Below are 84,267 nucleotides of genomic sequence, written 5' to 3' on the forward strand. Positions count from 1 at the left end.
CCGCGCTGAGTGTGACGGACATCGGTTACTCACTAGTGACCTCACGCGCCGTCTTCGACGAACGCGCAGTAGTACTCACCGGACCCGACCACGGACTACAAGCCCTCCACGCCCTCGAACAAGGCCAAAGCACCGCCCCCGGACTCACCACCGGCACCGCCAACGTAAACGGCAAAACCGTATTCGTCTTCCCCGGACAGGGAGCACAGTGGACAGGAATGGGATCCCTTCTATGGGACACCTCCCCCGTGTTCGCCGAATGGATGCAAGCATGCGAAGAAGCACTATCCCCACACGTGGACTGGTCACTACGCGAAGTACTCTCCAGCAAATCCCCAGCATCACTGGAACGCGTTGACGTAGTACAACCCGCCTCCTTCGCGGTCATGGTCTCCCTGGCAGCCCTGTGGCGCTCCCTAGGCATTCACCCAGACGCCGTCCTCGGCCACTCCCAAGGCGAGATCGCCGCAGCATGCGTAGCAGGCTCCCTGCCCCTACCAGAAGCAGCACGCGTCGTAGCAGTCCGCAGCCGAGCCCTAGGAGCAATCACCGGCCAAGGCCGGATGATGTCGGTATCCCTCCCCGCAACCAACCTGAAAGAGCGCATCAAAAACCGGACCGGAACCGTTTCAATAGCAGTAGAAAACGGCCCCTCCTCCACCGTGCTCTCCGGCGACCCCGACGCGCTGGACCAACTGGAAAAGGAACTCACCACCGAAGGCGTACGCGTGCGATGGGTACCAGTAGATTACGCCTCCCACTCACACCACGTCGAACTCATCCAGAAAGACCTACTCGCCAGCCTGGGAACGGTGACATGCGGCACCGGCGAAACACCGATGTGGTCAACCGTCACCAACTCCTGGACCGAACCCGGCGAACTGAACGCCGACTACTGGTACCACAACCTCCGCTCACCCGTACGGTTCGAAGAAGCAGTCTCCCACCTGTGGAGCGACAACCACCGCTTCTTCGTCGAAGTGAGCTCCCACCCGGTCCTCGTACCCGCGATGAGCGAGGTCCTGGAAGAACACGACGGCATCGTCGTGGGATCCCTCCGCCGCGACAACGGCGGAATGGACTCCTTCCTGAACTCCGTCGCGCATCTCTACGTCCACGGCGGAACCGTGGACTGGAACACACTCCTACCCAGCTCAAAAGCACACCGGGTGGAGTTGCCAACGTACGCGTTCCAACGACAGCGCTACTGGCTGGAGTCATTAACCGGAACGGAGAGAACGGAACTTGTGATGGAAGAAGAGAGCATGCCACCAACGGATGACCTACCCGCGCAGCTGCGTGACCTCTCCCCGGACGAGCAGCTCAAGAGACTGCTGTCCCTGGTGCGGTCCGAAGCCCTCGGAACTCTGGGGCACACCGCTGACGACTCCATCGAGGACGATGACGGGTTCTTCGATGTCGGATTCACTTCGCTCCTCGCCGTCGAACTGCGGGACCGCGTCGCCAAGGCCACGGGCCTCAAACTCGGCGCGATGCTCCTCTTCGACCACCCCACCCCCCTCATGCTCGCCGAGCATTTGAGAGATCGACTGGCCGCGAGTTCCGAACCCGCCTCCTAGCAAGCACTCTTCCTGCTACGCGGCGGGCAGCATCCACGGGACTCTCCTTGGTTCCGTACCGCGGACCGTTCTGGCTCCTCATTGATCAATACCCACAACCCAAGGACACCCATGTTCGATATCGACGTCTACCTGGACTACCTGGGCTACACAGGGTCGCGTGAGCCCACCGTCGAGACTCTGCGCGAGATCCACAAAAAGCACCTCATGACCATTCCCTTCGACAATACCCTGCACGCCTCCAAAGGGCTCGCCGTGTGGAACGATGTCGAGGAGGACCTCGACGTTCTGTTCAAGACACACGTCCTCGACAAGCAGGGCGGTGTGTGCCACCAGCTCAACGGGCTGTTCCGTGGCCTCATCAAGGAGCTCGGGTTCGAGGTCACGGTCCTGTCCGCCGCCATTCGTGGCCCCGACAACAACTTCGGTCTGGACCTGGAGCACATGATGAACTGTGTTCGCGTGGGTGAGGACCTGTGGCTCACCGATGTCGGGTTCGTTGGCCCTTCCTTCCTCGATCCCATTCGCCTGACCGATGAGGTCCAATATCAGTACGGGTGCCAGTTCCGCGTCGTCGAGGACGGTGACTACCACATCGTCGAGCGCAAGGCCGCCGAGGGCTCGTGGCAGGGTGTCTACCGCTTTCGCCAGGAACCGAGGGAGCTCTCCGACTGGGTCGGCTTCGCTCAGCGGGTCACCGAGGAGACCGAGATCTACTGGGAGGGCGAGCTGGTCTCCACCGGCACACTCATCAGGGGGCGGTCCTTCGAGAACGGACAGCGGGTCCTCATCGGCCGACGCTATATGGAGGTTCGAGACGGGGTCGAGTCAGTGAGCGTGCTGGCAAAGCAGGATAAGTACGAGCAAATCCTCGGAAAGATCGTTGACCCTATTCGTTGACCGGTGTGAGCGAAGGAAAGCAAACCAATGCATTCGGACGTTCTGATCGTCGGATACGGGCCGGTGGGGCAGCTCCTGGCGATCCTCATGGCTGACAAGGGCTGGAAGACCACGGTGGTCGAGCGCTGGCCCGAGGCCTACCCCATGCCCAGGGCCGTCGCCTTCGACAGCGAGGTGGGCCGGATCCTCCAGTCGGTGGGGGTCGCCGACGCACTCAGGGAGCACGTCGAACCTTCCGGCACCTATTCCTGGCGCAACGCGAACGGAGAGGTCCTACTGGAGATCGACGCCTCCGAGCAGGGATGGTGCGGGTGGCCGGACTCCACGTCGATGTACCAACCTGGGCTGGAGGCCGCCCTGATCGCTCGGGGCGCTGAACTGCCCAACCTCCGGGTGCTACGCGGGTACGAGGCGGTCGGACTCCACGACCGCGGAGACCTCGTCGACGTCGTCATCGACGGCCGCGACGGTGACAGGAGGGATCTCTCCGCTACCTGGGTCGTGGGATGCGATGGCGCGAACAGCTTCGTGCAGCGCCATATCGGCTCCGAGTTCACCAGTTTGGACTTCTCCCGGGACTGGCTCATCTGTGACGTGGTCCCGCATGACCAACGGGTGTTCCATCCGAACAACTTGCAAATATGCGATCCCGCCCGGCCAAGGACAGCGGTCTCGGCGGGGCCCGGTCACCGGAGATGGGAGTTCATGCGGTTGCCCGGTGAGGACCTCGCGGAGCTCGACACCCCCGAGACCGTCTGGCGGATGCTCGGACTCTTCGACATCACACCGCAGAACGCCACTCTCGAACGGCACGCGGTGTACACGTTCGAGGCCGGGTGGGCGGTCCGGTGGCGCTCCGGTCACATCCTGATCGCCGGTGACGCCGCCCATCTCATGCCCCCCTTCGCCGCCCAAGGCATGTGTTCGGGGTTTCGCGACGCGGCCAACCTCGCATGGAAACTCGATCTGGTCCTGGCCAACACGGCTGGGGAAGACCTCCTCGACACCTACGAATCGGAGAGGAGGAAGCACGTGCAGCACGCGGTGGAGATGTCGGTCAACCTCGGCAAGGTCATCTGCCAGGACGACCCGGACAAGGCCGCCGATCGAGACACCGTCATGCTGGAGTCCCGCAGGCGCGGCCTGGGCCAGGCCCAGCCACAGGCCGCGGTCGTCCCCCTCAGACAGGGCTTTCTCGATCCGCGTGCCAAGGCGGGCGCGGGAGGCATCATCGGGGATCTCATACCCCAGCCCCGCGTGTCCAGCGCTGACAAGGGGACCGCGCTGTTCGACACCGTCGTCGGACACGGTTTCGTCCTTATGGCCGCTGAATCGCCCTGGTCGCTCCTGGACGAGGACAACCTGGCGTTTCTCAAGGGGCTCGGAACCCAGCTCGTCCATGTGGTCGCGCCGGGGACCGGCTTCGAGGAAGGATCAGTGGTCGATGTCGACGGGGCCTGCCTCTCCTATCTGGCCGAGGCGGGGATGATCGCCGCTCTGGTACGGCCCGATCGCTACGTGTTCGGTGCTGCGGGTGACGCGAAGGACCTCAACGAATTGGTTGGGGAGCTACGGCGGGGAATGGACGCTTCCTGAGGCTGGAGCGGAAACCGCGTGGGTCCGTGTCCCGCCCCCACGGGACGGGACGCGGACCGGTCTCGCGGACGGTGTCCGCGCCGGGGCCCGCCAGGCCGGGGTGCCGTGTCCTGGCGAGCGCCCCGGCCGCCATACGGACCGGCCTCCCACGGTCGCCCAACGGACACCCTTCGTTCCCTCAGGCGCACTATGCCTTCGCTTCGCTGGCCTCTGCCTGCTCGGGCTCCGCACCGGGCATCCTCGGACGGAGGACGAGGACGAGGATGAGGATCGCGACGGCGACGAAACCCGCGCTGACGCCGAACGCCAGTCGGTAGCCGCTGGTGAGCGCGGCCTCGAGGTTCTCTCCTTCGGCGGTCAGGCCAGTGGTGCGCGCCGTCGCGAGGGTGTTGAGTACCGCGAGGCCGAGCGCGCCGCCGATCTGCTGGGCGGTGTTGAAGATCCCGGAGGTGATCCCCGAGTTCTCGGGCGTGGCGTCCGACATCGCACACATCATGAGCCCGGGCATGGCCGCTCCGAGGCCCAAGCCGAGGAGGATCTGTCCGGGAAGGAAGTGCACGAGGTAGGAACCGTCCACCGGAAGGTTGGCGTAGAGCAGGAATCCGGCTCCGACCAGGGCAAAAGCCACCAGCAGGACAGGACGCGGACCGTACCGGGGAAGGACCCGGGGCGCGATGAAGAGCGAGACCATCGCGATGACCAGGGCGATGGGGATGAAGGCCAGCCCCGCGTCCAACGGCGCGAAACCGAGGACCCGCTGCACGTAGAGGACACCGAAGTAGAGGAACCCGAACATGGAACCGATCATCAGCATCTGTGCCGCGTTGGCCCCGGAGAGGTTGCGGGAGCGGAACAGGCTCAGCGGAAGCAGCGGGTTCTTCGCCGTGGCCTCGCGCCAGAGGAACGCCGCGACGATGACGATCGCGAGGGCGCCGAATCCCAGGGTGCTCAGGGAAGCCCACCCGTTGGACTCCGCGCTCACGATGGCGTACACGGCCAGGACCAGGCCGAAGGTGCAAAGGAGAGCCCCGGCGACGTCCGCGCCGGCACGCAGGCCGAGACCGCGGTCTCTGGGGAGCATCCGCATCCCCACCAGCACCACGGCGATACCGATCGGAATGTTGGCGTAGAAGACCCAGTGCCAACTGATCGCGTCGGTGAGGATACCTCCGACGAGGGGTCCCGCCGCTCCGCCGCCGGCGGAGGCGAAGCTGAAGGCGCCGATGGCCTTCGCCTGGTCACGCTCCTCGGGGAACATCGACACGATCATCGCGAGAATGCCGGCAGCGGTGACGGCCCCGCCAACGCCTTGCAGCAGACGGGAACCGATGAGCATCGCCTGGTTCTCGGAGAGGCCACAGAGCGCTGACGCGATGGTGAAGACCGCGATACCGGTAAGAAATACCCACTTGCGGCTCAGTAGGTCGCCCAGTCGGCCGGCCAGGAGGAGCAGCGCGCCAAAAGTGATCACGTAGGCGTTGACGACCCAGACCAGGTTCGCCTGCGCAAAACCTAGATCGCTTTGGATTGAGGGTAGCGCGACGTTGACGATGTTCTGGTCAAGGATGATCATCAGCTGGCCAACACAGAGTGTGGTGAGCGCCAACCAACGCGACATCTTTCCTGGTGGTGCTGATCCGCTCATCTTTTCGACTCCTGGTTTTGGTCGATCGGCTGTAGGTTGGGAAGGCATGGTGGACAGCCTCGTCTTCACAGGGACTCGGCCAGAGAAACGAGAACGTAGTCAGGATCTTTGTGCGCGTATCGGCAACGCCACAATGTCCCTTGCGCAGGACCGTAAGAAGTCCTGGCAACCATCCAGCACCTCCAGTGTTGCTGAGGTGCTGCCAGCAGTGGAAGAAGGCACTTTTATGTCCCAGGGGAACACCGGTGTGTCACCGCAGGTCATCCTGGCCGAGGCATGCCCAGTTCGTGAGGTCTTGGACAGGGTGGCCGGAAAATGGAGCATCCTCGTCCTCGTCGCCGCGGCTCGGGGACCTGTGCGGTTCACGGAGCTGGAGCGCTCCATCGAAGGAATCAGCAGAAGGATGCTCACGCTCACGCTACGCAACCTCGAACGCGACGGCCTGTTGACTCGGACCATCCACCCCTCGATACCGCCGTGTGTGGAGTACACGCTGACCGACATCGCCTACGAACTGTACGAGTCACTGGTGTCCCTTACCGCGTGGGCGGATCGTCACAGAGGGACTATCGCGGCCGCCCGCGAAACCTACGACAAGTCCAGGGGCTCCGTGCCAGTGGCGCAGCACAGGGCCAGCTGAGCGCCGAGACGGCGCCGGCCCAGGAGTTCGGTCCGTGTACGCGGCCGACGGCACAGAGGTGAACACACGAACACCGTTTTCGGCCTTACGAAGCGGGTGCTTTTGATTCTGCTTCCCGGTTCGAAGCAGAAAAAGGAACTCGTCCCCTCGGGACGGTGGCCGGCGCGAACATTGCTGCCCGGAGCAGCGAACTCGTCACACACCCCCGAAGCAGTTCTCCGTGGCCGGGTCCCCCGGACGCGAGGACCCCGCTTTCCGAGCAGGGCATGACGGGAGGCCCCCGGTCTCCCTTTCCCGATGGCCGGGGGAGCCTCCCGGGGCGGGGCGCTCCGCCGGAGCGGGGACCCGGCGCTGGCCAAGGTCTGTTCGGGAACCGGCTGCGCGGCGATCAGTTCTGGCCCGCAGACGCGTGTCGCACCCCGTCGCTAGCGTTGCCCCCCGTCGAATCCCCTCCACGAGGGGCCCCGCCCCGAGCCAAGGACGCCCATGCCCCGAGCCACCTTCCGCGGCGAAAGCCCTCTGGGCGAACGCCTCGCCGACTCCGACGCGCCCGACCTGCCCGAGGGGGTCACCGTCCGGCCCTCCCCGGAGGCCCGCGAGTGGGCCGCGCGCATGGGGCTCCGGCTGCCCTTCCATCCACGCGGCGAGGAGATCCTCGCCGCCCTGTACGTACCCGGGCTCCCCGAGTGGGTCGAAGAGCTCGAAAAGGCCCTCGACGCCGTCGCCGACGCCCACTTCACCGGCTACGCGGGCCCCGATCCCGAACTCGAACCGGACGCCGAGATCCTACGGCTGCTCCACGCGGCCGACGAGGACACACGCCCACGCCTGATCGTGTGGTCCGCGCTGACCACCACACCGCGATACAGGGCCAAGGAACTCCCGCCGGCCCGGAGGCGGACCATGTTCCGCGCCCACGAGTGGGTGCTGCGGATCCTCACACAGGACCGGGTCGCCTGGGACAGCACCACCCTGCCCCTCCTCACCCGTTCCACCACCGCCTTCCACACACCAGAGTCCTCCTCGAAGCCCTGGCACGCCGAGGTGGCGCTGCACCAGTGCGAGAAGGCCGTGCCCGAGGCCCTGGCCGCGTGCGCCGCACCCCTGCGCACGATACTGACCGCCTTCCGTCGGAGCTGGGACGACGGCGCACCCGGCTGGTACCTCGACGAAGAAACTCAGCACACCAGGTTCCTGCGTGTGCTCCACCGGGCCGGCCCCGCCCTCCTGCTCCCCGAGGACCTGTTCCACGCCAGGGACGACTACGGCGACCTGCTGCGCAGCCGCTGCCCCGACCTGCTCGACGATCCCGCTCTGGCCAGCCTGCTCCTGCACTGCCTCGGCCTGGAGAGCAGCCGTCCCAAGGCCGCGTGGACCGAGGGGTTCACCCGGCTCCTGGCCACCGTCCCCCACGGCCCCGACACGCTCCGACGCATGCTGGAGCTGACCCTCCTCGTGACCCCCAACAGGGCGGCGATCGCCTCCGGTTCACAGCCGCGCGTCAGTGACCGCACCTGTTTCGTCCTGCGCGGCCTGATGTGGGGCCTGGAGACGCTCCCGGAAACCGACCGGACCTGGGCCCCGTCCCTGCTGGAGCGCATCGCCGTGTTCTCCGGCACCGGCCCCGGCGGGACCAAACTGCTGCGCGCCGAACGCCTGGCGTTCACCGCCCTGGAACTCCTGGAGCGCCGCGGCGGAGAGGAGACGATCGCCGCGCTCGCCCGTATCCGGCCGAGATACAAGAAGAAGACGGTCATCCACAAGGCCGACCGTGCACTGGGCTCCATCGCCGATGCGCTGGGCGTCACCACCGAGGAACTGATGGAACGCACCGTCCCCGCCTTCGGCCTGAGCCGGGACGGCACCCGCACCGACACACTGGGCGAACACACCGTGATCCTGTCGTTGGGCCCTGAGGGCACCGCGTCGCTCGGTTTCGCCTCCGCGAGGGGGCGGCGCGCGGCCAGCCCGCCCAAAGCCCTGCGCGAGTCCCACGCCGAGGAGGTCAAGGCGCTGCGAGCCGAACTCAAGGAGCTGCGCGCGGCCGTGGCCGCCGAACGCGTGCGCTTGGAGGGTTTCCTGGCCGAGGGCCGTGTCTGGGCGGTCGGGCCGTGGCGGCGCCACTACCTGGACCACCCGGTCACCGGGGCGCTGGCCCGGCGCCTCGTCTGGGAGATCAGCACCGACGGTGGCCGTACCTGGGCCGCCGGACTCCCCGAGGCCGACCACGACCACTGGCGGCTGACCGGCCCCGACGGCGCCGCCGCCGCACGTGCCCGGCAGGTCGAGGACACGGCGCGGGTGCGGTTGTGGCACCCCGTCCGGCACGGTCCCGCCACGGTGCGCCGCTGGCGCGACCACCTGACCGACCGGGAGATCGCCCAGCCCCTCAAGCAGGCCTACCGGGAGATCTACCTGCTCACCCCGGCGGAGGAGGCCACCAGGACCTACTCCAACCGGTTCGCCGCGCACGTCCTCAAGTACGGGCAGGCCAAGTCCCTGCTGACCGTACGCGGCTGGTCCGCCTTCCAGCTGGGCGGGTGGCGGGACGGGGAGCACGACACCGGAGAGCGCACCTACGTGGACCGGGCCACCGGGACCGCGTGGCGGGCCACCCTGGACACCAACCTGATCGACATGGACCCGGGGCGCCGGATCCTGACCTGCGGCACCGACCAGGTCCGCTTCCACCGGGGGGAGCGAGACGCCCCCGTGCCGTTGGCCGAGGTACCCGCGCTGGTGCTGTCCGAGGCCATGCGGGACGTGGACCTGGCCGTGGGCGTGGCCTCCATCGCAGCCGACCCCGAGTGGGCGGACCGGGGCGAACGAGCGCATCTGCCCTACTGGCGGCGCACCGCCTTCGGGGAGCTCACCGAGAACGCGGTCGTACGCCGTGAGGCCCTCGAACGCCTCCTGCCGCGGCTGCGTATCGCCGACCGGCTGGAACTGACCGACCGCTTCCTGCGGGTGCGCGGTGACCTGCGCACCTACCGCATCCACCTGGGCAGCGCCAACATCCTGATGGAACCGGACGACTCCTATCCGTGCGTGGTGGAGTCGGGTAGGAAGGGGCCAGGGGTCTTCCTGCCCTTCGAGCAGGACGGCGGCCGCCTCTCGGTGATCCTGTCCAAGGCCTTCCTACTGGCAGATGACACGGCCGTCACCGACCCCAGCATCACCGGGCAGATCCGCAGGGGCCTGGACCGGGACACCGGCCGGTAGGAGGGCGCGGCCCGCCGGGCCGCGGACATGATCGCGCGGGGCGGCGGTGGCTGCCCGGACAGGGTCGCCCCGAAATCACTTCGCCCGTGCTTGCTTTGTCCGATATGGTCGTGGAATTGCAATTCGCTGCTGGGAGCCCATGAGGCTCGCGTGTGGCCTACCCGGCAGTTCCCCGGTTGAGAGCAGGTTTCGTTAATGGCATGTCGTATCAGTGAGCTCGTGCTCGGTTGCCACGACCCTGAGGTGCTGGCGCGGTTCTGGTGCGAGGTCCTGGACTTCATCGTGCTCGATCGCGAGGGCAACGACATGGTGGAGATCGGGCCGCGAGAAGGGTTCGGCGGTCCGCAGCCGACGATCATCCTCAGCCGCAGGGACGAGCCGGAGCCGGGGAAACCCCGGCTGCACATCGACGTCAACGCCACCGACCGCGATCAGGACGCCGAGCTCGAACGCCTTCTCAAGCTCGGTGCGCGCCCGGCCGACATCGGCCAGACCGGGCAGGAGCAGTGGCATGTCCTGGCCGACCCCGAAGGCAATGAGTTCTGCCTGCTCAAGGCCCGCCTCAACCCACTCTGATGCTCATGGGTCGCGCCTCGGCCCCAGGTACCCGGGGCCTGCCCCGAAGCCCGGTGTGACGGGCGTGTCGTGATCGTGAAGCAAGTGAGGTCTCCGGTAGAGGGCTCATCGACCAAGAAGAACCCGAACACCGGAGACCTCGTGGCCGCCCCAGCGGTGGCGAGGCGGCTCGTCCTGACCGATGAGCAGTGGGCGCGGCTGGAACCGCTGTCGCCTGTGCCCACGCGATCGGGTCGGCCGTCGGCGTGGACGTCAGCCGCCCTCGCCCCGAGGCGCCCTCCGGTCGGACCAGGCCGGGAACGTGAGGCCGTGCATGCCCTGGTACGAGGCGCAGGGCGGTGTGCTCCAACCCTCGGTCAGCTCCCGGTCCGGGCGGTACACCTCCACAGCGAGCGGCCGGCACACGTCGACGGGATCGCGGGCGTCGGGACCCCAGAACGGCACCGAGAGATCGCCGGCAGGGCAGGTCGACAGCGCGCACAACAGGTCCTGCTCGGCGAAGAACTCGAAGAAGTCGCCGGCCTTCGCGGGCGAGGGCTTCATGTAGTACCGGTCCTCGTCATCCAGACCGGTGACCGTGAAGATGTTCAGCACGTCGTGCACGTCGAACTCGGTGAGGCCGTAGGGCAGCACGGCCCGGGTCAGGTTCGAGTGGCAGTGGAAGTCGAAATCCTCGTCGGTGAGGATGCGGTTGACGTAGGGGTCGCAGCGCGCCCCGAGCAGGTCGTGTACCCGAGCCCCGTCCTCGTCCACCCCGTACCACTCCAGAGAGTCGTTCGTGATGGTCAGCAGCGGACGCAGGTAGGGCAGGGTCGACCACAACCGGTCGTGGCGGGTCACATGCGCGCCCTGGAGCTGACGCGTGCGCGCCGCCCACAGGCGCTCTCTGGGGTTATGGCGGTTCCACACGTTGAAGTCCCCGGCCTGGGCGCCCTCCGGGGTGATGATCCGGCACAGGTGGCCGGCCGGGACCTCCCAGGCGCGGCCGGACCGGATCGGGATCACGAACCGTTCGACGGACTCACGGCTGTCGGTGTTCCCGGCGAGCCGATCGTAGAAGTCCCTGTCGACGTCGAGGACGCCGCCGGACTTCGGCTGGTACGAGGTGGTGGCCGGACTCATCTCATCCCTCCCGTGACGTGTGCTCGCGGGGCGCGCCCTCGCGCTCTCCCCCGCTGTTCTCCGTTCGATGGTGGGCCGCACGTTCCCGCCGGAGCCCGTCGAGTACCTGCCGTTCGGAGTCCTCCAGGTAGAGCAGGAGCGCACCGACGCCCTGCGAGCGGTGCCCCTGCCGCAACAGCTCGAACAGTTCCCGATCGCGTGCGGCCCAGCCGCGCTGGAACCGCTCCTCGTCGCAGGAGGCCGCCCACGCCAGCCGCAGCTGGGCGAGCAGGGTCCGGAAGAACTCGTTGATCCGGTGGCTGCCCAGGACCGCGACCAGCGCTTGGTGGAAGTGCAGGCTCGCGGTGCCCGCCTCCCTCCAGCGGCGCGCCCGCTCGGCCCGCTCCTTGGCGACGACGGCCGCCTCCATGCCGGCGAAGTGCCTCTCGTCCGCCACCGCGCTCTCCGTGGCCGCCTGCGTCTCCAGGACCCGCCGGGTGCGGTAGATGTCGCGCACCTCCGAAGCCGTGAGGGCCTTGACCGACACACCCCTGTGGGGCGCCTGGGTCACCAGGCCCTCCGAGGCCAGCAGCCGCAGCGCCTCACGCAGGGTGTTGCGCGAGACGTCCAGTTCGGCGGCGACCGGCACCTCCCGCAGTGCCGTACCGGGGAGCAGAACACCCTCGACGATCCGCTCGCGCAGCACGTCCACCACCCGGCCGGTCGTACTCGGCGCCCCCGCGGGGCCGCTTTCGTCGTGCAGCATGCCTACACGCTAGGACGCATCTGTTCAACAATCAAGGGAAAGGAGGATCGTGCTTGCACTCGCCTTCTCTCCTTACCCTTCTCAGACACAGGCCAGAGCTCCGCAGCGCTGGGAGTACTGTTGAACAATACCGGAGACGCACCTCAGGCGGGGGCCGGGCCCGTGGAGTCGCGGATGACCAGGTGCGAGGGGAGCATCACCCGCCGGTCGGTCGTGCGGGTCGTGGAGCGGGACCTGTTCTCCAGCAGCAGCTCCACGGCCGAGCGCCCCGCCTCGTCCTGGGGGCCGGCCAGGGTCGTGAGCGCGGGCACACAGAAGTCGGCTCCGAAGATGTCGTCGTAGCCCACCACGCTGATCTGGCCGGGCACGCTCACACCCCGTTCCGCCAGGCGGCGCAGTACACCGATGGCCAGCAGGTCGTTGTGCGCCACCACGGCCGTGGCCCCCGTGACCAGGGCAGCGTCGGCCGCCGCGCCGCCGCCGACCACACGGGGAGGGAAGGGCCCCAGGCGCGTGGCCTTGATCCCGAGGCCCCTCGCGCCGTCACGCAGTCCCTGCCAGCGTTCACCGGCCAGCCAGGACTGGTGCGGTCCCGACAGGTAGACCAGTGACCGGTGCCCCAGCGAAGCCAGGTGCTCCACGATCTGTCTGCTGCCCACCCGGCTGTCGACCACGGCGCTGGGCAGGCCCCTCACCTCCCTGTTGACCAGGGCCAGGTTGTGCTCCTCGGCCAGGCCCCAGAGCCCGTCGTCGGACATGCGGCTGGAGGCCAGGATGAAGCCGTCCACCGAGCGCGCCAAGTGCTCGATCTGGTTGCGCTCGTTGTCGGCGGACTCCTCGGTGTAACTCAGGATGAAGGTGATCCCGGCCGCGGAGGCGCGGCGTTCGGCGCCCCGGATCGTCCCGAAGAAGTGCGGGTTGGTGATGTCGGGCACCAGCATCGCCACGGTCGCGGTCCGCCCGGACTGCAACGCGGTCGCCAGGGGGCTGGGGCGGTAGCCGAGGCGCTCGGCGACCCGCAGGACGTGCTCGCGCGTGGTGGCGTTGACGCGACGCGGGTTGCGCAGGGCGCGCGAGACCGTGGAGGCGGCGACGCCCGACTCCCGGGCCACGTCGTAGATGGTGGTGCGCTTCGGAGAGGTCATGGTGCCCTTCTACGCGCTGTGACAACTTTTGGCAATCGCTTGCCATGACATGAACGTGAAACCTAAGGTTCACATCACGTCTCAGGTGGTGCGAATCACGTGCCCCATGACCTGCACTGACATTGTCCTTGTTCGTTGAGTGGAGCCCGTCCGGATGGCAGACAGACCCCCAACCCCCGGCAACAGACCACGACCGTCGCGCCCGGCTCCGGTGCGGTGGCTGGAGACAGCCGAGCTGGTCGCCGGAGCCGCGCTGCTCGCACTGATCCTCGTCCTCATCCTCGTCCAGGCCGCCCAGCGCCACCTGCCCGCGAGCGGCTGGGTCTGGACCGGCGAACTGGCCCGCCTCGGACTGGTATGGCTCACGTTCTCCCTGATCGGCTACCTTCTGGGCCGAGACGAGCACATCACCCTCAAAGTGGCGGACTTCGTGCTCGGGGACCGCGCGCTGCGCGCGGTGTGGGTCCTGGCCAACCTCGTGGTCGCGGCTGTGGGTGTGATGCTCACCCTGGAGGCCGTCGAACTCGTCTTCGGCGGATCCCCCCAGTCGACATCCGCCCTGCGGATCCCCCTCTCCTGGACCTACGCGATCCCGCTGGCCGGCGTGGTGCTCATGTCGCTGCGGGCCCTCGCCAACGCCGTCCTGCTGCCGGGACCGCCGCAGCGTGAGAACCACGCCGCTGACTCCGAGGGGGTCGCCTGATGAGCGCGCTACTGGTCATCGCCGGCATCCTCGTCCTGCTGGTCCTACGGGTGCCCATCGCATTCGCGATCCTGGGCCCGTGCCTGGCCTACATGGCGATCGGCGGCCAGTCCACCGGGCTGAGCCTGCGTACGGCAGCCCAGGAGGTCAACAGCTTCCCCCTCCTCGCGGTGCCGCTGTTCATCCTGCTCGGGGTCGTCGCCAACCACACGGGGATCGCCGACCGGCTCTTCGCCTTCGCCCGAGTACTGCTGGGACGCGTACACGGCGGCCTCGGCTACGTCAACATCGGTGTGAGCGTCGGCTTCTCCTGGATCAGCGGAACGGCCCTGGCCGATGTGGCGGGCATGGGCAAGATGGTGGTCCCGGCGATGACCAAGGCGGGCTATCCCCGCCGCTTCTCCCTCGGCCTGACCGCCGCCACCAGCCTGATCAGCCCCATCATGCCGCCCAGCATCCCCGCGATCGTGTACGCCTCGGTGGCCGCCGTCTCCACGGCGGCGCTGTTCGCCGCGGCGGTGGTGCCCGCGCTCCTGATGGCCGGAGGGCTGACCCTGGCGGTGTTCCTGTGGGCGCGCAGCAAGCCCGAGCTCGCCGGACGCCGTGCGGAGCGGGGCGAACTGCGCACCGCGGTCCTGAGCGCGCTGGGCCCGCTGGGCGCCCCCGTGCTATTGCTCGGCGGGATCCTCAGCGGCCTGTTCACCCCCACCGAGGCCGCGGCGGTCGGAGTCGCCTACGTCCTCGTCCTGGGCCTGTGCTACCGCCAGCTGAGCCCGCGCGCCCTGTGGCGCATCGGGGTGGAGACCGTCACCACGGCCGCATCCATCACCGTCATCCTCGCCGCCTCCGGCCTCCTGGGCTGGGTGCTGGCACGGGAGCAGGTACCACAGCGGGTCGCGTCCTTCCTGCTGGGTCTGACCGACAACCCGGTGATCCTCCTGCTACTGGTGAGCGTCGTGCTGATCCTCATCGGAACGGTGTTGGAACCCATCGCCGCGCTGGTCATCACCGTCCCGGTCCTGCTGCCCGTCGCCGTCCAGCTGGGAGGCGACCCGGTCCACTTCGGCGTGATCACCATCCTCTGTCTGATGATCGGCCTGCTCACTCCCCCGATCGGCGGTGTGCTCTTCGTCTTGGGCTCGGCGACCCGCACACCCATGCACGAGGTGTTCCGCGGCACCGCCCCCTTCCTCGTTCCGCTGGTGGCGGTCCTGCTGCTCCTGATCCTGGTACCCGACCTGGTCCTGTTCCTGCCCGGGCTCCTGGACCTGTGACAATCCCACCGACCTCCAAGGAGGACTCCCCCATGCGCACCATCACACGCTGGACGGCCCTGATCCCCGCGGCGGCACTCGCCCTCACCGCCTGCGGCGGCTCCGCCGATGACGGCCTCACCCTCACCTTCGCCAACAGCTACCCCGAGGACCATCCGCACACCCGTTGCGGCATCGACCTGGTCGCCGAACGCGTGGCCGAGGCCGACGCGGGCTTCTCCGTCGACACCTTCCCCAACAGCCAGCTCGGCAACAACACCGAGACCTTCGCCTCGGTGATGTCGGGCGACATCGACATGGACGTACAGGGCTCGGCCGCGCTCGGTGCCTCCTACGAGCCGATCGGCGTCCTGGACGCCGCCTACGCCTTCCGGGGCGCCGACCACCTGTTCGACTACTTCGACTCCGAGGGCTCCCAGGCGCTGCGGGACGACTTCCGGGAGGCCACCGGCGCCAAGGTCCTGGACGTGTGGTACTTCGGCGACCGCCACTTCACCGCCGACAAGCCCATCCAGCGGCCCGAGGACCTACAGGGACTGCGCATGCGCTTCCCCGACTCGCCCATCTACCTGGCCAACGCCGAGGCGATGGGCGCGGAGCCGACCACGGTCGCCTTCGAGGAGGTCTACCTCGCCCTGCAACAGGGCACCGCCGACGGTCAGGAGAACCCGATCCCGACCATCGACGGCGACAACTTCGCGGAGGTCCAGTCCCACGTCAGTCTCACCGGCCACCAGATCGGCTCGCAGATGATCGTGGTCTCGGGACAGACCTGGGACGCGCTGTCGGCCGAGCAGCAGGATGTGCTCCAGGAGGCCGTCAGCGCCGTCCGCGGGGAGAACCGCGCCTGCGTCGAGGAGGCGGAGGAGCGGATCCTCGAGGAGTGGAGCGCCGAGGGCGCCATCGAGGTCGTCGAGGACGTGGACGTCGAGGCGTTCCGCACCCGGGTCCAGGAGTACTTCGCGCAGAACCTCGACGGTGAGGAGCTTGAGCTCTACGAGTCCTTCCAGGAGATCGGGTAGGCGCGGGAACGAGAGAGGAGGAACACGACGTATGCGGCGCTCCATAGCCACCGTGTCACTCAGCGGAACCCTGGAGGAGAAGCTCGGGGCCGCGGCCCAGGCCGGGTTCGACGGTGTGGAGATCTTTGAGAACGACCTCGTCGGGTCGGCACTACCGCCCCGGGAGGTCCGCGCCCTGGCCGATTCGCTGGACCTGACCATCGACCTCTACCAGCCCTTCCGCGACTTCGAGGGGGTGGACGACGCCCAGTTGGAGCGCAACCTCCGGCGGGCCGAGGCCAAGTTCGCCCTCATGGTGGAGCTGGGGGCGGACCTCATGCTCGTGTGCTCAAACACCTCGCCGAACTCGTCGGGCGACGATGTCCGCTCGGCGGCACAGCTGCGCCGCCTGGCCGAGGCCGCGGCACCGTTCGGGGTGCGCATCGCCTACGAGGCGCTGGCGTGGGGACGGTGGGTCAGCGACTACCGGCACGCCTGGCGCATCGTCCGGCTGGCCGACCACCCCGGGCTCGGAGTGTGCCTGGACAGCTTCCACATCCTGTCCCGGGACCATGACCCGGTCGGCATCCGGGACATCCCCGGTGACAGGATCTTCTTCCTTCAGCTCGCGGACGCGCCGCTCATGCCTATGGACGTCCTGCACTGGAGCCGCCACCACCGCTGCTTCCCGGGGCAGGGCGCGTTCGACCTGACGGAGTTCACCGGCCACGTGCTCGCCGCGGGATACCGGGGCCCGCTGTCACTGGAGGTGTTCAACGACGTGTTCCGGGCCTCCGACCCCGGGCGCACGGCCGCCGACGCGTTCCGGTCCCTGGCCGTGCTGGAGGACGAGGCCGGTCGTGCCCGTGACCTGAAGGAGCCGTCGGCCCGGCCCGCCCGGAACCCGGTCGAGCTCACCCGCCTTCCCGCGCCCACGCAGGCCCACGGCTATGCGTTCGCCGAGGTCGCAGCGCCCGAGCACTCGGTCCAGCGGGTGCGCGGGGCCCTGGCTGCCCTGGGCTTCTCCCACACCCACGACCACCGTTCCAAGCCGGTGCAGCTGTGGAGCAACGGGCAGACCCGCGTCCTGCTCAACGCCACCGACCCGCAGCTGGGGCACACCTGGAGTGGTGAGGCCGCGGTGACCGCCCTCGGCGTCGACGTGGCCGACGCGGAGGAGGCGATGCGGCGGGCGGAGCGACTGCTCGCACCGCGGCTGCCCCGGCGCCGCGACCCGACCGAGTCGGTCATGCACGCGGTCGCCGCGCCCGACGGCACCTCCGTCTTCTTCTGCCCGCTCGTCCCGGCCGGGGGAGAGGACTGGCTGGCCGACTTCTCCGCCCCGGCGCACGGGCACGAGGGTGCCGACGGGGTCCCCCTCACCGGCATCGACCACGTGGGGCTGTTCCAGCCCTTCGACCACTTCGACGAGGCGTCGCTGTTCTACCGCTCCGTGCTGGGCCTGGACCCCGACGACGGTACCGAGCTGGCCGCCCCGGACGGTCTGGTGCGCAGCCGCGCGCTGAGCCGTGGCGGAGCCTCGCCGCGCATCGCCCTGAACGCCTCCCTGCTGGGTCGGGGACCCGCTCGGGGAGGGCCCCAGCACATCGCCTTCGGTTGCGAGGACGTGTTCGCGGCCGCGCGGGCGATGCGGCGGGGTGGGACCGAGCCGCTGCGCATCCCCGACAACTACTACGCCGACCTTGCCTGCCGCACGGATCTGGAACCGGTGACCATCGAACACATGCGCGAGCACAGCATCCTCTACGACCGGGCAGGGGACGGCGAGTTCCTCCACTTCTACACACCGATGCTGGACGGACAGCTCTTCCTCGAGGTCGTGCAGCGCAAGGGCGGGTACCCCGGATACGGCGCGGCCAACAGCCCCTTCCGCATGGCCGCTCAGCGGGCGGAGGCGAACAGGTGAACACCGCCACGGCTGAGGCGACGGATACCCGCACCACCTCCGGTTCCTACCTGGCGGGGCTCATCGGGACGGGGATCGGCCCCTCCCTGACCCCGTCCATGCACGAACACGAGGCCACCGAACTCGGGCACCGCCTGATCTACCGGACCATCGACCTCGCGGAGCTGGCCCTGGCCCCGGAAGCCGCCGTCCACCTGGTGGATTCGGCGCGTCACCTGGGCTTCAACGGCCTCAACATCACCCACCCGTGCAAGCAGCTGGTCCTTCCCGTGTTGGACCGCCTCACCCCCGAGGCGGCCACTCTGGGCGCGGTGAACACGGTGGTGTTCCGATCCGGCGCCGCGGTCGGGCACAACACCGACTGGTCGGCGTTCGCGCGCTGCCTGGAGCGGGGGCTGCCCGAAGCGCCCCTCGACCGCGTCGTGGTGCTGGGCGCCGGAGGTGCGGGCGCGGCCGTGGTCTACGCCCTGCTCGCCTCCGGCGCCCAGGAGGTGACCGTCGTCGACACTCAGCGGGAACGGGCCCAGGACCTGACCGACCGGCTGGGCCGGCACTTCCCGCGGGCGCGCTGCCTGGCGGGTGAGACCACCGAGACCGAGGCGCTCCTGGCCAAGGCCGACGGCATGGTCAACGCCACGCCGACGGGCATGGCGCACCATCCGGGCACCCCCGTGCCGGCCGAGCTGCTGCGCGCGCCGATGTGGGTGGCCGACATCGTCTACCGGCCCCTGCGCACCGAACTGCTGCGCCAGGCCCGGGAGCGGGGGTGCCCGACCCTACAGGGCGGGGAGATGGCGGTGTTCCAGGCCAGTCAGGCCTTCGGCCTCATCACGGGACTGGAACCCGACACCGAGCGCATGCTCGCGCACTTCCACACCCTGCTCGCGTGACCCCGAACAGGAACGGTGCGCCCTCGGACCAGGTCCGGTGGCACTCGCCGCCGGGGCGGGGCCGTTGACCGGCCCCCGTAGCCTGGTCAGACCGCGGACCAGCCGTTGTCCACCGGCAGGATCGCGCCGTTGATGTTGCTGGCGGCGTCGGAGGCCAGGAAGACGACGGCCGCCGCCAGCTCCTCCGGCCGTGCCACGCGACCGATGTTGGCGGCGTACCTGCCCATCACGGCCGGGCCGTGGGCCTCGGGGTCGAGGTCGACGGTGATGCCGGTGGCCGTGCCGCCCGGGGCGACCGCGTTGGCCCGGATGCCCTTCTCCCGGTACATGATCGCGGTGGATTTCACGAGCCCGGCCGTGCCGTGCTTGGAGGCGGTGTAGGCCGCGCCCGACGCGCTGCCGCGCAGGGACGCCTCGGAGACGGTGAAGACGATCGATCCGGCGCTCTTCTCCACCATGTGCGGCAGGACGGCACGGGTGAGCATGAAGGGAGCGGTCAGGTTGACGCGGACGAGCCGTTCCCAGACGGCGTCGGTGACGTCGGCGGTGGCGGACATGTCGTCCATGATCCCGGCGTTGTTGACCAGGACGTCGATACCGCCCGGGCGCTCGGCGGCGGTGGCGACGACCTCATCCACGACCTGCTGGTGGCTGAGGTCGCCGGTGACGGCCTCGGCCGTGCCCCCGGCGGCACGAATCTCCTCGACCACGCCCTGGGCGGCGTCGGCGTCGAGGTCGGCGACCAGGACGCTGGCGCCCTCCTCGGCGAAGCTCAGCGCGCTCGCCCGGCCGATTCCGGCGCCGCCGCCGGTGACGATGACGTTCTTGTCCTTCAGGCCCAGGTCGGCCATGGGAAGTCCTCTCGTTAGCGCTGCCGGCGCCACGTGGCCGCGGGACGGGCCGTGGCGGCCCCACGATTTCTTTCTGTCACCTTAGGCCTTTTTGGCGTTCAGTGACAAATATTACCGTGGGAGCCGTGAGCGCGGATAGGGTTGGAACGCCTCAGGGCCAGGACGAGCGGAGGGATGGTTGTGGCGAGGACCCGGTCTCACGACTCCGTCCGCCCGCGTTCGGGGAGGGGACGCCCGCCCATGACCGAGCGGCGCCGGGAGATCGTCCGCATGGAGATCGCACGCGCCGCCGTACGGCTGTTCACCGCGAACGGGGTCTCGGGCACCACCGGCGACGACATCGCCCACGCACTCGGGATATCCACCAGGACACTGTGGCGGTACTTCCCCACCAAGGAGAGCTGCGTCCGGCCCCTGCTCACCGAGGGCCTGGACCTCCTCGCCGGTCACCTGCGTGCCTGCCCGAGGGACACGTCCCTGTTGGAGTACCTGGATCAGGAGCGGTTCCCCGGCGGTGAGGCCCCGCTCATGGAGGAGCCCGTCATGGACCTCGTCCGGATGACCCGCACCGAGCCGGGGCTCATGGCGGTCTGGCTGGAGGTCCACCACTCGGCCGAGTCCGTCTTCGCCGACATCATCGCCGACCGCACCGGAAGTGCCTCGGACGACCTGTCCGTCCGTGTGCAGGCGGCCGTACTCAACGCGGCGCTGCGTCTGGCCGCCGAGGAGCGGGCCCACCGGTCCACCGGCTCCTCCCCCACCCCTCCGGACGGCACGGGTGCCCTCGTGCGCACCACCCTCGCCGAGGCAGCGCGGGGCCTCCCCGCCTTCGGGCACGGCCCGGGCACCTGAGCGGGTGGCCCGCCCCGCGAACTCCGCGAGTGCCCGGCGGGGACCGCTGAAAGGCTCGACCCCCGTGGCCGAACATCCCGCACGCCATTCGGCCTCCGCGCACGGCGCGGGGCCGCTCACGCCGAAGGTCCGTCCGTGACACCAGCGGCCAGAGAACCATCCGAAAGGAAGCGGAACACCGTCGCCGCGACCAGTGACAGGCTTTCCCGCTGCTTCCATAAATCCGCACGCGTATTGCCTGGGAACCCATTCCGGGCCAGCTCTCCACGGCCCCCTGAACCCCAGGGACAGGAGGACTAACAGGACTGGTAGTGGATCCCCGCTCCCTACGGACCTAGCATGAAAACCACCGGAAAGACGAGTGCCCCGTTTCCGTCCACAGGTGGGATCCATACCCCAGGCCAATACCAGCAGGACTTCCGTGAACGATATAAGCAACCTGTGGGAAAGGCGCAAGGAGCTGCTCGGCCACGCCCTTTCCACAGTTTCCAACCGCGAGTACTGGGCCGCCTACGAGGAAGCCCGCGGTTCCTACCCCCCTGGTTCCGCCGAAAGGTCCGGGAAGGCCTTCCATGAACTACTGGGAGAGCACTTCACGCTGGACCAGCCGGGTGAGGACGGCCGCGTGGGACCGGATCCCGAGAGCGGCGGCGAGGTGTCCCCCCTCGGGTTCGCGCCGGGAGTCTCCTACCCGCACTGCGATCCGGACGTGCGCCTGCCCGCCATGGCGGCGTCCGCACGGACGTGGGCGGAGCAGCCCCCCGGGGGAGGGCCGTCGTTCCTGGTGTGCGGGCCTGGGGCGGCCTTACTTTTGACGCCTTCGACGAGGACTTCCCCGCCGAGGCGCTGGCCGGCCGGGCACCCGCCTACTGGAGACACGTGCACTCGCTCCGAGCCACCCCCTGGGCACGGGAGTCCCGCGGGGAACGCATGCGGGAACCCTCCAGGAGGGGCTGACGCTGGTCGCCGCGGGCCGGGGCGTGATGTTGGTGTGCGGCGCCGCCGCCGAGTACAACCGGCGCCCGGACATCACGTACGTGCCCGTCACCGGGCTGCCCGAGTCCGCGCTCGGCCTGGTCTGGCGGACCGGCCGCCAGGGGAGCAGCCTCACCAGGTTCGCCTCCGTGCTCGCCGGGGCACCGGTGTGAGCGGGCGGGCCGGCTCCCCGCCGGGTCCGCCGGCCCCGGGTCCGTCCTTCCCGACTGCGGCGATGTGGCGCAGTGTGCCGGCCGTCAGCAACGCCAGGACCGGGAGGACCACCGCACCGATACCGCCGACCGTGTTCAGGCCGGCCACGAAAGCGGCCCGGGCCTGGTCCAGGAGCTCGGCCGGGACCTGGTCGGCCACGGAGACGGCACCGGACATGCTGTTCTCGACCGAGGCGGCGACGTCAGCGGGAAGGCCGGCCGTGGAGCCGGGCTGGAGGCGGTGGTGGTAGACGGCGGCGGACAGGCTCCCCACCAGCGCGACGCCGAACGCCAGCCCGAGTTCCTGGACGGTCTCCGACATCGCTGACGCCGAACCCGCCTTCTCCGGCGGGGTGGCGCCGACCACCAGGTCCGTACCCAGCGCGGCGATGCCTCCCAGCCCGAGGTAGACCAGGGAGAAGGCGGTGACGACCAGGACCAGGCCGCCGGAGCCGTCGACCGCGCCGAGCAGCCCGTAGCCCACCGCGGAGAGCAGCAGGACACCGGCCACCACGTACCCCGGGCGTACACGCCGGGAGACCAGCGGCGCGACGATCGCCGACAGCATCATCATCAGCGCTGGCGGGCCGTACCAGAGTCCGGAGACGAGCGGTGAGAGCCCTTCCACGAGCTGCATGTACTGCGTGACCAGCAGCATGGTGCCGCCCACACCGACCAGCCCGACGAGCATCATGCCCAAGGCGACGCTGAAGGCCCGGTTGGCGAACAGGGACACGTCCAACAGCGGGCTGGTCAGCGCGCGCTGACGCCGGACGAACACGGCCGAGAAGAACAGGCCGAAGACCAGGGACACCACCGCAGCGGCGGTCGCACCCTCCTTGGAGAACTCCTTGACGCCGTAGACGACCGGCAGGATGGCCGCCAGGGAGAGCAGTACGCTGAACAGGTCGAGGCCCCCGCTCTGGGCGGCCCTGTGCTCGGGCAGCAGGAACGGTGCCGCCAGCAGCATCACTCCGACCACGGGGACGGCCAGCAGGAACGCGGACCCCCACCAGAACAGGTCCAGGAGCACTCCGCCGACCAGCGGGCCCGCCGCCATGCCCCCGGCGAAGAAGGTGGCCCACAGCCCGATCGCCAGGGCCCGCTGCCGGGGCTCGTGGAACATGTCGTTGATCAGGGCCAGGGTCGAGGGCATCAGGGTGGCTCCGGCGATTCCCAGCGCGGCGCGCGCGGCGATCAGCGTCTCCGGTGTCGTTGAGTAGGCGGCCAGCACCGACGCCGCCGCGAACGCCACACCACCCGCCATCAGCAGCCGGCGGCGGCCGATCCGGTCACCGAGCGTTCCCATCGTGATGAGGAACCCGGCGATGAGGAACCCGTAGGCGTCCACGATCCACAGTTCCTGGGTTCCGCTGGGGCCCAGGTCGACCGCCAGCGACGGCAGTGCCAGGTGCAGAACCGTCACGTCCAGCCCCAGGAGGGTGGTGGGCAGCGCCAGGACCGCGAGCCCCGCCCACTCCGCCGGGCCTGCCCAGCGGTCGCTCGTACGGGTCATCGAAGCTCCTCCTCGCTTCTCGGGTGGAAGGAGCCTCATCGTGCTGGGGACCGCTCACGGACCACTCACGAAACGTTGGGGGCCGCCTCGGTAGTCTTGGCGTATGCGTTACGGGGTACTGGGCCCGCTGGCCGTCTGGAACGCCGACGGGGAGCAGGAGCGGATTCCCGAAGCGAAGGTCCGGGCCGTCCTGGCGAACCTGTTGGTGAACCGAGGAGAACCGGTATCGGCCGACCGCCTCATCGAGGCCCTGTGGGCGGACGATCCGCCGAGCCGCCCGCTCAACACGCTCCAAACCAAGATCTCCCAGTTGCGGCGCGCCCTGGGGCCGGACCAGGTACTCCACCGGCCGTCGGGATACGTGCTCCGCGTGGACGGGGACGGTCTCGACGCCTCAGTGTTCCAGGCCCTGGTCGAGCAGGCGGAGCGCGCTGATGGGCCCCGCGCACGGTCGACGCTGCTGGGGAGGGCGCTGGCGCTGTGGCGGGGCGGGGCCTACACGGACTTCTCCGACCACGCCTTCGCCCAGGCCGAGATCACCCGGCTTGACGAGCTGCGGCTCACCGCGATCGAGAGCAGGGCCGAGCTTCTCCTGGAGCTCGGCGAGCACGACGGTGTCACCGCCGAGCTGAGCGAACTGGTGAGGGCCCATCCGTTCCGCGAAAGGCTGCGCGCCCTGCACATGCTTGCCCTGTACAGGTCGGGGCGCCAGAGGGAGGCCCTGGCGTCCTTCCACGGCCTGAGAGCTGAGCTGAACGAAGAACTGGGGGTCGATCCAGGACCGGCCCTGAGAGCCCTCCACACCTCGATCCTGCGGCACGAGCCAGGCCTGGCCCCGGCTCCCCCGGCAGGAGGGCCCCGCAACAACCTTCCGAACCCGTTGACCCGGTTGGTAGGCAGAAGCGCAGAGGTCGCGAGCGTTCAACGCGCGCTGTCTCCCTCATCGGAGCATCGCCTGGTGACCGTGACCGGACCTGGCGGTGTCGGAAAGACCAGGCTCGCGACCGCCGCCGCCCGCGCCCTGGTCGGGGAGTTCCCGGACGGCGTCTGGATCGTGGAGCTGGCGGGCATGGACCGCCTCTGCTCAGCCGGCGGCATCGCGGAGAGGGTCATCACCACGCTGGGCCTGTGCGACAGCGCGGCGGACTCCGATCCCGTCGATCTGGTGGAGTGGCTCTGCGCGGCCGTGGCCGACAAACACCTCCTGCTCCTTCTGGACAACTGTGAGCACGTCGTGGGCCCGGTCGCCGACCTGGTGACCGCGCTCGGGTCCTTCACCAACGCGACACGCATCGTGGTGACCACCCAGGAGGCACTCGACGTACCCGGCGAGACGGTGTTCGCCCTCTCGCCTCTGACGCTGCCTTCCGCTGACCCCTACGCCGGCACCGAGACGATCCGTCGCTCCGGCGCGGTGGGGCTCTTCATGGAACGGGCCACGGCCGCGGTCCCGGGATTCGCCCTCACCCCTGGCAACGCACCGGTCATCGCCGCGATCTGTCGGCGCCTGGACGGCATACCGTTGGCCATCGAGCTCGTGGCGCCCCGTCTGCGCGCCCTGGACCCGGAGCAGGTCTCCGCGGGTCTGGAGGACCGCTTCTCGCTCCCCCTCGGCCCGGGGCGCGGCCGCCCCACACGTCAACAGACGCTGCGGGCGATGATCGACTGGAGCTGGGAGCTGCTATCCGACACCGAGCGGACCGTCCTGCGCCGCCTGGCGGTGAACGTGGACGGATGTACGCTGCGAGGCGCACAAGCGGTGTCCGCCGATCCTGACATCGCCGAACACGGCGTGGTGAACGTGCTCTCCCGACTGGTTGAGCGTTCGCTCCTCGTCCGTGACGGGGAACGCTTCCGTCTGCTGGAGTCCGTCGCCGCCTACTGCACGGAGAAGCTGGCGGAGGCCGGGGAACTGGACTGGGTCCGCCTCAGGTTCGCGCACTTCCACGCCGCGCAGGCCGAGACGGCCGAGAAGCATCTGCACGGCTCCGGACAACGCCGATCCCTGACCCTGCTGGACGCGGAGACGGTGAACATGCGCCGTTCCCTGGAGATCGCGGTGCGGCAGGGCGACGCCGCGCTGGCGCTGCGCCTGGTCAACGCGCTGGCTTGGTACTGGGTCCTGCGCAACAGGCTGACCGAGGCACGCCGGTCGCTTCGGTCGGCGCTCGGTGTGGAGGGAGGCCCCTCAGACGTTCGCGCGGTCGCCGAGGGCTGGTCGGCCGCCCTGGAGAACCGGTCCGCCGAAGCCAGGGTCCGCGATCCCGTGGTCCGAGCACGGCTGCTCTGGTTCCTGGGAGCGTCGCTCCACCAGGAAGGGCGGCATGAGGAGGGCCGCTCCCTCGTCGAGGAAGGACTGACGGCCGCCCGCTCGGTCGGGGACCGGTGGGGAGAGGCCGTGGCCCTCGCCGAACGCGCCGGCCATCACGGCGTCAGCGGTGACTCCCGCGCCGCCCGCGAGGACGCGCGGATGAGCGCCGCTCTGTTTCGCGATCTGGGCGACGGCTGGGGGCTCCTACGCGCGAACCGGTCGTTGGCGCGTGTGGCGGAGACGAACGGGAACCACGAGGAAGCCGTCGGGCTCCTCAACGAGTGCTTGGGGGAGGCCGAGTCGCTCGGGTTGTGGGTCGAGGTGGTCGAGACCCTGTTCGTACTCGCCCGTGTCGTGCTCGCCTGCGGCGAGCACGACACGGGCAGACGACTGTACGAGCGCGCGCTCCACCTCTCCTCCGAGCGGTCCTACACGCGTGGTGCGGTCGAGGCGGACACGTGGCTGGGAGAGACGGCTCTGCGGCGGGGGGACGTGGAGGCCGCCACGTTCCACCTGCGCCGCGCCGTGCACCGTGACCGTTCTCGAGGGTTCGCGTCAAGGGCGTCCGAGGTCCTGACGCACACGGCCTCGGGGACGAACGGCGTGTCCGTGCCGGAGAGGCCGCCCGGTTTCCTCGGGGAGTCGGCGCACGCGCCACAGCCCTGACCGGACGCCCCGGCACCGCGGAGCGGAACGGGGAGCGGTCAGTACTCGAGCTCCGGACGCAGGGGGCCTCCCACCCTGTTCAGGTGCCGCAGCACCTCGGCGTAGGAGCTGAAGAGGCCCGTCTCGTAGTAGTCGAGCCCGTACCGTTCGCACGCGGCCCGGACCAGGGGCTGGGCCCGGCGCAGGTTGGACCTGGGCATCGAGGGAAACAGGTGGTGCTCGATCTGGTAGTTCAGCCCGCCCAGGAACAGATCGGTCAGCGGACCGCCGCGTATGTTGCGGGAGGTGAGGACCTGGCGGCGCAGAAAGCCCGTCTTGGTGCCCTCCTCAAGGACGGGCATGCCCTTGTGGTTCGGGGCGAAGGCACACCCCATGTAGAGGCCGAACACGCCCTGGTGCACCAGGACGAAGCACAGCGCCTGGAGCGGGGTGAGCGTGAGCAGGACGACCGTGAGGTAGCCGACGGTATGGAGCGCCAGGAGCGTGCCCTCTATGACCCTGACCCGCACCGGCAGCTTGTTCTGCGTGATCTCGCGCACCGAGGCGAAGTGCAGGTGGAAGGCCTCCAGGAGCAGCATCGGGAAGAACAGCCACGCCTGGCTGTGCGCCAGCCACCGGGCCGGGCCCGGAGGACGCAGGAGGGCCTGTTCCCGGCTGAAGGCCAGAGCGGCCCCGGCGATGTCGGGATCCCTCCCCTCGTGGTTGGGGTGGGCGTGGTGGCGGTCGTGCTTGTCGACCCACCAGCCGAGTCCCAGTCCCACCAACAGGTTGCCGTGGATCCATCCGATCAGGGTGTTGACCCGCCGGTCCTCGGAGATCTGCTGGTGCCCGGCGTCGTGTCCGATGAAGGCCGTCTGGGTGAAGAGCACCCCGAGCACCACGGCAGTCAGCAGCTGCCACCAGGAGGGCCCGATCAGCACGAAGGCCGTCCAGGCCAAGGCGAGCAGGGACAGCGTGACTACCATCCGCACCGCGTAGTGACCAGGGCGTTTCTTGAGCAGCCCGGCCTCGCTCACGGTCCGTGAGAGGACGGCGAAGTCGCTTCCCCGCCGTTGTTTCGTTCCTGTGCCGGAACCCGCGTTGTCACCTTGGGGCATTAACCAGGGTCTCCCTCATCGTCGCGTGGACTGGCGAAAGGTACTGGGCCTCGGTGAGCTTCGGAAGCCTGCGGGCCAAAGGAGCGGTGTCGGAGACAACCGGTGGGTGATGTGCGAAAGGAGCCATGGACGAAGTGCTCCACAATCCCCGGAGCGAGCAGATCGTGCGTACGCTTCCGGACGAAGAAACGTGAGCGCGGCTCGCGCGTCACGGGTGTGCGGGAAAAGGCACGGATTTCGAACCTGTGCCAGAGGCACGGCGGTCCGGGCTGAAATCAGGTCGTGCGTCATCGTCACCCCCTCGGCCCGGCGAGCTGGGTTCCCTCGAAACGAGATGTCGTCCCGCCCCGTTTCAGACTATACCCGCGCCGTTCTCCCGCCCCACACCTTCGGCGGCCCCGATTATGGTCCGGTCACCGCAGTCGGAGCACGTCGCCCTGTTCTGCGGGCCCCGCCTCCCATGGCGGGACCCGTCGCGACGGCCTTCGCATGGCACGCACCCGGCCTGCGGTTTTCAGGCTCGGGTGACGCGCACGGGGAGCGACTCCCACCCCCGCAGGGTGTTGTTGAGGTGTCGGCGGGGCCGCCCGGCCAGTTCGAGGCGTCCGACCCTGCGGACCAACGCGGTCAGAAGCGCCTCGGCCTCCAACCGGGCGACGTGCTGGCCCACGCACTGGTGGATGCCCATGCCGAATCCGACGTGGCCGGACGGGTCCCGTTCCAGGTCGAAGGCGTCCGGCTCGATCCAGCGGCGCGGGTCCCGGTTGGCCGATCCGAGGAACATCAGGATCTTCTTCCCGTCGGGGATGACGGTGCCGGCGATCTCCACCTCGGTGAGCGCGGTCCGGAAGAAGGTCTGCACGGGCGACTCCCACCGGACGGCCTCGTCGAAGGCCATCCGCACCAGGGAGGGGTCGCGGCGCAGCAGGTCCCACTGGCGCGGGTGCGTCGCGAAGGCGTACAGGACGGCGGCCAGCCCGTGCACGGTGGTGTCGACCCCCGCGGTGAGCAGCGAGCGCACCAGCAGCGGAGCCTGTTCGCGGGTGATGTCCCCGCGGTCGGCGGCCGACCAGATCCGGGCGCCGAACCCCTCGGGGGCCAGCGACTCGCGCCCGCACTGGGCGTCGATCCAGGCGGAGACCTCGCCGATCCGGGGCTTTCCCCGGGCCACGAGGGCGTTGTCGGGCCCGAAGGCGTTGAAGACGTGGTCGCCGTAGGGAAGCAGGTTCTCCCGCCCCTCCCGGGGCAGGCCCACCGCGTCGGGGAAGACGCGCAGCGGAAACGCCTGGGCCAGGCTCGGGACCGCGTCGAACTCGTCGTCGGCGAGCACCTGGTCGACCAGTTCCTCGGCCTCGGCGAACCACGTCTCACGGAGGGATCTCAGCGCTCTCGGGGACAGGGCCCCGCTGAGCGCGGCGCGGGGCGCGTCGTGGCGGGGCGGATCCGCCTCCAACAGCAGGCTCGGCGGCCGCCACGGCTTCTCGTAGCGAAAGTTGCTCAGGCCGACCCCGGCGGCGGACTGGAAGCGCTGCCAGTCCCGCAGCGCCGCGTGGACGTGTTCGTGGCGGCTCAGGGCGTAGACGTCGTACCGGGGCAGGTGGACGACCGGCCCGGCCTCGCGCAGCCGTGCGTGCAGCGCGGCCGGTTCCTCCAGCACGTCCGGGGAGAAGGGGTCCGTGTCGTCGGTGGGCAGGACGGCGGTGGTGTTCATGGGTTTCCTTCGCGGTGTCACGGGGCGGCGGTGTCACGGGCCCAGAGGTGTCACAGGTCCAGGACGAGGCGGTCGGAGACCGCGCGGGAGACGCAGATGAGCATGTGGTCGCCCGCCGCGCGCTCGTCGTCGTCGAGCACGGAGTCGCGGTGGTCCGGGGTCCCGGCGAGGACACCGGTCTCGCAGGTGCCGCAGGTGCCCTGGCCGCAGGAGGAGAGCACGCTGGCGCCGGCATCCCCCACGGCGCGCAGCACCGACTGGCCGGGCGCGACCGTGAGGGTGCGCCCCGAGCGGGCCAGCTCCACCTGGAAGGGCTCCCTCCGCACGGGGGCGCCCTGGTCGCGGGCCACGAAGCGCTCGGTGCGCAGCGCACCGGGCGACCGCTCCGCACAGGCCTCCTCGACCGCGGCCAGCAGGGGCTCGGGGCCGCAGCAGTACACCTTGGTGTCGGGACCCGCCCGGTCCAGTGCGGCCGCCAGGTCGGGCAGGCCCCGCTCGTCCTGGGGCACGACGCTCACCCGGCCACCGTGGGGGGCCAACTCGTCGAGGAAGGCCATCGAGGCACGTGAGCGGCCGCCGTAGAGCAGGTGCCAGTCGGCGTCGAGGACCCGGGCCTGGTGCACCATCGGCAGCAGGGGGGTGATACCGATGCCCCCGGCGATGAACAGGTAGCGCGGTGAGGGCACCAGGGGGAAGTTGTTGCGCGGGCCGCCGGCCGTGACGCGTTCGCCCACCGACAGTTCGTCGTGGATGTGGGCGGAGGCGCCGCGCCCGCCGGGTTCGCGGAGCACTCCGACCCGGTAGGTGTGCGGGTCCCAGCGGTCACCGCACAGGGAGTACTGACGCACCTGCCCGGTGGGCAGCGCCAGGTCGATGTGCGCACCAGGGGTCCAGTCGGGCAGCCGCCCCGAGTCGGGCCGGGCCAGGGTCAGCACCGCCACGCCCCGCGCGGCGGCCTCCTTCGACCGCACTTCCAGTTCGATCCCGTTCCCGTCGAATTCAAACGTGTTCGACATCGCCGTCCTCTCCCCTTTTCCGTGGTGCCGGCCCTCTCAGCGCCCACGCGGACGGAAATCCCTTGTCGCTCACATGTGCACGCGAAGAGGAGTCTCGCCGTATGCGGGATATCGGAGGAGGCCGGATCATGCGGGCCGCGAAAAGGACCGGCGATCACCGAATCCCCCGACCACGTTCCCATCGTCATGTGACGTGGGCCATAGGCCAAGGCCGATTCCGTTCAATGGAAGGGGAGGGCTCCCCGGACGCACAGGGCCCGGGTGATGCCGTGGACCGGAGCGGCGATCCCCATGGCGGCAAGCCCCACCGCTTCCGTGCCGGGCGCCGGCGGCTGCGCGAACCCGGCATCACGGTCGAAGGGTCGGTTCATGACCTCCCTCAGGCCGTGGTGGGGCGGCGGCAGCTCACCGGGGCCAACCGACTCGCGTCGTTCGCGAGCCCGCTGCCCAGCAGGGTGAACGGGTACCGGCAGGTGGTCACTCCCCGGAGACCGCTGACCGGGGATACCGGCCTCCCCGCCCCCGCTCCCCCGTCCCGGTGCCGCTCAGGGCACGGCTCAGGGCCAGGCCGGCGAGCATGAGCGGACGGCTGAGCGTCCACGCGGCGTCGTCGTTGGGCACCACGAGCCCCATGGCCGCGACCACCCGCCCCTCCTGGCGCACCGGCACCGCGATGCCCGTCGCGTCGGAGTGGATGTGCCCCGGGCAGAAGGCGAACCCGCGCTGCCGGATCTCCGCCATCTCGGCCCTCAGCGCACGCTCATCGCTGATCGTGTGCGAGGTGTAGGCGGTCAGGGGCCCCCGCAGCACACGCTCCCGCAACAGCCCCGGTGCGTGGGCCAACAGGACCAGCCCCGCCGAGGAGGCGTGCAGGGGAAGCCGCCCCGCGACCCGCGTGATGTTGACGACCGACCCCGGCGCGGTGAGCCGCTCGACGAACAGTACCTCGCCACCCTCCAGCACACCCAACTGGGTGGACTGCCCCACCACCGAGTGCAGATCGCCCATGTACTGGAGGGCGGCCTCCCGCAGGTCCTTCACGGGCGAGGCCCGTTCGGCCAGTTCCCACATGCGCGTCCCGATGAGGACCTGCCGGTGTTCGTCCCGGTCGAGCAGCCCGTGCCGCGCCATCTCCTTCACCAGCCGGGCGGTCGTGGCGAGGGGGAGCCGGGCGCGTCGGCTGACCTCGCTGAGCGTCAGAACGGTCGACTCCGGGCCGAAGGCGTCCAGGATCCTGACCGCGCGCGTGATGACGGAGTCACCGTCGGGTGATCGTGCCATGTCCATCGGTCCTTCCCGCTCCGACGAGGGCTGGTGCCGACCTCGTCCATTGGATGGAAAAGCTATAGCAGTCGCGTGTGACCCAGGTCATCCTCGGGTGCTGTTGGTGTTCCTCCAGGAAGCGGGTAGCCATGAGCAACCTTGACCGTGACCTGCGTCGACGGCTCGACGGCGGCAGAATGTCACGCATGCAGTGGACGGCGATCGCCGTCTGCGTCCTCCTGAACGTGTTGGACGGGTTCGACGTCCTCGTCATGGCGTTCACCTCCGACGCGGTGTCCGACGAGTGGGGTCTGTCCGGATCCCGACTCGGGCTGCTGCTCAGCGCGGGTCTGGCCGGAATGGCACTGGGTTCGCTGTTCCTCGCGCCGCTCGCCGACCGGATCGGACGGCGGTCGATGATCCTGGTCGGCCTCGTGTTGGCCGCCGCCGGCATGGGACTGTCCGCGGTCAGCCAGAGCGCTCTCCAGCTGGGGATACTGCGCCTGCTCACCGGTGTGGGCATCGGCGGCATCCTGGCCGCCAGCAACGTGCTCGCGGCCGAGTACGCCAACCGGCGCTGGCGCGGTCTCGCCGTCAGCCTCAACTCCACCGGTTACGCCATCGGCGCGACGGCGGGCGGGGTCCTCGCCGCCGTCCTCCAGAGCGAGGGCGGATGGCGCCCGGTCTTCGCCTTCGGCGCCGCCGCCACCGCCCTGCTCATCCCGGTCGTGCTCTGGCGCCTGCCCGAGTCGCTGGCCTTCCTCCTGACGAGCGGGGCGCCGCGCGCCCTGGAGCGGGTGAACCGGGTGCTGAAGGGCATGGGACAGCCGCGGCTCGACCGTATGCCCGAGTCGGACACGGCGTCCGGGGCGGCGCGGCCCGCTCCCGGGATCGCGCGGATACTCTCCCCCGAACTGCGCCGCAACACCCTGCTGACCTGGGCCGGGTTCTTCCTGGTGATGTTCGGCTTCTACTTCGTCACCAGCTGGACCCCCAAGCTCCTGGCCGAGGCCGGGTTGTCGGCCACGCAGGGCATCACCGGCGGTGTCCTGCTCAACCTCGGCGGCATCTTCGGTACCGCCCTGCTCGGCCTGCTCGCCGCTCGGTTCGTCCTCAAGAACCTCCTGGTGACCTACACCGTCGTTACCGCCGTCCTGCTCGCCCTCTTCGTCCCGGCCGTGTCGGTCTACGGCGTGGTCCTCGTCCTCGGCGCCCTGATCGGGGTGTTCGTCAACGGGTGTGTGGCGGGCCTGTACGCCCTGACCCCGTCGGTATACGAGCCCTCGGTCCGGGCGACCGGTGTCGGCTGGGGCATCGGCGTCGGCCGGATCGGCGCCATCGTCTCCCCTCTGGCCGCCGGGTGGCTCCTGGACGCCGGTTGGACGCCCGGCGACCTCTTCCTGTTGGTCGCCGGTGTCCTGCTCACGGGCGGTCTGGTCATCCGTTCCTTCCGTCTCGGCGACTCCGAGGCAGGACGCGACCGGACCGCCGTGGGCACCGACGGGGCCTGAACCGGTCGCCGGATCCCCGTATCCGACCGGGTACGGGGACCCGGCGCCCTCGCGCTCCGGCCACCCGCCCCACGGGACGGATGGCGGTGGAGCGCGGGTCGTCCGGGCCGTCGCGTCGTGTCCGCGGCGGCCCGGAAGACGTTCTCAGCCCTGTCTCGCCCGTGTCCGCCGCGTGGTGCGCATGGTGAACAGGAGCAGCAGGGCCATAGCCGCCGCACCGGCGCCCAGAAGGCCCAGGGCGGTCCGCAGGTCAGCGCCCGCGGTACCGAGCCCGGTGATGATGAGGGGGCAGGCGAACTGTCCGACGAACAGCGCCCCCGTCCACAGGCCGGTGCCGCGTCCGCGCTGCTCGAAGCTGAGCCGGTTGATCGCCCACAGCACCAGCGTGGGCAGCAGCAGGCCGGTACCGAAGCCGGTGATGACCGCGCCGACGATGATGAGAGGTTCCCGACTCGTCCCCGGAGCGGAACGCCTGCACGAGGAGGACGTAGACGGGGAAGGCGAAGACCAGGGCCGCGGCGACCATGGCCGCCTCCAGGACGGCCGTCCGCCATGTGTAGCGCTTCACAGGTTCCTCTTCTCCTGGCGGCCGAGGTAGCCGTACTGGACGCCGCTCAGCACGATCACGAACAGGGTCAGTACCACCGCCATGGCCGTGCTGTAGGCGAAGGCGTTGAACTGGAAGGCCTCGCGGTAGATGACGGTGGACAGGGTGTCGGTGGCGCCGCCCGGGCCGCCCTGGGTCATCACCCACACCTGGTCGAACAGCTTCAGGCCACCGACGAGGGAGAGCATCAGGTTGATGGTGAACGCGGGGGCGAGCATGGGGCGCACGATGTGCCAGAAGCGGCGGACGGGCCCGGCGCCGTCCATGTCGGAGGCCTCGTAGATCTCCTTCGGGATGGACTGGAGCCCGGCCAGGAAGATGACCATGGAGTAGCCGGCGAACTGCCAGACGATGACGGCGACGACCGACCACAGGGCGATGCCGCTGTCACCCAGCCAGTTCTGCCCCAGGAAGCCCAGGCCGAGCGCGTCGAAGGCGGCGTTGACGGCGCCCTCCGGGGAGTACAGGTACTTCCACAGGTACGCGGTGACGACCGGGGTGATGACGGCCGGGGCGAAGAAGAACACGCGCAGGACGTTGCGCGACTTGATCTGGCTGTTGACGCCGAGCGCGAGGAGCAGGCCCACCGCGTTCTGCACCACGGTGACCGCGAAGGCGATCAGGAGGGTGTGGCCCAGGGCGGAGCGGGCGTTCTCGTCGGCGAACAGGGCGCGGTACTGCTCCAAGCCGACGAAGCTGAAGGAGCGGGCCAGGCCGTCCCAGTCGGTGAAGGAGTACATCGCGCCGCGGGCGCTGGGGACGAGCACCGCGAACGCGAAGAAGGCAAGTGCGGGGAGCACGAACCACCAGGGCACGGCGGTCCGGTGGGACCGGGCGCGTCCCGCCGGAGCGGGTGGGGGCGGACTTTTGCTCCCCGCGGGTGCGGCCGACTGGGCCTGCGGGGCCATGGCTGTCTCCATCGGGTCTTTCTCATGAGGCGCGGGAAGCGGCGACCAACGTGCCGCCTCCTGCGCGACTCTGGGTTTTAACAGAGTTGAAACGCTTCATTTAAGGGCCGAAACTAGGCCGGGAGGGTGACGTACGTCAACCCCCGAAGATGAACGAAACCTCTTCGCAACCTGGCGCCGCCACGATGGGCGGACAGCCCTAGAACCTCCTCAGGAAAGCTTCTGAACTGGGGTTCCATTGAACGGAAGCAGTCTTGACGCGAAACCGGACGATGAAGGCCACATGTCCACCCCTTGACGAAGGCACGTCCGCGTTCCTACGGTTACGCTTGCCCTGAATGTTGAACCGTTTCAATAGAACTGTTCGTATCCGTGCCAGGGACCGTTCTGTCTTCGCTCCCGTCCAGGAGTCCTCGTGCCCCATCCCCGCAACTCCCCCGCCGATGCCGTCCCCGACGCGCCCACCGCCGAGCACCACCGCACGGCGCTGGGCATCGGCGAGCCCTCCCCACGCTTGTCGTGGACGGTGCGCCAGGCGCCGCCGGACTGGCGGCAGGAGGCATACGAGATCGAGGTCGCCGGCGGCGGCCGGAGCTGGACCAGCGGCCGCGTCGACAGCCCCGCCTCCGTGCTCGTGCCCTGGCCGGGGGCGCCCCTGGCCTCACGCGAGCGCCGGTCGGTGCGCGTTCGCGTGTGGGGAGGCGGCCTGGCCGAGCCCTCACCCTGGAGCCGCGCCCTGGAAATGGAGACGGGGCTGCTGGATCCGGCCGACTGGTGGGCGACGATGGTCGGCCCCGGTGAGGGGCTGGGCGGGGACGAGCGCCCCGTCCTGCTGCGGAGCGGCTTCACGCTGCCCGCGCCGCCGCGTTCCGCGCGCCTGTACGTCACCGCGCACGGCGTCTTCGAGGCCGAGATCAACGGGGCACGCCTGGGCGAGGAGGTGTTCGCGCCCGGCTGGACCACCTATCCGACGCGGCTGCGCTACCGCACCCACGACGTGACCGCGCTGCTGCGCGAGGGCCGGAACGCGTTCGGCTCACACCTGGCGGACGGCTGGTACCGCGGCCGCCTCGGCTTCCACGGCGGCCGCCGCGACGTCTACGGCGACCGCACCGGGCTGCTGGCACAGCTGGAGGTCGAGTGCGAGGACGGGTCGAGGGTGCGCTTCGGCACCGGACCCGAGTGGCGGTGCTCGCCCTCACCGACCCTGTCCTCCAGCCTCTACGACGGTGAGCGCCACGACGCGCGCCTGGAGCGGGCGGGATGGTCGAAGCCCGGCTTCGACGACGCGGACTGGGCCTCGGTGGTGCCCGTCGATCGCGACCCGGCCACGCTGGTGGCGCCGCTGTCGCCACCGGTGCGCCGCACCGCGGAGCTGGACCCGGTGTCGGTCGCCCCGACCGCCTCGGGCGGGCTGCTGGTGGACTTCGGACAGAACCTCGTGGGACGCCTGCGCCTGCGCGTGACGGGCCCCGCGGGCACCGAGGTGACCGTACGCCACGCCGAGGTGCTGGAGGACGGTGAACTGTGCACGCGGCCGCTGCGCTTCGCCGAGGCCACCGACACCCTCGTGCTGGCGGGCACCGGCGCGGCCGAGGAGTGGGAGCCGCGCTTCACCTACCACGGCTTCCGGTACGCGGAGATCACCGGCTGGCCCGGCGAACCGGAGCCCGGCGCGGTGGTGGCGCGCGTGCTGCACACCGACATGCGGCCCACCGGCGAGTTCACCTGCTCGGACCCGCTCGTGGAACGGCTGCACGAGAACGTGCGGTGGAGCATGCGCGGCAACTTCGTCGACCTGCCCACCGACTGCCCCCAGCGCGACGAACGGCTGGGCTGGACCGGCGACATCCAGGTGTTCGCGCCCACGGCGGCCTTCCTCTACGACTGCTCCGGCATGCTGCGCTCGTGGCTGGCCGACCTGGCCGCCGAGCAGTACCCCGACGGCACGGTGCCGTTCATCGTCCCCACCATCGACGCTCCGACGTGGACCCCCGCCTGGCCCGCGGCGGTGTGGGGCGACGCCGCCGTACTCACGCCGTGGCGGGTCTACGAGCACTTCGGCGACGCGCGGGTGCTCAGCGACCAGTACGCCAGCGCGAAGGCCTGGACGGACCTGGTGGCCGGGCGGCTGGAGTCCGACGGCACGTGGCGGCGGGACAAGCAGCTGGGCGACTGGCTCGACCCCGCGGCTCCGCCGGAGGACCCCTTCCAGGCGCGTACCGAGCCGTCGCTGGTGGCCACGGCCTACGCCGCCGAGTCGGCCCGCACGATGGCCGAGACCGCGCGGGTGCTGGGAAGGGACACCGACCGGGAGCGCTACGAGCGCCTGGCCGGGCACGTGCGCGCGGGGTTCCGCGACGCCTACACCGATGGCGGGGGGCTGCTCACCAGCGACACCCAGACGGCGTACGCGCTGGCCCTGTGCTTTGGCCTGCTGATCGGGGAGGGGGCCCGCTCCGCGGCGGCCGACCGGCTCGCGGCGCTCGTGGCCGAGGGCGGGTACCGCATCGCCACCGGTTTCGCCGGTACGCCCCTGGTGTGCGACGCCCTGGCCGACAACGGCCACGTCGCCACCGCCTACCGGCTGCTGCTGCAACGCGAGGCGCCGTCGTGGCTCTACCCGGTGACGATGGGGGCGACCACCGTCTGGGAGCGCTGGGACAGCATGCTGCCCGACGGCCGGGTCAACCCCGGTGAGATGACCTCCTTCAACCACTACGCGCTCGGCGCGGTGGCCGACTGGCTGCACCGCACGGTGGCGGGCCTGGCGCCCGCGGCCCCGGGCTACCGGAGGATCCGCGTCGCGCCCCGGCCGGGCGGCGGGATGGAGCGGGCGGGCGCCTCGCACGAGACGCCCTACGGAACGGCGAGCGTGCACTGGCACCGTGACGGGGACCGGTTCCGCGTGGCCGTCGTCGTACCGCCGGGTACGACGGCCGCGGTGGACCTGCCGGGGACGGATCCGTTCGAGGTCGGCAGCGGTGAGTACAACCTGGAGGCGCCCTGGCTCCCGGCCTGACCGGGAACAGGAGCCGGGCCGAGAGCGAGACCGGGTCCGGGAACGGCAGCGGGACCGGCGCGCTCGGGCGTACCCGAGCGCCATTACCATCGAAGGACCTGGATTGAAGCGTTACAACTCATCCCCTCCAGCGGGGACGCGGGGAGCACACAGACCGTGAAGGCCGTCAGCATAAGGCAAGTGGCCGGGGAGGCCGGGGTCTCCGTGGCCACGGTGTCCAACTTCCTGAACAGGCCGGAGGTCCTCGCCCCCACCACCCGGGACCGGGTCCGCGAGGCCGTCGACGCGCTGGGGTACCGGCCCAACCAGGCCGCCCGCCAGCTCAGCAACGGCCACGGCACCGGAGTGGGCCTCGTGCTGTTCGACGTGCGCAACCCCTTCCTCACCGGGGTGGCCCGCGGCGCCGAGGACCACCTGCACACCGTGGGGCGGACCGTGGTGCTGTGCAACACCGATGTGGACGCCGGGAAGGAGGAGCGTTACCTGGAGATGCTGTTGCAGCAGCAGGCGCAGGGCGTGCTCATCACCCCCTCGGAGCTCTCCCGCGAGTGGGTGGACAGGGTGCGTTCGCTGGGACTGCGCATGGTGCTGTTCCACAACTCGACCGACTACCCGGACGTGTGCTCGGTGGCCGTCGACGACGTCGCGGGAGGCGAGATGGCCGCCACGCACCTGCTGGCGCGCGGGCATGGGCGGATCACCTGTGTGACGGGGCCGGCGCACATGCGCCAGTCCGTCGACCGCCTGACGGGGTGCCGACGCGCCGCCGCGCTCGCGGGACGGCCGGAGGAGGCCGTGGAGGTGGTGGAGGTCGGCGCGTTCACCCTGGACCAGGGGCGGCGCGCGGGTGAGAGGATCCTGGCCTCGTCCCGTCCGACCACGGCGGTGTTCTGCGCCAACGACCTGCTGGCCCTGGGCGTGATGCAGGCGGTCACCCGCGCGGGCAGGCGCATCCCCGACGACATCGCGGTGGTGGGCTTCGACGACATCGAGTCGGCGGCCACGGCCGGAGTCCCGCTGACCTCGGTGCACGTGGACAGCCACGCGCTGGGCGGCGCGGCGGCCGGGCTGCTGGTCGAGGAGGTCGAGGATCCCGGCCATCGGCACCGACGTCTGCTGTTCGCCCCCCACCTGGTCGAACGCGCCTCCAGTTAGCAGCGTGCAGGCAGTACCCGTAGAGCGTTCAGCGGGCGGTGCGCCCCAGAAAATTCACGAGGACCCAACAGCAAACAACCAAGAACTCGCGTGAGTTGTGGTTGCGCGCCAGCCCGGGCCCTACGGGTGCGTGGTCGGGGTCTGCTGGAGGCTTCCCTCTTCGGCGGGCCGCCCGCGCAGGTGCACGGGTGTACCCCTGGGCTGAGCACCCGGCACGTCTTCCGTGGCCCGCATCCTTCAGTCCAGGAAAGCCTCGATGTCGGCGGCCAACTCCTCGGGGTACTCGCCGTTGATCGCGTGCGAGGCGTCGGGGTGGACCTTCACCGTGCCGTGGGTGAGCGCGCGCTCGGCGGTAGCGACCGCGGTGTCCGGGTCGTGCATCACCGACTCCCCCGCGATGACCGCCAGCACCGGCATGTCCAGGTCCGAGAGCGCCCCCTCGCTGATCCTGCGGGGCTGGGGCAGCTTGAGCGCGTAGTTCTGCATGCCGGACTCGACCATGTCGGCGACCGGCACCTCCTCCACCGGCGCGCCACCCGCGGTCCAGGAGTTGAAGCCGTCGCGCCAGGAGCGCGGCAGCCAGGGCAGCGTGGCGGGCAGGGAGCGCAGGACCACCTCCAGGGGCATGTCGTCGAAGACGAACACCGGCTCGACCAGCGTCACGGTGGCGAGGAGCGAGGTTTCGCGCGTGGCGAGGTTCGCGGCCGTCCAGCCGCCGATCGACAGCCCCACCAGGTGGAACTCCTCCTCGGGTAGACCACCGAGGGCCTGGTGCAGCCACGCCGCCTGGTCACCGGCGTTCTCGATGGGCCTGTCCTGCACGCTCATACCTGGCTCGCCCAGCAAGTCGACCGTGTAGACGTCCCCGATCTCCAGCAGGGACGGCAGGTTGTCCGCCCAGACCGGTGACGCCGACGCCCGCCCGGGCAGGAGCACCAGCGGATTCCGCAGGTCGCCCGTCCCCTCGAAGCGGTACATCCGCACGACGCCGTAGTCCGTGCGCACGTCGGTCTCTGCGTCCGGCTGGGGCAGCTCCGCCATCGCGGTCTCGTAGGCCCGCACGAACTCGTCGTGTCCCTCGGCCGAGCGCCAGTGCCCCACCGGGGAGGGCGTGCGCAGGGCGACCGCGGCGACGAGCGCCACAACGACGACGACCCCGAGCACGAGGCCCCATCGGCCTCGCTTCTTCTTTTCCACCATGTCCCCTAACCGCTCGGTAAGTAATCTGACCGTACGGTAAGTTCTGGAGTCATGACAAGAGAAGACCCCGGTTCGGCACCGAGGAAGCCCAGAGAACCCACCCTGACCGAGCAGGCGCGGCGCGCCCAACTCATCGACGTGACGGTCCGGCTCATCGCCGAGCACGGGAACGCGGGAACCTCGCTGGCCCGCATCGCCGAAGCCGCAGGCATCACCAAGGCGGCGGTGCTGTACCACTTCCGCTCCAAGGACGCCCTGGTGCGCGCGGCGCACGAGAGCGCGCTCACGAACCTGGTCGAGCACGTGGGCGGAGCCGTCGAGAGCGCGGACGCAGAGCGGGCTCCCGCCGCCTACATCCGCTCGATGGTCGGTTACCTGCGGGATCACCCCGGGCACACCCGGGTGATCGTCGATGCGGTGGCCGACGGCGAGGACCGCCGTTCCAGTGAGCGCTGGCGTCCCCTGGCGGACCTGATGCGCGCCGCCCGGCAGGCACGCGGAACGGGCGCGGACCTGGACCTGCGCACCACGGCGCTGATCGTCGGCGGAGGCATCGACGCGATCGTGGCCGAGCACCTGGACCACCCCGGCTACGACCCGCTCGCCGCCGCCGAGGAGCTCGTCGCCATGCTCGACGGAGTCCTCTTCTCCTGACCCCCACCCCAAGGGGGTACAACAGACCCCGGCCACGCACCCGTGCACCTGCGCTGGTGGTGCGCCGTAGGGGGTGGGGGGAGTGCGCGGTCCGGTCACCACAGGGAGGTCCCCGGCCCCGGAGGGCACAGGAAGGGTAGAAGCCAGACATCCGTTCAGTGGCCCGCCCGCCACGCACAGGGGTAGCGCTCCCGGGAGCGGGTCCCGCACCGTGTGGGGGCGGGAGTACACGGCTGTAGAGCGTCGGTCACCGGGAAGCCCCTAGCTTCGGGCGCGCGTCGTGCGGGGACAAGCGGGGTGCAGAGCATGCAGGCGGCGCTCCGCCCCAGGGGGTTTTGGTAGAGCATCCAACAAACCCCAGCCCCGCACCCGTACGACCCGGGCGAACGCGCACACACAATCCGCACAGGCCCAGGAGCAAGCAGCCAGGCGGCCAGCCAAACGGCCAAACGGTTAGGAGGTCAGACCGAGGCAGCAGAACGCAGCTGTTCCTGGTACACGCGCGCCTTGGCCATCAGGCTGTCGAGCGCGTCCCGGGTGCGCACCAGTTCGGCGATGTGCCCGGTGAGCCGGTCGCGTTCCTGCCCCATACGCTCCATCGCCGCGTCGGAGTTCCTCTCGCTGGGCGATTCGACGCACGGCAGCAGCTCAACGATGGTGCGGCTGGACAACCCGGCGGCGTACAGCCGTTGGACGAAGGTGACGCGCTCGACGTCGTCGTCGGTGTAGTGCCGCTGCCCGCTGGCGCTGCGGGTGCTGGTGAGCAGCCCCTGCTCCTCGTAGTAACGCAGGGACCGGACGCTTACCCCCGCCCGTTTCGCGAGCTCACCAATACGCACGGCTTCCCCCTATGACCTGTGACACAAGTACTTGCCTCTCACATCAATGTCAGGTTTTAGCGTAGTCGGCGTGCCCGGGAAGGGCGCACAGTCCACGAAGGAGACCTGACGTGACCAGCCTGTTCGAGCGTTACCAGATCGGGAGCCTGACCCTGCCCAACCGGATGGTGATGGCGCCGATGACACGCGTCCGCGCAGCCGAGGGCGGGTTGGCGACACCGTCCATGGCGACGTACTACGCCCAGCGCGCGACCGCCGGCCTGATCGTGTCCGAAGGGGTGCAGCCGAGCCCGGTGGGGCAGTCCAACCCGGGCACGCCGGGGCTGCACACCGACGAGCAGGTCGCCTCCTGGAAACCGGTGACCGACGCGGTGCACGCCAACGGCGGACGGATCTTCGCCCAGATCATGCACGGCGGCCGCGTCTCGCATCCCAGCACCACCGGTGTGCAGCCGGTCGGCCCCTCGGCCGTGCCCGCCGCCGGAGACGTGTTCACCCCGACCGGGCCCCAGACCGCACCGATGCCGCGCGCGCTGGAGGAGGCCGAGGTGCCCGCGCACGCCGAGTCCTACGCCGAGGCCGCCCGCCGCGCCGTCGTCGCCGGGTTCGACGGGGTGGAGCTGCACGGCGCCAACGGCTACATGATCTCGCAGTTCCTCTCCTCCAACGCCAACCTGCGCACGGACTCCTACGGGGGCTCGGTGGCCAACCGGATCCGGTTCGCCGTCGAGGCCGCGACCGCCACCGCCGACGCCGTCGGGAAGGACCGGACCGGCATCCGCCTCTCCCCCGGCGGGCTGTTCTGGGGGGTCGAGGAGACCGACGTCCGCGAGCTCTACACCGCGCTGCTGACCGAGCTGGCCCGGATCGGGCTGGTCTACGTCCACCTCGAAGCCACCGCCGACGAGGAGCTGCTGCTGGAACTGCGCCGCGTCTGGCCGGGCACCCTCATCATGAACCCGACGGTTCCCATGGGCCCCAAGCAGGCCGACAGGGACGACGCCGACCGCTGGCTCGGGCAGGGCGCCGACCTCGTCAGCTTCGGCCGCGCCTTCCTCTCCAACCCCGACCTGGTCGAGCGGTTCCGCACCGGACTGCCGATCGCACCGATGGACGAGGCCAACTACTACCAGGGCGGCGACCAGGGATACCTGACCTACCCGGCGTACCAGCACAGCGCATAAGCCCGGGACCGGGTCCCTCCCCGCACCGAAGCGCAGAAGAGGCACGGGGAGGGGGCCGCGCTGGGCCTGAGGACCGGAGGCCGAGGTTCTCAGGCCATGGCGGGAACCCGGGCTCGGGTGCCACTACTGGTGCCACTGCCGGTACCGCCACCGCGCGGACCGGCTTCCTCAGCGCCGCCCTCTCCCTTTGGGGCGATAGCCGCAAAGCCTCACCGAAACCCCGGCCACCCGAGATGATCTTGCCCTTAGTGGCACTGTCGGCCATCGACAGTGCCACTAAGGGCAAGATCATCGGCGAGGAGAGCCCTTACGTCACACCGGTAACGGTTCCGGCCAGCCCCTAGCCAGCACGCGGCACCGACGCCCGGTCGTGCCCGGACGAACCATGACCGGGCTCCTCGACCGGGCTCACCTTCGCCCTCACCCTTCCGCTGAACGATCGACTGACGGGTCGAGCTCGGCCGCCACCCTGGCCGCGGTCTCCCGCAGCCAGGTGTGTGCCGCGTCGTGCCGGTGCACCGGGTGCCACCACAGCGCCTCCTGGATCGGTGCCGCCGGGAACGGGCACGGCAGCGCGCGCAGCCCGGCGCGCTCCTCCGCCTCCTCCACCAGGCGCCGCTGCACCAGCGCCACCCTGCGCGTGCCCCGCACCAGCCCGGGGAGCATCCGGAAGTTCTGCACCGAGACCTCCACCCTCGGCTCCAGGCCCAGCATGCCCAGCTGATGGGTGACCGGCGCGTCGTAGGGCCGCTGGTAGACGGCCCACGGCAGCCCTGCCAGGTCGTCCATGGTGACGGCCTCTCCCACGACGTCGTTGTCGGCGTCCACCAGGCACACCCACTCGTCCCGGTACAGCTCCACGGTCGGATAACCGCTGATCACCCCGTGCAGTATCAGGACGCCGTCCACTCCCCCGAGCACGCTCTCGGTGGCCTCGACGATCGTGGAGGGCAACTGCCGAAAGTGCAGCCGGATGCCCGGCGCCTCCGCGTGCAGTACACGGGCCAGCCGGGCCCCGAAGACCGTGACGGCGTAGTCGGAGGCCAGGAGGGTGAAGTCCCGCTCCTCCGTGGCGGGGTGGAAGTGGGCGCGGCTGCTGAAGAGCCGCTCCATGACCGAGCAGGCGTTGGCCGCGGGGCCCCGCAGCGCGTGCCCCAGCGGGGTCAGCTCGTAGTGGTTGCCCCTGCGCACGAGCAGCTCGTCGGAGAAGTGGCGGCGCAGGCGCGCCAGGGCGGCGCTGGTCGCGGGCTGGCTCAGGCCGATGCGCTCCCCCGCCTTGGTGACGTTGCGCTCCTCCAGCAGGGCGCGCAGGGCGACGAGCAGGTTCAGGTCCAGATTCGCGATGTTCAACGTGCACTCTCCCCGGACGTGCGCCCTTGCCTGACCTGCGCTCTCCCTGCGGGAATCCACTGCGTGAATGGCCTCCATATGAGAGATCTATTTCACAGATCCTTCCTGGTGGCCCAATGTTAATGGCATCACACCTGGAGGAAACACTGTGGCAAACGAACCGTCCCCAGCCCGCCCCTTCGCCCTCGGTACGTTCTCCGTCGGCGGCGACGTCCCGTTCCCGGGGCTGGTCGCCGATGAGGAGGTCATCGACCTGCGGACCGTCTCCGGCCTGCGGGGCTCGCCGGGCGGGAACCTGAGCACACGGGACCTGCTGGAGCGCTGGGCCGAGGTCCTGCCCGTGCTGCGCGAGCTGCCGGCGTCCGGCGGCAGCGGTCGCCACCGGATCGGTGACCTGCGCGTGCACGCCCCCGTACGGCCGCGCCAGATCCTGCAATCGGGCGCCAACTACCGCGCCCACGTCGTCGACCTGGCCGTCGCCCACGAGCCCGAGGGCGGGCGCCCGGCCGAGCAGGTGCGCACCGAGACCGCGGCGATGATGGACAAGCGGGCCGCCGAGGACCAGCCGTACATGTTCGTGGGCCTGCCCTCCTCCGTGACCGGCCCCCACGACGACGTGGTCATCCCCAGCTGGTGCACCAAGCCTGACTGGGAGCTGGAGCTGGCCGCGGTGATCGGCGAGCCCGCCTTCCGGGTCTCCCCCGAGCGGGCGCTGGAGCACGTGGCCGCCTACACCATCGCCAACGACGTCACCGCCCGCGAGCTGGTCTTCCGCCGGGACATGCCCGAGATCGGCGCCGACTGGCTGCGCGCCAAGAACGCCCCCACCTTCACCCCGCTCGGCCCCCGCCTGGTGCCCGCGGAGTTCGTCGCCGACCCCGGAGATCTTCGGGTGACCCTGAGGCTCAACGGACAGACCATGCAGGACGAGTCCACCAAGGACATGATCTTCGACGTCGCCCGCCTGGTCTCCTACGCCTCACAGACCGTCGAGCTGCTCCCCGGCGACCTCGTCCTGACCGGCAGCCCGGCGGGCAACGGCATGCACTGGGGCCGGACGCTGCGCCCCGGCGACGTCATGGAGGGCACCGTCACCGGCCTGGGCACCCAGCGCAACACCTGCGTGGCGGAGGAGGCCTGATGCCGGACCGCACCGGCGACGTGGCGCTCGACCGCACCGACCCCGGGGGCGCCGTGGCCGAGGCCGCCCGGAAGTACTCCAACTGGGGTCGCTGGGGCGAGGACGACGTCCTGGGCACCGTCAACCACATCGACGAGGCCAAGCGCCGCGAGGCGGCCGCGCTGGTCCGCCTGGGCGTGAGCTTCTCCCTGTCGCAGCGCTTCGACATGGACGGCCCCCAGAAGGGCTGGCGGCGCCGGACCAACCCCGTGCACACCATGCTCGACACCGGTGTGGACGCCGCCTTGGGCAACCAGGGCTTCCCGCACGGGATCGGCGGCGCCGACGACGTGGTGGCCATGCCGCTCCAGTGCTCCACCCAGTGGGACGGCCTCGGCCACATCTTCGACCACGGCCGGGCCTGGAACGGCCGCGACGCCGCCGAGGTCGTCACCTCCGCGGGCGACCGGATCACCGGTATCGAGCACATGGCCTCCCCCGTGACCGGCCGGGGCGTGCTGCTGGACGTGGGCCGGGCCCTCGGCGAGGACGGCGAACTCCCCGACGGCTTCGCCGTCACCACCGGACACCTGGAGGCCACGGCGAGGGCGCACGGTGTGCGGGTGGGCCGCGGGGACATCGTGTGCGTGCGCACCGGCCATCTCACCCGTGCCCGCCGCGACGGCTGGGGCGACTACGCGGGCGGGCCCGCTCCGGGGTTGTCCTTCACCACCGCCGGGTGGCTGCACGGCAGCGAGATCGCGGCCGTGGCCACCGACACCTGGGGCTTCGAGGTGCGGCCCAACGAGTTCGACGACGCGTTCCAGCCCCTGCACCAGGTGGCCATCCCCCACATCGGCCTGCTCATCGGCGAGATGTGGGACCTGGACGCGCTGGCGGCGCACTGCGCGGCCGACGGCGTCCACGAGTTCTTCCTGACCGCCGCACCGATCCCCTTCACCGGGGCGGTCGGCTCACCCGTCAATCCCATCGCCCTCAAGTGAGGTACCCCCCATGAGAGCTGTCAACAACGTCCTGGTCATCGGAGCCGGGACCTCCGGCCTGGCCCTGGCCGTCCTGCTCGCCCGCGAGGGCGTGCGCGTGGACGTGGCCGAGCTCAAGCACGACTCCGACGCGCTCGGTTCGGGCATCACCGTCCAGGGCAACGCGCTGCGGGTCCTGCGTGAACTCGGCGTGTGGGAGGAGGTCGAGAGGGCGGGCTCCACCTTCGAGAGCCTGGGTCTGCGCGCCCCCGACGGGTCGCTGCTGGCGGAGGTCCCCGACGTGCGCACCGGCGGCCCGGACCTGCCCGCGACGGTGGGGATGAACCGCCCCGAACTGGCCGCGATCCTGGTTCAGGCGGCCCGGTCGGCCGGTGCGCGGGTCCTTCCCGGGACGACCGCGCGCTCCCTGACCCAGCACCCGGACGGTGTCGAGGCACTGCTCTCCGACGGCGGTTCGGGCCACTACGACGTGGTGGTGGGGGCCGACGGCATCCGCTCCGCCACGCGCCGCATGATCGGTATCGACACCGAGCCCCAGCCGACGGGCATGGGCATCTGGCGCATCCACACCCGCCGCCCGGCCAGTGTGGAACGCACCGACCTGGTCTACGGGGGCCCGTGCTTCATCGCGGGCTACTGCCCCACCGGCCCGGACACCATGTACGCCTACCTGGTGGAGCGGGCCCGCGACAGCACCGGCCTCACCGAACGCGAGCGGGCCGCGCACATGACCGAGCTGTCACGGGGGTACCGCGGGGTCTGGGACGAGATCCGCGCCGACATCGCCTCCTCCGACCGGGTCAACTACACGTGGTTCGAGTCCCTGCTCGTGGACCGGCCGTGGAACCGCGGCCGTACGGTCCTCATCGGCGACGCCGCCCACGCCTGCCCGCCCACCCTCGCCCAGGGCGCCGCCCAGGGGCTGGAGGACGCACTGGTGCTGGCCGAGCTGCTGCTCGCCGCCGACACCGTCGACCAGGCCCTGTTCGACGAGTTCATGGACCGCCGCTTCGAGCGCGCCCGCACCGTGGTCGAGTCGTCGGTGACCCTGGCCCAGTGGCAGCTGGACGAGGTACGCGACGCCGACGTGCCCGGCATGATGCGCAAGGTCTCCGCGCTGGTTGCGGAGCTGCCATGATCATCGACGTCCACGCCCACGTCCTGCTCCCCGAGGTGGAGGGGGAGGTCGCCGGACGGCCCGGCCACGACGAGCACCGGGCCACCGACGCGAGGCGCAACGGGCGGGAGTCCCTGCGGGTCAGCGGCCGCATGATCACCGAACGGCTGAGCCGGCTGACCGAGGTGTCGGCACGCCTGGCCGACATGGACGCCGCGGGCGTGGACGTGCAGGTCGTCAGCCCCTCGCCGTCGCACTACCACTACTGGGCCGGGCCCGAGCTGGCCGAACGCGCGCACGAGCTGGCCAACGAGGGGGTGGCCGCGCACTGCTCCGGCGCACCCGACCGGCTGGTGGGCCTGGGCCTGGTCCCGCTCCAGCACCCCGGCCTGGCGGTGGAGGTGCTCGACCACGCCCTGTCCCTGGGACTCAGGGGCGTGGAGATCTCCTCCCACGCCCCCGGCCGGGAGCTGTCCGACCCCGCCTACGAACCGCTGTGGGCGCGGGCCGCCGAGACCGGGGCGGTGCTGTTCCTGCACCCCTTCGGCTGCACGCTCGACGAGCGGTTGGACCGCTGGTACCTGTCCAACATCGTCGGGCAGCCCGCGGAGAACGCCGTGGCCCTGTCCCACCTGGTCTTCTCCGGCGTCCTGGACCGGCACCCGGGCCTGCGGGTCGTGGCGGCCCACGGCGGCGGCTACCTGCCCACCCACCTCGGCCGCGCCGACCACGGCTGGCGGGTCCGGCCCGACGCCCGGGGCTGCGCCGACCCGCCCAGCTCCTACCTGCGGCGTATGTGGTTCGACTCCCTCGTCCACGATCCCGCGGTCCTGCGCCACCTGGTGGAGGCGGTGGGCGCCGACCGCGTCCTGCTCGGCTCGGACCACCCCTTCGACATGGGCACCGACGCGCCCGTGGACGCGCTGCGCGCGGCCGGCCTGGGCGCCGACGCCCTCACCGCGATCGGCGGCGGCAACGCCGCGGCCCTCCTCGACCTGACCACCGAAGCACCAGAGAAGGAATCACCATGACCGACCGGCTCATCACCCACCTCAGGCACGTCGCGCTCGCCGTGCCCGACTTCGACAAGCAGCAGCGGTTCTTCACCGACATGTGGAAGCTGACCGAGGCCGAGACCGACTCGGGGGTGTCCTTCCTGGCCGCGGAGGGCTCCCCGGAGAACTACGTGGTCCGGCTGCGCCGGGCCGAGGAGAAGCGGATCGACCTGGTGGCCTTCGGCGCGGCCTCGCCCGCCGACGTCGACGCCCTCGCCGACCGCCTGATCAGGGCGGGTGTGCGGATGGTGAACACGCCCGGGCCGATGGACACCCCCGGCGGCGGCTACGGGGTCCGGTTCTTCGACGTGGACGGCCGCACCATCGAGGTCTCCGCCGACGTCGCCGTCCGCAAGCACCGCAAGGTGGAGGAGACGGAGTCCGTCCCCGTCCGGTTGTCCCACGTCGTGCTCAACAGCCCCGACCTGGACCGCACCCGCGCCTGGTACGAGCGGCACCTGGGCTTCGCGCTCTCCGACACCCTCATGCACCCGAACATGGGCAAGGTCATGCACTTCATGCGGTGCAACTCGACGCACCACAGCATCGCCATCGCACAGGCTCCGCACACCTCCCTGCACCACGTCTCCTTCGAGATGCGCGGCATCGACGAGTACATGCGCGGCACCGGACGCCTGCTGCGCGCGGGAGTGCGCAAGATCTGGGGACCCGGGCGCCACATGGCGGGCAACAACACCTTCTCCTACTTCATGGACCCGCACGGCAACACCCTGGAGTACACCACCGAGCTGGAGCGGCTCAACGAGGACACCTGGCACCCGCACATGTACGACTTCTCCAACCCCGAGGTCACCGACCAGTGGGGCACGGCCAACCCGATGGACGAGTTCGTCGCCAAGGAGTCCTTCAACGACCCCGACCGCGGCGGCTTCATCGCCCCTCCCCTGTAGTCCGGACCCTCCCGTAGATCGGAGCACCATGCGACTGGCCACCTACCTACACGAGGGCCTGCGCCGCTGCGGGACCGTGGAGGGCGGGGAGGTCCTGCCCTTCCCGGAGGGGACCGACCTGCTCGACATCGTCCGCGGTGCCCCCGTCCCCGCGACGGGGGCGCCCTCGCCCCTGGCCGGGGTCCGGCTGCTCCCTCCCCTGGAGCCGCCCTCGGTCCGCGACTTCGTCACCTTCGAGGAGCACGTCGAGGGCGTTCGCCGCAGTGTGAGCGGGGAGGAGGGGGTCCCGGACGCCTGGTACGACGCGCCCACCTTCTACTTCACCAACCCGGCCGCGCTGGTGGGGGCGCACGACGACGTCCCGGTCCCGCCCGGATGCGAGGTCCTGGACTTCGAGCTGGAGGTCGCCGCGGTCGTGGGGCGCCCCGGAGGCGACCTCACCCCGGACCGGGCACGTGAGCACATCTTCGGCTACACGGTGTTCAACGACTGGTCGGCGCGCGACCTGCAATCCCGTGAGATGCAGGTGGGCCTGGGCCCCTGCAAGGGCAAGGACGCGGCGGCGACCCTGGGCCCCTGGCTGGTCACCGCCGACGAGCTGGAGCCCCGCCGCGACGGGGAGGGTTTCCTGCGCCTGGCCCTGACCGCCGAGGTCAACGGCGAGGTGGTCGGCAGCGACCTGCTGTCCAACATGGGCTGGACCTTCGAGGAGATGCTCGCGCACGCCTCGCGGGGGACGCGGGTCCGGTCCGGGGACGTGCTCGGCTCGGGGACCTGCGGCAACGGCGGGTGCCTGGCCGAGCTGTGGGGGCGGCGAGGCCGCCAGGACCCGCCCCCGCTCCGGCCCGGCGACACGGTCACCCTGACCGTGGAGGGCATCGGCACCGTCGCCAACACCGTCGTTCCCGGGAGGGCGGTCGAGCCGGTGCCCGGTGCACGCAGGCGCCCACGCGACCGTCCCTGAACAGCGCGCCCCGGGCGGGAGCAGCCCGCCCGGGGCCGGAGAGGAAACCATGGAACGCCTGCACGGCAAGGTCGTCGTGGTCACCGGCGCCGCACGCGGGCAGGGCGCGGCCGCCGCCACCGCCCTGGCCGAGGAGGGCGCCCGCGTCGTCGCCCTCGACGTGGTCGGTCCCGAACTGCCCCCCGAACCGCCTCCGCCGCCCGGCGGCGCGGTCGTCCACCGGCACCTGGACGTCACCGACGCCGAGGGCTGGCATGCGCTCGCCGCCTGGCTGCGCGAGGAGTACGGGCGCGTGGACGGGCTGGTCAACAACGCCGGGGTCACCTTGCGCCACCGCCTGGACGAGGTCGACCCGGCCGACTTCGACCGCGTGCACGCGGTCAACGTGACCGGACCGCTCCTGGGCGTCCAGAGCCTGCTGCCGCTCATGCCGCGCGGGGCCTCCATCGTCAACGTCGGCTCCGTCGCGGCCCTGACCGGGCACTACCCGGTCGCCTACACCGCGAGCAAGTGGGCGCTGCGCGGGCTGTCCGCGGCAGCCAGCCTGGAGCTGGGCCCACGCGGGATCCGGGTCAACACCCTGCATCCGGGGTTCGTCGAGACGCCGATGACCGCCTCCGCGCCGGAGGCGATGCACCGGGCCAGCATCGAACAGACCCCGCTCGGTCGGACGGGAACCGTGGAGGATATCGCGCCCCTGGTCGTGTTCCTGGTCTCCGACGAGTCCTCGTTCGTCACCGGCGCGGAGATCCCTGTGGACGGCGGGTACAGCACCCACGGCGGCGCCAAAGCGGTCTCGGACGCCCTGCGCCAGGCCGTGCCGTAGACGACCGGTCGATGCAGTAGGCTCACGGCCGCCCGATCGCCGACCACGAGGGGGTCCTCATGCCGACGGCCTTCATCCCGGGAGCGCGGTCATGAGGCTGTCGAGGGTGACGCCGGAGCTGCGCGGTCCCCTGCTCCGGTCGCCGGAGATACCGGTGCGGCTTCCGTGGGCCCTGCGCACCACGCGTTTCCTGATGCACCGGATGGACACCCGTCACCTGCCCGGCGTCACGCTAGAGCTGCCCGAGGAGGCGGCCCCCGGCGTCCGGGTGTACCGGCCCGAGGAACGCCGTTCGCAAGCCGCGCTCCTGTGGATCCACGGCGGCGGCCTGGTCATCGGCCGCGCCGTGCAGGACGACCCCCCTGTGCAGCGCCACGGCCCGGGAGCTGGGCGTCACCGTCGTGTCCGTCGAGTACCGCCTCGCGCCCGAGCACCCGTACCCCGCGGCGCTCGACGACTGCCACGCCGCCTGGACGTGGTCGCGGGAGAACGCCGCCTCCCTGGGCGTCGATCCCTCGCGCGTGGCCGTCGGGGGGCAGAGCGCGGGAGGCGGGCTCGCCGCCGCACTCGCGCAGCGGCTGCACGACGAGGGCGGTACACAGCCGCTCGCGCAGTGGCTGTTCTCCCCGATGCTCGACGACCGCACCGCCGCCCGGCGCGACCTGGACGGAGTCCGCCACTACATGTGGAACAACAGGGCCAACCGCTTCGGCTGGTGCTCCTACCTCGCCGCCGAACCCGGTTCGTCCACCCTGCCGCGGTACGCCGTCCCCGCGCGGCAGGAGGACCTCAGCGGGCTTCCGCCCGCCTGGATCGGCGTCGGCGACATCGACCTCTTCCACGACGAGTCCCGTGAGTACGCGCGGAGGCTGGGGGACGCGGGCGTCGACACCGCCTTCCACCCCGTGCCCGGGGCGTCCCACGGGTTCGAGTCCTGGGCGCCCGGCACCGGCGTCGCCCGCGATCACCTCGCGACGGCCCGGGCGTGGTTGGGGCGGGCCCTGGCGCGGAGAGCCGGCCGCTCCTGAACGCCGGGACCGGCGGCCGCGCCCCGGAGAGCGGCGACTTCCCGGGGCCGCCGACCGAGCGCGAGGCGGACACCGTGTAGAACCGAGTGGCCACGTCATCGGATGACCCCGGGGGCCCGCAGGCCCCGGGGCGCCGCGGCGTCGGACGGGGAGCGCACGGACAGGGGGACGACGTTGGGAAGAGGTCGCGCCACCGGGGCGTCGTGGATCTGGCCGCTGCTGGTGAGCGTCGTGTTCACCCACACCGCCCTCAACCTCGCCCGCCCCCTGGTCTCCTACCGGACGATCGCCCTGGGCGGGGACGCCGTGGCGGTCGGGCTGGTCACCGCCGCCTACGCGCTGCTCCCCCTGCTGGTGGCGGTCCCCCTGGGAAGGGCGACCGACCGGGCCCGGCGAACGGCGTGGATCGTCGGCCTGGGCGCGGCGATCCTCGGCGCGGGCTGCCTGCTACTCGCCCACGGCCCCGGCCTGCTCGCGATCGCCGCGGCCAGCACCGTACTGGGCCTGGGCCACCTGCTGTGCATGGTCGCCGGCCAGGGGCTCATCGCCCGCCTGTCCGCCCCGAAGCACCTGGACCGTGACTTCGGGTGGTTCACCGCGGCGGCCTCCCTCGGTCAGCTCGTGGGCCCCCTGCTGTCCGGCGCGATCCTGGCCGACGCATCGGGGGAGGCGCTGCTGTCGGCGACCTCGTCCGCCCTGCTCGTCGCCGCGGTGACCGGTGGTCTGGGGCTGGTGCCGATCCTGGCCCTGGCACGTGTGCGCACACCCCCGTCCTCCGGGGGCGGGGGTTCGGCGAGGGCTCCCGCATGGGACCTGCTGCGCAGACCGGGTCTGCCCTCGGGGCTGTTCGCCAGCCTCGCGCTGCTCTCGGCCGTGGACATCCTCACCGCCTACCTGCCGCTGGTCGCCGAGAACCGGGGCATCCCGCCGGTGCTGGTCGGCGTCCTGCTGAGCCTGCGCGCGGGGTTCTCGCTCCTCTCCCGCCTGGTGCTGTCCCGGTTGGTGCTCCGGTGGTCGCGCGAGGCGCTGATCACGGTGAGCACCGCCGCCGCGGGCCTGTCCATGGCCGCGGTGGCACTGCCCGTCAGCGATCCGTTCGTGCTGGGCACCGTGCTGGCCGTCGGGGGCTTCCTGCTCGGTCTCGGGCAGCCACTGACGATGTCGGCGGTGGCCACGGCCGCTCCGGAGGGCGCTCGCGGTGCCGCCCTGGCGCTGCGTATCTGGGGGAACCGGCTCGGCCAGGTCGGGATCCCCGCCGTCGGGGCCGGGGCCGCGGGCGCGGTGGGCGCACCAGGGGCACTGTGGTTCGCGGCGGCCGTGCTGGTGGCGTCGGCGGCCACCGCGGCCAGGCGCGTGTGAACCGCCGCACCGTACTGGCGGCCGCGGGGACCAGGGTTCGTCACCGCGGCGTTCGTCGTCTACTCCCGCGACCTCATCATGCTGTTCGGCTGAGGGACCGCCCTCCGGGCGCGGGACGCGCACCCTCGTTCCCTCCGCCTTGCCCGGACCTGGAGAATGGATTGTCGGCAATCAGGGAACACTGTTTCCCGCAAGGGTCAACAGATGGTCAAGAGGCGGAAATCATGTGGACTTCGGGCGATCCGGATCCGATCGTGCGCGCGCTCACTGCCCTGGGCCTCCCACCGCTCTTCGACCCCGAGCACCGGCCCGACGGTGCCCGGAGCGATGACGAGCCCGCGCTGGCCGAGAGCCTGATCGCCGCGGGCGAGATGCGGGCCGGGCCCGCCCCGGTGCCCGGACGCGACGGCGCCCCGGGCTCCTGGGCCGACACCGTGGAGGACCGCGAGCTGGGCCAGGCCCTGCTGTACCGGCGTATGGAGCGCACCATCGCCGACTGGCAGTGGGCCACCGACCCCGCTCCCTCGCGTGCCGGTGCGGCGGCCGAGGCCGCGATGTTCGCGGCCCACGCCCTCGTCGCCGCGCACGCCGATCCGGACTCCGAACACACCGAGGGCGACCTGGAGGAGGCCGAGCAGTCCCTGCACGCCGCCCTGGCCCTGGTGCGGGCCTCCCGGCCCGCACCGCAGAACCAGGGCTGAGCAGACCCCGGGCCCGTCCCGGTGGGATGTGCGCGGGCCCCGTCCCGCGTACACGGCGGTCACGAGTCCCCCGGAACGGGGGAACCCCCGGGGGCGACCGGCTCCACGAGGCGCGCACCGCTCCTGCCCCGGGCCGCGTCCCAGGCCCAGGCGACGTCCTCCGGTGGCCCGGAGGCCAGGAGCCGGCCGTCGGCCAGTACGAGGCAGTGGTCGGCGTCGAAGGCCTCCTCCGGGTCGTGGGTCGCGTGGACGACGGTCGTCCCCTCCGCGCGGACCCGCGTCAGGAGGCGGCGGACACGCTCCTGTGAGCGGTGGTCCAGCCCCGCCGACGGCTCGTCCAGGAGGAGGAGCCCCGCCTGCTGGGCCAGGCCCTGGGCCACCAGGACCCGTTGCCGCTGGCCGCCCGACAGCTCCCCCAGGCGCCGACCGGCCAGGTCGGCGACCCCCATGCGTTCGAGGCACTCGTCCACCACGGCCCGGTCGCGCCGGGTCAGCGGCCTCCAGAACCCCCGGTGCGCCCATCGCCCCATGGCGACCGTCTCGCGCACCGTGACGGGCAGGGCGTCGGAGACAGCGCTGCGCTGGACCACCAGGGCCGGGCGCGGCCTCCGCTCGGCCACGACCCTTCCCTTACGGGCCCGGACCGTGCCCGCCAGCAGCCCGAGCAGCGTGGACTTACCCGAGCCGTTGGGCCCCACGAGCGCCGTGACCGCCCCCGTGGGGATCACCGCGTCGACGCCCCGCAAGGCGTCGCGTCTCCCGTAGCCCGCGTACACGCCGTCCAGTTCCACCCGGTCCATCCGCACTCCTTACGTCAACCCGATTTGAAAACGATAATGGTTATCGTTATATAGTGTCGAACCATGGAAGCTCTGTCCGATCCGTTCGGGGTCGTCTTCGTCCAGCGAGCGCTGTGGGGAGGGATCCTGGTCTCCCTCATCTGCGCCCTCGCCGGGACCTGGGTGGTGCTGCGCGGCATGGCCTTTCTGGGTGACGCGATGTCGCACGGCATGCTGCCCGGGGTGGCGCTGGCGTCCCTGCTCGGCCAGAGCCTGTTCCTGGGGGCCGCCCTGGCCGCCGGGACGATGGCCGCGGGCGTCACCGCCCTGGGCCGCTCCTCCCGGCTGTCACAGGACACGAGCATCGGGCTGCTCTTCGTCGGGATGCTCTCGGCCGGCGTGATCATCGTCTCCCACTCGGCCTCCTTCGCGGTCGACCTCACGGGGTTCCTCTTCGGAGACGTGCTGGCGGTGCGTGAAAGCGACCTGGTCGCCCTGGGGACCGCCCTGGCCGTGGCCCTGGCGGTCTCGCTCGCGGGCCACCGGGCGTTCGTCGCCCTGGCCTTCGACCCCCGCAAGGCCCACACCCTGGGGCTGGCGCCCCGCGTGGTCCACGGCGTCCTGCTCGGCCTGGTCACCCTGGCCGTGGTCGCCTCCTTCCACGTGGTCGGCACCCTGCTGGTCTTCGGACTGCTCATCGCTCCCCCGGCGGCAGCGGCCCTGTGGGCACGGAGCATCCCCGCGATCATGCTGGGCGCGGCCGTGCTCGGCAGCGCCTCCACCTTCCTCGGCCTGCTCGTGTCCTGGCACTGGGAGACGGCCGCGGGGGCCACCATCGCCGCCGGGGCCGTGGTCCTCTTCTTCGCCTCGGCGTGCGCGGCCGCCGTCCGCTCCCGGCTCAGGGCTCCCGCGCCCCCTTCGAACGCCCCGGAAGAAGAACTCGTACAGACGGAGAGGCCGATGACGCATGAAGCGTGAACACCGCACCACCGCGCTGGGCGCGACCGGGCTGTCCGCACTCCTCCTCGCCACCGGCTGCGCGGGCGGTGACGCCCGGGACGGCACGGAGGGCCAGGAGGAAGAGGAGGTACCGCACGGCTACGTCGAGGGCGCGGAGGAGAGCGCCGAACCCCAGTCGCGCCTCGTGGTCGCCGACGTGAACAGCGGAGAGGTCCGGGTACTCGACCTGATCACCGGAGAGACCAGCGGCCTCGACCCGGTGGAGGACGTCGACGGCATCGCCGGTGACGGCCGTTTCGCCTACCTGTCGTCATCGGATCATGGGATGACGCACATCGTGGACAGCGGGGTGTGGACCGTCGACCACGGGGACCACAGCCACTACTACCGCGCCGACGTCCGACATGTGGGCCCTTTGGAGGGCCTCGCGGCGGACCGGGTGTCCGCGGACCTGGTCCTCACCGCCCTCAACGGCCGTGACGGCGGAGCCGCCGTGCTGGACCGGGCCGAACTGGAGGAGGGGGCGGCCGAGACGGCCGTACCCGTACCCGACGACGCGGAGGAGGTCCTGCCCCTCGCCGGCCACCTCCTGGTGGCCGGCGAGGGCGGTGTCAGGGTCCACGACCGCGGCGGATCCTCCCTGGAACTCCTCGACGACACCTGCGCCGACCCCCGCGGCCAGGCCGTCACCCGGCGCGGAGCGGTGATCGGCTGTGCCGACGGCGCCCTCCACGTCACCGAGGACGACGGGACGTTCACGAGCACGCTGATCCCCTATCCCGACGGCGCGCTGGGACGGACCGAGGAGTTCCACCACCGCCCCGGGTCCTCGGCCCTGGCCTCGGTGTCGACCGAGGAGGAGGTCTGGGCCCTGGACCTGGCCGACCCGGGGTGGACGCCCCTGGACCTGACCGGCGCGGTGGCCGTGACGGCCGTCGGCGAGGGCGCCCCCGTCCTGGTGCTGACCGGGGACGGGACCCTGCACTCCCTGGACCCGGAGACGGGTGAGGAGAACGCCTCCGCCGACCTGCCCGTGGAGACCGGCGGGGAGCACACCCCCGTCATCCTGGCCGACACCAGCCGCGCCTACGTCAACGACGCGGCGGACGGGGTCGTCCACGAGATCGACTACGACGACGACCTGCGTGTCGCGCGGACCCTCCCCACGGAGATCACGCCGCACCTCATGGTCGAGACGGGACATTGACCATCATGGCCACACCATCAGCACCCCTGTTCAGGGCGACCGCGGCCGCACTGGCGGGAGCCGCCGTCCTGGGATCGGCCGCCTGCTCACCCGGAACGGACACGGGCGGGGGCGTCGTGGTGACCACCAACATCCTGGGCGACGTCACCAGGGAGATCGTGGGTGACCAGGCCGAGGTCACCGTCCTGATGAAGCCCAACGCCGACCCCCACTCCTTCGGTGTCTCCGCCCGGGAGGCCGCGACGGTCGAGAACGCGGCGCTCGTGGTCTACAACGGCCTCGGCCTGGAGGAGGGGGTGCTGCGCAACGTCGCCGCGGCGGAGGAGGACGGGGTGCCCGCCCTGGAGGTCGCCGCGGGCGTCGACCCCCTCCCCTTCACCTCGGCGGAGGGCGGGAGCGGGGGCGCTTCGGCGGGGAACGCGGACGCGGGTGAGCCCGATCCGCACTTCTGGACCGATCCGCAGCGGGTCGTCCGGGCGGTCGACCTGATCGCCGAGCACGTCGTCGAGCAGGTCGACGGCGTGGACGCCGACGCCGTCCGCGCCAACGCCGAGGCCTACACCGAAGAGGTGGAGGAGCTCGACACATGGATGGAGCGGGAGTTCACGGCGATCCCCGAGCAGGACCGCAAGCTGGTGACCAACCACCACGTCTTCGGCTACCTCGCCCAGCGCTACGGCTTCGAGGTCGTCGGCACCGTGATCCCCGGCGGCACCACCCTGGCCTCGCCGAGCAGCTCCGACCTGAGATCCCTGTCCGACGCCGTGCGCGGGGCTGGGGTCGACGCCGTGTTCGCCGACTCCTCCCAGCCCGACCGTCTGGCCACCGTCATGGCGGAGGAGGCGGGGGTGCGCATCGAGGTGGTCCCCCTGTTCTCCGAGTCGCTGAGCGAGGAGGGGCAGGGCGCGGCCACCTATCTGGAGATGATGCGCGCCAACACCGAATCCATCGCCGCCGGGCTGCGTGGCGAGTGACCGGGGCACAGGGCCCCGGTACCACCGCGGCGGTCGCTCCGGCCGGTCGCGAACCCCTCAATACCCCGAGAGAAAGCAGCGGAAAGATCCTATGAACACACCACTACGCCCCACCCGTAAGGCGGCACTGCCCGTTCTGCTGTCCGCGGGGCTGCTGCTGACGGCGTGCGGCACCGGAGAGAACACTCCGCGGGAGCAGGACGGCGAGGACCGGACCGCGGCGGAAGCCGTCGTCGACGACCCGGTCGTGACCACCTACGACGGCGGCCTGTACGTCCTGGACGGCCGGACCCTGGAGGTCGTCGGCGACATCGCCCTGGAGGGGTTCAACCGCATCAACCCGGCCGGTGACGAGCGGCACGTCATGGTCTCCACATCGGAGGGCTTCCAGGTCCTGGACGCCGCCGGCGCTGAGCTGACCGACACCCTCTTCCCCGCCGAGTCCCCCGGCCACGTCGTCCGGCACGCCGGCAGGACGGTCCTGTTCGCCGACGGCAGCGGTGAGATCACCGCCTTCGACACCGGTGCCCTCGGCGACGGCCTGCCCGGGACCGACGTCCTCAAGGCCGAGGAGGCCCACCACGGCGTGGCCGTCGAACTGGCGAACAGCGAGACGCTGCTGACCCTCGGCGACGAGGAGGAGCGCGTCGGCGCCCTCGTCCTGGACTCCGCCGGAGAGGAGGTCGCCCGCAGCGAGGAGTGCCCGGGCGTCCACGGCGAGAGCACCGCCGGCGGTGAGACGGTCGTCATCGGCTGTGAGGACGGCGTCCTGATCTACCAGGAGGGCGCGTTCACCAAGGTGGACAGCCCCGACGGCTACGGGCGCATCGGCAACCAGGCCGGGAGCGAGGAGTCGCCGATCGTCCTGGGCGACTACAAGACCGACCCCGGCGCCGAGCTGGAGCGTCCCGAGCAGGTCTCCCTCGTGGACACCACGGACGCCGGTCTGACCCTGGTCGACCTGCCCAGCAGCTACACCTTCCGCTCCCTGGGCCGCGGTCCCGGCGGCGAGGCCCTGGTCCTGGGCACCGACGGCAGCCTGCACGTGATCGATCCCGAGGAGGGTGAGGTCGTGGACGGCATCGAGGTGATGGACGAGTGGCGGGAGCCGCTGGAGTGGCAGCAGCCCCGCCCGGCCCTGTTCGTGCGCGGGGGTACCGCTTACGTGAGCGACCCGGCCGGGAACCGGGTCCACGCACTGGACCTGGAGTCCGGTGAGGTCACCGCCTCGGTGGACCTGGAGGAGTCGCCCAACGAGCTGAGCGGGGTCGCGCCCTAGGGGGCCCGGACCGGCGCGCCCCCTTCCGGTCACAGCGCTGACACCCCGCCTCCCGCCGGGGCGAGGCCCCCGGCGCCGGGCCGGTACGCTCCCCCGCGGACCGGCCCGGCCGCCTTCTCACCAGTCGTGCATCGAGCCGTCGATCCTGCGGTTGACCGGCAGGTACCTGGGCTCGTAGGGGTAGCGGGCCGCGGCCTCCTCGTCGATCTCCACCCCCAGGCCGGGCGCGTCGCCCGGGTGCATGTAACCGTCTTCGAAGGTGTAGTCGGTCCGGAACACCTCGCTCGCGGGTTCCAGGTGTCCCATGTACTCCTGGATGCCGAAGTTGGGCACGGTGAGGTCCAGGTGCAGGGCCGCGGCGAAGGAAACGGGGGACAGGTCGCCCGCGCCGTGCGAGCCGGTGCGCACGCCGTACAGGTCGGCGAGGTCGAAGACCCTGCGCAGGTGCGTGATACCCCCGCTGTGCGAGACCGACATCCGGACGTAGTCGACGAGCCGTTCGGTGATCAGGTGCTGGCAGTCCCAGATCGAGTTGAATACCTCCCCGACGGCCAGCGGGGTCGTGGTGTGCTGGCGGATCGTGCGGAAGGCCTCCTGGTCCTCGGCCGGGGTCGGGTCCTCGATCCAGAACATGCGGTAGGGCTCCAGCGACCTGCCCAGCTGGGCCGCCTCCAGCGGGGAGAGCCGGTGGTGGACGTCGTGCAGCAGGTGGAAGCCGTAGCCGAACCTCTCCCGGACCGCCCGCACCATCTCGGGCGCGAAGTCCAGGTAGGCGGGGGTGTGCCACACGTTGTCGGTGGGCACCGCGGCGTCGGCGGGCTCGTACGTGGCGCCCGTACCCGGGTGGTGCAGCCCGTAGGTGCTCTCCAGTCCGGGCACGGCGGCCTGCACGCGGACCGCCCGGTACCCCTGTTCCAGGAACCCCGCGACCGAGTCGAGGAGTTCGTCGACGGACCCGCCGCTCGCGTGGCCGTAGACCATCACGCCCTCGCGGGCCGCGCCGCCCAGCAGCTGGTGGACGGGCCTGCCCACCTCCTTGCCGAGGATGTCCCACAGGGCGCAGTCCACGGCGGCGATCGCGGTCATCGTCACGGGACCGCGCCGCCAGTAGGCGCCCCGGTACAGGTACTGCCAGACGTCGTTGATCCGCCCGGCGTCGCGGCCGACGAGCAGGGCGCAGACGTGGTCGCGCAGGTAGGAGGCGACGGCGAGCTCGCGGCCGTTCAGGGTGGCGTCGCCGAGACCGGTCACGCCGTCCTCGGTGGTGATCTTCAGGGTGACGTAGTTGCGCCCCGGACACGTCACGATGACGTCGGCGGAGGTGATCTTCATGGCGCTTCCTCACGTGTGTCGGTGTCCTCGGTCCCGGTCGGCGGCGGGGCCGCACGCCCCGGCGGTGGCTCAGGAGAGGAGTTCGGCGACCCTCACCCCGTAGGCGGGCAGGTCCACCGAGCCGATCCCGGCCCCGTCGAGGTCCGCCAGGCGGCCTTGGGCGAGGACGGGTTCGGCGCTCAGGGGCTCCGGGTGCTGGCTGAGGAACCAGACCAGCTCCCGACCGTCCTCGTGGCGCATCGTGCCCACCAGGACACGGGGGTCCTCCACCCGTACGCGGGGGCGGGCCCCCGCCTCCTCCGCCAGTGCCGCGTACAGCCGCCACGTGGGCTCGGGGTTGGCGGCCGGGGTGAGGGCGGCCATGTGCTCCAGAGGGTAGGTGCACAGAACGAGCTGTCCCCGCCCGGTGCGCCTGCGCAGCAGGGCGGGGTGCCCGTGCGCGTCGGTGGCCACGACCTCCGCGTCCTCCGGCACGACCGGGAGGAAGGTCCGTGAGTGCTCGTTGCCCGCGACGGGGAACTCCAGCGTCTCACCCGCGCCGACACCGCCGAAGTCCAGCTGGAAGGTCATGCGCAGCCGGTCGTCCTCGATGGGGTCGGTGAGCCCGTAGCGCAGCTGTTTGACCACCCCGAAGGTCTCGTCCAGCTTGGGCCACCACGGCCCGCGCTGGGTCCCGTGCTCACCGACGAAGTAGGAGGCGTAGACGGTGGCACCCTCCTCGGCCCGGCGCACGAGCCGACGCCAGGCGGGAGCGGTGAGCTGCTTGGCGGACGGCAGCAGGTACAGGGCGCAGTCCTCCGGCAGGCCGTCGGCCTCACGGGCGACGCCCACGGGCAGGTCCGCCTCACGCGCGGCCACGTAGGCCTGCCGGGTATGGGCCAGGACGCTGCTCGCGTCCTCGGGCTGGGTGAACGGATACATCCGCTCCAGGAAGGAGGACACGACCAGGGCGATCGACGTGTCCGGGCGTGACAGGCGCTCGAAGTCGGTGCGCCGCAGCAGGTCGGTGAACTCCTTGACCTCCCTCAACTGCGCCTTGGGCCTGCCCCGGTCGTCGGTGAGGCCGAAGTGCATCTCGAAGGAGTGGTGGCTGTACGGCTCCTGCTCATGCAGCGCGTCGTAGTCGGTGTTGTTCCACGGGATCCAGCCGGCGGCGCCCGCCAGCAGGGTGTTGTGCAGGGTCTGGCGGTAGTAGTGCGCCGCGTTCTCCTCGGAGGTGTAGTCCGAGGTCACGCCGAACTCCTCCATGACCACCGGCTTGTCGCCCAGGTCCAGGAGTTCGCAGACGAAGGCGGCGCCGAGGTTCTGCCGTACCGGGTCGTTCTCCATGCGGTACACGTGCGGGCCGTGGAAGTCGATGAGGGGTTCGAGTTCGCGCACCCGGAAGCCGTTGTCGGCTCCGGTCGTCTCCACGCCCCACGATCCGTCGCCGACGGAGACGGGCTGGCGGGCGCCCGCGTCGCGCAGCGCCCCGACCAGGGTCTCGGCCCAGGCGGTGACCGCGCGGTGGTCCAGGGTCCCGATACCGCGCCCCCGCCAGTCCGCGTAGATGGGGATCTCGTTGGTCAGGAGCCATCCGGTGATGCTCTCGTGGTCCTTCCAGCGCCCGGCGACACCGCGCACGTACCAGGCCTGGCGGTCCACGAACCACTCGTCGGTGAAGACGTCGCGGCCCCCACGCCAGGGGGGATCCCAGTTCTGTCCCGACATGTGGCCGACGATGAACGTGGGAATGGTGTGCATGCCCAGGTTCCGATGGCGTTCGAGGAAGTCGTCGAAGCGCTCCAGCATGCGCGGGTCGAGGGTGTCGGGTTCGGGTTGGAAGTCGGGCCAGTACAGGAAGCTGCGCGTCACGGTGATGCCGTGGTCGCGTAGGACGCGCAGCTCCTCGTCGATGACCGCGCCGTCGTAGTTTCGCCACATCAGCGGTCCCCCCGTGCGGGACCAGAAGTTGACACCGACCCAGATCAGGGGCTGATCGGCCGTACCGAGCCTGGCGGAGTTGCGCTTCATACCGACCTTTTCTCACGTGTGCCTTCGACGCAGGTATATCGTTTTCCTTCTTGGGTGTCGACCCCCGAGGAGCCTTCGCCCACGACTGTGGAACACGGGATACCTCTGCCCCACTGAGAACACCCGCGTCCAGCGAACCGGGGAGGGCCGCACGGGCTGCTCGCACATGTGTACCGTTTTCCTGAGGCCGGACAGCCCAGGGGCCGGGCCCGTGGCGACTGGTAATCTGGCCGCCCCGGCCGCCGGCGCCCTCCGGCGGGCGGACGGCGGGACCCCACGATCGCGAAGGGAGCGGCACTGGTGCGCGAGGAATCCCCCGTATCCGGTGCCCCGGCCCGGCCGAGAACGCCATGACGGGCGCGCGCAGGGGGGCCGACCGCCCCACGATCTCCGACGTCGCCGCGCTGGCGGGGGTGTCGGTCTCGGCCGTGTCGAAGGTGGTCAACAACAAGGGCAGCATCGCCGAGCCCACCCGCAGGCGCGTCCTGGACGCGGTCGACAAGCTCCAGTGGTCGCCCTCGGCCGCGGCCGTGGCACTACGGGGGGCACGCACCCGGGCCATCGGCATGGTCTCGCGCCGCTCCCCGGACCTGCTGACCTCCGATCCGCACTTCACCGTGCTGATCTCGGGGATCGAGCGCGAACTGGCGCCCATGGACTACGGGTTGCTCCTGCACATCGTGGGCGGTGAGGAGGACGCCGAGCGGCGCGCCTACCGCCGCCTGGCCGAGGAGCGCAGGGTCGACGGCGTCATCCTCACCGAGAGCCTGGTCCGCGATCCCCGGTTCGAGCTGCTCCGAGGGCTCAGGCTGCCCGCGGTGCTGATCGGCACGCCATGGCGGGAGGACCCCGTCCCCACGGTGCGGGCGCCCCACCAGGAACGGGGTGTGACCGAGGCGGTCGAGCACCTGGCCGCGCTGGGCCACCGGCACGCGGCCTACGTCTTCGGCCCCGAGGACCGCGTGCACACCGGCTTCCGCCGCCGCGTCCTGGAACAGGCGGCACGGCGACACGGGCTCTCCCCCGTCCTGCTTCCGGTCCCCGACTTCACCGCGGAGGCCGCGGCTGTCGCCACGGAGGAGGCGCTGTCCCTGGCCGTGCGGCCCACCGCGATCATGTACGCCAACGACATGATGGCGATCGCGGGGATCAACGCGGCGCGCAGGCGGGGCCTGGACGTGCCCCGGGACCTGTCGGTGGTCGGCCACGACGACCTTCCCCTGGGAGCACTCGTGCAGCCGCGGCTGACCACGGTCGGCCAGGACCTGGTCGGGCTCGGCCGCGCCGCCGCGCTCCGGCTCGTCGTCGAGCTCGACGACAAGGCGGCCAAGGCTCCCGCCATCGCCCCTCCCCGGCTCGTGGTGCGCGAGTCCACGGCGGCGCCCGGAGCGTGAGCCCGGCCGTCGGAGCCGCCGCTCCACCCCCTCCGCCGGGCGGCCGTCCCGCTCCTCCCATGCTCCCGGCCGCGGGCCGGTCGTGCCTCCGTGGGCGGGTTCACCTCCCAAAACGATGTGCGCGGAGCGGGAACGTTCACGACGGCAGCGGTGTTGGAGGAGGGACCCCTCAGAAGGCACCCTCAAAGGCCGACAGGTTGTTTTCCCCTCCCAGGTGAGATTCAACCCACTAAACGGCCCAACATTGTCCAAAATGTTACTTCTTTGCCTACTCTGAGGTCCAACCGCGACGTCACCCGACGCCAACGCAGCTCAGAGGAGTTCCCTTGACCCCTGGACGACGAGCCGGCCTCGCTCCCCGCTGGCGCTCCCGGTGGCTGGCAGCGGCCGCCGCCGCGGGGCTCATGCTGTCCGGATACGCGATCATCGGCGCCGCCGACAGCCCGACGGAACCGGGGTCCAGCCCCGGTCCCGGGCCAGGGGCCGCCGCCGGATGCGAGTCGGCACAGGACAAAAGACAGATGCGCGGCGCGTGGCTGACCACGGTCGGCAACATCGACTGGCCCTCCGAACCCGGTCTGAGCGCGGACGAGCAGCAGGAGGAGATGGACAAGCGCCTCGACGAGGCGGCCGACCTCGGCCTGAACACGGTGTTCCTGCACGTTCGCCCCACCGCCGACGCGGTGTACGAGTCGGATCTGGAGCCCTGGTCCAAGTACCTGACCGGTGAGCAGGGCGGCGACCCGGGCTACGACCCGCTGGAGTACGCGGTGGCCGAGGCCCACGAGCGGGGCCTGGAGCTGCACGCCTGGTTCAACCCGTACCGGGTCGGAATGGAATCCGACATCGAGGAACTGGCCGAGGACCACCCGGCCAAGGAACACCCCGACTGGCTGGTCACCCACGGGCGCGAGGGCTACCTCGACCCGGGCAACCCCGATGTCCGTGAGTGGGTGTCCAACGTCATCATGGATGTGGTCGAGCGCTACGACATCGACGGTGTGCACTTCGACGACTTCTTCTACCCGTACCCTGCCGAGGACGCCGTCTTCGACGACGACGAGTCGTGGGAGAAGCACGGCGGCGACTTCGACAGCCGCGAGGACTGGCGCCGCGACAACGTCAACAAGCTCGTGAGCGGCGTGCACGACCGGATCCAGGAGACCAAGCCCTGGGTGCGCTTCGGGATCTCCCCGTTCGGCATCTGGCGCAACGACGACAGCACCTCCAAGGGGTCGGACACCTCGGGGCTGGAGTCCTATGAGGCCCAGAGCGCCGACACCCGGGCCTGGATCCAGGAGGGGATGATCGACTACGTCGTGCCCCAGCTGTACTGGGAGCGCGGTTTCGACACCGCCGACTACGAGAAGCTGGTGCCGTGGTGGTCCGAGCAGGTCGAGGGCACCGATGTGGACCTCTACATCGGGCAGGCCGCCTACCGTGCCGGTGAGGAGGGCTGGACCGGCAAGGACGCGCTCAGCACCCAGCTGGACTACTCCGCCGACTACCCCGAGGTCGAGGGAGACGTCTACTTCTCCTTCAAGTCCCTCACGAACGTGGCCGACGAGGCCTACGGGGAACTGGCCGACGACCACTACGGCGACCCCGCCCTGCCGCCGCTGGCCGACGACTCCCGTGCGGGGGAGCCGCTGGTCGGGGCCGTGAGCGAGTTGACCGCCACGACCAGCGACGACCGGACCGAGCTGGAGTGGCAGGGGGTCGAGGGGGCGGGCTCCTACGCCGTCTACCGCCTCAACTCCGAAGAGGCCGCGCTGGTGGAGTCGGGCGACGTGGAGAAGTACTGCGACGCGCTCTCCGCCGACAACCTCGTGGACGTGACCGGGAAGACCTCGCTGAAGGACGGGAACGGGGACGAGGAGTCCGCGTACGCGGTCACCGCGCTGGACGACTACCGGGTCGAGGGACCCGCCGGCGAGATCGCCGACCCGCGTAGCTGACGGACCGGCAGCCGTGCGCGGCGGCCGGGAACGCCCGACCCCGCACAGCCCCCCGTAACCGCGCAGCAGGACCCGCCGCCCCTTCCGGGCGGCGGGTCCTCGCTGTCTCGGGGGCAGGGCCAGCGTCCGGCCTCAACCGCCGTCAGTCGAATATGGCCTTCTGCACGTCGTCGGGACCGTCGAACTGGTCCGCCTTGGCATCCGAGATCCTCTCGACCAGGCCGTCGGGCGCGCCGTTGTCCCGCGCCAGCGACACCAGGTCCTCGCGGCTGGCGGGATAGTCGGCTCCCTTGAGCGCTTTCTGTAGGTCGATGGGGTTGGGGATGGCCATGGCTTCCTCCTGTTGTGCGCTGGTGCTGTCGGTGCCAATCGGCTACCCGCCGCCCGGAGTGCCAATACCACCGGAGGGCAAAACAGGCGCCCGGCCCCTCGCCCGTCGCCCGGTTCCGGAGCCGTCGAAGCGGGCGTAGTAGGCGGCGGCCACGTCCTCGCCGCCGTGGGTCTGGTCTGGGCCGACGCCGGATACGGCAACAAGATCGACCACAGCCTGCTCACCTGGGCTCGAAAGAAGCTTCGGCTGGTGGCACGGACCGTCGAGCGCGGCGGCGGCATCAAGGGCTTTGGGGTGCCGCCCCGGCGGTGGGTGGTCGAACGCACCCTCGGCTGGCTGGTGCGCGACCGCCCGACCGGTCAAGCCGTGTAGCCGCCCGCATACCCGACAGTCGTTGGGGCGCCCCGCCGTGAACGGCCCCGAACGGACACAGTCCGTCCCGGGCCGCCGCTCACGACAGGCGGCGTCCACGAAGAACGCTCTAGTAGTCGCGCCAGGCGGGTGCGGCGTCCGCGGCGTAGTCCGCGAAGTCCTTGGGCTCACGTCCAGTCACACTCCGCACGTCCCCGCTGGGCACGCCGTCGCCCAGCTCGGTCAGCGCCGCGAACGCCGACGCAGCGCCCCTGGCCTCCTCCTCCGAGAGTCCGGCCGCGATCTGCTCGCGGACGAAGTCCTCGGGCTCGCCGCTGTAGGCCACCGGATACCCGGCCGCACGGCCGATCACCTCGGCGGCCTCGCCGAAGGACAGCGCACGCGGCCCCGTCACCTGGTACACCCGCCCCGCGTGCCCCTGCCCGGTCAGCGCCTCGGCCGCCACCGCGGCGATGTCGCCGGCGTCCACGAAGGCCTGCCGTACACCGCCCATCGGCAGGGTGATCCGCCCGGCACGCACCGACTCGTGGAAGAACCCCTCGTCGAAGTTCTGGTCGAACCAGTCACAGCGCAGCACGGTCCAGTCCGCGCCGCTCTCGCGCACCGTGCGCTCCGCCGCCAGCAGGCGTTCGTCGCCCATCTCCTCGATGGCCCGGCTCGACAGCAGCACCAGGCGCCGTGCCCCCTGTTCCACCGCCAGCCGGACGAACGCGGGGTCCACGGGCACGCCGTCGGGCGCCATCAGGTACACCGCGCCCGCGCCGTCGAGCGCGTCCTCCCAGGTGGCCGGATCCGACCAGTCGAACGGCACCCGGCCGCGCCGCGAGGCGGCCCGTACCGGATGCCCCCTCCGGTTCAGGAGTGCGGCCACCCGGCGTCCTGTGGTCCCGGTGGCTCCCAGGACGAGAACCGATTGTTCGCTCATGGTGCCACCCAACCATCCGGCGCCGGCATTCACGACGAGCCCGGGCGGCGGGCGCCGTGAGGGCCCTCACCCCAGCTGGTACAGCAGTGCCTCCCAGAACAGGGACGCCTCCAGGGGGATGGCCGACGGAGCACCAGCGGGCCACCGCCCGCACGTTCTCGCCGATGTGCCCGCGACCCAGGAGTTCCCTCACCCGCGCCGCGGACCACGGGCCGGGGAAGAGCCCCCGTCGGTCCGCGACCCGCGGCACAGCACCAGCAGCACCAACTCCGAGAACACCGCGCCGGCCAGGGCGGTTCCGCAACGGTCCCTCAGACGGTGACGGGACCGTAGGAGTTCAGGGCCGCCACGATCTGGTGTTCCTCGTAGTCCAGATGCGCCTCCACCTCGGCGGCGAGGTGCTCGACGTCGTCGCGGACACGGACGGGGTCGCCGCTCTCCACGAGTTCCTGGATCCGGTCCAGCGATCTGCTGATGACCGAGTGCTCCCTGGTCAGGCGTTCGAGGACGGGCGCGAGCCCGGGGTGGCTCTCGGCCAGTCCGGGCAGCAGGTGCTCGTCCTCCGCGGTGTGGTGGCCGTGCAGGAACCCGCAGAAGGACAGGCACTTCTTACGGAGCTGCTGTTCGAGGGAGGCCCCGTCGCCGGGGGCGCCCCTTCCCGCGGCGAGGTCCTGGCGCAGCGAGGCCAGCTCTTCTCGCAGCATGTCGTGGATCTTGACGAGCTGGTCTCCCAGCGCATCGATGCGCTGGCCCTGTGGGACGGGGACGGTGCTCTCGTCGTTCATGTACTCACTCTCAGAGGAGGGGATGATGAGCCGTCCAACAAAAGTGCCAGTTACTGGCATAATTACTTCATGAGCAGTATGCCATCACTGGCGAAATCAGACAACGGATTTCCCGGGCCCGGAACATGACGCCGCTATGCTGGCCCGATGACCGCCGAGCCCACGCGGGACGAGGAGTCCGCCCTCCCCCTGCGCGAGCGCAAGAAACTGCGCACCCGCCGCACCCTCGCCGACACAGCCCTGCGGATGTTCCTCGAACAGGGATTCGACGAGACCACGCTGGACGAGCTGGTGAACACGGTCGAGGTGTCGGTGCGCACCTTCTTCCGCTACTACTCCTCCAAGGAGGAGGTCGCCATGGCCGCCGAGGGCGAGCTGTGGGAGGCCTACGCCACCGAGGCGGCCCGGCTGCGGATCACCGGGCCGGTGCTGCCCCACCTGCGCGACTGCTACGCGGGCGCGGTCCGGGGCCTGTCCGAGGACTGGGCCAGGCGCTACCTGGCCACCCGCGGCCTGGCGGCCCGCACCCCGGCCCTGCGGGTGTACCACGCGGGCACCACGCAGGACCTACAGGTGCGGCTGGTCGAACTGCTGGAGGACGAACTCGGCGTCGACGGCCGCGAGGACGTGCGGCTGCGGCTCATCGGCGAGATGGCCCTGGCCTCGGTGCGCTACGGCACCAAGAACTGGATGCGCGCCTACCGGCACCGGGACGACGCCGGCGGCGCGGAGACACTGATCAATGAGGTCTCACGTGCCTTCGACGCACTTCCCGGCGCGCTGGCCCTGTCACCGGACACGCTCGCGCTTCCCCGCTGACCAGCCCTCCAGCCCCTGCTGAGCGGGCTTTGGGCTCCGAAACCGGCAACCCTCTCCCACCCGGCCCTCCCCCCGCCCGGGGGGCCGGCCCGGGAGAGGGGGCGCCGCTACCTGCGCGAAGGATGCACCCCGGGTGGTTTTCCCGAACCGCCTTCTGGTTATCGTGCCGGTGACTCACCCGCCCGTGGGCCCCGGCGACGGCGCCGGCCCCCCGGCATGACGCGTGACCGACCAGGAGGAGACCTCCGTGTTCCACAAAGTGCTCGTGGCCAACCGGGGCGAGATCGCCATCCGCGCGCTGCGCGCCGGGTACGAGATGGGTGCCCGCACCGTCGCGGTCTTCCCTTATGAGGACCGCAACTCGCTGCACCGGCTCAAGGCCGACGAGGCCTACCAGATCGGCGAACCCGGCCATCCGGTACGCGCCTACCTGTCCGTGGACGAGATCGTCCGCGCCGCCCGCGAGGCCGGGGCCGACGCCGTCTACCCCGGATACGGCTTCCTCTCGGAGAACCCCGATCTGGCCCGCGCCTGCGATAGCGCGGGAATCACCTTCGTGGGCCCGCCCACCGAGGTGCTGGAGCTGACCGGCAACAAGGCCAGCGCCGTGGCCGCCGCCCGTGACGCGGGCGTGCCCGTCCTGGAGTCCAGTGAGCCCTCCGACGACGTGGAGGCCCTGGTCTCCGCCGCGGAGGGGATCGGCTTCCCGCTGTTCGTCAAGGCCGTCGCCGGCGGCGGTGGCCGGGGCATGCGCCGCGTCCAGGAGCCGGAGCAGCTGCGCGAGGCGGTGGAGGCCGCCATGCGCGAGGCCGCCTCCGCCTTCGGCGACGCCACCGTGTTCCTGGAGCGGGCCGTGGTCGACCCCCGCCACATCGAGGTGCAGATCCTCGCCGACGGAGAGGGCGGCGTCGTCCACCTCTACGAGCGTGACTGCTCGGTGCAGCGGCGCCACCAGAAGGTGATCGAGCTGGCCCCCGCGCCCAACCTCGACCCGGCCCTGCGCGAGCGCATCTGCGACGACGCGGTGCGCTTCGCCCGAAGGATCGGCTACCGCAACGCTGGCACGGTCGAGTTCCTGGTCGGCGCGGACGGCAGCCACGTCTTCATCGAGATGAATCCGCGCATCCAGGTCGAGCACACGGTGACCGAGGAGATCACCGACGTGGACCTGGTGCAGTCGCAGCTGCGCATCGCCTCCGGCGAGACCCTGACCGACCTCGGGATCGCCCAGGAGGGCGTCTACGTGCGCGGTGCGGCGCTACAGTGCCGCATCACCACCGAGGACCCCGCCAACGACTTCCGGCCCGACACCGGCATCATCAGCGCCTACCGCTCCCCCGGGGGCTCGGGCATCCGCCTGGACGGCGGCACCTCGGCGGCGGGTACCGAGATCAGCCCGCACTTCGACTCCCTGCTGGTGAAACTGACCTGCCGGGGCCGCGACCTGGACACGGCGGTCAGCCGGGCGCGCCGGGCCGTGGCCGAGTTCCGCATCCGCAGCGTCGCCACCAACATCCCCTTCCTCCAGGCGGTGCTGGAGGACCCCGACTTCCAGGAGGGCCGGGTCACCACGTCCTTCATCGAGGAGCGCCCGCACCTGCTGACCGCGCGCCCCTCCGCCGACCGCGGCACCCGGCTGCTGACCTACCTGGCCGACGTGACGGTGAACAAGCCGCACGGGGAACGCCCCCAGCTGGTGGACCCGGCCACGAAGCTGCCGCCGCTACCCGAGGCCGGATCGCCGTCCCCGGGCTCGCGCCAGCGCCTGGCCGAGCTGGGACCGGAGGGGTTCGCGCGGTGGCTGCGCGAGTCCCCGGGCCTGGGGGTCACCGACACCACCTTCCGCGACGCCCACCAGTCGCTGCTGGCCACCCGGGTGCGCACCCGCGACCTGCTGACCGTGGCGCCCACCGTGGCGCACACCATGCCCCAGCTGCTGTCCCTGGAGTGCTGGGGCGGCGCCACCTACGACGTGGCGCTGCGCTTCCTGGCCGAGGACCCGTGGGAGCGGCTGGCGGCGCTACGTGAGGCCGTGCCCAACATCTGCCTACAGATGCTGCTGCGCGGACGCAACACGGTGGGCTACACCCCCTACCCCGCCGAGGTCACCAGCGCGTTCGTGCAGGAGGCCGCGCAGACGGGCGTGGACATCTTCCGGATCTTCGACGCGCTCAACGACGTCGAGCAGATGCGCCCGGCGATCGAGGCCGTACGCGAGACGGGAACCTCGGTGGCCGAGGTGGCGCTGTGCTACACCTCGGACCTGTCCGACCCGGACGAGAAGCTCTACGACCTCGATTACTACCTGAGGCTGGCCGAAAGGATCGTGGACGCGGGCGCGCACGTGCTCGCGATCAAGGACATGGCCGGGCTGCTGCGCGCCCCGGCCGCCGAGCGGCTGGTCACGGCGCTGCGCCGCGAGTTCGACCTGCCGGTGCACGTCCACACCCACGACACCCCGGGCGGGCAGTTGGCCACCTACCTGGCGGCGGCCAACGCCGGGGCGGACGCGGTGGACGGCGCGGTGGCGTCGATGGCGGGCACCACCTCGCAGCCGTCGCTGTCGGCGATCGTGGCCGCCTTCGACCACTCCGACCGTCCCACCGGGCTGAGCCTGGACGCGGTCAACGAACTGGAGCCGTACTGGGAGTCGGTGCGCCGGGTCTACGCGCCCTTCGAGGCCGGGCTCTCCTCCCCCACCGGGCGGGTGTACCACCACGAGATCCCGGGCGGTCAGCTGTCCAACCTGCGCACGCAGGCGATCGCGCTGGGGCTGGGCGAGCACTTCGAGGAGGTGGAGGCGATGTACGCCGCCGCCGACCGGATGCTCGGCCGCCTGGTGAAGGTCACCCCCTCCTCCAAGGTGGTGGGCGACCTGGCGCTGCACCTCGTGGGCGCGGGGGTGTCCCCGGCCGACTTCGAGGCCGACCCGGGGCGCTTCGACGTCCCGGACTCGGTGGTGGGCTTCCTGCGCGGCGAGCTGGGCGTCCCCCCGGGCGGGTGGCCCGAGCCCTTCCGTACACGGGCGCTGGAGGGGCGTCCCGGGGAGCGGGCCACGGAGGAGCTGAGCGAGGAGGACCGTGCCGGGCTGGTCAAGGACCGGCGTTCCACCCTCAACCGGCTGCTCTTCCCCGGTCCGACGCGGGAGTTCGAGGAGCACCGGTCCGCCTACGGCGACACCAGCGTGCTGTCCAGCACGGACTTCTTCTACGGCCTGCGCGAGGGCGAGGAGTACTCGGTGGACCTGTCCCCGGGCGTGCGGCTGCTCATCCAGCTCGAGGCGGTGAGCGAGGCCGACGCACGCGGGGTCCGCACGGTCATGGCCACGCTCAACGACCAGCTGCGCCCGCTACAGGTACGCGACCGCGCGCTGGCCTCGCACGTGCGCACCGCCGAGAAGGCGGACAAGAACGACCCGGCTCAGGTCGCCGCGCCCTTCGCCGGCGCGGTCACCCTGGCGGTCGCCGAGGGCGAGGAGGTGGAGGCCGGCGCGACGGTGGCCACCATCGAGGCGATGAAGATGGAGGCCTCGATCACCACGCCCGTGGCCGGACGGGTCAAGCGGGTCGCGGTCGACCCGGTGCAGAAGGTCGAGGGCGGCGACCTGCTCGTCTGCCTCGGCTGAGCTGCGCCTCCCGGCGGACGCCCCTGGTACCGGGGGCGTCCGCCGCGGGGCCGGACCCGCGTGGCGTCCGGATCCGGTCACGGAGGGCGGGAACCGTCCGTGTTCCGGCGGAGTCCGAACGTGTCGGCACAGCAACGACACGGCGAGGTTCCCCCTTGGCACTCCTGCACCGCTACGGCGCCCTCCCCCTCCTCGCGGCCCCGGTCCTGGCCCTGGCCACCGGCTGCGGCCCCCGGCTCGACCTCCACAGCAGCGCACGCCCGGACGCCCTGCTGCCGTCCCCGAACGCCTATCCCGACGGGTTCGACGTCGAGGAGCTGAAGGTCGAGGAGATCGCGGGGGCGGATCTCAGCGGAGAACCGGGCACGGGCGACTTCGAGAACGTGGAACCGGCCGGGTGCGTCGCCGTCCTCAACGGGGGCACCGGGCGACTGCCGGAGGGGGTCGTCGAGGGGGCGGCCCAGACGGCGTCGCCCTCCGACCAGTCGTCGGGGCCGGCCGTCTACGGCTACGTCCTGGTCTCGGGGGCTTCGGCGACGCCCCCCGGTCGAGGGCGCCGGGTTCGAGGGGATCATGAACTCCTGTTCCAGGATGACCGTCTCCATGGACGGCACCCACCTTGAGGGATCGCTCTCCGCCGAGGAACCGCCCGCCCTTCCCGAGGGCGGCGGCATGTTCGCCATGAGCCTGTACGGCGAGCGCACGGCGATGGCCGCACGGACCGCGTGAGGCCAGGTCGGGGACGTGTACTTCGTCCTGGTGGCGATGAGCACGGGTGGCGGCCCGGACGTGTCGTCCCATGAGCTGATGAAGGCGTGCCCGGACGGGTTCAACATGGATCGCATGGACTCCCACCGTGTGAAGGTGGCTACCGAGGCGAACGAGCAGATGGCGGAGGACTTCGAGGTCGTCCTGAAGCGCGCCGTGGAGAAGCTGGAGAGGAGTGCCTGACCGTACGGGGTGGCCGCGTGCGGCGGAAGGCGGTGAGCGTGCTCGTGCGAGGGGCGCATACCCTCGAAGTGTGAGGAACACGCTCGACGCCGACGCCCCGAGGGCCCTGGCGTCCCGGATCCGCGAGGCCCTCGGCGAGGGGCCGGTGGTCGCGCTGACCGGGGCGGGCCTGTCCACCGACTCGGGTATCCCCGACTACCGCGGCCCGGACTCGCCGCCGCGCAAGCCGATGACCTACCAGCAGTTCGTCGGCGACGCCGCGTTCCGCCGCCACTACTGGGCCCGCAACCACGTGGGCTGGCACCACATGCACCGGACCCTGCCCAACGACGGCCACCGCGCGCTGGCCGCGCTGGAGTCCTCCGGGTCCCTGGCGGGGATCATCACCCAGAACGTGGACACCCTGCACGAGGCGGCGGGCAGCAGGCGGGTGATCGATCTGCACGGCCGCTACGACCGCGTCATCTGCCTGGCCTGCTCGGAGGTGACCGCACGCGAGGCTCTCGCCGAGCGCCTGAGCGCGCTCAACCCCGACTTCGCGGACGGGGTCCCCGACGTGGAGGTCGCCCCCGACGCCGACGCGGTCCTGGCCTCCACCGAGGGGTTCCGGGTGGCCGACTGCGAGTCGTGTGGCGGCGTACTCAAACCGGACATCGTCTACTTCGGCGAGAACGTGCCCAAGGCGCGCGTGCTGGAGGGCTACGACCTGGTGGACGGGGCGGCGTCCCTGCTCGTGGCGGGTTCGTCGCTGACCGTCTTCTCGGGGCGGCGCTACGTCAAGCGCGCGGTCGAGCGGGACAAACCGGTGGTGGTCCTCAACCGGGGCAGCACCCGGGCCGACGACGTCGCCGCACTCACCGTCGACGCCGGCTGCTCCGAGGTCCTGACCGCCCTGGCGGAGGTCGGCGCCGACGGCCCGGCCCAGGGTCCCGCCCCGTCCCCCGAAGCCCGGGTCACCGGCTAGGAACCGCTCAGCCGCGCTCCGGGAGGTGAGCGAGGAAGTCCACCAGGGCGGTGTTGACCTCCTCGGGGCGCTCCTGCTGGGTCCAGTGGCCGCAGCCGGGCAGGGTGACGCTGTCGTGCAGCTTCGGCGCGATCATCGGCAGGGCCTCGCGCAGCTCGGGGATCCCGCGCATGGAGGTGACCATGTCCATGTCCCCGACCATGTACAGGGCGGGGACGTCGATACCGCGCCCCTGGAAGGGGGCCATGAGCCCCTGGTTGCGCTCGATGTTGCGGTACCAGTTGAGCGGCCCGGTGTAGGCCCGTGCGCCGTGCAGGGCGTGGTCGCGGGCGAAGGCCGCCACGTCCTCCTCGGTGAGCCAAGAGGGCAGCTCCTCCGGCTCGGACAGGGACTCCATCAGGGTGGTGCCCTCAGGAATGATCCACGGCCGCGGCTCGTCCACTCCGGGGCTGTCCCCCGAGGCGCCGACCAGGAGCCGTCGCACGAACGAGGCGGGGTCGGCGGCCAGTTCGGCGTCGGCGACGCCGGGTTCTTGGAAGTAGACCTGGTAGAAGCCCTCCCCGTAGACCTCGCGGGTGACCGAGGGCGCGGGCATCATGGCGGGCGGGAACGGCGGAACGCTCAGGCCCGCCACGCCGCGGACCAGGTCGGGGCGCATCATGGCGGTGGCCCAGGCCACGGGAGCGCCCCAGTCGTGGCCGACCAGGATCGCGCTCTCCTCGCCCAGTGCCCTGACGAGGCCGACGACGTCGCCGACCAGGTGCGGCAGCGTGTAGGCGTCCACGTCCTCGGGCTGGTCGCTGCGGGCGTAGCCGCGCTGGTCCGAGGCGACCACGTGATACCCCGCCTCAGCCAGCGGTCCGAACTGGTGGCGCCAGGAGTACCAGCTCTCGGGGAAGCCGTGCAGGAGCAGTACGAGCGGTCCGCTGCCCTGCTCCGCGATGTGCAGCCGGATCCCGTTGACCTCGACGTCCCTGTGCTCGACGTTCATCTCGTGCTCGCTCCTCGCAGCTGTGGGGGTGGCCGAAAATCACGCTATCCCAGCGGTGGCCGGAGCTTCGGTGAGCCCAGGCGTCCGCAGCTTGGAATGGAGCGCGCTCCACCTCCTAGTGTTCCGGGCGTGGGCACACCACAGCGAGGCATCGGTTCGGGCTTCGGCAAACGCAGCACCGCACGCGAGGTCCTGGACGGCACCGACCTGACCGGGCGGCTGGCGGTCGTCACCGGCGGGTACTCGGGTACCGGGCTGGAGACCACCCGGGCCCTGGCGGAGGCCGGCGCCAGGGTCGTCGTGCCCGCCCGGCGCCCGGAGGCGGCCGCCGGGGCCCTGGAGGGCGTCAAGGACGTGGAGGTCGACGGCCTGGAGCTGTCCGACCAGGACGACGTGCGCGGATTCGCCGTCCGTTTCCTGAAGACGGGACGCTCGATCGACATCCTCGTCAACGGCGCGGGAGTGATGGACTGTCCGCGGCGCACGGCCGGACCCGGCTGGGAGTACCAATTCGCCACCAATCACCTGGGACACTTCACCCTGGTCAACCGGTTGTGGCCCGCCCTGGCCGACGGCGGGGCGCGGGTGGTGTCGGTGTCCTCCTCCGGGCACCAGGCCTCACCGGTCCGGTGGGAGGACCCGTGGTTCGCCCGGGGCTACGACCGGTGGCTGGCCTACGGGCAGTCCAAGACCGCCAACGCGCTGCTGGCGGTGCACCTGGACAGGCTCGGCGCGCCCTTCGGCGTGCGGGCGTTCTCCCTGCACCCGGGTGCGGTCCTCACCCCGCTGCAACGGCACATGACCAGGGCGGAGATGGTCGACCGGGGCTGGGTCGACGAGAACGGAGAGCTGACCGACCCGGGTTCAAGACTCCGGAGCAGGGCGCGGCCGCCCAGGTGTGGGCGGCCACCTCACCGAAGCTGGACGGGATGGGCGGTGTGTACTGCGAGGACTGCGACGTCGCCGTTCCCGCCGGGACCGATCCCGACCGGGCGGGCGTGCGCGACCACGCGGTCGACCCCGTCCAGGCCGAGCGCCTCTGGGCGTTCTCCGCCGAGCTGACCGGGGAGGACGCCTTCGCGTGAGCGGCGGCGCGGCGGTTGCCGGGGCACCGGTGCCGGACGCCGTCGCCCCGGAGTCAGCCCTGGCGTACGGCGGCGCGGCGGTCCAGGGCGTCCAGGACCCGCTCGCCCCAGCGCACGTTCTCCCGCTCCAGAGCCAGGCCGCCCATGAGGGTGAGGTAGGGGCCGATCCGCTCGGCGCCCGCCAGGTGCTCCTCCTCGGTGCGGCCGTCGAGCAGGCGCTCCCGTAGGCGCTCGTAACGGGCCAGCTTGCCTCGCGCCCACTCGATCCTCTCGGCGACGGAGGCCCGCACCGCCTCGGTGTCCCCGGCGTCGGCGGACTGTAGCTGTACGAGGAGTTCGTCGCGCATCGCGGCCGGCCGGGGCGGCTTCGCGGTGAACCCGCGCAGGACGGCGCGTCCCTCGTCGGTGAGCGAGAAGACCCGCTTGTTGGGGCGCCGCTCCTGTTCGACGACGGTAGCCTCGACCAGCCCGTCGGCCTCCATGCGGTCGAGTTCGCGGTAGAGCTGTTGGGGGGTGGCCGCCCAGAAGTTGGCCACGGAGGCGTCGAAGTTCTTCGCCAGATCGTACCCGGAGGCCGGGCCGTCCAGCAGGGCGGCCATCACGGCGTTACGCAGTGCCATTCCGGCAGCATAACCGTCGCTAGACAACGACGCACCTAGACAACTCGTTGCTGTCATGGGCGGTCGTTGTAGTGGTGGCCCGCCGAAGGGGGTTGGTAGGTGGAGCGCCGCCGCACGCTCTACCCCTCATAGCTGAGCAGCCAGCCCGCGCACGGAGTCACGGTCACTCACGCCGCAAGCCCAACTACAGCACTACTCCATCTCCTTACATATCTCCCATAAAAGGAATACCGGCCATAAACACCTTTGTGCCCCTATGGCCTCAAATCTCTGGACCCGTTCATGGGCGAAACCTACTGTGGATACTCGCCTCCCCCATCGGCGAAGGAGATGAAAATGACCGTGGCTCCCGAGGTCCCGGACATCCTTTCCCAAGAGTTCCTCTCAGACCCGTACCGCGCCTACCGCACCATGCGTGAACGGGCGCCCCTCTTCTGGCACGAGGCCACACAGAGCTACGTCGTCTCCCGGTACGAGGACGTCAGGCGGGCCTTTCGGGACGGCGCGTTCACCACCCGCAACTACGACTGGCAGCTGGAACCGGTCCACGGGCGCACCATCCTGCAAATGGACGGGCGCGAGCACGCGGTACGGCGGGCTCTGGTGGCCCCGGCCTTCCGGGGCGGCGAACTGCGGGAACGGTTCCTGCCCGTCATCGAACGCAACAGCCGGGAACTGGTCGACGCCTTCCGGCACACGGGCGAGGTGGACCTGGTCTCGCAGTTCGCCACGCGGTTCCCGATCAACGTCATCGTGGACATGCTCGGCCTGGACAGGTCCGACCACGACCGGTTCCACCAGTGGTACACGTCGATCATCGCCTTCCTGGGCAACCTCTCCCAGGCCCCGGAGGTCGCGGAGGCGGGACTGCGCACACGCGAGGAGTTCGCCGCCTACATGCTCCCGGTGATCCGCGAGCGCAGGGAGAACCCCGGCGAGGACCTGCTGTCCACCCTGTGCACCGCCGAGGTCGAGGGCACCCGGATGGGCGACGAGGACGTGAAGGCCTTCTGTAGCCTGCTGCTGGCCGCGGGCGGAGAGACCACCGACAAGGCCGTGGCGAGCATGTTCGCCAACCTGGTCACCCACCCAGAGCAGCTGGCCCGGGTCCGGGAGGACCGAAGCCTGATCCCGCGTGCCTTCGCCGAGAGCCTGCGCTACACCCCGCCCGTGCAGATGATCATGCGCCAGCCCGCGCACGACGTGGACCTGGGCGGCGGCACCGTGCCCGCCGGCGCCACCCTGATCTGCCTGATCGGCTCGGCCAACCGCGACGGGGACCGCTTCACCGATCCCGACACCTTCGACGTACTTCGCCCCGAACTACGGGACACCACCTCGTTCACCGCCGCGGCCGAGCACCTGGCCTTCGCCCTGGGACGGCACTTCTGCGTGGGCGCGCTCCTGGCCGAGACCGAGGTCCGGGTGGCGGCCAACCACCTGCTGGACGCCATGCCCGACGTCCGCCTGGCCGAGGGCGCCGTCCTGGAGGAGACGGGTACCTTCACCCGGGGACTGCGGGAGCTGCCCCTGCGGTTCACACCGGCCGCGGGCTGAAGGGGCCGAGGGGACCGCGACGGGCGGCCTCCTCCCGCCGCCCTACCTCCCCGGTGTGAACCGCACCGGGAGTTCGAACAGCCCGCGCATCCACACCGACGGCCGCCACTCCAGCCGGTCCGGCTGAACCGCCAGCCGCACGTCCGGCAGCCGGTCCAGCAGGTTCTCCACGGCCGTGCGAGCGATCATCGTCGCCACCTCCGGAGCGGGGAAGGGGCACCCGTGCTCGCCGTGGCCGAAGGACATCTGGGCGCGGTTGCTGCCGTAGATGTCGGGGATCCCCGCGTGCAGGCGGGGATCGGTGTTGGCCGCCGACAGGCCCAGGACGAGCAGGTCGCCTCGGTGGATACGGCGCCCGCCCAGTTCGCAGGTCTGCACGGCCCACCGGCCGATGAAGTTCTGGGTGGGGGTGTTCTTCCACAGGACCTCGTTGAGGGCCTCGCCGGAACTGCTGCGTCCCCCCTGCAAGGTGAGCGAGAACTGGTCGTCCACCAGCATCAGCCGCAGGGTGTTGCCGATCCAATTGCCGGTGGGCGCCTGAGCCGCGGCAAGGATGACGAGGAGGTCGATCACCGCCTCGGAGTCGCTCAGGCCCGCCGGGTGCAGCAGGAGCCGGGAGGGCAGGTCGTCGCGGGGCTCGCGGCGCCGGTCGGTGACCAGGTTCCCCAGCCGGGCGTGCAGGCGCTGGTGGGCCTCTCCCGCTTCGGCGGTGACGTCGAGCGACATGAGGATGTCGCCCACCATGGCCGGGACCTCCTCCTCCGGGATGCCGTACAGGCGGGCGACCACCCTGGCGGGGATGTGGTGCGCGTACTGGCCGATCAGGTCGGCCTCGCCCTCGGCGGAGAAGGAGTCGACGAGCCTGTCGGCGACCTGCTGGCACACGGCCTTGAGATCGATGCGGTCGGTGGCGTCCAGGGCGTCGCCGATCGCACCGGCACGGCGCTGGTGCTCGGCCCCCTCGGCGAACATGACCGAGGGCGTCCACATCACGTAGGGCATGAGCGGCCATTCCTCGGGGACGCCGTCCCACTGGTTCCAGCGGCGGCAGTCCCTGGCGAACCACTCGGGCCTGCTGGTGACGTGGTGCAGTTCCCGGTAGCCCAGCACGAACCAGGCGGGGATGTCCCCGTCCAGCAGGATGGGAGCGACCGGACCGAAGCGCCTGCGCAGCTCCTCGTAGAGCCCGGCTGGGTCACGGGCGATCTCGGGGCCGTAGAAGCGGACGGCCTCGACGTGGTCGGGGGACGGCGGACCGCTGCTGGGCGGGGCGGCTGTCTCCGTCAGGCCCGGGATGTCGTTCACTGCGTGTCCTCGGGAGTGAGTACGGACGTGGGCGCGAACCCGTGCACGGGTCCGGACACGTGCTGGACGAGGGTGACCAGGACGTCGCGGCTGGACTCGCGGCTGCGGGCGTCGCAGTCCACCAGGGGCACCCGGGCGGAGACGTCGAGGGCGCGGCGTACCTCGGCGAGGCCGGGTCCGGGGCCGAAGCGGTTCACCGCGACGACGAAGGGCGTGCGGTGGTGTTCGAGCCGGTCGATGGCGTACCAGGAGTCCTGGACACGGTTGGTGTCGACGAGGACGACGGCGCCGAGGCTGCCCATGAACAGCTGGTTCCACAGGAACCAGAACCGCTTCTGCCCGGGGGCGCCGAAGAGGTAGAGCACGCGCCGCTCGTCGATGGTGATGCGCCCGAAGTCGAAGGCCGCGGTCGTGGTGCGCTTGTCGCGGACGGCGCTGAGGTCGTCGACTCCCGCGCTGGCCTGGGTCATGACCTCCTCGGTGCTCAGCGGGCGCATCTCGCTGACGGAACCGACCAGGGTGGTCTTGCCGACACCGAATCCGCCGACGACGACGATCTTGAGGGCGTTGTCGGCCGTCGCGGCCAGAGGCACCCGGCCCGGCGCGGTCCGCTGTTCATAGGCGTTGGAGGGCAAGGAGCACCTGCTTCAGGGTCTCGGGGCCGTTCCTCTCGGCCCGCTGGACGGAGGAGGCGGGGTGGCGGGCCGTCACCCGTCCCGTGTCCAGCAGATCGAGCAGGAGGATCCGCACGACGCTGACGGGCAGTCCGAGTTCCGCGGAGACCTCCACCACGGCGGTCGGGGCCGCGCACATTCGCAGGATCGCGGCGTGCTCGGACTGCATCCCGGGCACGGGCCCGCACTCGGAGACGATGAGGGTGACCGAGTCGAGCTCACGGGTGTCGGCGTCGCTGCGCCCTCCGGTCACGGTGTACAGGCGGTCCGGGGACTCCCGTTGGAGAGGGTCGTGGTTCATCGCGTCTGTTCGGCGTCCGTTTCGGCCCGTCCGGTTCGGTGGCTCCGGCGCGGTTGCGCCGTCAGGAAGCCGCCGATCTGCTCGACGAGTTCGTTCATGTTGTGGCCGACGACGCCGACGTCGGCGTCGCGGCTGGTGACGACCGCCAGATGGGCGCCCTCGCCCGCGCCGATGATGAGCAGGACCCCGCCGCCGAACTCGGCCATGGCCTGGCCCGCCCCGCTGCCGTCCCCGAACTCGGCGGAGGCGCTCAGGGACAGGCTCTGGATGCCCGCACAGATCGCGGCGAGCTGGTCGGCGTGGTCCACGTGCAGTTCACGGGTGTGGCACATCCTGAGTCCGTCCCTGGACAGGACGAGGACGTGGCGGATACCCGGTGTCCTGTAGCGCAGGTTCTCCAGAAGCCAGTCAAGGCTGGTGTCCATGGTCTCCATCGGGGTCTTCGCGCTTCCCTTCGGCTCGTCAGAGCTGTTCGTCGTGTGGGTACGTCCGGCACGGTCGGTCGGTGGGAGGAGACGTCACCGCACCCCGGGCGGTGCTTCACCGTTGTCGCCGAGCGCGTCGCGGAAGGCCGCGAACCTGGTGCCGGGATCGTCGTCGGCGGGCGCGCGCTTCGGCTGTCGGGAGAGCTGGTGCGGTTCCTCCCGCAGCGCCGCCGCGAGGGTCTGACCGCGCCGCCGCTGGGGCAGTCCGGAGGTGCCGCGGGCGGGCAAGACCGGAGCGTCGGAGACACGGACGGCGCCCTCGGGGGCGTGGGCGCGCTGTCCGGCGTACCGGGAAGGGTCGAATCCGTCGGGCCCGAACTGGGAGTCGGTGACCAGGTGGGGCGGCACGAGGACGATGACGCCGATGCCGCCGCGCGCCGAGGGCCGGAAGCTGACGCTGAGCCCGTGCTTGTCGGCGAGGCGGCCCACGACCGCCAGGCCCATGCGGGTCCCGCGCAGGGTGGACAGGTCGCGCGGGTGGGCGACCAGGCTCTCGGCCAGTTTGCGTTCGCGAACGCGCATGCCCAGCCCGCTGTCCTCCACGGTGATGGTCAGGCCGGTGTCCTCCTCCTGGACGTAGACGTGGACCTCGGTGCCGTACGCGGAGAAGTTGGCGGCGTTGTCCATGAGCTCGGCCAGGGCCTGCATGACGCCCTCGGCGGCGTATCCGACGATGGCGGCGGTGCTGGTGCTGTGCAGGCGTACGCGTCGGTAGGCGCTGATCCGGCCCATGGCGCCGCGCAGGATGCTCTCCATGACGATGGGGCGGGTCCAGCGGCGGCCCGAGCGCCCTCCGGCCATGACGACGAAGCTGTCGGTGAGGCGGCCGGTGCGCGACACCCCGTGGTCGAGGTCGAGCAGGTCGCCGAAGATGCCCGGGCTGTCGCCGTAGCGGTCCTGGAGTTCGCGGAGCTTGGCCAGCAGGGTGGTCAGGTGGGCCTGGATGCGTGCGCCGGAGGCTGAGGCGGCCTCCATGGCCGAGGCGGAGCGGCGCGCGGACGTCAACAGCTCCTCCAGGACGTGGCGACGCAGACGGGCGAGCGTGTCGTTGACGGGCGGTAGTTCGCGCTGGAGGGCCTCGGTGGCTCCGACACGGTCCTCGCGGATGCGGGTGACCATGAGCGGCAGCCCGGTGCGGTCCAGGTCGGCGGCCTGCTCCTCTGTCTCGGCGCGGCGAGCGCGGTCGTCGGCGGCGCGGGCCTCGGCGGCGTCGAGTTCGTCGCCGACGGCGCGGGCGAGCCGGTGCAGCACGGCGTTGCGGGGCCGTGGGCGGAGGGTGATGGCCTCGCGCGCGGTGCGGCCCCCGCGGATGCCCTCGGCGAGGGCGGGCAGGAGCTGGTCGGCCAGGTACGCGGCCTCGCGTTCGAGAGCCTCGACGGTGGCGTCGGCCCGGGTGCCGTGGTCGCGGGCGGCGCGGGCGACCGCGGTCTGGCGGGCCGCGACCACGACGGCCGCGCACAGGGCGATCCCGGCCGTCCCGACACCGAGGGCCACGCTCTGGCGCGCCTGGTCGTGGGCGGTGATCACCATCCACGACCAGGCGGGGGCCGCCAGCGCGGTCACGACGAGGAACGCGATCAGGGCCTGTTGTCCGGGTCGGAGGCCGTGCCGTTTCCGATCGGACGCATGTACTGACATGGGAGGAATCCTCGCGGGGGCAATCGTGCGAAGGGGGCGGGGCAGCACTCGGCCTCGTCGCCCGGTTTCCGGGCAGGGGAGGTCCACCCGGATATCCCTCGGGGTATTCGAAGGCGGACGGAATTTACCGTAGACCACATCAGAAAAGCACGTGGGCGTTATGGCCAGGAAGCCCGATGGTCTTTCCAGAAATCAGGGCGGCCCGCCGCTTCTGGATTCCGACATTTATTACATTCAGCGCTTTTTGTCTATCGCTTTCACGTCAACCGAAGACGAGGACCGCGGCGGCGACCACCGCGATGAAGACCAGCGTGCCGATCGCGGAGACCCGCCTCGTGGCCGCGCCCCGGTCGTCGGCCCGCGCGGGCAGCCCAGGCCAGCGCAGGACCACGGCCGCGGCGGCCGCCGCCGTCAGGGCCACGACCAGGTACCACACCGCCACGGGGAAGGAGACCCACGAGGTCAGCAGCAGGGCGAGCAGGAGGAAGAAGAGCGTGTTGGCCGTCCTGGACAGCGCGTCCCAGCGGTCCAGGAGGCGCAGGCGGCCCCCGTCGCGCCAGGCCGCCAGCACGGTGAGCGATGCGCTCAGAGCACAGGCCCCGTTCAGGAACACCGCGACGACGTGGGAGACCAGGTCCATGAAGCCCATCAGGCGTCCTCCTCCGTCAGCAGTTCCAGCGCCAGCGGCTCCAGCCCGGTGGTGGTGTTGCCGAAGGCGAGCACGGCCCGGTCGCCCTCCCGGTCCAGGGCGACCATGGCGGCGAACCCCCCGGTACCACCGTTGTGCCAGGTGACCTCGGTCCCGCCGTGCTCCTCCACGACCCAGGCGTAGCCGATCCGGCCGCCCGGCCCGTCGTCCCAGCGCGGTTCCAGAGCCGCCGTACCGGGGGCGGTGCCCTCCAGCAGGGCACGGACTTGACGTCCTCCCCGGGGTGAACCCCGGGGATTCCCACAGCCTCGCGACTGTAAGCGCGGTGCGCCTCACAGCGTCC

The 84,267-nt window shown here is 71.0% G+C and carries 76 protein-coding genes and 1 pseudogene; 44 read left to right on the top strand and 33 right to left on the bottom strand.

Annotated elements, in window-relative coordinates; translation table 11 throughout:
• The 3 genes from AC0T5L_RS22850 to mhpA form a co-directional block, all read left to right on the top strand.
• On the top strand, positions 1–1,580 hold a 1,580-nt coding region (locus tag AC0T5L_RS22850), incomplete at its 5' end, for an acyltransferase domain-containing protein (protein ID WP_476167524.1).
• 111 nt (positions 1,581–1,691) lie between these two features.
• The gene (locus AC0T5L_RS22855) at positions 1,692–2,480 is read left to right on the top strand and encodes an arylamine N-acetyltransferase family protein (protein WP_476167525.1); all 789 of its coding nucleotides are present in this window, start codon (positions 1,692–1,694) and stop codon (positions 2,478–2,480) included.
• A gap of 27 nt (positions 2,481–2,507) precedes the next feature.
• Positions 2,508–4,076 (top strand): bifunctional 3-(3-hydroxy-phenyl)propionate/3-hydroxycinnamic acid hydroxylase MhpA, encoded by a 1,569-nt coding sequence (gene mhpA, locus AC0T5L_RS22860; RefSeq protein WP_476167526.1) that lies wholly within the window; start codon positions 2,508–2,510, stop codon positions 4,074–4,076.
• 187 nt (positions 4,077–4,263) lie between these two features.
• Here the strand turns inward: mhpA and AC0T5L_RS22865 are convergent, their stop codons facing one another.
• Positions 4,264–5,649, bottom strand: coding sequence for a DHA2 family efflux MFS transporter permease subunit (locus AC0T5L_RS22865; RefSeq protein ID WP_476167527.1), 1,386 nt, complete (start codon positions 5,647–5,649; stop codon positions 4,264–4,266).
• On the opposite strand from AC0T5L_RS22865, the gene AC0T5L_RS22870 reads away from it, so the two are divergent.
• From AC0T5L_RS22870 to AC0T5L_RS22880, 3 genes are all read left to right on the top strand, one after another.
• Positions 5,642–6,361, top strand: a complete 720-nt coding sequence (locus tag AC0T5L_RS22870; protein WP_476167528.1) for a winged helix-turn-helix transcriptional regulator — start codon at positions 5,642–5,644, stop codon at positions 6,359–6,361. The two genes, AC0T5L_RS22865 and AC0T5L_RS22870, sit on opposite strands and share 8 nt — an antisense overlap.
• Positions 6,362–6,847: 486 nt before the next feature.
• Positions 6,848–9,583, top strand: a complete 2,736-nt coding sequence (locus AC0T5L_RS22875; RefSeq protein ID WP_476167529.1) for a DUF4132 domain-containing protein — start codon at positions 6,848–6,850, stop codon at positions 9,581–9,583.
• 195 nt (positions 9,584–9,778) lie between these two features.
• Positions 9,779–10,159, top strand: coding sequence for a VOC family protein (locus AC0T5L_RS22880; RefSeq protein WP_476167530.1), 381 nt, complete (start codon positions 9,779–9,781; stop codon positions 10,157–10,159).
• A gap of 252 nt (positions 10,160–10,411) precedes the next feature.
• Here the strand turns inward: AC0T5L_RS22880 and AC0T5L_RS22885 are convergent, their stop codons facing one another.
• The 3 genes from AC0T5L_RS22885 to AC0T5L_RS22895 all read right to left on the bottom strand — a co-directional run bounded on the left by AC0T5L_RS22885 (position 10,412) and on the right by AC0T5L_RS22895 (position 13,171).
• The gene (locus AC0T5L_RS22885) at positions 10,412–11,281 is read right to left on the bottom strand and encodes an urea carboxylase-associated family protein (protein WP_476167531.1); all 870 of its coding nucleotides are present in this window, start codon (positions 11,279–11,281) and stop codon (positions 10,412–10,414) included.
• Between the two features lies 1 nt (position 11,282).
• A complete protein-coding gene (locus AC0T5L_RS22890) occupies positions 11,283–12,026 on the bottom strand; it encodes a GntR family transcriptional regulator (RefSeq protein WP_476167532.1) in 744 nt (247 codons plus the stop codon).
• A gap of 143 nt (positions 12,027–12,169) precedes the next feature.
• Positions 12,170–13,171, bottom strand: coding sequence for a LacI family DNA-binding transcriptional regulator (locus AC0T5L_RS22895; protein WP_476167533.1), 1,002 nt, complete (start codon positions 13,169–13,171; stop codon positions 12,170–12,172).
• A gap of 154 nt (positions 13,172–13,325) precedes the next feature.
• On the opposite strand from AC0T5L_RS22895, the gene AC0T5L_RS22900 reads away from it, so the two are divergent.
• From AC0T5L_RS22900 to AC0T5L_RS22920, 5 genes are read left to right on the top strand one after another with little or no spacing between them, the layout of a single operon-like run.
• Complete coding sequence (locus tag AC0T5L_RS22900; RefSeq protein ID WP_476167534.1) at positions 13,326–13,874, top strand: TRAP transporter small permease; 549 nt, start codon at positions 13,326–13,328, stop codon at positions 13,872–13,874.
• Positions 13,874–15,148 (top strand): TRAP transporter large permease, encoded by a 1,275-nt coding sequence (locus AC0T5L_RS22905; RefSeq protein WP_476167535.1) that lies wholly within the window; start codon positions 13,874–13,876, stop codon positions 15,146–15,148. The genes AC0T5L_RS22900 and AC0T5L_RS22905 overlap by 1 nt, the downstream gene beginning before the upstream one ends.
• Before the next feature lie 32 nt (positions 15,149–15,180).
• Positions 15,181–16,170 carry a DctP family TRAP transporter solute-binding subunit gene (locus AC0T5L_RS22910; protein ID WP_476167536.1) on the top strand — a complete coding sequence of 330 codons (990 nt, stop codon included), beginning with the start codon at positions 15,181–15,183 and terminating at the stop codon, positions 16,168–16,170.
• A 31-nt stretch (positions 16,171–16,201) separates the two neighbouring features.
• Positions 16,202–18,076 (top strand): bifunctional sugar phosphate isomerase/epimerase/4-hydroxyphenylpyruvate dioxygenase family protein, encoded by a 1,875-nt coding sequence (locus tag AC0T5L_RS22915; protein WP_476167537.1) that lies wholly within the window; start codon positions 16,202–16,204, stop codon positions 18,074–18,076.
• Positions 18,073–18,966: a shikimate dehydrogenase gene (locus AC0T5L_RS22920; RefSeq protein ID WP_476167538.1), complete on the top strand. Its 894-nt coding sequence runs from the start codon at positions 18,073–18,075 to the stop codon at positions 18,964–18,966. Before AC0T5L_RS22915 ends, AC0T5L_RS22920 begins: the two co-directional genes overlap by 4 nt.
• Positions 18,967–19,052: 86 nt before the next feature.
• Here the strand turns inward: AC0T5L_RS22920 and AC0T5L_RS22925 are convergent, their stop codons facing one another.
• Positions 19,053–19,817, bottom strand: a complete 765-nt coding sequence (locus tag AC0T5L_RS22925) for an SDR family NAD(P)-dependent oxidoreductase (RefSeq protein WP_476167539.1) — start codon at positions 19,815–19,817, stop codon at positions 19,053–19,055.
• Positions 19,818–20,057: 240 nt separating this feature from the next.
• On the opposite strand from AC0T5L_RS22925, the gene AC0T5L_RS22930 reads away from it, so the two are divergent.
• Positions 20,058–20,669 carry a TetR/AcrR family transcriptional regulator gene (locus AC0T5L_RS22930; RefSeq protein WP_476167540.1) on the top strand — a complete coding sequence of 204 codons (612 nt, stop codon included), beginning with the start codon at positions 20,058–20,060 and terminating at the stop codon, positions 20,667–20,669.
• Between the two features lie 980 nt (positions 20,670–21,649).
• The gene (locus tag AC0T5L_RS22935; protein WP_476167541.1) at positions 21,650–21,817 is read left to right on the top strand and encodes a hypothetical protein; all 168 of its coding nucleotides are present in this window, start codon (positions 21,650–21,652) and stop codon (positions 21,815–21,817) included.
• Here the strand turns inward: AC0T5L_RS22935 and AC0T5L_RS22940 are convergent.
• On the bottom strand, positions 21,777–23,372 hold the full coding sequence (locus AC0T5L_RS22940; RefSeq protein ID WP_476167542.1) for an MFS transporter: 1,596 nt from the start codon (positions 23,370–23,372) through the stop codon (positions 21,777–21,779). The two genes, AC0T5L_RS22935 and AC0T5L_RS22940, sit on opposite strands and share 41 nt — an antisense overlap.
• Positions 23,373–23,475: 103 nt before the next feature.
• Here AC0T5L_RS22940 and AC0T5L_RS22945 point away from each other — a divergent pair, with 103 nt between their 5' ends.
• Positions 23,476–26,349: an AfsR/SARP family transcriptional regulator gene (locus tag AC0T5L_RS22945; protein WP_476167543.1), complete on the top strand. Its 2,874-nt coding sequence runs from the start codon at positions 23,476–23,478 to the stop codon at positions 26,347–26,349.
• 38 nt (positions 26,350–26,387) lie between these two features.
• Here the strand turns inward: AC0T5L_RS22945 and AC0T5L_RS22950 are convergent, their stop codons facing one another.
• The 5 genes from AC0T5L_RS22950 to AC0T5L_RS22970 form a co-directional block, all read right to left on the bottom strand.
• Positions 26,388–27,446, bottom strand: a complete 1,059-nt coding sequence (locus AC0T5L_RS22950) for a fatty acid desaturase family protein (RefSeq protein WP_476167544.1) — start codon at positions 27,444–27,446, stop codon at positions 26,388–26,390.
• Positions 27,447–27,960: 514 nt separating this feature from the next.
• The gene (locus AC0T5L_RS22955) at positions 27,961–29,157 is read right to left on the bottom strand and encodes a cytochrome P450 (RefSeq protein WP_476167545.1); all 1,197 of its coding nucleotides are present in this window, start codon (positions 29,155–29,157) and stop codon (positions 27,961–27,963) included.
• 50 nt (positions 29,158–29,207) lie between these two features.
• Positions 29,208–30,173, bottom strand: a complete 966-nt coding sequence (locus AC0T5L_RS22960) for a PDR/VanB family oxidoreductase (RefSeq protein ID WP_476167546.1) — start codon at positions 30,171–30,173, stop codon at positions 29,208–29,210.
• Positions 30,174–30,394: 221 nt separating this feature from the next.
• Positions 30,395–30,544, bottom strand: a complete 150-nt coding sequence (locus AC0T5L_RS22965) for a hypothetical protein (RefSeq protein ID WP_476167547.1) — start codon at positions 30,542–30,544, stop codon at positions 30,395–30,397.
• A gap of 106 nt (positions 30,545–30,650) precedes the next feature.
• On the bottom strand, positions 30,651–31,454 hold the full coding sequence (locus tag AC0T5L_RS22970) for an IclR family transcriptional regulator (RefSeq protein WP_476167548.1): 804 nt from the start codon (positions 31,452–31,454) through the stop codon (positions 30,651–30,653).
• A 131-nt stretch (positions 31,455–31,585) separates the two neighbouring features.
• Between AC0T5L_RS22970 and AC0T5L_RS22975 the strand changes: the two genes are divergently transcribed.
• A complete protein-coding gene (locus AC0T5L_RS22975) occupies positions 31,586–32,947 on the top strand; it encodes an MFS transporter (protein ID WP_476167549.1) in 1,362 nt (453 codons plus the stop codon).
• A 144-nt stretch (positions 32,948–33,091) separates the two neighbouring features.
• On the opposite strand, the gene AC0T5L_RS22980 is transcribed toward AC0T5L_RS22975, so the two are convergent.
• On the bottom strand, positions 33,092–33,385 hold the full coding sequence (locus tag AC0T5L_RS22980; protein WP_476167599.1) for a hypothetical protein: 294 nt from the start codon (positions 33,383–33,385) through the stop codon (positions 33,092–33,094).
• A gap of 126 nt (positions 33,386–33,511) precedes the next feature.
• Complete coding sequence (locus tag AC0T5L_RS22985; RefSeq protein WP_476167550.1) at positions 33,512–34,462, bottom strand: carbohydrate ABC transporter permease; 951 nt, start codon at positions 34,460–34,462, stop codon at positions 33,512–33,514.
• Between the two features lie 415 nt (positions 34,463–34,877).
• Between AC0T5L_RS22985 and AC0T5L_RS22990 the strand changes: the two genes are divergently transcribed.
• Entirely contained in the window at positions 34,878–37,484 is a 2,607-nt protein-coding gene (locus AC0T5L_RS22990; RefSeq protein WP_476167551.1) for a family 78 glycoside hydrolase catalytic domain, read from the top strand.
• Positions 37,485–37,640: 156 nt separating this feature from the next.
• Positions 37,641–38,639, top strand: a complete 999-nt coding sequence (locus AC0T5L_RS22995; RefSeq protein ID WP_476167552.1) for a LacI family DNA-binding transcriptional regulator — start codon at positions 37,641–37,643, stop codon at positions 38,637–38,639.
• A gap of 237 nt (positions 38,640–38,876) precedes the next feature.
• On the opposite strand, the gene AC0T5L_RS23000 is transcribed toward AC0T5L_RS22995, so the two are convergent.
• The gene (locus tag AC0T5L_RS23000; protein WP_476167553.1) at positions 38,877–39,839 is read right to left on the bottom strand and encodes an alpha/beta fold hydrolase; all 963 of its coding nucleotides are present in this window, start codon (positions 39,837–39,839) and stop codon (positions 38,877–38,879) included.
• A 51-nt stretch (positions 39,840–39,890) separates the two neighbouring features.
• Between AC0T5L_RS23000 and AC0T5L_RS23005 the strand changes: the two genes are divergently transcribed.
• On the top strand, positions 39,891–40,493 hold the full coding sequence (locus tag AC0T5L_RS23005; protein WP_476167554.1) for a TetR/AcrR family transcriptional regulator: 603 nt from the start codon (positions 39,891–39,893) through the stop codon (positions 40,491–40,493).
• 461 nt (positions 40,494–40,954) lie between these two features.
• Here the strand turns inward: AC0T5L_RS23005 and AC0T5L_RS23010 are convergent, their stop codons facing one another.
• Positions 40,955–41,332 (bottom strand): MerR family transcriptional regulator, encoded by a 378-nt coding sequence (locus tag AC0T5L_RS23010; RefSeq protein ID WP_476167555.1) that lies wholly within the window; start codon positions 41,330–41,332, stop codon positions 40,955–40,957.
• 110 nt (positions 41,333–41,442) lie between these two features.
• Here AC0T5L_RS23010 and AC0T5L_RS23015 point away from each other — a divergent pair, with 110 nt between their 5' ends.
• Positions 41,443–42,516 (top strand): alkene reductase, encoded by a 1,074-nt coding sequence (locus AC0T5L_RS23015; RefSeq protein ID WP_476167556.1) that lies wholly within the window; start codon positions 41,443–41,445, stop codon positions 42,514–42,516.
• 420 nt (positions 42,517–42,936) lie between these two features.
• Here the strand turns inward: AC0T5L_RS23015 and AC0T5L_RS23020 are convergent, their stop codons facing one another.
• The gene (locus AC0T5L_RS23020) at positions 42,937–43,866 is read right to left on the bottom strand and encodes a LysR family transcriptional regulator (protein WP_476167557.1); all 930 of its coding nucleotides are present in this window, start codon (positions 43,864–43,866) and stop codon (positions 42,937–42,939) included.
• 148 nt (positions 43,867–44,014) lie between these two features.
• Here AC0T5L_RS23020 and AC0T5L_RS23025 point away from each other — a divergent pair, with 148 nt between their 5' ends.
• Genes AC0T5L_RS23025 through AC0T5L_RS23055 form a run of 7 tightly spaced genes read left to right on the top strand, consistent with a single transcriptional unit; the run spans position 44,015 to position 50,863 of the window.
• A complete protein-coding gene (locus AC0T5L_RS23025) occupies positions 44,015–45,007 on the top strand; it encodes a fumarylacetoacetate hydrolase family protein (protein ID WP_476167558.1) in 993 nt (330 codons plus the stop codon).
• On the top strand, positions 45,007–45,990 hold the full coding sequence (locus tag AC0T5L_RS23030) for a cyclase family protein (RefSeq protein ID WP_476167559.1): 984 nt from the start codon (positions 45,007–45,009) through the stop codon (positions 45,988–45,990). Before AC0T5L_RS23025 ends, AC0T5L_RS23030 begins: the two co-directional genes overlap by 1 nt.
• Positions 45,991–46,000: 10 nt before the next feature.
• A complete protein-coding gene (locus AC0T5L_RS23035) occupies positions 46,001–47,128 on the top strand; it encodes an FAD-dependent monooxygenase (protein WP_476167560.1) in 1,128 nt (375 codons plus the stop codon).
• Entirely contained in the window at positions 47,125–48,138 is a 1,014-nt protein-coding gene (locus AC0T5L_RS23040) for an amidohydrolase family protein (protein ID WP_476167561.1), read from the top strand. The genes AC0T5L_RS23035 and AC0T5L_RS23040 overlap by 4 nt, the downstream gene beginning before the upstream one ends.
• Entirely contained in the window at positions 48,135–49,073 is a 939-nt protein-coding gene (locus AC0T5L_RS23045; protein WP_476167562.1) for a VOC family protein, read from the top strand. The genes AC0T5L_RS23040 and AC0T5L_RS23045 overlap by 4 nt, the downstream gene beginning before the upstream one ends.
• 28 nt (positions 49,074–49,101) lie before the next feature.
• Positions 49,102–50,037 carry a fumarylacetoacetate hydrolase family protein gene (locus tag AC0T5L_RS23050; RefSeq protein ID WP_476167563.1) on the top strand — a complete coding sequence of 312 codons (936 nt, stop codon included), beginning with the start codon at positions 49,102–49,104 and terminating at the stop codon, positions 50,035–50,037.
• 49 nt (positions 50,038–50,086) lie between these two features.
• Positions 50,087–50,863: an SDR family NAD(P)-dependent oxidoreductase gene (locus tag AC0T5L_RS23055; protein WP_476167564.1), complete on the top strand. Its 777-nt coding sequence runs from the start codon at positions 50,087–50,089 to the stop codon at positions 50,861–50,863.
• Positions 50,864–51,095: 232 nt separating this feature from the next.
• On the opposite strand, the gene AC0T5L_RS23060 is transcribed toward AC0T5L_RS23055, so the two are convergent.
• Positions 51,096–51,260 (bottom strand): hypothetical protein, encoded by a 165-nt coding sequence (locus AC0T5L_RS23060; RefSeq protein ID WP_476167565.1) that lies wholly within the window; start codon positions 51,258–51,260, stop codon positions 51,096–51,098.
• Positions 51,261–51,264: 4 nt separating this feature from the next.
• On the opposite strand from AC0T5L_RS23060, the gene AC0T5L_RS23065 reads away from it, so the two are divergent.
• On the top strand, positions 51,265–51,891 hold the full coding sequence (locus AC0T5L_RS23065; protein ID WP_476167566.1) for an alpha/beta hydrolase fold domain-containing protein: 627 nt from the start codon (positions 51,265–51,267) through the stop codon (positions 51,889–51,891).
• A 95-nt stretch (positions 51,892–51,986) separates the two neighbouring features.
• On the opposite strand, the gene AC0T5L_RS23070 is transcribed toward AC0T5L_RS23065, so the two are convergent.
• Entirely contained in the window at positions 51,987–52,130 is a 144-nt protein-coding gene (locus AC0T5L_RS23070) for a hypothetical protein (protein ID WP_476167567.1), read from the bottom strand.
• Here AC0T5L_RS23070 and AC0T5L_RS23075 point away from each other — a divergent pair.
• The gene (locus AC0T5L_RS23075) at positions 52,123–53,250 is read left to right on the top strand and encodes an MFS transporter (RefSeq protein WP_476167568.1); all 1,128 of its coding nucleotides are present in this window, start codon (positions 52,123–52,125) and stop codon (positions 53,248–53,250) included. The genes AC0T5L_RS23070 and AC0T5L_RS23075 overlap by 8 nt on opposite strands.
• Before the next feature lie 254 nt (positions 53,251–53,504).
• Positions 53,505–53,951: a hypothetical protein gene (locus tag AC0T5L_RS23080; protein ID WP_476167569.1), complete on the top strand. Its 447-nt coding sequence runs from the start codon at positions 53,505–53,507 to the stop codon at positions 53,949–53,951.
• A gap of 59 nt (positions 53,952–54,010) precedes the next feature.
• On the opposite strand, the gene aztA is transcribed toward AC0T5L_RS23080, so the two are convergent.
• The gene (gene aztA / locus AC0T5L_RS23085) at positions 54,011–54,751 is read right to left on the bottom strand and encodes a zinc ABC transporter ATP-binding protein AztA (protein ID WP_476167570.1); all 741 of its coding nucleotides are present in this window, start codon (positions 54,749–54,751) and stop codon (positions 54,011–54,013) included.
• A gap of 63 nt (positions 54,752–54,814) precedes the next feature.
• On the opposite strand from aztA, the gene aztB reads away from it, so the two are divergent.
• The 4 genes from aztB (at position 54,815) to aztD (ending at position 59,150) form a co-directional block, all read left to right on the top strand.
• Entirely contained in the window at positions 54,815–55,708 is an 894-nt protein-coding gene (gene aztB, locus AC0T5L_RS23090) for a zinc ABC transporter permease AztB (RefSeq protein ID WP_476167571.1), read from the top strand.
• Positions 55,698–56,897, top strand: a complete 1,200-nt coding sequence (locus tag AC0T5L_RS23095; protein ID WP_476167572.1) for an ABC transporter — start codon at positions 55,698–55,700, stop codon at positions 56,895–56,897. Before aztB ends, AC0T5L_RS23095 begins: the two co-directional genes overlap by 11 nt.
• A 5-nt stretch (positions 56,898–56,902) precedes the next feature.
• Entirely contained in the window at positions 56,903–57,871 is a 969-nt protein-coding gene (gene aztC, locus AC0T5L_RS23100) for a zinc ABC transporter substrate-binding protein AztC (protein ID WP_476167573.1), read from the top strand.
• A gap of 91 nt (positions 57,872–57,962) precedes the next feature.
• Positions 57,963–59,150, top strand: coding sequence for a zinc metallochaperone AztD (aztD, locus tag AC0T5L_RS23105; RefSeq protein WP_476167574.1), 1,188 nt, complete (start codon positions 57,963–57,965; stop codon positions 59,148–59,150).
• Positions 59,151–59,267: 117 nt separating this feature from the next.
• Here aztD and manD read toward each other — a convergent pair whose 3' ends face one another.
• Together manD and AC0T5L_RS23115 are read right to left on the bottom strand one after the other, a co-directional pair.
• Positions 59,268–60,482, bottom strand: a complete 1,215-nt coding sequence (manD, locus tag AC0T5L_RS23110; RefSeq protein ID WP_476167575.1) for a D-mannonate dehydratase ManD — start codon at positions 60,480–60,482, stop codon at positions 59,268–59,270.
• Between the two features lie 69 nt (positions 60,483–60,551).
• Entirely contained in the window at positions 60,552–62,495 is a 1,944-nt protein-coding gene (locus tag AC0T5L_RS23115) for a cellulase family glycosylhydrolase (RefSeq protein WP_476167576.1), read from the bottom strand.
• Positions 62,496–62,845: 350 nt separating this feature from the next.
• On the opposite strand from AC0T5L_RS23115, the gene AC0T5L_RS23120 reads away from it, so the two are divergent.
• Together AC0T5L_RS23120 and AC0T5L_RS23125 are read left to right on the top strand one after the other, a co-directional pair.
• Positions 62,846–63,889, top strand: coding sequence for a LacI family DNA-binding transcriptional regulator (locus AC0T5L_RS23120; protein WP_476167577.1), 1,044 nt, complete (start codon positions 62,846–62,848; stop codon positions 63,887–63,889).
• Positions 63,890–64,215: 326 nt separating this feature from the next.
• Entirely contained in the window at positions 64,216–65,847 is a 1,632-nt protein-coding gene (locus tag AC0T5L_RS23125; RefSeq protein ID WP_476167578.1) for a glycoside hydrolase family 10-like protein, read from the top strand.
• A gap of 142 nt (positions 65,848–65,989) precedes the next feature.
• On the opposite strand, the gene AC0T5L_RS23130 is transcribed toward AC0T5L_RS23125, so the two are convergent.
• Positions 65,990–66,178, bottom strand: a complete 189-nt coding sequence (locus AC0T5L_RS23130) for a DUF2795 domain-containing protein (protein WP_476167579.1) — start codon at positions 66,176–66,178, stop codon at positions 65,990–65,992.
• A 165-nt stretch (positions 66,179–66,343) separates the two neighbouring features.
• Between AC0T5L_RS23130 and AC0T5L_RS23135 the strand changes: the two genes are divergently transcribed.
• Positions 66,344–66,550, top strand: coding sequence for a hypothetical protein (locus tag AC0T5L_RS23135; protein WP_476167580.1), 207 nt, complete (start codon positions 66,344–66,346; stop codon positions 66,548–66,550).
• Between the two features lie 109 nt (positions 66,551–66,659).
• Here the strand turns inward: AC0T5L_RS23135 and AC0T5L_RS23140 are convergent, their stop codons facing one another.
• Together AC0T5L_RS23140 and AC0T5L_RS23145 are read right to left on the bottom strand one after the other, a co-directional pair.
• Positions 66,660–67,475, bottom strand: coding sequence for an SDR family oxidoreductase (locus AC0T5L_RS23140; RefSeq protein WP_476167581.1), 816 nt, complete (start codon positions 67,473–67,475; stop codon positions 66,660–66,662).
• A 311-nt stretch (positions 67,476–67,786) separates the two neighbouring features.
• Positions 67,787–68,260, bottom strand: coding sequence for a hemerythrin domain-containing protein (locus tag AC0T5L_RS23145; protein WP_476167582.1), 474 nt, complete (start codon positions 68,258–68,260; stop codon positions 67,787–67,789).
• Between the two features lie 147 nt (positions 68,261–68,407).
• On the opposite strand from AC0T5L_RS23145, the gene AC0T5L_RS23150 reads away from it, so the two are divergent.
• The 6 genes from AC0T5L_RS23150 (at position 68,408) to AC0T5L_RS23175 (ending at position 74,619) form a co-directional block, all read left to right on the top strand.
• Positions 68,408–69,079, top strand: a complete 672-nt coding sequence (locus AC0T5L_RS23150; RefSeq protein ID WP_476167583.1) for a TetR/AcrR family transcriptional regulator — start codon at positions 68,408–68,410, stop codon at positions 69,077–69,079.
• 247 nt (positions 69,080–69,326) lie between these two features.
• A complete protein-coding gene (locus AC0T5L_RS23155; protein ID WP_476167584.1) occupies positions 69,327–72,704 on the top strand; it encodes a pyruvate carboxylase in 3,378 nt (1,125 codons plus the stop codon).
• A gap of 155 nt (positions 72,705–72,859) precedes the next feature.
• Complete coding sequence (locus tag AC0T5L_RS23160; RefSeq protein WP_476167585.1) at positions 72,860–73,327, top strand: hypothetical protein; 468 nt, start codon at positions 72,860–72,862, stop codon at positions 73,325–73,327.
• Positions 73,308–73,433: a hypothetical protein gene (locus AC0T5L_RS23165; protein WP_476167586.1), complete on the top strand. Its 126-nt coding sequence runs from the start codon at positions 73,308–73,310 to the stop codon at positions 73,431–73,433. The genes AC0T5L_RS23160 and AC0T5L_RS23165 overlap by 20 nt, the downstream gene beginning before the upstream one ends.
• A gap of 15 nt (positions 73,434–73,448) precedes the next feature.
• Positions 73,449–73,655 carry a hypothetical protein gene (locus AC0T5L_RS23170; RefSeq protein WP_476167587.1) on the top strand — a complete coding sequence of 69 codons (207 nt, stop codon included), beginning with the start codon at positions 73,449–73,451 and terminating at the stop codon, positions 73,653–73,655.
• 70 nt (positions 73,656–73,725) lie between these two features.
• Entirely contained in the window at positions 73,726–74,619 is an 894-nt protein-coding gene (locus AC0T5L_RS23175) for a Sir2 family NAD-dependent protein deacetylase (RefSeq protein ID WP_476167588.1), read from the top strand.
• Positions 74,620–74,626: 7 nt separating this feature from the next.
• Here the strand turns inward: AC0T5L_RS23175 and AC0T5L_RS23180 are convergent, their stop codons facing one another.
• Positions 74,627–75,610: an alpha/beta fold hydrolase gene (locus AC0T5L_RS23180; protein ID WP_476167589.1), complete on the bottom strand. Its 984-nt coding sequence runs from the start codon at positions 75,608–75,610 to the stop codon at positions 74,627–74,629.
• A gap of 129 nt (positions 75,611–75,739) precedes the next feature.
• On the opposite strand from AC0T5L_RS23180, the pseudogene AC0T5L_RS23185 reads away from it, so the two are divergent.
• Positions 75,740–76,695: pseudogene (locus AC0T5L_RS23185) on the top strand (SDR family NAD(P)-dependent oxidoreductase).
• Positions 76,696–76,748: 53 nt separating this feature from the next.
• Here the strand turns inward: AC0T5L_RS23185 and AC0T5L_RS23190 are convergent.
• Complete coding sequence (locus AC0T5L_RS23190; RefSeq protein ID WP_476167590.1) at positions 76,749–77,315, bottom strand: PadR family transcriptional regulator; 567 nt, start codon at positions 77,313–77,315, stop codon at positions 76,749–76,751.
• A 336-nt stretch (positions 77,316–77,651) separates the two neighbouring features.
• Between AC0T5L_RS23190 and AC0T5L_RS23195 the strand changes: the two genes are divergently transcribed.
• A complete protein-coding gene (locus AC0T5L_RS23195; protein WP_476167591.1) occupies positions 77,652–78,872 on the top strand; it encodes a cytochrome P450 in 1,221 nt (406 codons plus the stop codon).
• Positions 78,873–78,914: 42 nt separating this feature from the next.
• On the opposite strand, the gene AC0T5L_RS23200 is transcribed toward AC0T5L_RS23195, so the two are convergent.
• The 7 genes from AC0T5L_RS23200 to AC0T5L_RS23230 all read right to left on the bottom strand — a co-directional run bounded on the left by AC0T5L_RS23200 (position 78,915) and on the right by AC0T5L_RS23230 (position 84,094).
• Positions 78,915–80,177 carry a cytochrome P450 gene (locus tag AC0T5L_RS23200; protein WP_476167592.1) on the bottom strand — a complete coding sequence of 421 codons (1,263 nt, stop codon included), beginning with the start codon at positions 80,175–80,177 and terminating at the stop codon, positions 78,915–78,917.
• Complete coding sequence (locus AC0T5L_RS23205) at positions 80,174–80,812, bottom strand: GTP-binding protein (RefSeq protein ID WP_476167593.1); 639 nt, start codon at positions 80,810–80,812, stop codon at positions 80,174–80,176. The genes AC0T5L_RS23200 and AC0T5L_RS23205 overlap by 4 nt, the downstream gene beginning before the upstream one ends.
• A complete protein-coding gene (locus tag AC0T5L_RS23210; RefSeq protein WP_476167594.1) occupies positions 80,793–81,152 on the bottom strand; it encodes a DUF742 domain-containing protein in 360 nt (119 codons plus the stop codon). Before AC0T5L_RS23210 ends, AC0T5L_RS23205 begins: the two co-directional genes overlap by 20 nt.
• Positions 81,149–81,586, bottom strand: coding sequence for a roadblock/LC7 domain-containing protein (locus AC0T5L_RS23215; protein ID WP_476167595.1), 438 nt, complete (start codon positions 81,584–81,586; stop codon positions 81,149–81,151). Before AC0T5L_RS23215 ends, AC0T5L_RS23210 begins: the two co-directional genes overlap by 4 nt.
• Before the next feature lie 84 nt (positions 81,587–81,670).
• Entirely contained in the window at positions 81,671–83,275 is a 1,605-nt protein-coding gene (locus AC0T5L_RS23220; protein WP_476167596.1) for a sensor histidine kinase, read from the bottom strand.
• A 262-nt stretch (positions 83,276–83,537) separates the two neighbouring features.
• Entirely contained in the window at positions 83,538–83,924 is a 387-nt protein-coding gene (locus AC0T5L_RS23225) for a hypothetical protein (protein ID WP_476167597.1), read from the bottom strand.
• Positions 83,924–84,094 carry a hypothetical protein gene (locus tag AC0T5L_RS23230; protein WP_476167598.1) on the bottom strand — a complete coding sequence of 57 codons (171 nt, stop codon included), beginning with the start codon at positions 84,092–84,094 and terminating at the stop codon, positions 83,924–83,926. The genes AC0T5L_RS23225 and AC0T5L_RS23230 overlap by 1 nt, the downstream gene beginning before the upstream one ends.
• Positions 84,095–84,267 lie beyond the last annotated feature (173 nt).

The sequence above is a fragment of the Nocardiopsis sp. TRM 82005 genome, from assembly GCF_056312425.1.

What these genes read in the sequence shown, in the direction of transcription:
- mhpA (WP_476167526.1), top strand. Translation starts at nt 2,508, where the DNA reads ATGCATTCGGACGTTCTGATCGTCGGATACGGGCCGGTGGGGCAGCTC.
- AC0T5L_RS22940 (WP_476167542.1), bottom strand. Translation starts at nt 23,372, where the DNA reads ATGACCCGTACGAGCGACCGCTGGGCAGGCCCGGCGGAGTGGGCGGGG.
- AC0T5L_RS22895 (WP_476167533.1), bottom strand. Translation starts at nt 13,171, where the DNA reads ATGACCTCTCCGAAGCGCACCACCATCTACGACGTGGCCCGGGAGTCG.
- AC0T5L_RS22970 (WP_476167548.1), bottom strand. Translation starts at nt 31,454, where the DNA reads ATGGCACGATCACCCGACGGTGACTCCGTCATCACGCGCGCGGTCAGG.
- AC0T5L_RS22905 (WP_476167535.1), top strand. Translation starts at nt 13,874, where the DNA reads ATGAGCGCGCTACTGGTCATCGCCGGCATCCTCGTCCTGCTGGTCCTA.
- AC0T5L_RS22950 (WP_476167544.1), bottom strand. Translation starts at nt 27,446, where the DNA reads ATGCCCCAAGGTGACAACGCGGGTTCCGGCACAGGAACGAAACAACGG.
- AC0T5L_RS23210 (WP_476167594.1), bottom strand. Translation starts at nt 81,152, where the DNA reads ATGAACCACGACCCTCTCCAACGGGAGTCCCCGGACCGCCTGTACACC.
- AC0T5L_RS23035 (WP_476167560.1), top strand. Translation starts at nt 46,001, where the DNA reads ATGAGAGCTGTCAACAACGTCCTGGTCATCGGAGCCGGGACCTCCGGC.
- AC0T5L_RS23220 (WP_476167596.1), bottom strand. Translation starts at nt 83,275, where the DNA reads ATGTCAGTACATGCGTCCGATCGGAAACGGCACGGCCTCCGACCCGGA.
- AC0T5L_RS22945 (WP_476167543.1), top strand. Translation starts at nt 23,476, where the DNA reads ATGCGTTACGGGGTACTGGGCCCGCTGGCCGTCTGGAACGCCGACGGG.
- AC0T5L_RS23045 (WP_476167562.1), top strand. Translation starts at nt 48,135, where the DNA reads ATGACCGACCGGCTCATCACCCACCTCAGGCACGTCGCGCTCGCCGTG.
- AC0T5L_RS22955 (WP_476167545.1), bottom strand. Translation starts at nt 29,157, where the DNA reads ATGAACACCACCGCCGTCCTGCCCACCGACGACACGGACCCCTTCTCC.
- AC0T5L_RS22975 (WP_476167549.1), top strand. Translation starts at nt 31,586, where the DNA reads ATGAGCAACCTTGACCGTGACCTGCGTCGACGGCTCGACGGCGGCAGA.
- AC0T5L_RS23030 (WP_476167559.1), top strand. Translation starts at nt 45,007, where the DNA reads ATGCCGGACCGCACCGGCGACGTGGCGCTCGACCGCACCGACCCCGGG.
- AC0T5L_RS23040 (WP_476167561.1), top strand. Translation starts at nt 47,125, where the DNA reads ATGATCATCGACGTCCACGCCCACGTCCTGCTCCCCGAGGTGGAGGGG.
- AC0T5L_RS23145 (WP_476167582.1), bottom strand. Translation starts at nt 68,260, where the DNA reads ATGAACGACGAGAGCACCGTCCCCGTCCCACAGGGCCAGCGCATCGAT.
- AC0T5L_RS23225 (WP_476167597.1), bottom strand. Translation starts at nt 83,924, where the DNA reads ATGGGCTTCATGGACCTGGTCTCCCACGTCGTCGCGGTGTTCCTGAAC.
- aztB (WP_476167571.1), top strand. Translation starts at nt 54,815, where the DNA reads ATGGAAGCTCTGTCCGATCCGTTCGGGGTCGTCTTCGTCCAGCGAGCG.
- AC0T5L_RS22870 (WP_476167528.1), top strand. Translation starts at nt 5,642, where the DNA reads ATGATCATCAGCTGGCCAACACAGAGTGTGGTGAGCGCCAACCAACGC.
- AC0T5L_RS22865 (WP_476167527.1), bottom strand. Translation starts at nt 5,649, where the DNA reads ATGATCATCCTTGACCAGAACATCGTCAACGTCGCGCTACCCTCAATC.
- AC0T5L_RS22960 (WP_476167546.1), bottom strand. Translation starts at nt 30,173, where the DNA reads ATGTCGAACACGTTTGAATTCGACGGGAACGGGATCGAACTGGAAGTG.
- AC0T5L_RS23095 (WP_476167572.1), top strand. Translation starts at nt 55,698, where the DNA reads ATGAAGCGTGAACACCGCACCACCGCGCTGGGCGCGACCGGGCTGTCC.
- AC0T5L_RS22915 (WP_476167537.1), top strand. Translation starts at nt 16,202, where the DNA reads ATGCGGCGCTCCATAGCCACCGTGTCACTCAGCGGAACCCTGGAGGAG.
- AC0T5L_RS23190 (WP_476167590.1), bottom strand. Translation starts at nt 77,315, where the DNA reads ATGGCACTGCGTAACGCCGTGATGGCCGCCCTGCTGGACGGCCCGGCC.
- AC0T5L_RS22855 (WP_476167525.1), top strand. Translation starts at nt 1,692, where the DNA reads ATGTTCGATATCGACGTCTACCTGGACTACCTGGGCTACACAGGGTCG.
- AC0T5L_RS23055 (WP_476167564.1), top strand. Translation starts at nt 50,087, where the DNA reads ATGGAACGCCTGCACGGCAAGGTCGTCGTGGTCACCGGCGCCGCACGC.
- AC0T5L_RS23195 (WP_476167591.1), top strand. Translation starts at nt 77,652, where the DNA reads ATGACCGTGGCTCCCGAGGTCCCGGACATCCTTTCCCAAGAGTTCCTC.
- AC0T5L_RS22965 (WP_476167547.1), bottom strand. Translation starts at nt 30,544, where the DNA reads ATGAACCGACCCTTCGACCGTGATGCCGGGTTCGCGCAGCCGCCGGCG.
- AC0T5L_RS23120 (WP_476167577.1), top strand. Translation starts at nt 62,846, where the DNA reads ATGACGGGCGCGCGCAGGGGGGCCGACCGCCCCACGATCTCCGACGTC.
- AC0T5L_RS23140 (WP_476167581.1), bottom strand. Translation starts at nt 67,475, where the DNA reads ATGAGCGAACAATCGGTTCTCGTCCTGGGAGCCACCGGGACCACAGGA.
- AC0T5L_RS23050 (WP_476167563.1), top strand. Translation starts at nt 49,102, where the DNA reads ATGCGACTGGCCACCTACCTACACGAGGGCCTGCGCCGCTGCGGGACC.
- aztC (WP_476167573.1), top strand. Translation starts at nt 56,903, where the DNA reads ATGGCCACACCATCAGCACCCCTGTTCAGGGCGACCGCGGCCGCACTG.
- AC0T5L_RS23180 (WP_476167589.1), bottom strand. Translation starts at nt 75,610, where the DNA reads ATGAACGTCGAGCACAGGGACGTCGAGGTCAACGGGATCCGGCTGCAC.
- AC0T5L_RS22925 (WP_476167539.1), bottom strand. Translation starts at nt 19,817, where the DNA reads ATGGCCGACCTGGGCCTGAAGGACAAGAACGTCATCGTCACCGGCGGC.
- AC0T5L_RS22985 (WP_476167550.1), bottom strand. Translation starts at nt 34,462, where the DNA reads ATGGCCCCGCAGGCCCAGTCGGCCGCACCCGCGGGGAGCAAAAGTCCG.
- AC0T5L_RS23005 (WP_476167554.1), top strand. Translation starts at nt 39,891, where the DNA reads ATGACAAGAGAAGACCCCGGTTCGGCACCGAGGAAGCCCAGAGAACCC.
- AC0T5L_RS23115 (WP_476167576.1), bottom strand. Translation starts at nt 62,495, where the DNA reads ATGAAGCGCAACTCCGCCAGGCTCGGTACGGCCGATCAGCCCCTGATC.
- AC0T5L_RS23130 (WP_476167579.1), bottom strand. Translation starts at nt 66,178, where the DNA reads ATGGCCATCCCCAACCCCATCGACCTACAGAAAGCGCTCAAGGGAGCC.
- AC0T5L_RS22900 (WP_476167534.1), top strand. Translation starts at nt 13,326, where the DNA reads ATGGCAGACAGACCCCCAACCCCCGGCAACAGACCACGACCGTCGCGC.
- AC0T5L_RS23165 (WP_476167586.1), top strand. Translation starts at nt 73,308, where the DNA reads ATGGACGGCACCCACCTTGAGGGATCGCTCTCCGCCGAGGAACCGCCC.
- AC0T5L_RS22910 (WP_476167536.1), top strand. Translation starts at nt 15,181, where the DNA reads ATGCGCACCATCACACGCTGGACGGCCCTGATCCCCGCGGCGGCACTC.
- aztD (WP_476167574.1), top strand. Translation starts at nt 57,963, where the DNA reads ATGAACACACCACTACGCCCCACCCGTAAGGCGGCACTGCCCGTTCTG.
- aztA (WP_476167570.1), bottom strand. Translation starts at nt 54,751, where the DNA reads ATGGACCGGGTGGAACTGGACGGCGTGTACGCGGGCTACGGGAGACGC.
- AC0T5L_RS23215 (WP_476167595.1), bottom strand. Translation starts at nt 81,586, where the DNA reads ATGGAGACCATGGACACCAGCCTTGACTGGCTTCTGGAGAACCTGCGC.
- AC0T5L_RS22890 (WP_476167532.1), bottom strand. Translation starts at nt 12,026, where the DNA reads ATGCTGCACGACGAAAGCGGCCCCGCGGGGGCGCCGAGTACGACCGGC.
- AC0T5L_RS22875 (WP_476167529.1), top strand. Translation starts at nt 6,848, where the DNA reads ATGCCCCGAGCCACCTTCCGCGGCGAAAGCCCTCTGGGCGAACGCCTC.
- AC0T5L_RS23150 (WP_476167583.1), top strand. Translation starts at nt 68,408, where the DNA reads ATGACCGCCGAGCCCACGCGGGACGAGGAGTCCGCCCTCCCCCTGCGC.
- manD (WP_476167575.1), bottom strand. Translation starts at nt 60,482, where the DNA reads ATGAAGATCACCTCCGCCGACGTCATCGTGACGTGTCCGGGGCGCAAC.
- AC0T5L_RS22885 (WP_476167531.1), bottom strand. Translation starts at nt 11,281, where the DNA reads ATGAGTCCGGCCACCACCTCGTACCAGCCGAAGTCCGGCGGCGTCCTC.
- AC0T5L_RS22880 (WP_476167530.1), top strand. Translation starts at nt 9,779, where the DNA reads ATGGCATGTCGTATCAGTGAGCTCGTGCTCGGTTGCCACGACCCTGAG.
- AC0T5L_RS23000 (WP_476167553.1), bottom strand. Translation starts at nt 39,839, where the DNA reads ATGGTGGAAAAGAAGAAGCGAGGCCGATGGGGCCTCGTGCTCGGGGTC.
- AC0T5L_RS22930 (WP_476167540.1), top strand. Translation starts at nt 20,058, where the DNA reads ATGACCGAGCGGCGCCGGGAGATCGTCCGCATGGAGATCGCACGCGCC.